An 80,872-nucleotide genomic window follows, 5' to 3' on the forward strand; every position below is an offset into this window, starting at 1 on the left:
ACGGGGAGCAGTTCGCCGTCCTCGGTCCAGCAGCCGAAGGTGTAATCCGAGTAATAGGACGAGCGTTTGCCGTGGCCGCGCTGGGCGTACATCATCACACAGTCGGCGGTGAGAGGATCGCGTTTCCATTTGTACCAGAGCCCGGCACGACGCCCGGCGACATAGGGGCTGTCGCGGCGCTTGAGCATCACGCCTTCGATCGCGGCGTCGCGGGCGCCTGCGCGGATGTCGCCAAGCGCCTCGAAATCGGGCGCATCGATGACTGCCGATAGGTCGAAGCGCGTGGAGTCGAGAGACGGCATGAACGCTTCGAGACGGGCGCGGCGGTCGGTCCAGCCAAGGGCGCGCAAGTCCTCATCGCCTTCCAGCAACAGGTCGTAGAGCCTTACGAAAGCTGGATATTCTCCCAGCATCTTGCCGGAGACGACTTTGCGGCCGAGGCGCTGTTGAAGCGCGTTGAAGCTGGCCGCCGCGCCGCCATGCGCGTCCGCGCCCTGCACGTCGCCTTTCACCAACAGCTCGCCGTCCAGAACCGCATGGCCAGTGAATGCCTCGGCGACATCGGGAAAGCTGCCGGTGATGTCGTCGCCTGCCCTGCTATAGAGCCGCGTTTCGCTGCCGGTGCCGACGATCTGGACGCGGATGCCGTCCCACTTCCATTCGGCGGCATAGTCGGCGAGGTTGACGCTCTCCTCCTCCAGCGGATGCGCGAGCATAAAGGGGCGGAAAAAGGGCGTGCCCGCCGGATCGGGCTGGCCGCTGCGGCCCTCCAGCCAATCGAACAGGGTAGCATAGGGCGGGGCGAGAGCGTGCCAGCTTTCCTCTATGTCGTCGACCGGCACGTCGAATGCCTGCGCCAGCGCGGTTTTGGCGAGGCGCGAGGATACACCGACGCGGAGCCCGCCGGTCGCGAGTTTCAGCACGGCAAAGCGGCCGCTCGTGTCGAGGTGGTCGAGCATTTCGGCGAGGGCGGCTGGTGCCTCGGCCCGCTTCACGTCGGAAAGGCGCTGCACCACTCCATCCAGCGTCAGCGTGCCATCATCTATGTCTTGGTCGACCACTTCCTGTTCGCGTTTGACCCACAGCAGCGACACTGTCTCGGCCAAGTCACCGACATAATCGCGGCTCATCTCGAACAGCACGGGATCGACGCGATCGCGGATCATCTCGCCGATGGCGGAGGACTTGACGGCCTTGAGGTCCAGCGCGCCGGTCAGCGCCGCCAATGCCCATCCCCGGTCGGGATCGGGCGTCCTGCGCATGTAATCGCCGATCAGCTTCAGCTTGCCGTTGCGCGACGGCGTGTAGACGAGGCCGTCGAGAAGCTGCGCGAATTCACGCATCGTCTTCGTCCTCCCGCCCCACCATGGCGAGGGCGCGGGCGCGGATCTGGCGCATGGCGCACCAGTGGACCAGCGCCTCCTCGCGGCCATGCGTCACCCATGTTTCCGTGGGCGCGACTTCGCGGATGGTGTCGGTGAGTTCTTCCCAGTCGGCGTGGTCGGAGATGACCAGCGGCAATTCGACATTGCGCTGGCGGGCGCGCTGCCGCACGCGCATCCAGCCTGACGCCATGGCGGTGATCGGATCGGGGAGGCGGCGGCTCCAGCGGTCATTGAGCGCGCTGGGCGGGGAGATGACGATGTGGCCGCGCATGTCCTTGGCCGCTACTCCGGCAGCGGGGCGGAGTTCGCCCATCTCGATGCCGAAGTCGGAGTAAAGAGCGCACATCTTCTCCATCGCGCCGTGGATGTAGATGGGCTCCTGATGGCCCCGGTCGCGCAGTTCGCAGATGATGCGCTGGGCCTTGCCCAAAGCATAGGCTCCCACCAGCACGCAGCGTTCGGGATGGCTGTGCAGCGCGCCTAGCAGGCGGTCGATCTCGCTGCCGGTGTCCGGGTGGCGGAATACGGGGAGGCCGAAGGTCGCTTCGGTGACGAAGATGTCGCAGGGCACCGGCACGAAGGCGGGGCAGGTCGGGTCCGGGCGGCGCTTATAATCGCCGGTGACGACGACGCGCTCGCCTGCATGGTCGAGCACGATCTGCGCGGAGCCCAGCACATGCCCGGCGGGGACATAGCGGATGGCGACGTTGCCCAGCGTGAACGTCTCGTCGTAGGCAAGCGGCGTACCGTCCGCCGTGCCGTAGCGCAGCGCCATGATCGCCAGCGTCTCGCGCGTCGCCCAGACATGACCGTGACCGCCGCGCGCATGATCCGCATGACCATGCGTCACGAGCGCGCGATCACGCGGTTGGCTGGGGTCTATCCAGGCATCGGCGGGGCGAACGTAGATGCCGGTCGGGTGCGGCTCTATCCAATGGGGAACGGATGACATGCTCCATCAAGATGGGAGCACATATGTTAGTTCCGCAAGAGTAGTTTTAGGCCGCTTCCGCCAGACGCAGTTCGAGGCGGTCCCAGATCTCGACCAGCGCGGAGACGAGTTCGCGCATCATGGTTTCGTCATGCGCCGGGCCGGGGGTGAAGCGCAGGCGCTCCGTACCACGGGGAACGGTGGGATAATTGATGGGCTGCACGTACACGCCATATTCGGCGAGTAATATGTCGCTGATCCGCTTGGCCTTGACCGGATCGCCGACCATCAGCGGCACGATATGCGTGACCGACGGCATGACGGGCAGGCCCGCGTCCCGCATCAGGGCCTTGAGCTTCGCGGCAGCGGCTTGCTGGCCATCGCGCTCGGCGCTGGAGGCTTTCAGGTGACGGACGCTTGCGAGCGCGCCTGCGACCAGCACGGGCGAAAGCGAAGTGGTGAATATGAAGCCGGGCGCGTAGCTGCGGATCACGTCGATGATCATCTGATCGGCCGCGATGTAGCCGCCCATGACACCGAATGCCTTGCCGAGCGTGCCCTCGATGATGGTCAGGCGGTGAGCGTTTTCGTCACGGTCGGAAATGCCGCCGCCGCGCGCGCCGTACATGCCGACGGCATGTACTTCGTCGAGATAGGTCAGCGCATTGAATTCGTCGGCAAGGTCGCACAGCGCATCGATGGGGGCGACATCGCCGTCCATCGAATAGACGCTTTCGAAGGCGATGAGCTTGGGCGCTTCGGGGTCGGACGCTTCCAGCAATTCGCGCAGGTGAGCGACGTCATTGTGGCGGAACACCTGCTTCTCGCACCCGGAATTACGGATGCCCGCGATCATCGAGGCGTGGTTCAGTTCATCGGAATAGATGATGCAGCCGGGCAGCAGCTTGGCGAGCGTCGACAGCGTGGCTTCGTTCGACACATAGCCGCTGGTGAAGAGCAGCGCGCCTTCCTTGCCATGCAGGTCGGCCAGTTCGCCTTCCAGATCGACGTGGTAATGCGTGTTTCCGCCGATGTTCCGGGTGCCGCCCGACCCTGCGCCGACATCGTGCAGCGCCTCTTCCATGGCGGATACTACGGCAGGATGCTGGCCCATGGCGAGATAATCGTTCGAGCACCAGACAGTGATCGGCTTGGGACCATTATGGCCGTGGAAGCACCGCGCGTTGGGGTAATTCCCCTTGTTGCGGAGAATATCAATGAAGACGCGGTAGCGGCCTTCGCTGTGCAGACGGTCGATCGCCTGGCTGAAGATATGCTTGTAGTTCACGGCGCCGTCCCGACTGCTGCATCCCCTGTGCTTGCGCCATTTAGCCGCGACGTTTGCGATTTACCAGCGATAACCGTTCGCAGAAAGTTCAAGGCTGACAGTTGTGCAGGATTACAGTGCTTCTATGCGGTCCAGCCCGAATTCCCGCAGCGCCGGCGCGAGCGCGCGAGTGGCGTCGTCAAGGCGAGTGAACACCGCCCGTCCGGGGGCATAAGCGCCGGGCCAAGGCTGGCCTTCGGTGAGATAGGCGATGCGGCGGGCTATGCCCGCGCCGCCGTCGACGAAGGTCAGAGTCCGCGGGCTGGCGGCGGCAAGTTCCTGCGTCACCAGCGGAAAATGGGTGCAGGCGAGAACCACCACATCCATTTCATCGCCGCGTGGCTGCGACAGCAGTCCATCGAGGGCGGTCGCCGCAACCGCGGGGTCGAGCGGTTCGCCGCGCAGTTTTGCTTCGGCCAGCGCCACCAGCGCCGCAGAACCGTGGCGCAAGATCGTGCAGTCCGCGCCATGCTCGGCGGCGAGGCGGTCGACATAGGGCTGGCGGACGGTCGCATCGGTGCCAAGGACGCCTATGACGCGAGTCTTCGACTGTTCCGCCGCCGGTTTTATCGCCGGGACGGTGCCGACCACCGGCACGTCGAGAGCCGCCCGTACCGCCGACAGGGCAATGGTCGACGCGGTGTTGCAGGCGATAACGACGAGGCGAGGCCGATAACGCTCTACCAATCGTCCCAGCAAAGCAGGCACGCGGGCGGCGATTTCCGCCTCGCTCTTAGTGCCATAGGGAAATCCCGCCGAGTCCGCCGCATATATGACGGGCGCGGTCGGCAGGCGCTTGCGGGCGGGCTCAAGGATCGAGAGTCCCCCGACGCCGGAGTCGAAAAACAGGATCGGGGCATCGGGCGCGACGGACATAGCCGTTCATTTGATCGTGCGATCCATGAAGTCAACCATGGCGCGCGCGCAATCTGGCCTCTAAAGCACGGGCATATGCTTCATCATCCCGGCTCCTTCGATCGGGATGCCAATTACAGGATTGTCCCTCATGACCTCCTCCTGGCTCGCGCCGATCCTTGCCGCGATCGTCGGCTATGTCCTTGGTTCCATTCCTTTTGGCCTGCTGATCACCCGTTTTTCGGGGGCGGGGGACCTGCGCCAGATCGGATCGGGCAATATCGGCGCGACCAATGTGCTGCGCACCGGGCGCAAGGGGCTAGCCGCGCTGACCTTGCTGTTCGATCTCGCCAAGGGCGCGGCTGCGGTGGCGGTTGGCGGGATGATCGATCCCGCGCATGGGCCAGTGATCGGCGGGGTGATGGCGTTTATCGGCCACTGCTATCCGGTGTGGCTGCGCTTTGCGGGCGGGAAGGGCGTGGCGACGATGATGGGCGTGGTGCTGGCGCTGCACTGGCCGAGCGGACTGCTGTTCGCGGGCGTGTGGATCGGGGCGCTGCTGATCCTGCGCCGGTCTTCGGTCGGCGGCATGTCGGCGGCGGTGAGTGCGCCGATCGGGGCGTGGCTGTGGGGACATCCGCAACTGGCGCAGGCGTTTGCGGGCATGGCGGTGATCGTGCTGTGGCGGCATCGCGCAAACATCGCGCGGCTGATCGCGGGCACGGAGCCCAAAGTCGGCAAGAAGGGCTAGGCAGTTGGAGCAGTCTCGGCTCGACAGCCTGCGCCTGATCCGTTCGCCGCAGATCGGGCCTGTCACCTACCGGCAGTTGATCGGCCGCTTCGGGTCGGCGACCAGGGCGCTTGCAGCGATACCGGATCTGGCGGCGCGGGGTGGCGGCAAAGCGCCGCGCCTTGCGGACATGGCGCTCGTTTTGCGAGAGGTTGAGCGGACGCAGGCGTTGGGCGCGTCCTATCTGTTCCTTGGTGAGGCCGACTATCCGGCGCTGCTGGCGGAGATGGAAACGGCGCCGCCTGCGCTGATCTATCGCGGGGCCCTTTCGCTGGCGAAGCGGCGGTGCGTCGGGATGGTGGGCGCGCGCAATGCTTCGGCGGCGGCCTGCCGGTTTGCACGAATGCTGGCGCAGGGTTTGGGGGCGGAGCGGGTTTCGGTCGTCTCCGGGCTGGCGCGGGGGATTGATACGGCGGCCCATCAGGGGGCGTTGGAAGGCGGGACGATCGGCGTGATCGCCAGCGGGATCGACATTGCCTATCCGCCGGAGAATGGCGCGTTGCAGGAGCAGGTGGCTGCCCAAGGCCTGCTGCTGGCCGAGCAGCCGCCGGGTACGCAGCCGCTGGCGCGGCATTTCCCTTCGCGCAACCGGATCATCGCGGGGCTCTCCGTGGGCACGGTGGTGGTGGAAGCTGCGCCGAAATCCGGGTCGCTGATTACTGCGAGGCTGGCCGGAGAAGCCGGGCGCGACGTCATGGCCGTGCCGGGATCGCCGCTCGATCCGCGCGCGCAGGGGTGCAATCAATTGATTCGCGAAGGCGCGATACTGGTGCAGTCGGTCGCGGACATATTGGAGGCCGTGGGGCCGATCCATGGCGCGATGCTGCGGCAGCCTGTCGATCCTTTCATTCCGGAGATGGCCGACGCCAGCGATGCCGATCGCCGCCGCATCATCGATCTGCTGGGGCCGGTGCCGGTGCCGGTGGATGAACTGATCCGCCAGTCCGGCATCCCGCCTGCGCTCGTCCAGACGGTCCTGCTCGAACTTGAACTGGCCGGACGGGCCGAGCGCCATGCGGGCGGGCGCGTGAGCCTGTTCGGCTGACCGCAAGCCTCCCCTTGACGACTCCAAATTTTCGCATCCAGACTCGCGCGTATACGTGAGAGATCGTTTCAGCAGAGGTTTTCGGCAGCAACATGCAGCTAGTCATCGTAGAATCGCCGGCCAAGGCGAAGACCATCGAGAAGTATCTGGGCGGGGATTTCCACGTCCTCGCCTCCTACGGCCACATCCGCGACTTGCCGGCGAAAGACGGGTCGGTGAACCCGGACGAGGGCTTTGCCATGTCGTGGGAGAATTATGGCGACAAGGCGCGGCAATTGAAGGCGATTACCGACGAGGCGAAGAAAGCCACGCGCCTGATCCTGGCGACTGACCCTGATCGCGAAGGGGAGGCGATCAGTTGGCATGTGCAGGAAGTGTTGCGCGCGAAAAAGGCGCTGCCTCAGCAGGTTGACCGCGTAACCTTCAACGCGATCACAAAGGCGGCGGTGCTGGATGCAATGGCGCATCCTCGTGCTTTGGACGAGGATCTGATCGACGCCTATCGGGCGCGGCGGGCGCTGGACTATCTGGTCGGATTCACGCTCTCGCCGGTGCTCTGGCGCAAGCTTCCGGGGGCGAAATCGGCCGGGCGGGTGCAGTCCGTCGCTTTGCGGCTGGTGGTGGAGCGCGAGCGGGAGATCGAGAGCTTCAGCCCCCAAGAATATTGGTCGGTCACTGCCGAGATGGAGCAGGGGGGCGTCGCGTTCACCTCGCGCCTGATCCGCTGGAAGGGCGAGAAGATCGAGCGGCTGAGTATCGGCAAGGAAGGCGATGCGCTGGCGGCGAAGGCGGATGTCGAGGCGGGGCGCTTCACGGTGCAGAGCGTCGAGACGAAGCCGGTCACGCGCAATCCGCCGCCGCCGTTCACGACTTCGACGCTCCAGCAGGAGGCGGCGCGCAAGCTCGGCTTCTCGGCCAGCCACACGATGCGGATCGCGCAGCAGCTCTATGAGGACGGGGCGATCACCTACATGCGCACTGACGGCGTGCAGATGGATCACAGCGCGATTTCGGCGGCGCGCAAGGCGATATCCGATCGTTATGACGGCGGCTATCTTCCTGAAAAACCACGCCAGTATCAGACGAAGGCTAAGAACGCACAGGAAGCGCATGAGGCGATCCGCCCGACCGAATTTTCGCGAGACAAGGTGGGGAGCGGCGATCATGCCCGGCTCTATGACCTGGTGTTCAAGCGTGCTCTGGCAAGCCAGATGGCTTCGGCGCGGATGGAGCGGACGACCATCGACATGGTTGACGGCAGCGGCAGTCATACGCTGCGGGCGACGGGGCAGGTCGTGATCTTCCCCGGCTTTCTTGCATTGTATGAGGAAGGCCGCGACGACAGCGAAGACGAGGACGGCAAGCTGTTGCCGCGCCTCTCGCAAGGCGATGTGCCCGCCAAGAAAGCGGTCAATGCCGAGCAGCATTTCACGCAGCCGCCGCCGCGCTACAGCGAGGCGAGCCTCGTCAAGCGGCTGGAGGAACTGGGGATCGGGCGGCCTTCGACTTATGCGTCCACGCTGCAAACGCTGAAGGACCGCGATTATGTGCGGGTGGAGAAGAACCGCTTCTTTGCCGAGGAAAGCGGGCGGCTGGTCACGGCGTTCCTTGAGCGGTTCTTCGAACGCTATGTGAGCTATGATTTCACGGCGGGCATGGAAGACGAACTGGACGATGTGTCCGGCGGCCGGGCGCAGTGGCAGGAAGTGCTGGAGGCGTTCTGGAAGGACTTCAAGCCCAAGACGCAGGAAGTGATGGAGCAAAAGCCCTCCGAAGTCACGGCCGAGCTGGACAAATTCCTGGAGCCGATGCTGTTCCCGCCCAAGGCGGACGGCAGCGATCCGCGCGCCTGCCCGCTATGCGATGACGGCAAGCTGTCGTTGCGGGGCGGACGGTTTGGGGCGTTCATCGCCTGCTCCAACTATCCTGAGTGCAAGTTCACGCGCAAGTTCGGGCAGCCGGGTGGCGACGGTGCGGCGGATACCGGACCGGAGTCGATGGGGCAGCATCCCGAGACGGGGCAGGACATCGTTCGGAAGAGCGGACGCTTTGGGCCGTATATCGAGATGGGTGAGGGCAAGGAAGCCAAGCGCGGCTCGATCCCGAAGGACCTGCCGGATGGCGAATTGACGCTGGACTGGGCAGTGAAGCTGCTCAGCCTGCCGCGCACGGTTGGGGATCATCCCGAGACGGGCAAGCCCATCGTCGCGAACATCGGGCGGTTCGGGCCTTATCTGCTGCATGACGGGAAGTATGCGCGGCTTTCGGGCACGGCGGAGATATTCGAGACGGGCATGAATGCGGCTGTCGCGAAACTTGCCGATGCCGCGAACAAGGGGCCGCGCTCTGCGGGCGGCCGCGAGCCGCTGAAGGTGCTGGGCAAGCATCCACGTACCGAGGCGGAGATCAAGCTGATGGAAGGCCGCTACGGCGCCTATGTCACCGATGGTGAGACCAACGCGACGTTGCCGAAGACGGTGGACAAGGACGCCCTGACACTGGAGGAAGCGGCGCAGTTGATCGATGCGCGTGCTGCGGCTGCTCCGGCGAAGAAGGGCAAGAAGAAAGCGGCGCCGAAGAAGGCTGCGGCAAAGAAGGCACCTGCGAAGAAGGCTCCCACCAAGAAGCCCGCCGCGCCGAAGAAGAAGGCGGTGGCAGCGGAATAGCCCGCAGGGTTGACGACGCTGGCTCCCTGGCTGCGCAGGAATGACGGTTTATAGGGGAATGGTGGGCGCTACTCCACCCAGTCCAGGCCGATGTCGCGATAGACGCTGCGGTCGTCCTCCCAGTCCTCCTTCACCTTCACATGGAGGTAGAGGTGGACGGGCTTGCCGATCAGCGCTGCAAGTTCTGCACGCGCCTGTGAGCCGATCTGCTTGAGGCGCTGACCGCCCTTGCCGAGCACGATGGCGCGTTGTGTCGGGCGTCCGATCAGGATCTGCTGGTGGATTTCGAGGGAACCGTCGGGACGTTCGCTATATTTCTCCGTCTCGACGGCGGCGGCATAAGGCAGTTCGGCATGAAGCTGGTGGTAGAGCTGTTCGCGCGTGATTTCCGCCGCCAGCATCCGGTCGGTCGCGTCCGACACCTGATCCTCGGGAAAATGCCAGGGACCTTCCGGCATCATCTTGGCAAGGGCCGCCTTGAATTCCGGCAGGCCATCGCCAGTGGCGGCGCTGACGAAGAAAATCTCTTCAAAACCAACGGCATCGTTCAGCTTTTGCGCATGGACCAGGAGCTTTTCCTTGGTCGCGACATCGACCTTGTTGATGATGAGGAGCTTGGGTTCCTTGCGCTCCTTCAATCCTTCGACGGCGCGTTCCAGCTTCGGGCCGAGCCCGGCCTTGCCGTCGATGACGAGCGCGATCAGGTCCGCGCCTTGAGCGCCGCCCCACGCTGCCTGCACCATCGCCCGGTCTAGGCGGCGCTTGGGTTCGAAGATGCCGGGCGTGTCGACCAGGATCAACTGCGCCTCGCCTTCGATGGCGACGCCCATGACGCGGGTGCGGGTGGTCTGTGCCTTTGGGCTGGTGATCGCGACCTTCTGCCCGACCAGCGCGTTGACCAGCGTGGACTTGCCCGCATTGGGTGCGCCGACCACGGCAACAACGCCGCAGCGAGTGTGATTTTCAATGGATGTCATGCCGCCGCCATAGAGGAGCGGGCCGGAAATGAGAAGGCTAACTAAGCTGCGCCAGCATCGCCTTGGCGGCGGCGGTTTCCGCCTCCTGCTTCGATGCGCCTTCGGCCGATGCTTCGCCGATGCCGTTGATCGAGACGGTGACGGCGAAGCGCAGGTTGTGGTGGGGGCCGGACTTGCCGGTCATGACATATTCGGGCGGGCGGCGGCGATTGGCGGCTGCCCATTCCTGAAGCGCGGACTTGGGATGTTTGGGCGCTGAATCCTGCGTGTCGACGCGGCCGGCCCAGAGGCGGCGGACCAGTGCTTTTGCCGCCTCCATCCCGGCGTCGAGGAATAGCGCGCCGATAATCGCCTCCATGACGTCGCCCAGCACATTGTCGCTGTCGGTCGCGCCATCGTCGCGCGCCTGCTTGCCGAGCACCATATGTTTGGGCACGCCCACGTCGCGGGCGACTTCGGCGCAGGTTTCGCCGGAGACGAGAGCATTGAAGCGGCGGGAGAGCTTGCCTTCGGGTTCGGCCGGGAAATGCTCGAACAGCCATTCTGCCACGACCAGGCCCAGCACGCGGTCGCCCAGAAATTCCAGCCGCTCGTAATTGGCGGCTGCGGCGCTGCCATGTGTCAGCGCCTGCATGAAGAGGTCGGGGCGGTCGGGAGCGCGCGCGATCAGCGCCTTCAGCCAGTCCGCCGTGTCGGCCCGCATCAGAAGCTTTCGCCGATCCGGTCCCACCGGGCGGCGGTGAACCAGGTCCAGGGGAGCAGCCATTGTGCGCTGCCGTCAGTCGAGAAGACCGAGACCATCGCCCGTCCGACGAGGTTCTCCTGAGGAACGAGGCCGATGCCACCACCGGCTTCGGCAGGAAAGCGGCTGTCAGCGCTGCGGTCGCGATTGTCGCCCATCAGGAAGAGGCGTCCTTCGGGTACGACAACGGTTTCGCGATCGTCGGCGGGACCATCGGGATCGAGGTCCAGCACATTGTAGCTTTTTCCGTTGGGCAGCGTTTCGCGATATTGCGGATAGCGGCACATGCGCGAACCATCCGCGGCGCGTTCCTCGAACTGGACGCGATAGCAGGGCGAGGGATTGCCGTCCTTCTCCGATGCTGCAACCATGTTGGGCGATGCAGGGATGAGCAGGTCCGCGACTTTCACCTTGGGGATCGCCTGCCCATTCAGGACGACAGTACCCTTCTGAACGGAGATCAGGTCTCCGGGCAGGCCGATGACGCGCTTGATATAATCGTTCTGCTGGTCTGGCGGCGCCTTGAACACCACGACATCGCCGCGCTCTGGCTGAGAGGCGAAGATGCGGCCGGGGATCAGCGGCACGCCGAAGGGCAGGCTGTAGCGGGAATAGCCATAGGGCCATTTCGCGACGAGCAGATAGTCACCGATCAGCAGGCGCGGCTGCATCGATTCGGATGGAATGTTGAAGGGGGACATAATGAAGCTGCGCAGCACGATCACGAAGATCGTCAGCTTGGCGAGGAACCACAGAAAGTCCCCCGTTTCCGATTTGCTGCTCATGCTTTTTCTATCGCTTCCCTTGGGTTGTGACCGTGGCTTTGCGGCGTCCCATCGACAAGGTCAAGGGAGCGTGATCTCCTGCCTATGCAAGCGGGAGTTCCTTTCGCTATGGAGGCGGTGAATCTCCGTCGTGCAGCGGGGGCGCACGCCTCTCACTCAGAAGGACCTGTCATGCCCAGCCCATCGTGGACCGCCATTAGTGCGCAGCCCGTTCCCGAACTCAAGACGATCTTCGACGCCGATGCCGAGCGCTTGTCGAAGCATAGCCTGTCCGTAGGTCCGATTCGGTTCGACTGGAGTAAGACCCATTTGACGGACGATCTGCTGTCAGCGTTTCAGGCGCTTGCGCTGGAAAGCGATTTTGCCGGCAAGCGCGACGCCTTGTTCGCCGGGGCGAAGATCAACAACACCGAAGACCGGGCGGCGGAGCATCCCGCCGAGCGCGGTGAGGGCAATCCCGAAAGCGTGGCGACCGCAAAGGCGCTGCATGCGCGGATGCGGGCGTTGATCGACGCCATCGAGGCGGAAGCCTTGGGACCGGTGCGGCATATCATCCATGTCGGCATCGGCGGGTCGGCGCTGGGACCGAACCTGATCGTCGATGCCCTTGGCGGGAACGAGATGCGGTATGACGTGGCCATCGTGTCCAACGTCGATGGCACCGCGCTGGAGGCGGCGCTGGACCGGTTCGATCCGCATGCGACGATCCTCGCCGTCGCATCGAAGACGTTCACGACGACCGAGACGATGTTGAACGCCGCCAGCACCATCAACTGGATGGTGGAGGCAGGCATCGATGACCCCTATGGCCGGGTGATCGCGCTGACTGCCGATCCGGACAAGGCGCTGGAATGGGGCGTCGATGAAACCCGCGTGCTGCCGTTCAATGAGAGTGTCGGCGGGCGCTACTCGCTCTGGTCGTCGATTGGCTTTCCTGCGGCGCTGGCGCTCGGTTGGGATGCGTTCGAGAGCCTGCTGGAGGGTGCGGCAGTCATGGACCGGCATTTCCGGCTGGCGGAACCCACTGCCAATGCGCCGCTGCTTGCGGCCTTTGCGGACCTCTACTACGCCCGCGTGATGCAGTGCCAGACGCGCGCGGTCTTTGCCTATGACGAGCGGCTTAAGCTGCTGCCCTCCTATCTCCAGCAGCTTGAGATGGAGAGCAATGGCAAGAGCGTCACTGCGGAGGGGCAGCCGGTGGATGGTCCGACCGCGCCAATCACTTGGGGTGGGGTCGGCACGGACGCGCAACATGCGGTGTTCCAGCTGCTGCATCAGGGCACGCATGTGGTGCCGGTCGAGTTCATCGCGTCCATCGAGCCGGGGCATACCCTCGATCCGGCGCATCACCGGACGTTGCTGGTCAACTGTTTCGCACAAGGCGCGGCGCTGATGCGGGGCAAGGACAATGCCGAAGACCCGGCGCGGGCCTATCCCGGCAATCGGCCTTCCACGACGATCCTGCTGGACGATGTGACGCCGCAGTCGCTCGGCGCGTTGATCGCCTTCTATGAGCACCGCACCTTTGCCAATGCCGTCTTGATGGGCATCAATCCCTTCGACCAGTTCGGCGTGGAACTGGGCAAGCAGATCGCCAAGTCCATCGAGCAGGACGGGCCTACCGGCTTCGATCCCTCGACCATGGCGCTGATCGATCTGGCGCTAGGTTGAAGGCGCGGGCGATCATAGCGATCAATCTTTCCGGTTTGTAACCTGCGCGATCCAGAGCCATATCGCTGCAAACAACGAAGGCCTTCTGCATGAGCGACTATGATTACGACCTCTTTGTCATCGGTGCGGGCTCTGGTGGTGTGCGGGCCGCCCGGATTTCCGCGGCGCATGGCGCGAAGGTCGCGGTGGCGGAAGAGTATCGGGTCGGCGGCACCTGCGTCATTCGCGGATGCGTGCCCAAAAAGCTGCTCGTTTATGGCGCGCATTTCGCCGAAGACCTGAAAGACGCGCGGCGGTTCGGATGGAACGTGCCGGACTGCGATTTCGATTGGCCGACGCTGCGGGACAATGTGCTGGCGGACGTCGATCGCCTGAACGGGATTTACCAGGAGACGCTGGACAACAACAAGGTCGAGACGTTTCACGAGCGCGCGACGGTTGCCGGGCCGCATGATGTGAAGCTCGCCAGCGGGCGGACCGTGACGGCGAAATACATCCTGATCGCGACGGGCGCATGGCCGGTGGTCCCCGAGTTCGAGGGGGCGGAGCATAGCATCACCTCGAACGAAGTGTTCCATTTGGATGAGGCGCCCACGCGGATCGTCATCGGCGGTGGCGGCTATATCGCCAATGAGTTCGCCGGGATCTTCCATGAATTCGGCGCACATGTGACGATCGTCAATCGCTCCGACACGATCCTGCGCGGATATGATGCCCAGATCCGCGACCGGCTGCTTCAGATCAGCATGTCGAAAGGCATCAACTTCCGCTTCAATGCCGAGTTCGAGAAGATCGAGAAGAACGATGACGGAACCCTGTGTATCCGCATCAAGAATGGCGATCCGATCGCCTGCGACGTGGTTCTGTTCGCAACGGGACGTCAGCCGAATACGAAGGGGCTGGGGCTGGAAAATGCCGGGATCGAACTCGACAAGCAAGGCGCGATCTCGGTTGACGAATATAGCAAGTCGTCCTGCGACAGCATCTATGCCGTGGGCGATGTAACCAATCGCGTGCAGCTGACGCCGGTAGCGATCCGGGAGGGCCATGCCTTTGCCGATACCGTGTTCGGCGGCAATCCGCGCACGGTGGACTATGGCTGCATCCCTTCGGCAGTGTTCAGCCATCCGCCCATCGGCGCAGTCGGCATGACCGAGGCGGAAGCGCGAAGCAGGCTTGGGACGGTGAAGATCTACACGTCCGACTTCCGGGCTATGAAGAACGTGCTGGCGAACCGGAACGAGCGGGCGCTCTACAAGATGGTCGTGGATGCAGCGACCAATCGGGTGGTCGGGCTGCACATGATTGGGCCGGATGCGCCCGAAATTTTGCAGGCGGCGGCGGTTGCGGTGAAGGCGGGGCTCACGAAGCAGGACTTCGACGATACCGTGGCGCTGCATCCGAGCATGGCGGAAGAGCTGGTTCTGCTGAAGTGAACCGACCGTGAAGTTGACTATCATTCGATAGAATAAGGCACGACCTGCCGGTTGTCGGGATCGACGCGGATGGGGCGGTCGGCGGGCGGGAAGGCGCGCTGGTCGCAGCTTTGGCGGGGGCATAGGCGGCAGGTGACGCCGATCGGGGTCGCGGCGGCTTCGTCGGTGAGTTGAAGGCCGTCGGCATAAACGAAGTTGCCTGCGTGCTCGATTTCGCAGCCCAGGACAACGGCGTAGCGGCGCGGCGCGCGGGCATAGCTGCCGGAGGGCTTGACGAGTCCTTTCGCCATCGAAACATATCTTACGTGATCGGGCGTCTCGCCGAGCTGGACGAGAATGCGGTCGGGGATAGCGACTGCCTCATGCACGATCCAGAGGGGGCAGGCTCCGCCGAAACGGGCGAATTGCAGGCGCGTGGCGCTGTGCCGCTTGGTGATGTTGCCGGCCATGTCGACGCGGCAGAAGAAGAACGGGATGCCGCGCAGGCCCGGACGTTGCAGCGTGGAAAGGCGATGGCAGGCCTGCTCGAAGCTGACGCCGAAGCGGCGGGCGAGTTGGTCGATGTCGTGGCGGACTTCGCGAGCGGACTCTCTAAACCGGGCGTAGGGCATAACAAGCGCACCAGCCGCATAATTGCCCAGGCCGATGGCGAGCAGCCGGTCGGAACCGGGTGCGGACAGTGCGGCCTTGGCCGTGACTTCCGCGATAACCGCAGCGCCTTCGGTCGTCACCAGTTGATGCGCGAGCATGAACTTGCGGCTTTCGGGCGGCAAGGCGGCGTTGATGAACAGCCGCCTGTTCTCCGCGTCGTAGACACGCAGCGCGGCATCGCGGGCTTCCTGCACGCGTGTTTCGATGCCGTGGCGGTCGCGTAACGCGCCTGTAAGCGCGGTTTCCGTCAGGCGCTCGCCGTCCGACAGAGCCGCCCATAGATCTTCCGCCATGCAGTCCAGGTTATGCACATAGTTCCCGGCATCGTGAAACCAGTCGCGAACCGCTTCCCATGGCATACGCTCCTGCGCCGCCATGTCATTGGCGATGGCTTCCTCCATCATGTTCAGGCGTTCGTTGGCGCGGGCATAGGCGCGGTGCAGGTCCACGAAGCGGGCGGCGAATTCGGGGAACTGAAGGTGCAACTTCTCGATCCGCTCGGCCTCCAGCGGTCCGCTGGCGACTTCAGGATGGGCAAGGGCGAAGGTAAAGGCGCCCAGAAGCTGTTCCTCTTCCCGCGCATCGAACGCGGCCCAGTCCAGTGGGAAGGCGCCTGCCAGTGCGGCCTTCACCTTGGCGGTCAAGGGGCGGTCGTCATTCTCAAGCTGGCTGAGATAGGATACCGAAATGCCGAGGATCGCCGCCATCGCGGCCTGATCCAGACGTTGATCGAGCCGCAGTTGCCGCAACTTCTGTCCCGCGAATATCCGTGCGCCTCGTGCCATCGCTTCGCAGTAATTTGCAAAGTCACCTTTTGCAAATCCGCAAATTCACATTTGCCCTTTTAGCGAAAGCCTGAAATGGGCAGGCTACTATTCCGGGAAGAGGATGTTCATGTCGAAACTGGCCGTAGTCGAGAAGCTGGAGAAAATGCGCGAAGCGGCCCGAATGGGCGGAGGGGCGAAGCGGATCGCGGCGCAGCATGCCAAGGGACGGCTGACCGCGCGCGAAAGGCTGGACGTCCTGCTGGACGAGAACAGTTTCGAAGAACTCGATATGTATGTCGAGCACAACTGCACCGACTTCGGTATGGAAGAGACCAAGATCCCGGGCGATGGCGTGGTCACCGGATCGGGCACGATCAACGGGCGGCTGGTGTTCGTGTTCAGCCAGGATTTCACGGTGTTCGGCGGATCACTGTCTGAGCGGCACGCGCAGAAGATCTGCAAGATCATGGACATGGCGATGAAGGTCGGGGCGCCCGTCATCGGCCTGAACGACAGCGGCGGCGCGCGCATTCAGGAGGGCGTCGCATCGCTCGGCGGCTATGCCGAAGTGTTCCAGCGCAACGTGATGGCCAGCGGCGTCGTGCCGCAGATCAGCCTTATCATGGGGCCCTGCGCCGGCGGCGCGGTCTACTCGCCCGCCATGACCGACTTCATCTTCATGGTGAAGGACAGCAGCTATATGTTCGTCACCGGCCCGGACGTGGTGAAGACGGTCACGAACGAAATCGTCACGCAGGAGGAACTTGGCGGCGCTGTGACGCACACCACCAAGTCCGGCGTGGCGGACGTGGCATTCGAGAATGACATCGAGGCGCTGCTGTCGACGCGCGACTTCATCGACTTCCTGCCCGCGTCCAACCGCGAGTCCGCGCCGGAGCGCCCGACCGCCGACGAATGGGACCGGATCGAGGAGAGCCTGGACACGCTGATCCCGGCCAACGCGAACCAGCCTTATGACATGCACGAGTTGATCCGGAAGGTCGTGGACGAAGGCGACTTCTTTGAAGTGCAGCCTGCCCATGCCGGGAACATCCTGTGCGGTTTCGGCCGTATCGAGGGGCGGACCGTGGGTATCGTCGCCAATCAGCCGATGGTGCTGGCCGGGTGCCTCGACATCGGGTCGTCGAAGAAGGCCGGGCGCTTCGTGCGCTTCTGCGATGCGTTCGACATCCCGATCATCACCTTTGTCGATGTGCCGGGATTCCTGCCGGGCGTAGGGCAGGAGCATAACGGCATCATCAAGCATGGCGCGAAACTGCTGTTCGCCTATGCCGAGGCGACCGTGCCGAAGATCACCGTCATCACGCGCAAAGCCTATGGCGGCGCCTATGACGTGATGGCGTCGAAGCATCTGCGGGGCGATTTGAACTATGCGTGGCCGACTGCGGAGATCGCGGTGATGGGCGCGAAGGGCGCAGTCGAGATCATCTTCCGCGGCAAGACTCCCGAGGAAATCGCGCAGCGGACCAAGGAATATGAGGATCGTTTTGCAAACCCGTTCGTCGCGGCGTCGAAAGGCTTCATCGACGAGGTGATCCAGCCGCACTCCACCCGGAAGCGGATCGCGCTGGGCTTGCGGAAACTGCGCAACAAGGCGCTGGAGAATCCGTGGAAGAAGCACGACAACATTCCCCTTTGAGGATGCCGCAATGAAACTCGGCCGTCTGAACCACATCGGCGTGGCCACGCCCTCGATCGACAAGAGCATCGCCTATTACCGCGATGTGATGGGGGCCACGCATATCCACGAGCCCTTCGATCTGCCCGCGCAGGGCGTGAAGGTGTGCTTTGTCGATACGCCGGGCGAAAACGGCACCAGCGGGACGCAGATCGAGCTGATCGAGCCACTGGGCGAGAACTCGCCAATCCACGGTTTCATCGCCAAGAACCCCGCGGGCGGCCAGCATCATATGTGCTATGAAGTGGCGGACATCCACGAAGCCAAGGCGTGGTTCGAGGCCAAAGGAGCGAAGGTCCTGGGCGAGCCGCGCATCGGCGCGCATGGTACGCTGATCTTTTTCGTGCATCCCAAGGATATGAATGGCGTTCTGACGGAAATCATGGAGACGCCGGAGGTCGTTGCGCATTGACCAATTACGGAACGATACTCGCCTCCGTGACCGATGGCGTCGGTGTTCTGTCGCTCAATCGGCCGGAGCGACTCAATGCGGTTATACCGGAGATGTTCTACGAGATCATCGATGCGGTGGAGGCATTTCCGGAACTGGGTGCGCGGGCTATCCTGCTGAAGGCCGAGGGCAGAGGCTTTTGCAGTGGCCTCGATCTCCAGGCGGAGGGAGGCCTTCCCGACGACCTCGGGCAGCTATTGGAAGACCATTACAATCCCTGCATAGAGCGCTTCATGGCCTCCAGGCTGCCCGTCGTGGCGCAGGTTCATGGGGCTTGCGCGGGAATCGGTGCATCGCTGGCGCTCACTTCAGATTTCGTCATAGCGGGCAGGTCGTCTTACTTCCTTCAGGCTTTCGTGAATATCGGATTGGTGCCGGACGGTGGAGCAACATGGATGCTGCCACGTCTCATCGGACGCGCGCGAGCGACCCGGATGATGATGCTAGGCGAAAAGTTGCCGGCGGATACAGCGGAAGATTGGGGCCTGATCTACAAAGCCGTGGATGACGAGGCATTAGCGGAGGAGGCGTCAGCTTTGGCTGCACGGCTGGCTGCGCTTCCCACAGTCTCTTTGGGGCTGATCCGCAAGGGAATTTCTGCAACACAGGAATCGAGTTTCTCGCAGGCGTTGGCGCTGGAACGCGCGCACCAGCGGGAGGCGGGACGCAGCGCGGATTTCAAGGAGGGCGTGCAGGCCTTCCTCGCAAAGCGTCCCGCCAAGTTTGAGGGCAAGTGATGACCGACAAACCGAGTTTGGATCAGTGGCAGGCCGCGGCAGCCAAAGAGGTCATGGGCAAGGACCTGACCTGGCGCACGCCCGAGGGTATCGACGTCAAGCCACTCTATACGGCGCAGGATGTGACGGTCGATCCGGGCCTGCCGGGCTTTGCGCCGTTCACGCGGGGCGTGCGGGCGAGCATGTATGCGGGACGCCCGTGGACGATTCGGCAATATGCGGGCTTTTCGACGGCCGAGGAATCCAACGCCTTCTATCGGCGTAACCTGGCGGCGGGACAAAAGGGGCTGTCGGTCGCTTTCGATCTGGCAACGCATCGCGGCTATGACAGCGATCATCCGCGTGTCGTCGGCGATGTCGGCAAGGCCGGCGTGGCGATCGATTCCGTCGAGGACATGAAGATCCTCTTCGACGGCATCCCGCTCGACAAGATGAGCGTGTCCATGACGATGAACGGCGCGGTGATCCCGATCCTCGCCTTCTTCATCGTCGCGGGCGAGGAGCAGGGCGTCGACCGCAAGCTGCTCGACGGGACCATCCAGAACGACATCCTCAAGGAGTTCATGGTCCGCAACACGTACATCTATCCGCCCGAGCCAAGCATGCGGATCATCTCCGACATCTTCGGCTATACGTCGCGGGAGATGCCCAAGTTCAACAGCATTTCGATCTCCGGCTATCATATGCAGGAAGCCGGGGCGACGCAGGTGCAGGAGCTTGCCTTCACCATCGCGGACGGGCGCGAATATGTGAAATACGGCGTGGCGAGCGGCCTCGACATCGACAAGTTCGCCGGACGTCTCAGTTTCTTTTTCGCGATCGGCATGAACTTCTTCATGGAGATTGCGAAGCTGCGCGCGGCACGCGTGCTGTGGCATCGGGTGATGACCAACCTGGGCGCGAAGGACGAGCGCTCCAAGATGCTGCGCACGCACTGCCAGACCAGCGGCGTGTCGCTGACCGAGCAGGACCCGTACAACAATGTGATGCGCACCACGATCGAGGCGATGGCCGCGATGCTGGGCGGGACGCAGTCGCTGCACACCAATGCGCTGGACGAGGCGATCGCGCTGCCGACCGACTTTTCGGCCCGGATCGCGCGCAATACGCAGATCGTGATCCAGGAAGAGACCGGCATGTGCAATGTCGTCGATCCTCTGGGGGGCAGCTATTATATCGAGAGCCTGACGCAGGAACTGGTCGACAAGGCGTGGGAGATCATCGAGCGCGTGGATGCCGATGGCGGCATGGCGAAGGCCGTGGCGGCTGGCTGGCCCAAGGCGATGATCGAGGAAGCGGCGGCGGCGCGACAGGCGCGGGTCGACCGGGCCGAGGACGTGATCGTCGGCGTCAATAAGTACCGCCTCGCCACCGAGGACGCGCTGGAGACGCTCGACATCGACAATGCGAAGGTTCGCGAAGGGCAGATTGCGCGGATCAATTCGGTGAAGGCATCACGCGACGAGGCAGCGTGTCAGGCGGCGCTGGATGCCTTGCGCGAGGGCGCGAAGGGCAGCGAGAACCTGCTGGCGCTGGCCGTCGATGCAGCGCGGGCGCGGGCGACGCTGGGCGAGATCAGCCTTGCGATGGAAGATGTGTTCGGGCGCTATGGCACGCAGCCGACGCCAGTGAAGGGCGTCTATGCCGCGCCCTACAAGGACGACAGCCGCTGGAAGCAGGTGCTGGACGGCGTGTCGGCCGTGGAGCGGCGGCTGGGCCGCAAGCCCAAGCTGATGGTCGCCAAGATGGGACAGGACGGGCATGATCGCGGGGCGAATGTGATCGCCTCGGCCTTTGGCGACATGGGTTTCGACATCGTGTCGGGTCCGCTGTTCCAGACGCCCGAGGAAACCGTGGTGCTGGCGCTGGAGAGCGAAGTCGATGTGGTCGGCGCGTCATCGCTGGCGGCGGGTCACAAGACGCTGATCCCCGAACTGATCAAGCTGCTTCGGGAGCAGGGCCGCAACGATATCAAGGTGATCGCCGGCGGCGTGATCCCGCCGCAGGATTATGACTATCTGCGTGACGCAGGCGTGCAGGGCATTTATGGGCCGGGGTCGAACGTCGTGGAATGCGCGGCTGACGTGCTGCGCCTCCTCGGCCACAACATGCCCCCGCTGGAGGACGCCGCGTGACCGCTGCCACTGCCCGTACCGATTGGACCCGCGATGAGATCGCGGCGCTGTTCGACCTGCCGTTCTCTGACCTGATGTTCGAGGCGCAGACCGTGCATCGCGCCTGTCATCCGCGCAACGAAGTGCAGCTTTCGACGCTGCTGTCGATCAAGACCGGCGGCTGTGTGGAGGACTGCGGATACTGCAATCAGTCCGTTCATGCCGAGACGGGGCTGAAAGCCGAAAAGCTGATGGACGTGCGCGCGGTGCTGCAATCGGCGGCGCAGGCCAAGGACGCGGGTTCCGGGCGGTTCTGCATGGGAGCCGCCTGGCGCAGTCCCAAGGATCGCGACATGCCTGCCATCGTCGAGATGGTGAAGGGCGTCCGTGCCATGGGGCTGGAGACCTGCATGACCTTGGGCATGCTAAGCGCCGACCAGTCGCAGCAGCTGGCCGAAGCGGGACTGGATTACTACAACCACAATATCGATACCTCGCCGGAGAATTACGCGAACGTCATCACGACGCGGACCTTCGAGGACCGGATCGAGACGCTGGAGAATGTCCGCGCCGCCGGGATCAATGTGTGTTGCGGCGGGATCGTCGGCATGGGCGAGACGCGTGACGACCGGATCGGCTTCATCCATGCACTGGGAACGATGCCGCATCCCGAGAGCGTCCCGATCAACGCGCTGGTGCCGGTGAAGGGCACGGTGCTGGGCGACATGCTGGCCGACACGCCGCTCGCCAAGATCGACGAGATCGAATTCGTGCGCACCGTCGCTGTCGCGCGCATCGTGATGCCGCAGAGCATGGTGCGGCTCTCGGCGGGGCGCGAGAGCATGAGCGAGGCGTGTCAGGCTTTGTGCTTCATGGCGGGGGCGAACAGCATCTTTACCGGCGACCGGCTGCTGACGACGCCCAACGCGGGGGACAATGCCGATGCGGCGCTGTTCGCGAAGCTGGGTGTGAGTGCGATGCAGGCTGCTCCGCATGGACATCTGGAAGAGGCAGCGGAGTGAAGCTCGACCGCTTTAATACGGAATGACTGGATTTACTCCGTTCGCGCTGAGCGAAGTCGAAGGGTTCCATCGAGCGCGGCGAGGTGCCTTCGCTGACGCTCAGGCAATGGCTTCGACTTCGCTCAGCCCGAACGGAATGGAAATTGGATTGAGGCAAGGACACAAATGACAATCACCAAAATCCTCATCGCGAACCGCGGCGAAATCGCCTGTCGGGTGATCCGCACCGCGCGCAAGATGGGCATCGCTACGGTCGCGGTTTATTCTGACGCTGATTCGCGCGCGCCGCATGTGCTGATGGCCGATGAAGCCGTGCATATCGGGCCTTCGCCTGCCGCGCAGTCTTACCTGATCGCCGAGAAGATCATTCAGGCATGCAAGGATACTGGCGCGGACGCGGTGCATCCAGGCTATGGCTTCCTGTCGGAGCGGACGAGCTTTGCGGAGGCGTTGAAGGACGCCGGCATCGCCTTTATAGGCCCGCCCCCCGGCGCAATCGCCGCGATGGGCGACAAGATCGAATCCAAGAAGCTGGCGCTTGAAGCAGGCGTTAACGTCGTTCCGGGCTTCGTCGGAGAGATCGACGACACCGACCATGCAGTGCGGATCGCCAACGACATCGGCTATCCGGTGATGATGAAGGCGTCGGCGGGCGGCGGCGGCAAGGGCATGCGGCTGGCCTATAGCGAGCAGGACGTGCGCGAAGGCTTCGAGGCGACCAAGCGCGAAGGGCTGGCGAGCTTTGGCGACGATCGCGTGTTCATCGAGAAGTTCATCGAGAGCCCGCGCCATATCGAAATCCAGGTGCTGGGAGACCAGCATGGCAACATCGTCTATTTGAACGAACGCGAATGTTCGATCCAGCGCCGCCATCAGAAGGTGGTCGAGGAAGCGCCTTCACCGTTCGTCACGCCGAAGATGCGCAAGGCCATGGGCGAGCAGGCCGTCGCACTGGCGCGGGCTGTGGGCTATTACAGCGCCGGTACCGTGGAATTGATCGTCAGTGGCGCAGACACGACCGGCGAAGGCTTCTACTTCCTTGAAATGAACACGCGCCTGCAGGTCGAGCATCCGGTGACGGAGCAGATCACCGGCCTCGATCTGGTCGAGCAGATGATCCGCGTTGCCAATGGCGAGAAGCTGGCCTTCACGCAGGACGACGTGAAAATCAACGGCTGGTCGGTCGAGAACCGCGTCTATGCCGAGGATCCCTATCGCGGGTTCCTGCCCTCGACGGGGCGTCTGGTGCGATACAATCCGCCGGAACTGGTGGAAGGTGTGCGGGTGGACGATGGCGTCACCGAGGGCGGCGAAGTCAGCATGTTCTACGATCCGATGATCGCCAAGCTGATCACCTATGCGCCGACGCGGCTTGAGGCGATCGACAAGCAGATCGAGGCGTTGGATGGTTTCGAGATCGAAGGGCCGGGGCACAATATCGATTTCCTCTCGGCCATCATGCAGCATGAGCGCTTCCGGTCAGGCAACATCACGACGGGGTTCATCGCCGAGGAATATCCGGACGGCTTCCACGGTGCGCCCGCTTCGCCCAAGTTGCTGCGCAAGCTGGCAGCTATCGGAGCCTTTGCCGGAATGGCGCAGGCGGACCGCGCGCGGCGGATCGATGGGCAACTGGGGCTGAAGCTCAGGCCGCCAACGGGCTGGCAAGTGAAGGTCGGCGCGGGGGATTCCGGCGTCCTACATGATGTGACGATCGCGCTCGACGAAGTAACCGTGGATGGCGAGCCGCTGGAGATGAGCCTGGAATATACGCCAGGGGACCGGATCGTCGAGGCAGAGTTCGACGGCGAGCCGCTGGCGGTGCGGATTGCGCCTGTGCGTGGCGGCTTCAAGCTGACTGCGCACGGCGCGTCGCATGTCGTACGCGTGCTGCCTTCCCATGTCGCGCCATTGGCGCAGCACATGATCGAGAAGATCCCGCCTGATCTGTCGCGTTATCTGATTTGCCCGATGCCGGGTCTGCTCGTTTCGCTTAACGTGGCCGCGGGCGATAAGGTCGAGGCGGGGCAACCGCTGGCTGTGATCGAGGCAATGAAGATGGAGAACATCCTGCGCGCACAAAAGAGCGGAACGGTGAAGTCTTTATCCGCAAAGGCTGGTGACAGTCTGGCGGTAGATGCCATCATCCTGGAAATGGAGTAGTTCCGACATTCTTCCATAGGCAGAATTTCCGCTTTCTTCGTTATAGATCCAGAGAGGCGGCAGGCCGACCTTGGCTGATGTGAAGGGAAAGGGGGACGGCAATGCACCTCAATCATGATCACGATGCGCCCGTGGCGCCCGAGATCAGTTTCGATGCTTTTCTGGCGGTCGATATCCGGATCGGCACCATCCTCAGCGCCGAACCCCTTCCCGGCGCGCGCAAGCCTGCCTACAAGCTGCTGATCGATTTTGGGGCAGGCGTCGGCACTAAAAAGAGCAGCGCGCAGATTACCGAGAACTACGCGCTCGATGCGCTGGCTGGGCGGCAGGTCGCAGCCGTGGTGAACTTCCCGCCGCGGCAGATCGGCAAGTTCATGTCGGAGGTTCTGACCCTGGGTTTTGCCGACGCCGCGGGGGCGGTAACGCTGTTTGCGCCCGACAAGCCGGTACCAAATGGCTCGAGACTGTTCTAGCCGCTACACTTGGCGGGTTGCGGGGCTCCCCGAAAGCAGCCAAGACGCTACGAAGGAAAGCGGGGGTTGGAATGGCAAGTGCAGTGCCGGGTTCGGGTGATTATGTGATGGATGTGAAGCGGGACCGGTTGGTTATCGCTGCGTCGTCGCTTGGCACGGTGTTCGAATGGTATGATTTCTTCATATACGGCACATTGGCCGCCATCATCGGGCGCACCTTCTTTCCGACAGACAATCCGGCGGTCGAACTGCTCTATTCCCTCGCCGGGTTCGCGGTAGGCTTCGGTTTCAGGCCGCTGGGGGCAGTGCTGTTCGGCTATTTCGGCGATCGGCTGGGGCGGAAGTATACGTTCCTCGCGACGATCACCGTGATGGGCATTGCAACCGCCGGGGTGGGCCTGACGCCCTCTGCCGCGTCGATAGGCGCTGCAGCGCCGGTTATCCTCATCATCCTGCGCATCTTGCAGGGGCTTGCTCTGGGCGGCGAATATGGCGGCGCAGCTATCTATGTCGCAGAGCATGCGCCGGTCGAACGGCGCGGCTTCTACACCAGTTTTATCCAGGCGAGTGTCGTGGGGGGCTTCATCCTGTCGATTGTCGTAGTGCTCGGTACGCAGTGGCTAGTCGGTGCGGAGGCGTGGGACGCTTGGGGGTGGCGCGTCCCCTTCGTATTTTCGCTGCTGTTGCTGGCTATATCGCTGTGGATCCGGCTGAAGCTGAAGGAAAGCCCGGTCTTTCAGGCGATGAAGCAGGCGGGGGAATGTGCGAAAAACCCGCTGAAAGAGACCTTTACCTATCCGGGCAACAAGAAGCGGCTGGTGGTGGCACTGTTTGGGGTGGCGGCAGGACTTACCGTCATCTGGTACACGGCGATGTTCCAGGTCCTGTATTTCCTTCAGAATGCGCTGCGGGTCGAACCGGTAACGGCGCAGATATTGGTGGGTATCGGCGCGGCGAGCGGATTGTTCTGGTTCCTGTATTTTGGGCATCTGTCCGACAAGATTGGTCGGAAAAAGCCGATAGTGATCGGCTATGCGGCGACTTTGCTGCTGCTCTTTCCTGTGTTCCACCTGATCGGCGGCGCTGCTAATCCGGGGCTTGCCGAGGCAGCGCGCCGCGCGCCAGTCGTCGTGAGCGGGCCGGATTGCGGCTTCGACCCCTTTGCGAAGGTGCAGGCAAGCGATTGCGCAAGGATGCTGGACTATTTCTCCAAGAAGGGTGTCCATTATCAAAAGGCCCCTGCGGACGTGACGAAGGTGTCGGTCGCAGGGGTCGTACAAACGGACACCAGCCCCGAGGCATTGGACCGCACGCTGGCAGCGGCAGGCTATGATCTTGGCAAGGTGAGGCCGTCCTTCGCGGATTCGCTGACGATCTTGCTCGGTATACTGGTTCTGGGGGCGTTGTCGGGCGCCACATATGGACCCGTGGCGGCGCTTCTGTCGGAGCTTTTTCCGGCGCGGATACGCTATAGTTCGATGTCGATCCCCTATCACATCGGCACGGGTTATTTCGGAGGGTTCCTGCCGCTGGTCAGCCAGTATATCGTGGCGCGCACCGGCGATCCTTATTCGGGGCTCTGGTACACCATGGCCGTGGTGGCGATGTCGCTCGTGGTGGCGCTTTGGGGGTTGCCTGAAACGCGTGGAGCAAGGCTCGACGCGAAAGGGTGAGCGGGCTATCGGCTGGATATGCCGACCCATCCTGATATTTCTTCGCCCCTCCGCCTGTCACTCGATCGCGCAGCGTTGCAGCACAACTGGCAGTCGCTCGCGAGAATGAGCGGCAAGGCGGCGTGCGGGGCGGCCATTAAGGCAAATGGTTATGGGCTGGGTGCGCGGCGGGTCATGACGCATCTGGCCGCCGCGGGATGCCGCGACTTCTTCGTCGCGACATGGGCGGAGGCACAGACGTTGATGCCGATCGCATCCGGCCTGTCCTTGTCAGTGCTGCACGGCGTCCGAACCGAAGACATGGCGGTCGCAATCGGAGGTGCGGCGAGGCCCGTGCTTTCCACGCCCGAGCAGATCGCGCGATGGCGGCAGGCGGGGGGCGGCGCTTGCGACGTCATGATCGATACGGGCATGAACAGACTAGGGCTCGATTGGCAGAGTGACGTTGCCGGACTGGTAAATGGCCTGAAGATTGAAGTGCTGATGAGCCATCTGGCATGCGCGGATGACGATAACCCGCTCTCTGCGCTGCAGCGGCAGCGGTTCGCCGCACTGACCCAGCAGATTCCGGCAAGCCGGTACAGCCTTGCGAACAGCGCGGGCATTTGCCTTGGCGCGGACTATCATTTCGATCTGACGCGGCCGGGCGTGGCTTTGTACGGGGGGGTGCCTCGTAACGAAGCCACTGGCAAGCTGCGGCAGGTCGTGACGCCGCAGGCACAAGTGCTGCAGCAGCGTGTCGTTCGGGCGGGCGATCAGGTCGGGTATAACGCGACCTACACGGCACAACGCGATACGCCTGTCGTCGTTCTCAACATTGGATATGCGGACGGATATCTTCGTGGCTTTTCGGGAACGGGCAGGGTGCTCGCGGGTGCAGCCGCATTGCCTGTCATCGGCCGGGTGTCCATGGATCTGCTAATCGTAGATGCGACTGATGCACCGGACGTGGGCGAAGGCGACTGGCTCGATATCGATTATGATCTGCCCACTGCGGCCGCGGCTTCGGGATTGTCGCAGTATGAACTGCTTACTGGCCTAGGTCAGCGGTTTGAAAGGCGTTGGGTATAAACGAAGAAGGCCGCACCTTCCGGCGCGGCCTCCCGAGCATATGGGGCCTAGGCGCTTAGCGTTCGATGCACATGGCGATGCCCATGCCGCCGCCAATGCACAGAGTTGCGAGGCCTTTCTTGGCGTCGCGGCGCTCCATCTCGTAAAGCAGCGTCGTCAGCACGCGTGCGCCCGAAGCGCCGATCGGATGGCCAATGGCAATGGCGCCACCGTTGACGTTGACCTTCTCGGCATCCCATCCGAGTTCCTTGCCGACTGAGAGAGCCTGCGCGGCAAAGGCTTCGTTCGCTTCGATCAAGTCGACGTCCGACAGCTTCCAGCCCGCTTTTTCAAGGGCGAGGCGGCTTGCCGGCACAGGACCGATACCCATGACCGACGGATCGACGCCGCAGGTTGCCCAGGAGGCGATGCGCCCGAGCACCTTCGATCCACGCTTCTCCGCCTCGTCAGCGGACATCAGCACGAGCGCCGCTGCGCCGTCATTGATGCCGCTTGCGTTGCCAGCCGTCACCGACCCGTCCTTCTTGAAGGCAGGGCGGAGCGACTGCATCGCCTCGAACGTTGCGCCTGCACGGATATATTCGTCCTGATCGACCACAGTATCGCCCTTGCGGCCCTTGATCGTGACAGGCGCGATCTCGTCCGCGAAGCGTCCAGCAGCGCGCGCTGCCTCCGCCTTGTTCTGGCTGGCGGTGGCGAAACGGTCCTGATCGTCGCGCGTGACCTGATATTTCTCGGCTACGTTCTCGGCAGTGACACCCATGTGATAGTCGTTGAAAGCGTCCGTCAGGCCATCATGGATCATGGTGTCGATGAAGGCCACATTCCCCATCTTCGTGCCGCCACGCAGCATCTGCGTGTGCGGGGCCATCGACATGCTCTCCTGTCCGCCCGCAACCATGATGCGTGCGTCGCCGGTCTTGATGGCTTGAGCGGCGAGCGCCACGGCGCGCAGCCCGGATCCGCACAGCTGATTGATGCCCATCGCGGTACGCTCGACCGGAATGCCAGCATTCACTGCGGCTTGGCGAGCCGGGTTCTGGCCCTGACCAGCCGCAAGCACCTGACCAAGGATCACTTCATCCACTTCTCCAGGGGCAACGCCAGCCTGCTCAAGCGCCGCTTCGATGACGACGCGGCCAAGTTCATGCGCCGGAGTCGTGGCGAACGCGCCCAGGAAGCTGCCAACGGCAGTGCGCTTGGCTGCGGTGATGACAACATCAGTCATAGAAATATATTCCTCATCGTCAGGAAAATCGTAGTGCGCCTCTAGCACCGGCGTTCATGCTTGAACAGCCACTCGGACAGCGGCACCCACAGGCTCTGCGGAGCCCTACGGCCTACGATCATGCCCACATGGCCCATATCGAGCAGCCACTTCTCAGCAAGGGGCGGGGCGGATCCCGCTGGAACGATCCGGTCGGTAGAAGAGCATATTGCCAGCGTCGGCACGTCAAAGTCTTGTGGCCGGACAATAGTGTCTCCAATGGCCCAAAAGCCCGAAGCCGTTGCATCCTGTTCATACAGCTTCTCGAACAACTCCTGACCTGCCGCATAGGTGAGAGGGGGGCCAGCGTTGGCCCAATCTTCCAGAGTGATGAAGGCGGCCTCGGCCTCGCTGCCTTCCTCCATCTCTCCGAACTCGGCATATTTGGCGATTGTGCGCGCCGGGTCGAGCGACCAGAACCCCGACTGCAGAACCTCCATGGGAACATAGCCCAGCCTCTGGCAGAGCGGCTTTGCCCCCGCCCATAAACGGACAATGTCCCTCCGCGACGCTTCGGGGAAGCCGCTGAAGTTCCAGGGGGCCGCTATCGTGACGAGCGCAGAGAGAGACATGCAAGCGGCCGCTCCCGCAGCCAGCGTACCGCCGAGGCAATAGCCGACGAGTATCGGGGGCTGCCCATTGTCCAGCGATTGCAGCAGCGGAAGAAGTTGCTGCGCAACATGATCGGCCAGGCCCAGATTTTGCGCGTCGGCCGCAGGATGCCCCCAATCGACGAGAAAAGCATTGTGTCCGCGCGCCGCCAGCCATCGCATCAGGGAGGTTTTCTCAGAAAGATCAAGTACATCAGGTGGGTTGATCAGCGATGGAATGAGCACAATCGGCGTGTTGTTATCTCCGCTCCCGGATTGGAAATGTAAAAGCTTGGCTGTTTGCGCAGTAGCGTGAACAACGGGGGCGGGGGGTCGTGTCGGGCGCGTGGCATTCTGATACCGTTTCAAACCTGCCAATGCTCGCGTTCGCAGCACGGGATCATTCTCAGTCTGCCTCATGAGAATGTCCAGAAATAGAGGCAGCGGCCTCGGCCCATGTTGCGGTGCGGCAACGTTTGGTGCTATTGCAGCATCAGTTAGCGTCGGAGGGCTGTTCATGGCGAAATCGAAAGTGGCGGGTGAGTCGGAAACGGTCATCATCAAGAAATATGCCAATCGGCGTCTCTACAACACCGAAACCTCCAGCTACATCACTCTCGACCTGCTTTCGCAGATGACGCGGGAGGGACGAGAGTTCGTCGTGCTTGACGCAAAGACGAACGAGGACATCACGCACAATGTCCTGACCCAGATCATCATGGACGAGGAACAGCGTGGCAAGAACATGCTGCCGGTGAACTTCCTGCGCCAGCTCATCTCCATGTACGGGGATTCCATGCAGTCGATGGTTCCGCAGTATCTGGAGGCGTCGATGGATGCATTTCGCAAGAATCAGCTCCAGTTTCAGGAAGCCATGCAGGGCGCCTTTGCAGGCGGGCCGCTGGCGGAGATCGCCAAGCGCAACATGGAAATGTTCGAGGCCGCAACCACGGCCTTCAAGGCGCAGGGCTTGCCGGGCATTGCGGGATTCGAGGCACCGGCCAAGGCTGCGGCCGCGCCAGCAGCCAATGAGGAAAAAGACGACGAGATCGCGCAGTTGAAGGCGCAACTTGCTTCACTGAACGCCAAGATCGAGAAGCTGGCGCCTTAACGGCTTCTTCGTACGCCGCGACATTCAGGGCCGCCATTTGCGCGGCCCTTTTCTATTTGCGGGCCGCAGCACTCGACTTTCGCAGCGGGCTTGCTCTATTGCCGCGCAACATCTTCCAGAGTCAGGCGCATATCAGTGAAACACGCTCTCTCCGTTACTCGCGATCAGGACTTTGCCGCCTGGTATCAGGCTGTCATCAGCGAAGCGGACCTGGCAGAGGAATCCGGCGTGCGCGGCTGCATGGTCATTCGGCCGTGGGGCTATGGCATCTGGGAGCGAATACAGGCGCTGCTCGACGCGGAGATCAAGCGTACGGGGCATGAGAACTGCTATTTCCCGCTGTTCATCCCCCTGTCCTATTTCGAGAAGGAAGCGGAGCACGTCGACGGTTTCGCCAAGGAAATGGCAGTCGTCACGCATCACCGGCTGATCCAGAAGGATGGGCGGCTGGTGCCCGATCCGGAGGCGAAGCTGGAGGAGCCGCTGGTCGTGCGGCCAACGTCGGAAACAGTGATCGGGGCAGCCTTCTCGCGCTGGGTGCAGAGCTGGCGCGACCTGCCCGTGTTGATCAACCAATGGGCGAATGTCGTGCGCTGGGAAATGCGGACGCGGATGTTCCTGCGCACCAGCGAGTTTCTCTGGCAGGAGGGGCACACCGCCCACGCCAGCGAAGCGGAAGCACGCGAAGAGACGCTGAAGATGCTCGAAGTGTATCGCAGCTTTGCCGAGGATTGTCTGGCGCTGCCCGTGGTCGCTGGCGAGAAGCCGGAGAATGAGCGCTTTCCCGGCGCTGTCGCGACGTACTCGATCGAGGCGATGATGCAGGACGGCAAGGCGCTTCAGGCAGGCACTTCGCATTTCCTGGGCACCACGTTCTCTTTCGCGCAGAACATCCGGTTCCAGAATAGCGAAGGGCAGCAGGAACTCGCGCAGACGACAAGCTGGGGCGTGTCGACGCGCATGATCGGCGGCGTCATCATGGTGCATGGCGACGATGATGGCCTGCGCGTGCCGCCGCGCATCGCGCCGCATCAGATCGTCATCGTTCCAATGCTGCGCGATGTACCGGAAGACGATGCGATCGTTGACTATTGCATGGCATTGCTGGTCACGCTGCAGAAGCTCGACGCGTTTCGCGAACCCGTGCGGGTGCTGCTGGACCGGCGTCCGGCCAAGGCTGCGAACAAGCGCTGGGGCTGGGTGAAGAAGGGTGCGCCGATCATCGTCGAAGTGGGCGGACGCGATGTTGCGGGCGGCAATGTGTCGGTCTTGCGCCGCGACCGGCTCTACAAGGATGATGGCAAGCTGGACAGCGCCGTGGTCGCCAAGGACGATTTTGTCGCCACGGCTACGGATATGCTCGTGGAGATCCAGAGCGCGTTGCATACGCAGGCGACGGAGCGGCTGCACAGCAATATCGAGCGGAGCATCACAGACATCGATGCCCTGAAATCCTATTTCGCTGCGAACGATAAGTCAGGCTGGGCGGAGGTGCAGTGGAGCAAGCCCACCGGCGCCGGACTTGAAAAAGTCGTGCAGTGGCTCAAGGGCGAGAAGTTGACGCTGCGCAACGTCCCGCTGGATGCGGCGGCTGCGGATGGCGCGTGCATCTTTACCGGCGACGAGGCGGTGGAGCGCGTACTGGTCGGCCGCTCTTATTAGCTGGGATTAGTCTGGCGCGGGCTGGTCAGTGCCTGCCCCAGCCCCTATGTCCAGTAGCATGAGTGAACCGCCCAAGCCGCCTCGCACCAAAGCGTCCCGCGTCAAGCCCGCCGGCTTTCCGACGCGCAAGCAGATCCTGGATTTCATTGCCGAGTCCGACACGCCCGCGGGGAAGCGGGAGATCGCGCGCGCCTTCGGCTTAAAAGGGCAGGAGAAGATCGCGCTCAAGTCGCTGCTGAAGGACATGGCGGACGAGGGGCTGATCGACATCGGCCCGGCGCGGGCTTTCCACAAGATGGGTGGCGTTCCGAAGGTCACTGTGCTGCGGATCGTGGATGTGGATGGGAGCACGCTGCTGGCGGTTCCCGAGCGCTGGGAGGCCGAAGGCGTGCCGCCGCCGCGTCTGCGCATCATGGAGCGCGGCAAGCGCAGCGCGCTCACCGTCGGTGACCGGATTTTGGCGCGGACGGAGGAAGCGGGGGCGGGCTGGGTCGCGCATCCGATGAAGAAGCTCGCAAAGGGCGAGGAACTGCTGCTGGGCATTGTCGAGCAGCAGGACGGCGGTGCGCTGCTGTTGCGTCCGGTGGACAAGCGCAACCGCAATGTCACGCGAATCGTCGAGCTGGGCAATGCGAAGCCCGGCGATCTGGTGCTGGCGGAGGCTGGCGGCCGAGCCCCAAAGATGACGGCGCGCGTCACCGACATTCTGGGCGATCCCTTCGCGGCAAAGAGCTTCAGCCTGATCGCCATTCACAAGTTCGGCATTCCTTTCACCTTCCCCGACCGGGCCGAGGACGAGGCACTGGCGGTGGCGGACCTGCCGCTGCACGAAGCCAAGCGGGAAGACCTGCGGCACCTGCCGATCGTCGCCATCGACCCCGTAGACGCGCGCGACTTCGACGATGCGGTGTGGGCAGCCCCGGATGAGGACGGCACCAACGAGGGTGGCTTCCGCGCCATCGTCGCCATTGCCGACGTCTCCTATTATGTCCGGCCGGGGAGCAACCTCGACCGGGAAGCACGCAAGCGAGGCAACAGCGTTTACTTTCCGGACCGGGTCGTGCCCATGCTTCCGCACCAGCTTTCATCCGATATGTGCTCGCTCCGGGCCGAGGAAGATCGGGCCGCCATGGCCTGCCACCTCACCATCGACAAGCATGGCAAAGTGACATCATGGCGCTTCACCCGCGCGGTCATTCGGGTGGCGGCCAACATTCCCTATGAGCAGGCGCAGGCAGCCATAGATGGCGAGGCGGAGAACGCGTTGCTGGAGACGGCGCTGAAGCCACTTTGGGCGTGCTGGGCGCTGTTGGCGAAAGCCCGCGACAAGCGTGAGCCGCTGGATCTCGATCTGCCCGAGAGACGCGTGGTTCTGGACGAGGCGGGAAAGATCGTCAGCGTCGCGATACGTGAGCGGCTGGACGCCCATCGTCTGATCGAAGACTTCATGATCGCGGCCAACGTCGCGGCGGCAAAAGCGCTGGAGGCCAAGAAGGCACCAGTCATGTATCGCGTCCATGAGCCGCCGAGTCGCGAGAAGCTGGTGGCGCTGAAAGACTATCTGAAGGCTTTCGACGTGGAATTTGCGCTGGGGCAGGTGATCCGTCCTGCGACGTTCAACCGCCTGATCGCGAAGATTGGCGAGGACGACGCCAAGCCGCAGATCATGGAGCAGATTCTGCGCACCCAGACTCAGGCATATTACGGACCGGAGAATGCCGGGCATTTCGGGCTGGCGCTGGGCAGTTACGCGCATTTCACCTCACCGATTCGCCGCTACGCGGACTTGCTGGTGCATCGTGCGCTGGTCGGTGCCTATGGATTGGAGCTGCCAGCGCCGAAGAACAAGGACTTGCCGGAAAAGACCTCGCTGTCGGGCGAGGACCTGAGCCACATGAGCCGGGTCGGCGAACTTATAAGCCAGCATGAGCGCCGCGCAATGGAAGCGGAACGGGAAACCGTGGACCGTTATGTCGCCGCTTTCCTGGCCCTGCGCGTGGGCGAAGTTCTGGAGGCGCGGATTACGGGCGTGCAGAGTTTCGGCTTCTTCGCGACGGTCGAGGGACTTGGCGGCGACGGCTTGGTGCCGGTCTCGACGCTGGGCGCGGAGCGCTTCCTGCTCGACGAAGCGAGCCGTTCGCTGGTCGGCATGTCCAGCGGCGACCGTTACACACAGGGCCAGCGCCTGCCGTTGCGGCTGGTCGAAGCGGACCCGATCAATGGAGCCCTGCGGTTCGAGCTGCCTGAGGGTGCGAGCCACCTGCCATTCCGTGGGCCCAACCGCGGGCCGGGGCGGCCCTCGGGTGGTCTGCAGAGACGCGGGCGGCCGTCAAACATCCGGCACAGCAACAATCCCAGAGGGAAGAACCGGAAGTAGCTCAGCTCAGTCGGTCGATCGCTTCCAGGTCCAATGATCCGGGTATGACCATGATGGGGCAGGGGAGACTGCCTGCGTGCGTGCCCGCGAAATACGTGACGAGAGGCCCAGGCGTTCCGCTTGCCGAGGCGCCGAGGACGAGGGCGTCGACCTCCTCATTCGCATAGAGGGTTTCACGCACGATCGTGACCGGGTCGCCCTGCTTCACCGTGATGGATGGCCGAATGCCCGATTCCTGCATGAGCGTGCCTGCCGCGCCCATCACCAGAGCTTCGGCGCGCTGGCGGGCTTCTTCCTCGATCGTCGCCTGGACGCCGCCCCACTGCACGAACTCGGTAGGCGGGACCAGCGCGAGGATTTGCACGGCGCCACCGGTCTTCGCTGCACGGCGGGCGGCGAAGCGCAACGCCACTTCGGCCTCGGGAGTCTCGTCGACGACGACCAGATATGTGCGCATGGTAAGCCGTGTCCCTGTTATCCGCGCCGAATCTGGGGCATAAACGATCCCGGCGCAAGGCTTTGCCGGATCGAGCGACCCGGCCCCTTGACCGCAGCGGCCAAAGCGTCAAGTAACGGGCTTCCTCCCCACGGAATCAAGATCGAGAAGGGCTGTACCCTCATGGCAATCAACATCCAGATGCCGGCATTGTCTCCCACTATGGAAGAAGGCTCGCTGGCGAAATGGCTGGTGAAGGAAGGCGATACGGTGAAATCCGGCGACCTCCTTGCGGAAATCGAGACCGACAAAGCTACGATGGAATTCGAAGCCGTCGACGAAGGCGTGATTGCCAGCATCCTGGTCGCCGAAGGAACAGATGGCGTAAAGGTGGGAACAGTCATCGCGACATTGACCGTGGAAGGCGAGGAAGCGGCCGCGCCCGCCGCCAAGGCGGAGGCTCCACAGGCCGAAGCACCTAAAGCCGATCCGACCCCCGCGCCTAAAGCGGAAGTTACGCCAGCACCGAAGGCAGATGCCGTTCCTGCCAAGGCGGCGCCGTCTGATGGGGAGCGCGTGAAGGCGAGCCCGCTTGCACGCAGGCTGGCGCAGGCCAGTGGCCTCGACCTGACATCCGTGCAGGGCAGTGGTCCTAATGGCCGGATCGTGAAGGCGGACCTGGAAAGCGCCAAGCCCGCCGCTCAAAGTGCGCCGGCTGCGGCCGCCCCTTCCGCCGCTCCGGTAGCTCAGCCTGCGGCTCAAGCTCCAAGCGGCGGCCAGGATTTCGGCATACCGCACGAAGCCGTGAAGTTGTCGGGCATGCGCAAGACAATTGCGCGCCGTTTGACCGAATCGAAGCAGACGGTGCCGCATATCTACCTCACGGTGGATATCCGGCTCGACAATCTGCTGAAGCTGCGCGAGCAACTGAACGCGAGCCTGAGCGGGCGAGGCATCAAGCTCTCGGTCAACGACTTGCTGATCAAGGCGCTGGCGGTCAGCCTGCTTCAGGTCCCGGAATGCAACGTCCAGTTCGCGGGCGACACGCTGCTAAAGTTTCAGCGCACCGACATATCGGTGGCGGTTTCGATCCCCTCGGGCCTCATCACGCCGATCATCACCGATGCCGGGACCAAGGGTGTAGCGGCGATCTCCGCAGAAATGAAGGACCTTGCGGCCCGGGCAAAGGACGGCAAGCTGAAGCCGGAGGAATATCAGGGCGGCACGGCCAGCCTGTCCAATATGGGCATGTTCGGCATCAAGCAGTTCGAGGCAGTCATCAATCCTCCGCAAGCCATGATCATGGCGATCGGCGCTGGCGAGAAGCGGCCCTACATTGTCGATGATGCGCTGGGCGTCGCCACGGTGATGAGCGCGACAGGCAGCTTCGACCATCGCGCCATCGATGGCGCCGATGGGGCAAAGCTGATGAAGGCGTTCAAGGCGCTGGTGGAAAACCCGCTGTCGATGCTCGCCTGAACGGCAATTATTTCAGCGCCGCTCTGCCTTGAAGGGCAAGCCGTGCGTGATGGAGAATATCTATGGCTGACCAATTCGACCTTATCGTCCTGGGTTCCGGCCCCGGCGGCTACGTGGCTGCGATCCGCGCCAGCCAGCTTGGCCTCAAGACCGCCATCGTGGAGCGGGAGAGCCTGGGCGGTATCTGCCTCAACTGGGGCTGCATCCCGACCAAGGCGCTTCTGCGGACATCGGAAATCTATCACTATATGCAGCAGGCCGACAAATACGGCCTGTCAGTGGAAAAGCCCGCCTTCGATCTGGAGAAGGTCGTCGCCCGTTCGCGCGGCGTCGCCAAGCAGCTCAATCAAGGCGTCACCGGCTTGATGAAAAAGAACAAGGTTACCGTGTATTTCGGCGATGGAAAGCTGACGGGTAAGGATACCCTGTCGGTAACGAAGGACGGAAAGACGACCGACCTTGCCGCCAAGAACATCATCATCGCCACGGGTGCCCGCGCACGCGAGCTGCCCTTTGCGAAGGCCGATGGAAAGCGCATCTGGACCTATCGTCATGCAATGGTGCCGCCCGAAATGCCCACCAAGCTGCTAGTCATCGGATCGGGCGCCATCGGTATCGAATTTGCCAGCTTCTACAACGACATGGGCGCAAAGGTGACGGTCGTGGAAATGCTCGACCGCATCCTGCCGGTCGAAGATGCGGATATCAGCGACTTCATGAACAAGTCACTCGCCAAGCAGGGCATGGACATCCGCATGTCCACCGGCGTCCAGAAGATTACGGACACCGGCAAGGGATTAAGCGCCGAGATCAAGGACAAGGACGGGAAGGTCACTACGGAAGAGTTCAGCCATGTGATCGTCGCGGTGGGCATCGTCCCCAATGTCGAGGATATTGGCCTGGAAGCTGTCGGGATCGAAAAGGACCAGCGCTCTCACATCCAGGCGGATGAATTTTGCCGTACCAACGTGCCGGGCATCTACGCGATCGGCGACGTCACCGGCGCGCCATGGTTGGCGCATAAGGCGAGCCACGAAGCCGTCATCGCTGTAGAGCATCTTTCGGGCGGCCATCCGCATGTAATGGACAAGGCGAACATTCCCGGCTGTACCTACTGCCATCCGCAGGTTGCGTCCGTCGGCCTGACCGAAGCCAAAGCCAAGGAGGCCGGGTACAAGGTGAAGGTCGGCAAGTTCCCCTTCATCGGCAACGGCAAGGCAATTGCCCTGGGCGAAACCGATGGCTTCGTGAAGACGGTGTTCGACGAGGCGACCGGCGAACTGCTGGGCGCGCACATGGTGGGCGCGGAAGTCACCGAGATGATCCAGGGCTATGTGATCGGCAAGACGCTGGAAACGACCGAGGCGGAGTTGATGGAGACGGTGTTCCCGCATCCGACCATTTCCGAGACCATGCACGAAAGCGTGCTGGGCGCATATGGACGGGCGCTGCACATCTAGACGTTCCGCAGTGTCGCGCTTGCCCAAGGGTTGCGGTACTCTGCCTGTCGTGCTGTATCACACTTGTTAAACAAGGAAGTTGCAGCATGTTGAGATCCGCCTTTGCCACTATGGTGGCCACCGGCATCCTGTCCGCGCCGGCGCAGGCGGAAACGGTCGTGATCACGGCCGCGCACATGATCGACGTGCTGAGCGGCAAAACCGTGGATTATCCTGCGATCTTCGTCACTGACGGGCGCATCACGAGCATCGCGGATGCTCGGACTGTGCGCTGGGGCAGCGACGTCACGCACATCGACATGGGTGACAAGACTCTCTTGCCGGGCCTGATAGATATGCACGTCCACCTCGACAGTCTGGCCGAAGTCGGTGGCTATAATGGCCTTCAATATACCGACAATTTCTGGACGGTCGTCGCGGCGGACAATGCTCGCAAGATGTTGAAGGCGGGCTTCACGACCGTGCGCAACGTTGGCTCCAGCAATTATAATGACGTAGCGGTCAAGCAGGCGATCGCCTCTGGCCATGCCGTCGGCCCCCGCATCGTTCCTGCGGCGCATGCGCTTGGCGCGACCGGGGGCCATTGCGACGAAACCTATCTTCCGCCCAGCTTCAAGGCGCGGGGAGACGCGGTTGGAGATGGCCCTCAGGAACTGCGCACCCGCGTCCGGGAACAGCGTAAATATGGTGCGGAAGTCATCAAGGTCTGTGCGACCGGCGGCGTCTTTTCGCGCAACACCGAGCCGGGCCAGCAGCAACTCTCCGAGGAGGAGCTACGCGCCATCGCCGAAGAGGCGCATCAATGGGGATTGAGAGTGGCCGCCCATGCGCATGGCGCGGCCGGTATAAAGGCTGCCATCCGGGCGGGGATCGATACCATCGAACATGTGAGCCTTCTGGATGACGAAGGCATCAAGCTCGCCCTCGCGCGCAAGCAGCCCGTGTGGTTCTCGATGGACATCTTCAATACCGACTACACGCAGGCAGAAGGCGCGAAGAATGGCGTGCTGGAAGACAATCTGCGCAAGGATCGGGAAGTGGCGCAGGTCCAGCGGGACAATTTCCGCAAGGCTCATGCTGCAGGCGTGCCGATGATCTTCGGGTCGGATGCAGGCGTGATGCCGCACGCGCAAGTCGCGGGGCAGTTCAAGGTAATGGTCCAATATGGCATGACACCCTTGCAGGCGATCCAGGCGGCGACCCGCAACGCCGCGCAGGCGTTGGGTCAGGAGAAGGATGTCGGCGCGATCGCGGTGGGACGCTTTGCAGACATAGTTGCTGTGTCGGGCGACCCCCTGTCGAACGTGAGGCTATTGGAAAAGCCGGATGCCGTGATCAAGGGGGGCGAAGTCGTCGGCGATTGAGGGCCGGTGCGCGGGCATTATTTCTGGCAGGGATAGGCGTCGTTCAGAGCGACGCTTACCGTGAGCGATGCCGGGAAAGAGCGCTGATCAGGATAAGCCTTGAGGTATTTGACCACCAAGTCGTGAACCTCCTTCGCGGCCAGTTGCTTCGGCCAGCAATTGTCGGGAGCCCGACCAAGGAAGATATCCTTCTTGATGCCATCCACTACGCCCACGATATAGGCTGAGCACGCGAGCGCATATTCGGGCGCTTTATTCTGGCACTTTTCGAGCAGGGTATTACCTGTTTCGAACATGAATGTTTGCGCCGCGGCCCGCGGCGCGGCCGTCGTGGAAATCGCAAGCATCAGGCTGATCAGGATCTTCGTTCGCATGGCTGTGTCATGAACTATTAGTTGTGGCGCGCCCACCGCTATAAATCACTAACACACCGCTAACGTCAATTTGTTTCGGCCAAGATACTGGGAATCAAGCCGCCGCGGTTCGCACCCCAGTGGTGGTTTCCGCTGCACCGGCTGCCTTCCCATCGGACATGGGATGCGAGGTCCAGTTCTCTCCGTAGAAATCATATTTGACATGATTTCCCCGCTGAAACCCTGCGCCGTCCCAGACCGCCACCTGAAGCTCTATCTCGTTGTGATGGTGGACGTGGAGCCAGTTGAAGCTTTGTGGTTGCTCATTGCGCAGGCGTGTGGATGTGGCCGTTCCTGCCTGTATTATCAAAGACTTGCCGGCATTTTCCACCATCTTGCGCGCCGCCTCCGCGTATGTCTGGTGAAAGTGTCCGGCCAATGCAATGTGCACGCCCGCTTCGCAAACTGCCTTGATTGCATCTTTATGGCGACCGACGGCCTCGCTCAATTCTCCGCCTTCGCCGATCGGCATTGCGAAGAGGGGATGATGAGTGACCAGGATGCGCGTCTTCCTGTCGGCGACGGTCGCGAACCGTTCGTGAAGCATCCGCAGTTGCTCGTGATTGAGCCTGCCGTCCTTGAAGGTGAGGGACCGTGCGGTGTTCAGCCCCAGGACCGCCACCTCATCGTTTTCGAACCAGGGGCAAAGATCGTTGCTGATGTAGCGCTTGTATCGGTCGAGGGGCGCTGCGAAGCGTCGGACGACGTCGTATAAAGGCACGTCATGGTTGCCGGGCACCATCAGCAGCTTGAACCCCGACGCGCGAAGGCGATTAACATAGGCCGAGGCTTCGCGGAACTGATTGACGCGCGCTCGTTGCGTGAAGTCGCCGCTGATGATGACGAGGTCGGGTTGCTGCTGCTGTAACCAAGCCTCCGTTGCTGCCACGATTTTCGGGTCGTTCGCGCCAAAGTGAACGTCGGAGAGATGTGCGATGCGGGCCATGGGCGTTCAACTGTCGAAAAGGAAACTGGTTGCCGGGGGATCGTCTGATGCAGTCATGAGTTGTTCTGCCATGCCAACAAAACCGCTCCCGCGCGAGGCTGCGCTCATCGTGAACGCACATTCCCGCAAGGGCGAGGCATTGTTTCATCAGGCCAAGGAGAAGCTTGAGGCAGCGGGCATGACGCTGCTTGCGGCTCATGCGGTCCGCGACCCTTCGCGATTGAACGATGTCGTTCGAGACGCCGTGGCAAGCGGCGTGCCCATGGTGATCGTCGGAGGCGGCGACGGTTCGATGTCCGGCACGGTCGACGAGGTGGTGGGCAGGGACTGCGTGTTCGCCGTATTGCCCTTGGGGACGGCGAACAGCTTTGCGCGGACGCTTGGACTTCCGCTGGATATCGACGGAGCGGTGGACGTGATCGCGAGCGGAGAACGCCGCCGGATCGACCTCGGCATGATCAACGGGGATTATTTCGTGAACGCCGCCTCGATTGGACTGTCGCCGATCATCGGCGATACCGTGCCGCATAAATTGAAGCGCTATCTCGGCCGCATCGGCTACCTGCTTTGGGCGCTGAGATGTTCGATAAATTTTCGGGCGTTCAGGCTCATCATCGGCGAAGGCGACAGTGAGCGCCGGATGTGGTCGACTGAGGTCCGTATCCTGAATGGCAATTATCACGGCGGTGTCCAGCTCTCGGAACATGCGGATGTCGACAGCGGCCGGATCGTGATTCAGGCCGTCGTCGGCCGCAGCCGTCTGAAACTCGCGGTGGACTGGTACACCAAGTTCTTTAAACTGCGGGAGCGGAATGCGCATACCGAGGAGTTTACGGGCCAGTCCTTCACACTCGATACGCGGCCGCGCCTCCGTATCTCCATCGATGGCGAAGTGCTTGCTTCGACTCCGGTTACGGTGAAGGTGGCGCCTCATGCAATCGACATCGCGGCTCCACGGCCAGAGGAAGCGGAAGCGCGCTGACTAAGGCTCCTACTTTTCACGGCCCGTAACCTGCGCTAGGGCCGACCAATGCTAGACATACGCCCATTTTTTCCGATCACCACGCCCACAGTCCTATGAGCGGAACGATCCTTTCCGTACTCATGCTCGCCGGGATCGCCCTGACAGGTGGCGGTATATACATGCTGACGACCGGGCGTGATCGCAAACAGGGATGGCTCATGATCGGCGCAGGCGCCGTCATGTTCGCCAATGTCGCAATCTGGGCCGTGCCACTGTGAACGTCGGCGATAGCCTCAGCGAATAGGTGAGTCCGGCGACAGCCGCATGTCGAGATAGTTGTCGACCGACTTCATCAACTGATCCAGTTCATGTTCGAAAAAGTGGTTCGCGCCACGGATTTCGTCATGATGGATGGTAATGCCCTTTTGCGTACGCAGCTTATCGACCAGTTTCTGCACCGCGCTTGCCGTCACGACTTCGTCGTTGGTGCCTTGGACGATGATGCCGGAAGAGGGGCAGGGCGCTAGGAAGCTGAAATCGTACATGTTGGCGGGCGGCGCGACGGAGATGAAGCCGCGGATTTCCGGCCGGCGCATCAGCAACTGCATCGCGATCCACGCGCCGAAGGAGAAACCGGCGATCCAGGTCGTCTGCGCTTCGGGATGGAAGCTCTGCACCCAATCGAGCGCCGAAGCTGCATCGGACAGCTCACCGATGCCATTGTCGAACGTGCCCTGGCTGCGGCCGACGCCGCGGAAGTTGAACCGCAGCACGGCAAAGCCGCGCTTTACGAACGTCTTGTAAAGCGCCTGCGTGATGCGGTCGTTCATCGTGCCGCCACCCTGCGGATGCGGGTGCAGGATCATGGCGACGGGCGCGCGCGGGCGGGGCGGGGGGCTGAAACGCCCCTCCAGGCGACCTTCGGGGCCGGGGAAAATCACGTCGGGCATGGCGCTCTGCTCTTATAGTCTGGCCGTTGCGGTCGGCAGGCACGGGATCGGCCTGCTTTCGCCTGTGGCTATGGCGGGTTTGCCGCCTATATAGATGCCGCGCCCCTTTTCGCAATCAATGAGTGTAACACGACCACCGATGCCCGCCCCGGACCGCCTTTATCTGGATCACGCCGCAACCACGCCGATGCTGCCGCAAGCCATGGCGGCTATGGTGGACGGCATGACGCGCTGGGCCAATCCGTCGAGCCCTCACGCCGATGGCCGTGCAGCGCGGGCTGTTCTGGAGGAAGCACGCGGGAGAATTGCCAAGGCGCTAGACTGGCCAGGGCACATCCTGTTTACCTCAGGCGCCAGTGAGGCAATCTCCATCGCCTTGACCCGTGCCAAAGCTGAGCGCGTCGCAACGTCATCGGTGGAGCACGACGCCGTCCTGCGTGTGACTCCCTCGGCCTTTCGGTTGCCCGTCGATTCCGACGGCATCGTCGAGGATGTCGCATCTGACGCACTGAACGCAATCCAGCAGGCCAACAATGAGACCGGCGTCATTCAGCCTTTGGAGGGCGTCCCCCTACTTTTCGCGGATTGCGCGCAGACGGCGGGCAAGTTCCCGCTGCCCGACGCAACTATGATCGCCATCAGCGCGCACAAGTTCGGCGGGCCACCTGGCGTCGGCGCGCTTTTGATTCGGGACCTCACGTTGATCCATCCCTCTGGCGGGCAGGAGCAGGGCTATCGGGCGGGAACCGAGAACCTGCCCGCGATCCTGGCTATGGCAGCGGCACTGGAAGCACCCCGCGACTGGTTGCACACGGCGATTAAATTGCGGGCTCAGCTTGACGAAGCGATCGTAGCTTCCGGAGGGGAGGTCGTAGCCGCCCAGTCGCCACGCATTCCGACGATCGCCAGCTATCGAATGCCCGGAGTCTCAGCGCGCGCACAACTCATCCGCTTCGACATGGCGGGGATATCGGTGTCTGCGGGCAGCGCCTGCTCGTCCGGGACCCTGAAGGGCAGCCATGTGTTGAGGGCCATGGGCTGGGAAGAAAAAGCCGCAGGCGAGGTCATTCGCGTCAGCTTTGGCCCACAGACGACTACCGGGGATGTTGACCGCTTTGTCACCACCTGGCGGAACATAGCGGCATGATCTACCTCGATTATCAGGCGACTACTCCGCTGGCACCCGAGGCGTTCGAGGCCATGGTGCCGCTGTTGCGCGATCATTTCGGCAATCCGCACAGCACGCACAGAGCGGGTCGTCAGGCGGCCGCGCAGGTAGAGCTTGCTCGCGATCGCATAGGTGCTGCGATGGGGCTGCCCCCAGGCCAGATCATATTCACCTCCGGCGCGACCGAAGCGCTCAACATTGCCATCAGCGGCATGGCCCAAGGCGCGCCGCCCGGCCGCCGCCGGATCGTGACGCTTGCTACCGAGCACGCCGCGGTGAGGGACACCGTGTTGGCGCTTGAAGGAAGGGGCTTTGAGCCTGTCCTGCTTCCGGTGCGGCGTGACGGCTTGGTGGATCTGGACATTGCCCGCCTGGCGATCACGCCCGACACCGCTCTGGTGACTGCCATGCTCGTCAACAACGAGATAGGCGTGATCCAGCCCGTCGACGCGCTTTGCCATTTGGCGCGCGCGGCGGGCGCTCGGTTCCTCTGCGACGCTGTACAGGGATTTGGCCGCGCCGCATTGCCGCAAGAGGCCGACGCCGTCGCGATCAGTGCACACAAGATTCATGGGCCCAAGGGTGTTGGCGCGCTCTGGCTGCGAAATGGTCTGACGTTGCCGCCTCTGCTCCACGGGGGCGGGCAGGAAGGCGGGCTCCGATCGGGAACTTTATCGCCGGCGCTTTGTGCCGGCTTCGGCGTTGCGGCCGACCTCATGCAGCGTCGCCGCGAGGCCGATGCTCACCATGTCGAAGAACTTTGGCAGAAAGCGCTGAAACTGTTCGAGGGATGGGCCGTCAATGGAAGCCTCGAACAGCGATATCGCGGCAATGTGAGCCTGCGACGGGATGGCGTGGACGGCGCGCGGCTTCTCTCGGACTGCCGTGACATCGCCTTCTCGTTAGGCTCCGCGTGCGCAAGTGGCTCTGGTCGCCCCAGTCATGTCTTGCAAGCGATCGGGCTATCGGACAAAGAGGCCAGGGGATCGGTGCGGATCGGCTTTGGCCGCTATACAAGCGTCGGCGAGTTAGAGGATGCAGCGGGGGCGATCACGCAAGCGGCGGAGCGGCAACTCCATGTCGCCAACGGAGCGCACGAAACATGACGAAAGTCACCTTCATCAGCGCTGACGGCAAGAAGCGTCAGGATGTGGACGCTCCGGCAGGCGCGATCCTGCTCGATGTTGCGCAGAACGCCGGACAGCCGCTTGAGGGCACGTGCGAAGGACAGATGGCCTGTTCGACTTGCCACGTGATCGTGTGCGCAGATGACTTTGGGCAACTACCGCGTGCCACCGACGCCGAGGAAGATATGCTGGACCTTGCAGCCGCCGCCACCCGAACGAGCCGGCTCTCGTGCCAGATTGTCCTGAGTGCGGCTATACAGAGCCTCACGGTGTATATTCCTAGCCAAAGCCATGACATGCGGGGCATGTAGCTGTCTTCGAAAGATGTTTCGGTCGTACATTTCATGGACAATGTAGGCCGGCGTTGGGCATAAGCGCGCGATGCGTTTGAAGTTCCTCCTCGCCGCGACCTTGCTCCTTGGTACAGGCACAGCGTCACTGAGCCAGTCCGCGCCGCGCCTGAAGCTCGATTTTCTTGAGACGGCAACCAAGCCTGTCCAGGTGAAAAATCCGCGACAGATAGAGGATGCGACCGGCGGGCGGCTTGGGATTGCGCTTGTGGATGCGCAGGGAAAGCTCATCCTGGGCTTCAACCGTGAAGAGCGGTTTGCAATGTGCTCGACATTCAAGGCGCCTCTCGCTGCCGCCATTTTGGCGGGCGCCGACAAAGGCCGCTACAGCATGGACGATACTTTGCCGATCCGCCGCTCCGATGTGCTGGAACATGCTCCTGTAGTTGAAGCTAACATCAAAAAAGGCAATCTCTCTATCGCCACGCTAGCCAAGGCAGCGGTGGAGGTCAGCGATAACAGCGCTGCGAATCTTCTGCTCCCGCTGGCGGGCGGGCCTGAGAGGCTGACGGCATTTCTCCGGGCGCATGGCGACACAGTGACACGCCTGGATCGCAACGAACCTGCACTTAACGAGAATGCCGTGGGCGATGAGCGCGATACCACCAGCCCATTGGCGATTACCACCGTCATGGCGCGTCTGCTGTTTCAGGATTTACCCGCGCCCGCTGCCGCGCAACTGCGAGGCTGGCTGGAGGGAAGCACTACGGGAGGAGCACGCATTCGTGCGGGTTTGCCGCAAGGGTGGCGTGTAGGCGATAAGACCGGGAGCTGCGGAACGGCCTTCAACGACGTTGCGGTGCTACAATCACCTGCCGACAAGGATTATGTGCTGGCGATCTATCTGGACCGCCCGACCGTGGATGCAAAAAAAGCTGATGCTGCAATTGCCGAAGCGACCAGAGCGGCTATCGCCATATTGATCGAGGTCGAAAAGCGCGCTGCCCTATAGGGGGCAAGCCAGCCCTTTTTGTCTGGAGTAGTGGCTCCCATTTCAGGACACGTTTAAAACAATTTTGCTTTTCGCATCCTATGAGGCAAGAAAAACAATATCACGATTCCGAGCTTTATCAAGAAGATCCTTGTTCGTATGGTCAGATGAAGCTGCCGTTTTTGCTTCTGATGCTCCCCTCGCATCTCCACGAGAGCCCACGCACGGCATTCGGAAACGCGAACGTGATCGCGCCGAGCGTGTAAGGTCGGAGGGAGATCCGAAGCCATCCTTGAGAGAACGCGCTGTTGCCCTTGCTCGGAAAAGAGGTGAGGTTCGAACGAAGGATCTCACCGACATCGGCATTCCTCGCTGCTATCTCTCCCCGATGTGCAACGAAGGCTTGCTCGTGAAGGTCGGTCATGGCCGCTACCGTGCAGCACCCCAAAGTCGCCTCAAGGGCCGGGCAGATCGTAGCGGGTGAAGAGGATGTCCTGGCCGTCGATCGTGATCTCGATCACCTCGTTCAGAAGCTCTTCACCCTCCCTCAGTTCAGATAGCAACGCGTCGAAAAGCTCGCGCTGCTCGGCCGGTGGCACCTGAGGCACGACGATGATCAGTCCGGCGTGGACCTCTTCATGTGCATATAGCCGACGAAAGTCGGCGGCGTTGTTGGTCACGAAGGTGCAGTCGTCGGCAATGATGCGCGGCATCAGATCCCAGTCGGTCGTGCCACTCAGACCGAGCCAGTTGACGTGCCAGACCTCGTGATTGCGTGCCTGCGCCACCTCGACCAGCGAGGTGTGCAGGCACTCGTCGATCAGAAATCTCACGGGTGCGAGAGCGACGTGTCGCTGATTTTCGCCAACGGATCGCTGTCACGCTTGATCCGGCGCGATGATGTTGCCTTCAGCCCTTGATCGGCAAGCGACTTTGGCCGGCCACGCCGCGGATGGGCCGCAGCCCAGATCTCGGCGAGGTCAAGCTGCCGTGCGGTCAACTTGGGATAGCCTGACAGTATCTCGGCGTCGTCGGCTCCCTGAGCGCGCATGGCCGCGACCAGCCGAACCGGAATACGCGTACCCTTAAACACTGGCTCGCCCCCCATGGTGTCGCGCGACTTGACGACCATAGTTTCGGCCTCGCCCAGATCCTTCGTACGCTGGCCGATCTGCTTGCGTGCCTCGGCAACGTCGACAATCACCAGATTGTCTGCCCTGATCGTACGAGCCAAAGGGTTATCGTGAATCAGACCGAATAGGCGCTGCCTGCGCTCCTGCGACAGGATCGGGCCGATCTCGTGCCACAGCTTGAGTTGCAGCACATTTTCCGCCGTCAGCTCGCGCCGCTTGGAGGCGCGGATTGACACCTCGACAATGCGCTTGTCGATTGCATTGTTGACTGCCTTGAGTTCCAGTCCGCCGACGACAGCGGCCTCAGCAGGGGTGAATGCTCGCGTCAGCGCATTCATAAATTATCTCCTTCAGGAGAAGATATAATCGCTATCACGCCAAACGTAAAGATGCGCTCACCCAGGGCAGCGCGAGGGGGAGGAGGCATGTTTTTTCAAATCGTTTCGGTATCGTATTAACCTTTACTGCTCCAGAGACGCCCGTTCAACGGAAAGAATCTCAACAGGAGCAATGGGTTGGCAAGGCCGAGAAGTGCAGTGAGCCGTTACAAACACCGTAAGAACAATGATCATCATCTCAAGGTCCGCGAGGCGGTCCTATATGCACGGGTCTCTACGCCGGAGCAGCAGCGTGAAGGCTATTCGATTCCCGCTCAGGTCAAGCTGCTGGAAGACTATGCCGTGCTGAACGGTATCGCGGTGGTATCGAGCCATGTCGACGTGGAAACTGCCAGGAAGAGCGGTCGGACCGCCTTCGGCAACATGTTACGCTATCTGCGCCGGCATCCGGAGGTCCGGATCATTCTCGTCGAGAAGACCGATCGGCTCTACCGCAATCTGAAGGACTGGGCGACGATCGATGACCTCGGCGTCGAGGTCCATTTCGTCAAAGAGAATGTCGTGATGTCTGAGGGCTGCCGATCGTCGGAGAAGTTCGTCCACGGCATCAAGGTGCTGATGGCCAAGGCCTATATCGACAATCTTTCCGAGGAAACGCGCAAAGGGATGATCGAGAAGGCGCAACAGGGCCATTGGCCAAGCTGTGCGCCGATCGGCTATCGAAACGTCAGGGACGGGCAGGGGAGAAACGTCATCGCAGTCGATCCCGAGGCAGCGCCGATAGTGACGCGCCTGTTCGACTGGTACGCTACAGGCCTCTATTCCTTGAAGGAAGTGACGGGGATGGCTCGGAACGCCGGAATGCGGTACCGTCGGAGCGGCAGACCAGTCGGCGTCAGCACTGTTCATGGCATTCTGCGCAATCGCCTCTATGCGGGCACGTTTGAATGGCGGGGCGAGATTTACGCCGGGGTGCACGAACCCCTCGTGTCCAAAGACATTTGGGACGCGGTCCAGCAGACGCTTGACGAGCGGAGCAGCGCCAACATTCGCGCCAAGCCGCATTTCTTCCCATTCACCGGCCTTATCAAGTGTGGGCATTGTGGCTGCGCACTCGTCGCCCAGATGCAGAAGGGCAAATATATCTATTATCGCTGCTCCGGATTTCGCGGGCGGTGTCCAGAGCGTTTTGTCCGGCAAGAGGCGCTCGAGCAGCATTTTCTGAGTCTGCTCAGAAAACTTCGATGCGGGAGGGATCCGTTCCAGGATATCCGCAATGCAGTAGAGCCGGGTTGTCTGGAAAATAACGAGGCTGGGGCCAATGTGGCCTCCTTGCACCATCCGAGCGCAATGGCCGGCATGCCAGGGGCCTTGCTTGATGCCGGCCTGGCGCTGTTGGATATGGGGCGATGCTTACATCTGCGGCTGCCCGGCCTTCCCGATGAAATGAAGCGGCAGATGCTGGGCCTGGTTTTTCACCGATGCTCCTGGGCGAATGGTGAACTGACGGGCGCCTTCAATCCACCTTTCGACATCTTCGCGGGGCATCTGGCGGCCCGGGAGGGCACAGCATCGATCGGGCCGCTGCTTTCGGATTTGTTTCTCCGGGCAACGCCGGACGTTCGCCTCCTCATCGCTCGATACAATGCAATAGAACGGGTGCGGACGGCGGAGGACGATGGCGATTTGACCGAATCCGCATCGTATCAGGCTTGCCGTCGTCTTCCCGAAACCCAGCGTTTGGCGGCGTGATGTCTGCAGCCGCTGGCAAATTTGGTGACATAGGTCAGCGGTTCAATTGCTTGTCGCCGCGATCGCTATGCGGCGTAGCGACCATTGCCCAACCGTCGTGCCATGCCGATTCCGGCACGCGCGGCGAGCGCCAGCCGGTCTTCGGCGACGCTGATTGCCGCCTGCGCCGCCAGCGCGTCGACCCAGGCGGTCTGCACCTGCGCCAACAGGTCGAGCGTGCGCAGCCGGCCGCGCTGCTGCGCGAGGCTCAATTCAGACTGCGCGACGCCGGTTCGCGCCTCGCGCTTGCCGCCGCGCTCCCACGTCCGTTCGTAATAGAGCGTCGCTTGCGAGCGATCGACCGGCGAATTCCTCAAGATCGACCCCGACCACGGGACGGGGCCCGACATCCGCCTGGCGGACGCCGGCCTCGGCGGCGGTCACGCGGGCGCTGCTTGCCGGGGCGGTGGGATCGCCGGCGGCGGCGCGGGCGAGGACGTCGGAAAGCGATAATTCCTGCGCGCCGGCGATATCACCGGCGAACAGCGCGATCAGCGCCGCGCCGATCGCCAGCGCGCGGCGGGAGCGCGCGACGAAGCGCGCATCGGTGGATTGAAACATGGCAATGCGGTCTCACGAGCAGGCGTGTCAAATGACCGCGCCCGACCAGCGGACGCAGTGGCTTAGACGCTGGTCGTGCTGTGCTTGGGAGGTCGTTCGGGACCGTAGATCGAACGGCCGGGCAGCGCCCGATCGCGCGTTCGGCCATGGCGGTCGGCGCCAAGACCGGACTTCACCGTGTCGGCCGCGACCAGTGCCGGCAGGCCCCAACCGCTGTCGCTATGATGGTGGTGACCCGGCCCCGACTTATGGTCCGGGTTCGCGCCATCGTCCTGGTCGGCTGCGTCCGCATGATCGCCATGATGATGGTCTTCATCAAAGGCGATGTCGCTGAACGGCAGATGCGCGTGGCTTACCGTTCCGCCCGGCTGGTGCAGGATGCGATCGACGACACGACTTGCCGACCCGCCGGCGAACGCCAGCGCGAGCACGACGCACAGCATCGCGCACGCGCGCTTGAGTGAGAATCGGGCCAAACTATGCACAGCCACCAACCCTATCGACCGCCCCCCAGCCAGGCAAGGATGGCGTCCAACGCACAACCGCCATGCCCAAATCAGATCGGCAAAGCAGTCGTCATTTTGACGCATCCCAGCGCAAATCGCGAATTCACGGCGACAACGCCCGGGAGATGAAGCAATACCTTTTTCAGGAATGCTTCATATGTTTCAATGCTTTGCGTGACGATCCGGGCCATATAATCGCTTTCACCACTTACCGAGAAGCATTCGACAATTTCGGGCTGGCGCGCCACTGCCGCTTCCAGCGCGAGCAGTGTTTCCTCGTCATGTAGTCGAAGGCGTATCTCGGCGAAGACAGTGACTGCCAGCCCCAGTGCCTTCGCATCGAGCAAAACGACTTTGCCGGCAATGACACGATCGGCTTCCAGTTTCTTGATCCGCCGCCAGCAAGGCGTGTTGGATAACCCCACCCGCTCAGCGATTTCACTCGTTGAAAGATCGGGCTGGTCCTGCATGATGGCCAGAATGTTTCGATCGATGCGGTCCACGAAAGCGATATCCTAAAATTAGGCAAAAAGCGCCGTCACGATTGCGTGACATAGCCAATTTTCCGCGATTGAGAAATATTAATACCCTTAATGCGCACCTACCATAGCTGTCCTTACGGAGAGTATATGACCGACAACGGCCTCCCTTTGCGCCTGCACATCCCGCAACCCGTTGCGCGGCCCGGCGATGCCTCGCGGTTCGACTATTTGAGCTTCGCGCCTGGGGCGGCGGTGCAGCGGCCCGCATTCGACACGCCTGAGGCCGAGTTGCGAGAGTTCCCCTATGGCCTCGTGCGCGTGATTGGCGAGGAAAATGCCGCATGGGACCCGGGCCTTGATCCCGAGACGATGCGATCGGGTTTGCGGGCGATGCTGCAGACCCGCCTGTTCGAGGATCGAATGTTCCGCGCCCATCGCCAGGGCAAGACCAGTTTCTTCATTAAGTCGACCGGCGAAGAGGCCATTGGTGTTGCGCAATCGCTGGCGCTGGAACCCGGGGACATGTGTTTCCCCACCTATCGGGTGCAGGGGTGGCTCATTGCGCGGGACTATCCGCTCGAAGACATGATCAATCAGATCTATTCGAACGAAAAGGACCCTTTGAAAGGTCGACAGCTTCCAATTTTGTATTCCGCGCGCGACTATGGCTTTTATTCGCTATCAGGCAATGTCGGCAGCCGGTTTGGCCATGCAGTTGGTTGGGCCATGGCCTCCGCCTATAAGGGCGCATGCCATATCGCTTTGGGCTATATTGGCGAAGGAACGACAGCCGAAGGCGATTTCCACGAGGCTTTGACCTTTGCCAGCGTATACCGTGCTCCCGCGATCCTCGTGATCACCAACAATCAGTGGGCGATCTCGAGTTTCGCGGGGATCGCGGGTGCTGAGCAGACAACCTTTGCGGCCAAGGCGCTCGCTTATGGCCTGCCGGGGCTGCGCGTCGACGGTAATGATTTTCTTGCGGTCTGGGCTGCAACGAAATGGGCAGCTGATCGCGCCCGGGCCAATCTCGGCGCGACCGTGATAGAGTTTGTGACCTATCGCGTCGCAGGGCACTCCACGTCGGACGATCCAACCAAATACCGGCCAGCAGACGAGCCTTCCCACTGGCCGCTGGGCGATCCGATCGAGCGCCTCAAGGTGCACCTGATCGATATGGGTGAATGGTCTGAAGAACGGCATGCGCAACTTGAATCCGAGCTGACCGAGACACTGCGCGCTGCCCAGCGTGCGGCCGAGGCGATCGGGACGTTGGGGAAATCCAAGCCGAGCGTTGCCGAGATGTTTGAGGGCGTCTTCAAGGAACTTGACTGGCGCGCAATCGAACAGCGCCGCGAGATTGGAATCTGACATGGCGACGATGACCATGATCCAGGCGCTAAACTCGGCGCTCGATGTAAAGCTGGGCGATGACCCTGACACGCTGATCTTCGGCCAGGATGTCGGCTATTTCGGCGGTGTCTTCCGTGTCACCGACGGATTGCAAAAAAAGCACGGTATGCAACGATGCTTCGATGCTCCCATCAGCGAGGGAGGCATAATTGCCACGGCGATCGGCATGGGTGCCTATGGCCTTCGGCCTGTCCCCGAAATCCAGTTTGCCGACTATATCCTACCCGCGTTCGACCAACTCGTCAGCGAAGCGGCGCGGCTGCGCTATCGCTCGAACGGAGAATTCTGGGCGCCGATTACGGTCCGCAGTCCATATGGCGGGGGCATCTTCGGCGGACAAACGCACAGTCAGAGTCCTGAAGCGATCTTCGCACACATCACCGGCCTGAAGACGGTGATCCCGTCCAATCCCTTCGACGCCAAAGGGCTGTTAATCGCCGCGATCGAAGACGACGATCCCGTGATCTTCCTTGAACCCAAAAGGTTGTATAATGGTCCGTTCGACGGGAGGCATGATCAGGCGCTCAAGACCTGGGCAGGTGATCCGACAGCTGAGGTGCCCGAAGGGCATTACACTGTCCCGCTGGGCAAGGCCGCGATCGTTAGGCAAGGAAGCGAAGCGACGATTCTTGCCTACGGCACGATGGTACATGTCGCCAAAGCCGGGATTGCCGACAGCGGCGTCGATGCCGAGCTGATAGATTTGCGTTCCATCGTGCCGCTCGATGTGGACACAATCGTCGCATCCGTCACCAAAACCGGCCGCTGTGTGATCCTGCACGAGGCGTCTCGCTTTGGAGGGTTCGGCGGCGAACTGGCCGCTTTGGTGCAGGAGCGATGCTTCTGGGCGCTAAAGAGCCCCATCGAACGCGTCGCCGGGTGGGACACGCCGTATCCACACGCGTTCGAATGGGACTATTTCCCCGGCCCTGGACGTCTGGCGAAAGCGCTTATGCGTACAATGGAGAATCACTGATGGGCCGTTATCTGTTCCGGCTCCCTGACGTTGGCGAAGGGGTTGCCGAAGCCGAGATCGTCGTATGGCATGTTAAGCCTGGAGATACGGTCAAGGAAGACCAGAGTCTGGTTGATGTCATGACCGACAAGGCGACCGTTGACATGACTTCGCCGGTCGATGGGACCGTTACGGCAATTCACGGGGACATTGGCTCGATGCTGCCCGTTGGTTCGGTGCTGATTGAACTTGAAGTTGATGGGGTCGGCAATGCTGCGGCAATCACTGAAGAGTTGACGGCTCTGGCACCGAGCGTTTTGGCCGAGCTGAGCCCACCGGTAACCGATCCTCCTCCTGCTCTTCCTCCTTCTCCAGCAAAGGGAGAAGGCCGTGCACTGCCGCGTCGTCCTGCAGTCGCTGCTTTTGCCACGCGCGAGGAAGGCGACGTGCCGCTTGCGTCGCCGGCCACACGCGCAAGGGCTTTCGAACGCGGGGTTGCCCTGCAGTTTGTGCCTGGGACCGGACCGGGCGGGCGCATCACCGCAGACGATCTCGATGCATATCTGAAAAGTGACGGAGCGATATCCCTCGACGATGCACGTTACATCGCACGCGAAGGCGTACAGGAAACCAAAATCATCGGCCTGCGGCGGAAAATCGCAGAAAAGATGCAGGAGGCCAAGCGTCGTATCCCTCACATCGCCTATGTCGAGGAAACCGACGTCACCGAACTCGAAAAGCTTCGGCAGGACCTCAACGCGCACCGAAAGCCTGACCAACCCAAGCTTACGTTGCTACCCTTTTTCATGCTGGCGCTCGTCCGGGCGCTACCCGACTTTCCACATATAAATGCGCGATACGACGACGATGCCGGCATACTGCACCGCTATGATGGTATTCATATTGGCATCGCAACACAAACGCCGGGCGGCCTCATGGTTCCGGTGGTGCGTCATGCGGAGGCGCACGATCTTTGGAACCTCGCGCGGGAAGTGGCGCGGGTCAGCGCCGCCGCGCGCGCTGGCACCGCCGCACGGGAAGATCTCAGTGGTTCGACGATCACGGTCACCAGTCTGGGAACGCTTGGCGGAATTACGACGACGCCGGTGATAAACCATCCCGAGGTGGCAATTATCGGCCCGAACAAAATCGTCGAGCGACCGGTGATAGAAGGCAGCTTCGTGACTGTGCGCAAGATGATGAACCTGTCCTCATCGTTCGATCATCGTATCGTCGATGGCTATGACGCCGCTCTGTTTGTGCAGCGGTTGAAGCGGTTGATCGAGCACCCTGCGCTCCTCTTCATGGAATGATGCAATGACCACATCCTTTTCTCCCAAAGTGCTTGTCGTTGGCGGCGGTCCGGGCGGCTATGTAGCGGCAATCAGGGCCGGACAGCTTGGGATCGATACCATTCTGGTTGAAGCCGACAGGCTGGGCGGCACCTGTCTCATCAGGGGATGCATCCCGTCGAAGGCGCTGATCCAGGCCGCCTCGTTTCATGCCGAAATCACCGAGGCTGCGCGCACGCCCCGTTTTGGTATTGGGCTCACAGCGGCACCCACGCTTGATTTTGGCGTGACGGTTGCTTGGAAAGAGAGCGTGGTCGATCAACTGAGCGGCGGCGTTGACGGATTGCTGCGTAAAGCGAAGGTCAAGGTGATTACCGGCCATGCCGTTTTTTCAGACGCCAAGACATGCACGGTCGAAACGGCTGAGGGTGTCGTCACGATCCGCCCCGAGCATGTTGTCCTGGCGACGGGTTCGCTTCCGGTTGACCTCCCATTCCTGCCTTTTGGGGGCAAGGTGATTTCATCGACGGAAGCGCTATCGCTCCCGCGCGTCCCCCGATCGCTCGTCGTCGTCGGCGCTGGTTATATCGGCCTTGAACTCGGCATCGCCTTCCGAAAACTTGGCGCACAGGTGGCGATCGTTGAAGTAGCTGACCGCATTCTACCGCTTTATGATGCCAAGCTCACCGCCCCGGTCCTTCGCTGGTTGAAAGCGCATGATGTAGCGTTGTATCTTGAGGCACGCGCGGTGGGCGAAGAAGGGCAAGGGCTCGCGATCGAGACTATCTCGGGTGAACGGAAAATATTACCGGCCGACCAGATACTTGTCACCGTTGGCCGCAGGCCCAACGTGGCGGGCTGGGGGCTGGAGGCGATGAATATTGCCATGAACGGCCCCTTCGTTCGCGTCGATGACCGCTGCGCGACATCGACCACGAATGTGTGGGCGATAGGCGATCTCGTTGGTGAACCCATGCTGGCGCACAAGGCATCGGCGCAGGGAGAATGTGTGGCCGAGATCATCGCGGGCAAGACGCGGTGGTTCGCGCCACGCGCTATTCCTGCGGTCTGCTTCACCGAGCCGGAGATCGTAAGTGTCGGACTGTTGCCGCATGAGGTTCCCGCAGGGGTCGAGACGACCATCGGACAGTTCCCGTTTCTTGCCAATGGTCGCGCACTGTCTATGGAAGCAGGTAGCGGTGGTGGCTTCGTCCGCATCGTTGCGCGCAAAGCGGATCACCGTATCTTGGGCCTGCAGGCCGTTGGGGCTCACATTTCCGAATTTGCCGGAGAGTTCGCAACTCTGATCGAGATGGGGGCGGTCTTGGAGGATTTGGCCGGGATCATTCACGCGCATCCCACGTTGGGTGAAGCCATTCATGAAAGCGCGCTCGCTGCTATGGGGCACCCTCTCCACATTTCAGGGTCATGACGTGACGGAATTGATGACGCGCTGGCCGAATATGACGGCGATCCGAAGGTTGTTCGCAAGTTTGGCAGCGCGGGGGCCGTCTAATGTCGGGCCTCTGCGCAAAGCCAGCTTGGGCGACAAAATCTCCCGCTATAGGCAGCCACGCTGGTCAGTGCGCCATCGAAGTGTCGCCACCACGGTGATCTTGATTTTGTGGGTATATTGCCGTACACATTAGACGAAGGAGCATTGTCATGGTCGCGAGATCCCACGAGCGTCGCTCGGAACGGCTTGAGGTGCGGGTGCCGCCCTCATTGCACAACCGCGTGAGCCAAGCAGCGGCGTTGCGTGGTCAGACGTTGGCAGCGTTCGTCACGGCTGCGGTACAGGATGCCGCGCAGCGCGCGATCGAGGACGCCGAGGTAACGCGCCTGAATCGCGACGATTTCGCGACGCTGGCACGCGCGCTTGACACTGAGACGAACCCTAATCATGCGCTGCGCGCGGCCGCGGCGCGACACCGCGCGATTACAGGCCATGCGTGAGCGATGAGATCGACGTCCGGTTCGAACGGCTCGCAGCCGCGCACGATCGAAGTGCGTTCGCCTGTGAACAACCTTCGCTCACCGACTATCTATTAAAATTCGCAGGCCAGAACGAGCGCAGCGACATCGCGGCCTGCTTCGTCGCGCTCGCGCCGGACTCTGCAAGGATCCTCGGCTATTACACTATCTCGGCGCATGCGGTGCTGGCGAGCGAATTGTCGCCCGAGCAGAAGAAAGGCATGCCGGGCTACGACCGGATCCCTGCCTTTCTGATCGGCCGGCTCGCGCGCGATGTCACGATGAAGGGAAGGGTCTGGGCGAGTTGCTGCTGATCGACGCGATGGCGCGCCTGTGCTCGATTGAGGCCGCTTCGCGCATGATCGTCGTCGATCCAATCGACGAGAATGCCGGCACCTTCTACGGTCGTTATGGGTTCGCGCCGCTCGGTCAAATGGCGGCGCGACTTTACCTGCCGATGAAGGTCGCGCGCAAGGCAGTCGGCGCGGCCAGCCCGCCACGATCGGGATCAGCCGACTAGATTGCATTCAGTCCGGAAATTGCCGACCCATCCGACATCTAACAACCTAGTCCGGTCCTACTTCCGAACTGCGCAGCCCACCTATTTGCCGGTAATCTTGACGCCAATGCGAGATGCAAGCGTCACGACGTTTGCGTAGGTCGAGGCATCGGCCACGATATCGACTGAGGGCGCGTGGACGGTGAGCGGGCTGGGGCCGAGCCGGTCGCCGAACAAGACAACCGCCACGGCCCGATCATCCTGGCGCGAAATCCAGTATAGCCCCTGTATATCCGGGCACTGAGCGTGGATCGCTTCTGCCCATGCGCGCGTCTGCGGATAGATATTCTTCTCAGTCTCGATCAACTCACCGCGCTTGATCCCGAGCTTGCGCAGCGCCGTTGTCGTGAACTCGGCGAGCGTGAGATCGGCTACGGAAAGCACCTGGGAATAGTGATGCGCCTTGAGCTTGCGCTTGGCGTGCGTCTTGAGCCCGGGCGCGAAGGGGACATCGTGAAAGACCGTCTCCATGGCGGCGCAGTCAAAAGTCGTCCCCCCATAGATTGTCGGAATCGAGTTGCCCTTGGCATCGAGAATTGGACTGAAGCGCGCATTACCAGCTGGGCCAGGATTGAATTGGTCGGCTAGATATTTGTCGGGGTGAACCCGATGAATCATATCCGCCTTAGGCCAGGGAACCCGTCTCACCAGCTTGTTGAGATTTAGTGGCGGTGTCGGAATGGTGATCGGCACCGTAGCCGGGCCCACTGGAAGAGCCGAAGCGACTACGGGCGCGATGGCGGAAGACGCTGGCGCACGCGCGCCCTTCGCTCTAGCCATGCTGCACGCCGGCAATCTCGTCCTCGGCCGCGGCCAGCACTTGTCCCGGCTGGCTCTCGAGCAGGTCCATCGGCGTCCTGCCGCCGAGAAAACTGTTCACCGAGGCGAACCACGTCGCGATGTCCCACTCGTCCAGAGCATCCCCGAAGCGCGCGAGCACCAGCGCCAGGCCCTTGACTGGCCGATAGCCGGCGTCCGCGTCCAGCGCATAGCCTGGATAGTAGTCGTTGCCGCCTTGGCGGATCGCGAAAATCCGCCCCTCGCGCTTCCACTTATTGGGCTGGGCGCTGGCATTCTGGCCACTGAACCCAGCAAGCTTGGAGAGTTGAGACGCGGTCAGCCACTCGCCGGATTCAAGTACCGCCGTCCGTGCCTCCGCGTTCATCTGTGCCTCGTGGATCAGGTGCAGCGGCAACGGAATCGATGGAACCAGTGCGTCGACGATCTTGGCGATTGCGTCTTTTTCCTGCTTGCCTAATGTCGCTAGGACGAGCGGTGCAATGAGCGCTACCGCCTGGGCGAGCGCCTGCGCGAGTTTCGGATTTCCATGCGCAAGCGTCAGCGCGACGACCTGATCGTCGTCGCCCGCCTTTAGCCTTTTGCGCACTTCGGTTGCCGTGCCGGTCACCGTCTCAAACGAGACGGTGCTGAGGTCGCTGGGGTACGTCGTCGCCATCGCTTGTTCCGATCTGGATATCCCGGATATCGATATAGCATGATATTCCTAATATTCAATGCCGGTCACGCGAGGCAAAACGCAAAGGCTATCTGGGGGTATCATCTGGAGGCGGCATTCAGAGAAATTGGCAAAGGTTGGACTCCGGAAATTGCTTGTCGAACGTGGGTATGCGCACGCCAGAGGTCTCGAACTCGAGATCGGGCAACTGCATGCTCGCTATTTCAGAGCGGCGAAACGCACCCGCCATTCCCACGGCGAGGATCGCTCGATCCCGAACGGCCCGCAACCCATCACCCGCGATCGTCGCGAGCATGGCCTTCAATATCCCGGCCTCCGCTGGGGCCTTCTGATCTTTCTTCCGCGCATATTTCCGGCAAATGCCGGCCATCATCTGCGCAATGACGCCGGCGGCGTCGCGCGCGGTGGGCGAGGCAAGGCCCGCTTCCTTGTGGTGATGATTAATCGCGGCGACACGGCGTCCGATGGTAACCGGCGCAATGCCTGCCTCTGCCTCGACATGGGCGAACAGCGCGACGATGTCCGGATGGGCAGGCAACGCCTCGACATTGCGGGCATCACAGAAGTCGCAGAAACGCTCCCAGTCCGAGGCATAGGCTTTCTGGGTGGAACTGGCCTTCGACGCCGCCAGCGTGTCGCGCGCGCCCGCGATCTCCGCGAGGAGATCAGCCGGGAGGTTGGTCGACAATGGAAGCAGGTCGCGGGCCATCGCAGCGACCGTAGCGGAAGGCCCCCGCCATGCCAATTCCTATGTCCGAGAATCGCGTTTATCGGACACAGTGGCAGCCATCTACCTAGCTCTCTATGCGTATTCCCAGGTTTTCAGTCGATGAGGCTTTTCAACGAAACGCTGAAAGGCTCTCCCCCGTGAAAAGGGTGCTGTCACGCAAGCCCGCTGTACCGCACCAAGGGTGTGAAGGCTTGAGGCAGGATGGTCTGGATCGCCTTCCGTTGAACGGCCGGTAGCCTTCGTAGTGGTGACGAAGGCACTCAGGCCGGACCAGATGAGTCCTCTCTGGCAGACGCTAGTCCGCTTCCTACCAAAGCCTAAATCACTGCACACTGAATATGGACGTTATATCGTATATATGACAGAAGGCGGTTATTTGCTGGATAGGAAATATGCTAAAATTCGAACAGGAAGAGCAGGAGCTCCTTGATGGGCTTATCGACGCGATAGGGGATTTGCCGGAGGGGCAGGCCTGGATCGAAGGACGTGAGGTCGAGCTTAAGCCGCGCGGTGGCAAGGTTGATGCAATCGTCGATGCCATGATCGCCGGCCGTTCGCTCCAACTTCTGGTCGAAGCAAAGCGCGAAGCTTTTCCGCGCGACGTGCGCGAGGCGATCTGGCAGCTGCGCAATCATCTTGCCCATCACGCCGCCAACAATCGAGAAGTCGTTCCCTTCTTTGTCGCGCGGGCGATCTCGCCGGGCGCGCGCGACATTTTGCGCGAGGAAAAAATCGGTTTTTATGACCTTGGCGGATCGCTCTACATCCCTTCGCCGAACACCTTCGTTTACATTGATCGTCCGGTTCCCGCGAAGAGCAACAAAGCCTTCGGGTCCATCTTTCAGGGTCAGCGGGCTCGCGTCGTGCAGGAGATATTCGCGAGACACACTGCCTACGTTAGTGTCAAACAGATCGCCGAGGAGGCCGAAGTCTCGGCCGCGACGGCGTCGGACACGCTGCGGGAGATGGAACGCCGCGAATGGGTCGAGATCAAGGGCTCCGGACCCTCGAAGCTGCGCCGGTTGCGCGCGCCCGGGCTTGTGCTTGACGCATGGACCGCCTTCGTCGCCGACCAGAAGCCGGCAAAGCTGACGCGGTACTATGTGTCGAGCGCCGATACCGAGAGTCTTGCCCGCAAGCTCGATGAGGCCTGCCGGGACGCCGACGCCGCCTATGCTGTAACGGCAGAAGCCGCCGCGCAAGCTTATGCGCCATACCTGTCCAGTGTCTCGCAGCTGCGCTGTCGGATCGTACCCGGTCCGTCGCAGGATCGGGCGCTTGAGAGGCTCCAAGCGCGGCCGGTAACCGAAGGCTGGAACCTTGGGATCATCGAAACGAAAGCGCGAGGGGACGTGACCGTTGGGGAGCGCATCGATGGCGTCGCCCTCGCTCCTCCTCTGCAGGTCTATATCGATCTTCTGCAGGGCTCGGGTCGGGCCAAGGAATTGGCCGCGCACCTGCGCCAAGAAAGGCTCGATCGCTGATGGCCACCCTCGCCAGGAAGATCAGTCGGTGAACATCACATAGCTATCGAGGCCTTCGAGTTCCGTATCGATGATCGCGCTGATGATGGACCAGTCGCCATGGGCGAAGTCGCCGCCGCCATAGACGTCTGCGCACGCGCGTTGGAACGGATTCAGCATTGCGGGGCCTCCCGGTCGAGGGTTGCGAAGTGCGCCCAGCACGCTTCGATCGCCGCATCGAGCGTGGCACAATCGGCGAGCGGCAGAGACGCGGCACCGCTCGGCGTGATGACCCGCGCGTTTGGCGTCCAGACTGGGTCCGCCAGCCCTTCCGGCCAATTGTGAAAGCCGTGCGGATACAGAAGAGCCGGTAGGAGCGATCGAGCTCCATCGCACACAGCCAGCGGGCATTGCCGTCGATGTCGACCATCGCGAGCGGCAAGCAGCGCGAACCGCTTCGTTGCGCTCACGTCCCGGACAATCGTTGATCCTGCCGGACTTGATGCCGAGCTACGCCGCGTCAAGCGGCGGGGCTATGCCGTGGATGACGGCGAGATTTCTGATGAGCTCGTTTGCGTTGCCGTGCCCGTATATTGCACAGGCGGCCGAGTGCTTGCTGCCATATCGGTTTTTTCGCAGGTTAGGTGCGCGACGTTGCGGGGCTCGCACGACAAGTTAGTGCCGAGCCTTGTTGTGATAGCCGAACAGATTGCAGCACTGGTGCCCCGATCCTAGTCACCGCTGCGAACCGATTGTGCCGCCAAGCCTAGGCAACAGCGCAATTGCCATGCCAAGAGCTAAATCTTTCGCGGATCAGAGGTTCTGAAGTTTGGCGAGCCGGCGTGGCGTAACATGCTGAGGTGTATTAGCTTTTTGGAATCGAGAAGTTCGGCCCATGCCTATTCAAAGGTAGTTCTCCCTGGCGCGAGGCATCAGATCGTTTCATTTCTTATTGACGTGACATGTCAGAGTGCTAACCGAGGCTTAGCAAGGAGAGGGCGTTGAAACAATTGCACACCGCTGTCGATCGCCAGTCGCATCTTGCGCTAGTCCAGACGGACGATATTGCGGACCCTTCAGGTAAGGCAGGTCGCGTGGCAGTGGAGATGGAGCGTCGCCTGATGCTGGGAGAGTACCAGTTTGGCGAGACCCTTTCTATTGCTCAACTGACACGCCAGTTTGATGCAAGTCGGCAGCCGGTTGCTGCCGCAATTGGGCATCTTCGTAGTTCTGGATACGTCGAAGTGATTCCGCGGGTTGGTTGCCGTGTGGTTTCCCCGTCTGCAACAGAAATAGGAGATTTTTTTGTAGCGTTGGGCAAGCTGGAGGCTGCGGCAGCCGGCTTTGCTGCGCGGCGATACGAGGGTGAGCAGGGTAACGTGCTAGCCGAAATAGCTGATCGCGGCACAGCAATGTGGCTCGAAACCCAAACCGAGCGCCTAGACTACATAACAAACTTGTATGATTATCATCGGCAGATCTGGGCGATGGCTAAATCTCCGTCGCTCGAGGGGCGAGTTGCTATTATGCGTCGACTTGCCACATTTTACCTGTGGCAAGGTCAGGCTAAACTCCTTCCGACCAGCGCGCGTCTGTTGAGCGTAGAGAGATCCGAAATTCAGCAGGCTATCAAAGCACGGGACGCATTTCGTGCTGAAATACTGATGGAAAAGCACGTGGCACACAAGCCATTCGTCAATGGAATTATGATGAATGCACCATGACCAAATTATAAATCTAGATAAAGCTCGAATGCGGGCTATGTAAGGGAGGAGTGTTGTGAAACCTATTTCGAAATCTATACTTTATGCATCCGTAGCATTTTCAAGTCCGGTATTGGCGCAAACTGCCGGATCTGAGACTCCGCAAGCAAATGTGTCTGCTGAAGCGACGCCTGCACGCGCGGAAATTGGTCTAGAAGATATAGTCGTCACGGCGACACGCCGCGAGGAACGTCTTCAGAACATACCGGTGGCAGTCACCGCACTGACCAGTGAAGCGATCGAGAGTTCGGGCGTGCAGGACGTAAGGAGCCTGACACAAGTCGTTCCTGGCTTTTTTGGCGGAAAGAATATCGGCTTATTTCTGCCCGTCATTCGCGGGGTTGGATCCTCCAGCGTTTCAGCTGCCGACGAGGCGAATGTTGCAACCTACATCGACGGCGTCTATCAGCCGGACCCCTATTCGACGTTCGTCGATTTGGCTGAAGTTGAACGTGTTGAGGTTCTTAGAGGCCCGCAGGGGACAGTATTTGGGCGAAACGCGACCGGTGGTCTCATCAACGTCATAACGCCGGATCCCTCCTTCGACTTGCGCGGGAATATCAGCGCTCGTTACGGTCGGCTGAGGAATGATGCCTCCGATGTCGATGCGAAGGCGTATATCACGGGCGGGCTGACCGAAACATTGGCGGCCGATCTTTCGGTGGTTTACCGAAAAACCGATGACTACATCACCGATCTCGTGCGTGGTGGAAACCTCGGCGGAAACCGGATATTCAATCTTCGTGGGAAGCTGCTGTGGGAGGCAAGTGACGCAGCGCGATTCGTTCTGACAGCAGAATATGCTGATCAGGATGGATCAACCAACACTACACAGCCGTTCAATGGTAACACCGCAGGTCGCCGGTTCACCGGAGCCATTGTGCCAACCAAAGCATGGCAGTCGTCGGCCGATACGGTGCCCGTTCTCGATTTCAAGCGCTTCAATCTGGCGCTCCGGACGCGGTTCGACCTTGGATCGGTGAACTTGGAAACGACTACTGGTTACATGCATACCCGGACAGTTCAGGTGACTGACTCGGACGCATCAAACATTTTCCTGGGCGTAGTGTCGGCGAATGAGCCGAATATCAACACAAAGTCTCTCAGCCAGGAAATCCGTTTGCTCTCAACTGAGCCAGGGCCGTTTCAATGGTTGATTGGCCTGTACGGCTTCAGCCTCGATTCAGAGTCCGGGCTCCGCATTCTTTCGCAGCCCGCTGGCCCCGGCACGGTGCAATCGTCAACCTCCCTAAACCCGACCCTTAAGACGGAGTCCTACTCAGGATTTGGCGAAGGCACCTATCGACTCGTTCCGCAGCTGTTCCTGACCCTTGGCGTTCGGTACACTTGGGAACAGCGCAAATTCGAGCAAATTGCGAACGGTATAAACCTGTTCGGAGAGGCCAGCCGTAGTTTCGATAAGGTAACGTATCGCGGCGCGCTTCGGTACGAGTTTGCGGACAGTGCGAACATCTACGCGACATATGGTACCGGATATAAAAGCGGTGTGTACAACTTCACCTCAACCACACCCACGCCGGTCGATCCTGAGACGATTGATGCATATGAGATCGGGCTCAAGGTGGATCCATTGTCATGGCTCCGCATGAATATTTCGACTTATTATTATGATTATCAAAATCTGCAGGTCGTCGCCCGGGCGCCGGCTGGAAACACGTTCATTCTCCAAAATGCGGCATCCGCCGAGATTTACGGGGGCGAGATAGAGCTTACTGCAGCAGTGACACGGCATTTGAAAGTTCGGGCGTCAGCTGCTTACACGCACAGTGCATACAAGGACTTTCCGAACGCACAAGGATTTGTGCCGCTTCCCATCGGCGGAAACTCCTCAGTGTCCGAAGACGCGTCCGGTAATCAGCTTACCAGGTCGCCTGAAAGCTCGCTTGCTCTGGGCGTCGTGTGGAACAAGGAACTTGCGAACGGCACCTTCGGCGTCGCAGGAAATGTCTACCACAGCTCCAGGGTTTATTTCGACTTCGCAAACCGCTTTTCTCAAAAGCCTTACACGCTCGTGAGCGGCGAGCTTTCATACACTACCTCCAATGCCAATTGGCGGTTCACGCTTTGGGCAACCAATTTGACCAATCAGCAGGTCTATCGCGAAATCAGGAACGGGCCGTTGACCACCGATGTAACGTACGAGTCGCCACGGCGCGTCGGCGTTGGCGCGTCCTACCGATTCTAAAAACGATTGTTGGCGATCTTGGAAGCTGATCGTCACAGCTCTGAAGGGAGTAAAGATGATCAGCTTCAAGGATAAAGTCGCAGTTGTGACCGGTGGCGCCGCCGGGATCGGCGCAGCGACCGTGCGAAAGTTCGCCGAGCTTGGGGCGGCGGTGGTAGTAGCGGACGTCGACGCGGCGGCCGCCACTGCACTGATCACGGCGCTGAAGGGCGATGGGCTAGAAGCGTCTTTTGCTCAAACGGACGTGCTTGTCGAGGAGGACATCAAGGCGGCAATTGAACACGCTGTTTCAGCCTATGGAGGACTCGATATCCTGCACAACAATGCGGGGATCCCCAGAACGCAGGCGCCCGACGCGGAGGTCACTGATATGACGGCGCAGATGTGGCGAAAAACGCTGGACGGCCATCTCACCAGTGTCATGCTGGGGTGCAAATACGCAATACCGCATATGCGCCGTCGCGGAGGCGGAGCAATCGTCAACACGTCGTCCGGCGGAGCGCTAGCGGCTACAGTCGATCTGACCGCTTACAGCGCGGCGAAAGCTGGTGTGCATGCACTTACGCGGGAAGTCGCGGTCGCATATGGCCGTGATAATATTCGTTGCAATGCCGTGGTACCCGGTGCGGTTCTGACAGCGCGCGGCAGGGCGACATTGCCGCCCGAGATATTGCAGTTGTTCGCGGACGAGACCCCGCTGCCGTACCTCGCCGAGCCGGAAGACATCGCAGACATCGCCGTGTACCTCGCATCCGACCGCGCTAGGATGATTACTGGGCAGGCGATTCTGGCCGACGGTGGAATGTTGAGTAAGTTGCCCTATTGGTCGTGGAAGCTCCGCGCCGTTCGTGGCGAGGAGTTCGATCTCAGTGCAGCCCGATATTAGCTGAATAAAGCCGGAGACTATGAGCTGCCGGCCTTCACATCAGAGCTCGACGTCGAGCATACCTGACACTTCGGGGCCGTGCCCAAACACGTCATTTGTATGGTATTGCTGCTGGCTGAACGATTTCGCGCTTCCCCAGCCGAGTTCGAGCAACCAGCCGGATGGCGTCGCAAAGTAAAAGGTCAGTGCTTCGTCGTTCGAATGTTTGCCAAGCTGTAAGGCCACATCAATACCCTGGGAGCGGACCACGTCATGGGCTTTTCCAAGATCGTTCAGCTCGGTGTATTCGAGCATCAGGTGATTTAGACGCTTAGGCCCGTTCACGCCAAATGCGATAGAATGCTGTCGATCGTTACAGTGCATGAACGTCGGCTCCGCGCGACCGATAGGCGTGTTGAGGTGATATTGGATGAAACCCTCAAGACCTAGAAGCTTGTAAAAGCGATGGGATGCGACCGGATCATCGGCGTGAACAAGAATATGACCTAGCCCTTCGGCACCGGTCTTGAACTTGCCGTGCATGCGGCGTCCAGGATGAAACGGCATGTCCATCGCAATTAACGGCCCATAAAATAATTCGACCAGATTTCCGCTTGGATCTGCCAGCTTTATCAAGCCGAGTACTCGACGCTCAGCCGCTTCCTGGACGGTGCCTGCTATGTACGGAATATCCGCAGTATCCAGCCGGCCAGCAACTTCGTCCAGCGCGTCCTGATCTGCAACCCGCCAGCCCATGTAGGCCAGATCGTCTTCCCCGCCGATGTGCATCACAAAGCGATGATGCCAATAATCCATTCGCAAGTAGAACCTGTCAGGTTCCCCTTCGTCGAACACTTCCAGCCCCGCAACGTCTGCTGCGAACCGCCGCCACGCATCGCCGTCCGAGATGTGAAGCCCGACATAGCCAAGCTCAGTCACTTTACTCACTAGACACCTCCCAGCTTTTTTCGCGAGCAATCATCTAGCACCGTGACATGCCAGTGGCAAGCGGCGCTTCTCGCGGAGATCTCCTTTGTTGTGGGGCAGACGTGCACTAAGCGCACAGCTCAAACAACCGGGCTTGCGTAAAAAGGGCCAGTGATGCTAAGCAGTGTGACATGTCACGAAGAAAACCGACTTGGAGAGGTGTATGACGACTCCTGATAAAGCTGGACTTGAAGCGCTGATTGAGGAGCGCGACGCGGATGGCGTCTTTCGGATCCATCGGACAATGTTCACCGATCCTAGCTTGTTTGAATTTGAAATGGAGCATGTTTTCGCGGCGGGTTGGGTTTATCTTGCCCATGAAAGTCAGGTTCCTAAACCCAACGATTTTGTGACATGCTATATTGGTCAGCAGCCAGTAATTCTATCGCGACAGATCGATGGAGGACTGAAGGCATTTCTCAACACCTGCCAGCATCGCGGAGCAATGCTTGAGACGCGTGCAAGTGGGAACCGGAAGCTATTTATCTGCCCCTTCCACAGCTGGAGCTATCGCAACGACGGCGAACTGATCGGATGCGGAGACATGGCGCAAGCAGGCTATGGCCCCGGTTTCAGCAAGGCCAATCTCGGGTTGAAGGCTGTCGCGCGGGTCGAAAACTATCGAGGCTTCATATTTGGCTCGCTTAACCGCGACATCATGAGCCTACCGGACTACCTGGGCGGCGCGAAGGCGTTCATCGACCTCGTGGTCGACCAAGACGAGAACGGGCAGATCGACGTAATCCCGGGGCCACAGGTCTACACCTTCGATGGCAACTGGAAGTTGCAGGCTGAGAACGGCGTGGACGGCTATCATGTCGGTTCAATCCACAGTAATTACATTTTGACTACTAATAACCGCCAGCGAATCGCCGCCGGAAATGACGTGGTTAGCGCGGTCGACGTGTCGGGGTTCAACAAGTTGGCGGGCGGGTATTACGCATTCGAAAACGGTCACGTCGTTCTGTGGAACGAGCTTCCGAACCCGCAGGTTCGTCCCGCCCACGCCTCCCACGAAAAGTTTGAAGCCCGGTTCGGTGCAGATCGTGCGCATTGGATGACGCATACTTGGCGTAATCTTTTCATTTTCCCCAACCTGTTGCTGATGGACCAGATGAGCAGCCAAATCCGTACTTTCCGGCCGCTGGCCGTTGATAAGACCGAAGTCAAGGCGTTCGGCTTTGTCCCGCATGACGAGGCTGCCCATCTGCTCCCCGTGCGCATCCGCCAATATGAGGATTTCTTCAACGCATCGGGGCTAGCCACCCCGGACGATTTGGCGGCGTTCAACGCGACGCAAGCCGGCTTTGCTGCGCGTCACGCCGAGTGGAGCGATGTCTCACGCGGGTGGGCGCACATGCGACAAGGCGGTGATGAGCGCGCGGAGAAGCTTGGCTGTGCGCCGCAATACTACGGCACGCATCTTCAGGATGAGGGCATTTTCCTGAACCAGCATCGTTATTGGCGGAAAATGATGATGGATGGCGCGCAGCGCACGGACCTGCTGGAGGCAGCAGAATGAGCGAGACCCAATTGTCTCGGGCTGCCGATCTGGTGCGTCTGGAAGGCTGGTTTCTCGACAATCGGGATTGGAACGCTTGGTTAGACCTGTATGCGCGATCAGCGACTTACTGGTTGCCGTGCTGGTTGGACGAGGACAATTATACCAGCGATCCACATCGACAGATGTCGTTGATCTACTATCCCAATCGGACTGGCCTAGAGGATCGCGTGTACCGGATACGGACAGACCAGTCGCTTGCATCTCTGCCGCTACCACGAACCTGCCATATCACGTCGGTGATATCGAGCAGGTTCGAAGAAGATCGCGTCATCGTGCAATCGAACTGGGTCGTTTACAGCTATAAGCTGGGAAAGCAGCACAACTTCTTTGGTCAACAGCGCCACGATTTCGAGCCCGATGGTCAGGACCTGAAAATCGTGTCTCGCAAAGTAATTCTAGCAAATGATATCATTCCCAACGTGCTGGATATCTATAGTATTTGAAGGCGAGATATTGCCGCATGTGTGCAAGAACTGATCGCTGCGTTGTTTACGACTTGCGCCGCGGAACACGTCGTGGGTTTGGGATGCTGGCGGCAATCGGCTGAATGCCGATGCAATGACTGAGGAGATTGAAGTGAGTAATCCAGAAATCGGCAAATCGGTTCAAGCCGGCGGCATTCGCACCAATTATATCGAAGCGGGGGAGAACAATGCCGAAGCGCTGTTGTTGATTCACGGCTCCGGACCAGGTGTAACCGCCTTCGCCAACTGGAACGGGATTATCCCAGCCTTTGCCGAGCATTATCATGTTTATGCGCCCGACATGGTGGGCTTCGGTTATACCGAGTGTCCGGCGGAGGTCGCCGATTTTACGCTCGATTTCTGGGTGGATCACGTCGTCGCGTTCATGGATGCGCTGGGGATCACGAAGGCGCGGTTTATAGGAAATAGCTACGGCGGCGCGCTCAGTCTCGCTATCGCAGCACGCCATCCGAAGCGCGTCGTGAAGTTCGTTCTTATGGGGGCTGCCGGTCTTCGGTTCGAAATGAGCGACGGCCTGCGCGAGGTTTGGGGCTACGAACCCTCGCTCCGCAATATGCGCAAGTTGATGGAAACCTTTGCCTACGACCCATCGCTGGTGAAGGACGCAATTGTGGAGTCGCGTCACGAGGCAAGTATCCGCCCCGGCAGCCATGAAAATTTCTCGCGCCTCTTCCCGGAACCTCGTCAGGAAAAGCTCGACCGTCTTGCCACGCCGGAAGATGAGGTTCGCGCGATCACCGCGCCGGCATTGATCGTTCACGGTCGGGAGGACATGATTGTTCCGGTCGAGGTGGCCTATCGCTATTCAGCGCTGCTGCAGAACTCCGAGCTTCACGTGTTCGGCAAATGCGGACACTGGACGCAGATCGAGAAGCGCGACCGGTTTATTGAGATCGTCCTAAGTTTCCTTACAGAATAGTCTGCATCGCCCAGCAGAGGTGTAGCAGCGGCAACCCGCTGAGGTATTTACAGGAGAAAAATGGATGAGCCCTTACCCCGGACTCATGCAGCACGCGCAGCTGTCGATCATCGACATCTTGCGTTTCGCGGCAGTTGCACATGGAACGCGTGAAATTGTTTCAAAGTTGATCGGCGAGCCGATCTGGCGTTCTGATTATGCTGGAACGTTTGCGCGTGTGGCGCAGGCCGCACATATGCTGACCGCTTTGGGAGTGGCACAGGGCGATCGTGTTTCGTCGCTGGCGTGGAACACGCATCGCCATTTCGAACTGTTCTACGCCGTGCCTGGCATGGGGGCGGTACTGCATACCGCCAACCCCCGGTTACCCGATGAGCATCTCGTCTACACCATCAACCATGCCGGCAGCCGCGTGCTGAGCTACGACGCCAACCTCGAGGAAATCGTCGAACGGCTCAAGCCGCAGTTCACGACAATCGAGCACTTCATTGCGCTCACTGCCGGCGACTATGACGCACGCATCGCAGGGGCTCCGACCATCTTCGGCTGGCCGCGCCTTGAAGAAAATAGCGGCGCTTTCCTTTGCTACACCTCTGGTACGACGGGCGACCCGAAGGGGGCACTCTATTCGCACCGTTCGGTCGTACTGCACGCGCTGGCAGCCGGGCTTCCGGGTGCACTCAATTTCAGTGCTTTCGACGTTATCATGCCATGCCAGTCCCTCTACCATGCAACCGCTTGGGGTCTGCCGTTCGCGGGCGCCATCAATGGGTCGAAGTTCGTTTTTCCTGGCGAGCGGCTCGATGGCGCCAATTTGCAGCAACTGATTGAGACCGAGCAGGTTACCTTTTCTGGCGGCGTACCGACCATCTGGACAATGTATTTGACGCACCTTGATCAGACCGGTGGAACGCCGGGCAGCCTTCAGCGTGTCATAATTGGAGGCTCGGCGGTCCCCCGCGCAATGGCTGAAACGTTCGAGCGTCGTTACGGGGTCAAGGTCCAGCAGATATGGGGCATGACCGAGACGTCGCCTTTGGGAGTCGTTTCAACCCCGACCCCGGCGCTCGAGACACTAGGGGAGGAAGAGGCAGCCGAGGTCATCTGGACTCGTCAGGGCCGAATGATGTTCGGTATCGAAATGCGCATCGTCGATGAGGACGGCGCCGATTTGCAGCATGACGGTGAACAGTCGGGCGCGCTCCATGTACGTGGTCCGTGGGTGCTCTCGCGCTATTTCCGGACGGACGAGCTGGCGACTGATGCTGATAGCTGGTTCGATACTGGCGACATTGCCACCATCGATAGGTTTGGCTTCATGCGCATCACCGATCGTAAGAAGGACGTGATCAAGTCCGGCGGTGAATGGATCAGTTCCATTGATCTAGAGAATGTAGCGGTTGCGTGTCCGGGCGTGAAGATAGCCGCCGTGGTCGGCATTCCTCACCCGAAATGGGAAGAGCGACCGCTCCTTTTGATCGAGGCTCATGACAACGCCGACATTGATGAACATATCATTGCCGACTGGCTCGCCGAACGGGTAGTACGATGGTGGATGCCTGATCGCATCATTTTTGAATCCATTCCACTTACCGCCACCGGCAAGATCGACAAGAAGATCATTCGTGAAAGACATGCCAATCTGCTCCTTTGAGTGAGACATATCGCCTTTAGTCGGGGAGAACTTGGCCCTGAGTGGACGGCCGTCCGTTGGGATATGAGGAAAGCACCAATGTACCACGCCGGACCACGCAGACATTCCTTCGGTCGCCGGCCGAAGGGCCGCCTCTGTACTGCCCGATCTCGATATCTACGCTGCAGCAGGCACCATCATCGCGCCTTGAGTAAGACGGGTCAACGGCGAAACGCCGCAAAGCGATCAGCAATGGACATTTCGAATCCGCCTCAATTGATGCATGAGCGGCAAAATATGCCGCTACTCAGCGTGAGGCGTCCTATTCGGTCTCTGTTTCCGGGTTGATTGGGATCTTGGCGGCTTGTTCTACCGCCGTCTGGCCCTTAGGCGGGCGCAGCTCTGCCTTCAAGCCAAGCGAGGCGTTGAAGGTTTTGCCACATGGGGTTCCCGTAACATTTTCCCCAGAAGTAGCGGTAGTGAGAATGGCGGAAAGCAGCCATTTTTGATGATTCCATTTTTCTAAGTATTCAAATTCGCAGCTGGGCATTTTTGGACTTTCCGGCGCCTTTACGCACCAATTGGTGGTGTGGCTCGATGGTGAAACGCATGACGCCCTTAATGTTGATGTGACGGTGCGCGATTGGCGCAATATGCGTCAGATGCTCAGTTGGGTAGAGGGCAGGATCGGCCTTGATTTCGGTCTGCATCGCCGCAGTATTCCAAGCCAGCACGACGTTAGAGTATCCGTGATGATCAAGCGCTAGATTTCTGCCAGCAGCGGTCTGCTTTGAGGAGAGCGTTTGCGGTGACGACAAGCTTTCGCATGACAGCGGTAATTGCGATTTTGGCTGGTTTTCCGGCGGTGATGAGTTGCTGGTACTTGGCTTTGAGGTCTGGATTGAAGCGCGCAGCGACCAGAGCAGGCATGTAGAGGGCCTGCCGCACGTTGGCTCTGCCACCGCGGATGAAGCTCTTCCCTTTCCACTGTCCGGACTGGCGTGCGACGGGTGCAAGGCCAGCCAGTGCAGCGGCCTGTTTGTTCTCAAGGCTGCCGAGTTCAGGCATGGTGGCGATGAGTTGGTTGGCGGTCAGCGTTCCCACGCCCGCGATGCTGGTCAGGATCTGGTGCCGACGGGCGAGTGTGGCATCGGCAGCAACAAGAGTGGCGATCTTGGCATCGAGCGCCTCGATATGTCGGTCGATCTGTTCAAGCCGTTGCCGACACTGGCGCTTGAGCAGAGCGATGGTGAGGTTTTTCTCGCGGTTCTTGAGTGCCGTACGATCACGCACCAGCCCGTCGCGGGCATTGATGAGCTCTGCCATCTGCACCTGCTGCATGCTGCGTGCAGGCCTGATCGCAGGTTGCAGGGTGGCAGCCATGCGCGCCAGAAGCATGACCGGCCGCTGGCACCCGGTACCACTTCCGCATCAAAGGCTTGATCCGGGAACGATATTTGCGTGCCAGCCAGTGCGCCAATTTCCAGAACACGACTTGGTCGATGCGCCGGAATGTGCGCGCTGTGAAGTCGGTGAACTTGTAGAACGCCGCCCAGCCCGTCAGTTGACGGTTCAGGCTGGCGACCATGTCCACCGCGGCAACTTCGTGATTACCGGAGAGCGCTTTGACCAGTCGGTGACCGAAGGTCCTGGCTTTCTCTCTGGGGATCGTGGTGACCACGGACATGCGTCCGCTCGATCCCCGTTTGCGAATGATCCGGTGCCCCAGAAAAACGAACCCGTCATCGACGTGTGTAATATGGCTCTTATCCATATTCAGCGTCAATTTCAGTCGCCCTTCCAAAAAGTCCCGGCATTCTTCACGGATGGCTTCGGCCTGCGCCTTGGTGCCCTTGACGGTGACAACGAAGTCATCGGCATAACGGCAGTACCCAACGGTCGTCGCTTGCCGTTGGCTTTCGGGATATAGATCCGCTTGACCGGCTGTGGGTGGTAATTCCCGCTCAGCAGGTCCGCTCGCAAGCTGGCCAGATTTTCTGCCAGTCCAGCCTGCATGCGTTGCTTGTCTATTCCGTCAATGCCCGGGGTATGGGCGCCGCTAGACGCCAACACGATCCGAGCCGCCTCACCAAGCCACGTCTCGTCGGCAATAAGCCGAAAAAGACGGTCGAACCTACGGTTCGGGTCGTCTTCGGCCCATGTTGCGAGCTTGTGCTGCATTTCACTGATTATCAAAGGTCCGCTCCGTCACCTGCGCGGTGACGAGGCCGGGGAGGTCGGATCGAAGCCCGGTGATTAGGCTTGCCGCGATGACACTGCCGGCGGACAGCATGTCCGGCGACACCGGTGAGCTCAACCGATGCTCATTCACGTCGCCGCCGGTGTCGCGCGCTGCGACGAAGTCGGCCTTATGCTGCTGGGCATTGGGGTCGCGATCTGGATCGATCGCGAGCCGAGCCTCCTGCGCAGGCGCTGCCGGGGGAGACGACGGTGCCGCATCGGCGCCGCGGGTCGGATCGGTGCGGCCGGATTGCACCAGCAATCCCGATTCGCGCGCCGCCTTCAACTCTGCTGCCCGTCGATCCCGTTCGGTCGCGGCGGCCTGTTCCGCTCGACCGGTTTCGCCGTTCGCCGGCGCGATGCCCATCGCGCGCTGATGATCGAGGATCGGCCGGCCGAGATCGCCCGGCAATGGCGGTCCGAGCTTGGGCACGTCGCCATAGCTCCCCGGCAGTCCGCTCAGCGTATCGGCCGGTGCCTTTGCCGCGACCGTCTGTTCATCGGCTTGTCCAGCGAGGTGCAATGCGGACGGCCGCAGCGCGACCCAGGCCGTCGCGATCAGGCTGACCGAACCAAGCGCGGCGATCGCCACCACAGCGCCGCGCTTGAAACGGATCGCCCGCGCCGGCTGGGCGCGAAGCGCCAGCGTTTCCGGGTCCACCTTGCCCGGTGTGGCGGGGGTCTCGGGTGCCGGTGGGGCCGCCGCCTCGACGGTCATGATCCCCTCCGCGCGGGCGCGCCTTCGGCCACCCGGTTGATGCGGACAATCTGCTGGTGCTTCGTGCCGAGGCGAAGCTCGGCGACGTCGAAGATCCGATCGACGATGTAGAAGCGGTTCTTCACGCGATAGTTGACGAGCTGGGCATCGCCTTTCCGGTCTACCAGAAAAATCGGCGGCGCCTCGCCGACGGCCAGCGTTGCCGGGAACCCGCCTCGCTCCCGCGCTCATAGGCCGTCTCGGTCCATTTGACCTGGAAGGAGCGATCCGATGCACGGACGACGCTGGTCACCTGGACCGATACGGTGCGCTCGCCGATCCTGGCGAAGGGGCCCGCGGCCCGCGCATAGTCACCGAGGAACTGGCTTCCTCGCGTCGTGGCGAAGTCATAGGCCGATAGCCAATCGCGGCGCATCAGCACCGGATCGAGCGAGACCCCGCGGACATTCTCGATGAACTTGGCCAGATGGCAGGCGATCTGGGGATCGGTGGGCTTATATCCCGCTTCGGCCTCGGTCACCGCCCGGGCCTCGCCCAGATGGTCGACCTCGACGACATAGGGCGTGACCCGGCTTTGGAGCGACTGCCAGATGAGTGCGCCCGACATTGCCGTCGTTAGGGACAGCGTGCCGAACGCCATCAACCGCCAGTTGCGGGCCTGGACGCGGGCCGATCCGATGCGGTCATCCCAGGCCTGGCCGGCGCGTTGATAGGGCGTCTCGGGCTCGGGCGTCTGGGCGTAACGCTGGACGGCGCGCTTAAAGAACATGGGGCTTGAAGATCATGGCTCAATCTTCCCTTTCCTTGATGTCGGGGGTGGCGGACCCGAGCATCTGAAGCGGCAAGTTCGGCGACCGCCGCCTGCGCCTCGGCGCGCGCCTCGTTGCGCGCCACCGCAAGGCGGGCCTCGGCGGCATCGATCTCGGCCCGAGACGCCGCGATGTTACCGCGGTTGCGGTCGAAGATGTGCAACGGGATCGAGATGCCCCCGACGACGGCAGTCGAGTTTTCATAATCGAGCCGCCGCACGCCGACACTAGCGGTGATGTCCGGTGTCGCGCGCCGCCGCTCGACCTCGAACCGCCGTGATGCCGTCTCTCGTTCGGCCTGCGCCACGATGAAAGTCGAGGTTGATTGCGGATCGACCGGACCGACGGGGGCGTTCGGGCCGCCGTCGAGCAGTGATTCCGACAGGCTTGCATAGGGCCGCTCGGTCCCGACGAGCGCCGAAAGGCGCGCATAGGCGCTAATGCGGTTCGCCCTGGCGAGTTCGAGCGCGGCGCTCTCCTCGTTAAGCGCGGACTGGGCCTGGAGCGCGCGGAGCCTTGCCTCCTTGCCAGCGCCGACCAGCGCTTGTGCGGCATGGAGATCGCTCTGCGCTTCTTCCACTTCGTCTTCCGCGAGGCTGATCCGTCGGTCGGCTATTTCAGCGGCCGCATAGGCACGCGCCAGATCATAGGCGAAGGCCACGCGTGCGTCGCGGTCGCGCGCGCGTGACAGAGCGACGCCCGCTCGCCCGGCGGCAATCCGCGCCGATCGCTTGCCACCGAGTTCGATCGGCTGGCTATATTGCACTGTCGTCTCGGCCCGGTCGAACCCGCTATAGGGGGATGAACCCGCGACATTCTCGGTCATCACGCTGATGCTGGGATTGGGACGGGCGCGGGCCTGCTCGGATAGCCCCTCGGCGCGGCGTATTTCCGCTTCGCTGACGGCGAGACGCGGCGCGTCACCGGCTTGGCGCAGCAGCGTCGCGTAAGGCGGTGCGACCTGCGCCTGAGTGGGCGCGGTTTCGGTCTGGGCGTGCGCGCCCACACTCAGGGCCACGACACAGGTCGCGACCATCATGCCGGACACCGCGCGACGCGGCAGCCGGCCCATAAAGGCTTTCATGTTCTTGTCCCCTTGAAGGTTGCAATGGCGACGCGCCGATCCAGCGCGTGCGGTCAGCCTCGGGGGGGACGGAGAATTGATAGAGGGGCAATGGAGCGCGAGCCCTCGGCCACGCCGAGAGTCCAGCTCGCAGAAAGCGGTGCCAGAACGGCTGTCACCACCGGCGGCGCCGGCACAACGATGGTCTGGAGCACGACATGGGCGGCCATGTGCATGAGGTCGGCCTGATCGGGCTGCTGGCCGGGGGCATGATCATGATGGTCGGTCTCGAGGCTGACGACATGGTCCCCGTCATGGACATGCGGCATCGCGTCATGCCAGTTGGCGAGCGCCAGCATCCCGAACAACGCCAGAATCGCCAATAGCGCCGGAAGGCGCATGCGAATGCCTCCCTGCGCGGGAAGGCGCGATCTGGCCGACGATGCCGTCATGTCGGCGAACCTATCGCGCATGGTGCGGATCGACAAGCACATCGCTGATGCGGTGCAGCAAATGTGAAACGTCCGCCGTCATTGCCGGGGCCAGTGATGATGAAGATCGTCGATGACGAAGGCGTGCGGCTGCGCAGCGCGATGATGTTCGCGCAGATGCGGATGGTCGGGCGACAGATCGGCATGATCATGCTCGACCGCATCGGGATCGCCCTGCGGCCAGACCCAAAGCGCGACAGTCGTACCGACCAGGGCAATCGCTGCCATGGCACTGAACGCCGCTGCCTGGCCGGCTCCCGCGCCGAGTTGCCCGACCAGCGGATAGCAGATCAGCCAGCAACAATGGCTGAGCGCGAATTGCGCGGCGAACAGCGCGGGCCGGTCATCGGCATTGGCCGAACGCTTGAGTAGGCGACCCGACGGGGTGACGCTCATCGAATAGGCGACGCCGAGAACGAACCAGCCCGCCAGTATGACATGCCAGTAGCCAGCACCCTGGCCGAAACTTGCAGTCAGCACGGCCAGCAGGCCGAGGCCGATCGTCATCGCGACCGCGGCGCCGATCATGATCGTGCGATCGGCAACCCGGTCGAGGATCCGCGGCAGGGTCAGGGCGGCAAGGATCGAACCGCCGCCGAACGCCGCCAGCGTGAAAGCGACATCGCGCTGCGAAAGGCCGAGATTGCCGCGCACGATCACGACCGTGTTGACGATCACCATCGAACTCGCCGCGGCGGATGCGAGCGTGAGCGCGAGCAGTCCGCGCAGGCGCGGCGTCTTCAAGTAGATGCGCGTGCCCCGCGTGGTCTTGGCGTAGATGCCGCCTTCGCGCGGCGCTGATGCAGCCGCCTTCGGCAGCACGGTCGAGACGACCAGCGCGGCCGAGCAGAGGAAGCCGATCGCGGTGCCCGAGAACAGCCAATGGAAGTTGATGACTGTGAGCAGTGCCGCGGCGAGGATCGGGCTGGTCAGGCTCTCCATGTCATAGGCAAGCCGCGAGAGTGAAAAGGCGCGGGTATAATCTCGTTCTTCTGGCAGCACGTCGGGGATAGTCGCCTGGAAGGTCGGCGTGAACGCGGCCGATGCGGATTGCAGGACGAATATCAAGACATAGACTTGCCAGACCTGATCGACGAACGGAAGGCAGATCGCGACGCCCGCTCGTATCAGGTCCATGCTGACGAGGAAGGCACGGCGCGGCAACCTGTCGGCAAAGGCGCCGACCACAGGCGCGACGCCGATATAGGCGACCATCTTGATCGCAAGCGCAGTCCCTAGCACCGCACCCGCGCTGCCGCCGGCGATGTCATAGGCGAGCAGGCCGAGCGCCACCGTCGCAAGCCCCGTGCCGACGAGCGCGATGACCTGCGCCAGAAACAGGTGGCGATAGGTCCGATTGGCAAGAACGGATAGCATGTCTGGGAGATGTCCCGATTGACCCGAATCTATCCCCCCAGGGGGATATAGGATTGCTTGAGCTATCCTCCCGGGGAGGATAAGTAAACCCGAGGCGAACGGCTGGCGGGATATGCGCGATGACGGATCACAGGCACGACAGTCACCCCGCGATCGTCAAGCGACTCAATCGTGCGGGCGGCCATCTGCGCAGCATCGTCGAGATGATCGAGGGGGGGCGGCCCTGCATCGACATCGCCCAGCAGCTCCACGCGGTCGAGAAGGCGATCACCAACGCAAAGAAGGCGCTGATCAACGATCATATCGACCACTGCCTCGCTCATGCGGAACAGACCGAAGGGGTCGGTTCGGCAGTCGAGGAGTTCCGGACGATCTCCAAATATTTGTAGCAATAACAACAGTAGCGCGAACACACGGTTGACAGACTCGGTCACACAGGCATTAGATCGGTGCCATGGGGATCGCGATCACCCCATGAGGCGACATGCTGAAGTATCGCGTCCTGCTTTCATCGAGGACGCCGCATGCCTGCTCTCAACACGATTCCCATCGACAAGCTTGTTCGTCTCGTCGGCACCGCCAAGGGACCGGCGATCATCGACGTCCGGACAGACGAGGATTTTGCCGCCGACGCCCGGCTGATCCCGGGCGCGGTCCGCCGGCCATGGGCCGAGGTCGCCAACTGGGCGGCAGACTATCGCGGCAAGGGCGTGGTCGTCGCCTGCCGCGAAGGGCACAAGCTCAGCCAGGGCGCGGCGGCATGGCTGCGCCAAGCCGGGGCCGACGCGGAAGCGCTGGATGGCGGTATCCACGCCTGGATCCAGGCGGGCCATCCCCTGGTGCCGGAATCGGCCTTGCCGCCGCGCGATGCACAGGGCCGGACAGTCTGGGTCACGCGCGCGCGGCCCAAGTTGACCGCATCGCCTGCCCTTGGCTGATCCGGCGCTTCGTCGATCCGAACGCCGTCTTCCTGTTCGTCGCGCCAGCCGAGGTCGCGGGCGTCGCCGAACGGTTCGGGGCCACGCCATTCGATGTGGAGGGCGACGGCGTCACCTGGAGCCACGATGGCGAGCGCTGCACCTTCGACGTGATGGTGGACGGCTTCGGCCTGGGCGGTCTCAAGCCGCTCACCCATCTTGCGCTGATCGTTCGCGGCGCCGATACGGCGCGGCCCGATCTCGTGCCCGAGGCCGCGGGGCTCGTCGCGCTGTCGCTCGGCCTGTCCCGCATGTTCGCCGACGATCTCGAGCAACTCGACGCGGGCATGCTCGTCTATGATGCGCTCTATCGCTGGTGCCGCGACGCGACCGGTGAAACCCATGACTGGGTCTCGCCAGCCCAAGGGCGCGCGTGCCAAGGCGGTGACGGCATGAGTACCGCGTCCATCGACATGACAGGCGCGCCGACGCGGGCTACCATTGCTCCGGTATCGCTCGGCGAGGCCTTCTGGGTCTGGCTCAGGATCGCTGCCTTGTCGTTCGGCGGCCCCGCCGGGCAGATCGCTGTGATGCACCGCACGGGGCGGCCAAGGGCGCCATCGTCGAGGATGCCGACACGCTGCTCGGGGAGGAACTGCCCGCGCATGCCAGCCCCACCATCGGCCAGTCGTTGCGCCAAGCCGTGGTGTGGCTGGCACTTTGGCTCGCCCCGTAGCCGCGCTGCTGCTGATCGCAGGGCAAGGCAGCGTCTTCACCCAGATCGCGACCTTCTTCTCGACCATGGCGGTGGTGACGTTCGGCGGTGCCTATGCGGTGCTCGCCTAGCCCCGCGCCGACCAGCGCGAGCATCCCGATCAGGACAAAGAAGCGATTGCGGACCGACCAGCGGATGAGGTGAGCGATCACTGGCCCGCGACCTTCGCCATGCGCCGCACGGCCGGTCCCGCAGGCGGCCGATCGAAACCGAAGCGCACGCGGTCGCCGGTCTTCAGGCCGCGCGCGATCTTCGGATCGGGGAGCTGGAAGGTCATCGTCATCGCCGGCCAGCCGATCGCCGGCACCGGCTCGTGGCTGAGTGTCACCGAATTGGCCGTGATCTGCTCGATCTTGCCCACGGTCTCGTAGAGCGCCGCTGTAGCGGCGGGCTTGGCAACTGCGGCCGGAGTGGCCCCGCCGATCGGCCGTGCCTCCACGCCCGAGAGGTTAGCCTCGGAGTCGATCAAGAATTGGCCCGAGGCGACGATCTTCTCGCCCTCGCTCAAGCCCGCCAGGATTTCGGTGCCGTCGCCGGATTCACGACCAGTTTGTACCTCGGCAGGCCGGTAGCGCCCCTTGTCGAGCGCGAGCATCACCAGTGTCCGCTTGCCGGTGCGGATCAGCGCTTCGGACGGCACCAGCAGTGTTGGGTTGGACGGCTCCCAACGGCATCGTGATGTGCCAGGATGAGGTCGTTGAACACTCATATGAAGGAGCCGCCCGTGACAGATATTATCCGCATCGGCATCGACACGTCAAAGAGCGTTTTTCAGCTTCACGGAGTGAATGCTGCAGAACAGCCAGTACTGCGCAAGCAGCTAAGCCGCCGTGAGATGGTCAAGTTCTTCCAGAAGCTGCCGCCAACGCTCGTTGCGATTGAAGCGTGTGGTGCCTCCCATCATTGGGCGCGCCTGCTCAGCTCCTTCGGACATGAGGTAAAGCTGATCGCGCCCCAGTTAGCCAAACCCTATGTCAAGCGTGGCAAGAATGACGCGGCCGATGCTGAGGCACTATGCGAGGCCGTGAGCCGCCCGACGATGCGCTTCGTGCCGGTTAAAACCGCAGACCAACAGGCGGCGCTCATGCTCGTCGGCGTGCGCACGCGTCTGATCAAAAGACGCACGCAGCTTGCCAACGCCGTCCGCGGGTTCGCAGCCGAATTTGGGGTGACTACGGCAAGCGGCATGTGCCGGATCGAGCCCTTGCTTGAGACGATAGCTGCGGATGAGACAATCCCAGCTTTGGCGCGTGAACTGTTTGCGCTCCATGCGGAGGAGTACGGCGCCCTCAAGTGCGAGATCGAGCGGGTCGAGGAGAAGCTGATGGCATGGCATCGCAGCGATGAATGCAGCCAGCG

General features: G+C 61.6%; 78 protein-coding genes and 7 pseudogenes (1 of these 85 only partly in view). 48 read left to right on the forward strand and 37 right to left on the reverse strand.

The features are described from left to right. The 4 genes from QHC67_RS01685 to murI all read right to left on the reverse strand — a co-directional run. A protein-coding gene (locus tag QHC67_RS01685) for a cisplatin damage response ATP-dependent DNA ligase (RefSeq protein WP_319290257.1) crosses the window boundary here: on the reverse strand, window positions 1–1,343 show its 5' portion. The gene continues 262 nt to the left of window position 1, outside the view; only the first 1,343 of its 1,605 coding nucleotides appear in the window; its start codon is at window positions 1,341–1,343; its stop codon lies beyond the left edge, outside the window. Next, the gene (locus QHC67_RS01690; protein ID WP_319290259.1) at window positions 1,336–2,337 is read right to left on the reverse strand and encodes a ligase-associated DNA damage response exonuclease; all 1,002 of its coding nucleotides are present in this window, start codon (window positions 2,335–2,337) and stop codon (window positions 1,336–1,338) included. Before QHC67_RS01690 ends, QHC67_RS01685 begins: the two co-directional genes overlap by 8 nt. Before the next feature lie 46 nt (window positions 2,338–2,383). Then, window positions 2,384–3,604 carry a 5-aminolevulinate synthase gene (hemA, locus tag QHC67_RS01695; protein WP_319290261.1) on the reverse strand — a complete coding sequence of 407 codons (1,221 nt, stop codon included), beginning with the start codon at window positions 3,602–3,604 and terminating at the stop codon, window positions 2,384–2,386. 111 nt (window positions 3,605–3,715) lie between these two features. Next, window positions 3,716–4,519 (reverse strand): glutamate racemase, encoded by an 804-nt coding sequence (gene murI, locus QHC67_RS01700; protein WP_319290264.1) that lies wholly within the window; start codon window positions 4,517–4,519, stop codon window positions 3,716–3,718. Between the two features lie 130 nt (window positions 4,520–4,649). Here murI and plsY point away from each other — a divergent pair, with 130 nt between their 5' ends. The 3 genes from plsY (at window position 4,650) to topA (ending at window position 8,999) form a co-directional block, all read left to right on the forward strand. Then, the gene (gene plsY, locus QHC67_RS01705) at window positions 4,650–5,249 is read left to right on the forward strand and encodes a glycerol-3-phosphate 1-O-acyltransferase PlsY (RefSeq protein ID WP_319290266.1); all 600 of its coding nucleotides are present in this window, start codon (window positions 4,650–4,652) and stop codon (window positions 5,247–5,249) included. Between the two features lie 4 nt (window positions 5,250–5,253). After that, window positions 5,254–6,333 (forward strand): DNA-processing protein DprA, encoded by a 1,080-nt coding sequence (gene dprA, locus QHC67_RS01710; RefSeq protein WP_319290268.1) that lies wholly within the window; start codon window positions 5,254–5,256, stop codon window positions 6,331–6,333. A gap of 92 nt (window positions 6,334–6,425) precedes the next feature. After that, window positions 6,426–8,999, forward strand: a complete 2,574-nt coding sequence (gene topA, locus QHC67_RS01715; RefSeq protein WP_319290270.1) for a type I DNA topoisomerase — start codon at window positions 6,426–6,428, stop codon at window positions 8,997–8,999. A gap of 68 nt (window positions 9,000–9,067) precedes the next feature. Here the strand turns inward: topA and era are convergent, their stop codons facing one another. Genes era through lepB form a run of 3 tightly spaced genes read right to left on the reverse strand, consistent with a single transcriptional unit; the run spans window position 9,068 to window position 11,503 of the window. Next, window positions 9,068–9,976, reverse strand: a complete 909-nt coding sequence (era, locus tag QHC67_RS01720; RefSeq protein ID WP_319290272.1) for a GTPase Era — start codon at window positions 9,974–9,976, stop codon at window positions 9,068–9,070. A gap of 37 nt (window positions 9,977–10,013) precedes the next feature. Beyond that, window positions 10,014–10,679 carry a ribonuclease III gene (rnc, locus tag QHC67_RS01725; RefSeq protein WP_319290274.1) on the reverse strand — a complete coding sequence of 222 codons (666 nt, stop codon included), beginning with the start codon at window positions 10,677–10,679 and terminating at the stop codon, window positions 10,014–10,016. Next, window positions 10,679–11,503 carry a signal peptidase I gene (gene lepB, locus QHC67_RS01730; RefSeq protein WP_319290276.1) on the reverse strand — a complete coding sequence of 275 codons (825 nt, stop codon included), beginning with the start codon at window positions 11,501–11,503 and terminating at the stop codon, window positions 10,679–10,681. The genes rnc and lepB overlap by 1 nt, the downstream gene beginning before the upstream one ends. 171 nt (window positions 11,504–11,674) lie before the next feature. On the opposite strand from lepB, the gene pgi reads away from it, so the two are divergent. Continuing rightward, window positions 11,675–13,174 (forward strand): glucose-6-phosphate isomerase, encoded by a 1,500-nt coding sequence (gene pgi, locus QHC67_RS01735; RefSeq protein ID WP_319290278.1) that lies wholly within the window; start codon window positions 11,675–11,677, stop codon window positions 13,172–13,174. 89 nt (window positions 13,175–13,263) lie between these two features. Next, window positions 13,264–14,610, forward strand: coding sequence for a glutathione-disulfide reductase (gene gor / locus QHC67_RS01740; protein WP_319290280.1), 1,347 nt, complete (start codon window positions 13,264–13,266; stop codon window positions 14,608–14,610). A 20-nt stretch (window positions 14,611–14,630) separates the two neighbouring features. On the opposite strand, the gene QHC67_RS01745 is transcribed toward gor, so the two are convergent. Continuing rightward, a complete protein-coding gene (locus QHC67_RS01745) occupies window positions 14,631–16,046 on the reverse strand; it encodes a helix-turn-helix domain-containing protein (protein ID WP_319290282.1) in 1,416 nt (471 codons plus the stop codon). A 109-nt stretch (window positions 16,047–16,155) separates the two neighbouring features. Here QHC67_RS01745 and QHC67_RS01750 point away from each other — a divergent pair, with 109 nt between their 5' ends. From QHC67_RS01750 to alr, 9 genes are all read left to right on the forward strand, one after another. Then, window positions 16,156–17,688: an acyl-CoA carboxylase subunit beta gene (locus QHC67_RS01750; protein ID WP_319290285.1), complete on the forward strand. Its 1,533-nt coding sequence runs from the start codon at window positions 16,156–16,158 to the stop codon at window positions 17,686–17,688. A gap of 10 nt (window positions 17,689–17,698) precedes the next feature. Next, entirely contained in the window at window positions 17,699–18,139 is a 441-nt protein-coding gene (gene mce, locus QHC67_RS01755; protein WP_319290287.1) for a methylmalonyl-CoA epimerase, read from the forward strand. Further along, window positions 18,136–18,915, forward strand: a complete 780-nt coding sequence (locus tag QHC67_RS01760; RefSeq protein ID WP_319290290.1) for an enoyl-CoA hydratase-related protein — start codon at window positions 18,136–18,138, stop codon at window positions 18,913–18,915. The genes mce and QHC67_RS01760 overlap by 4 nt, the downstream gene beginning before the upstream one ends. After that, window positions 18,915–21,050, forward strand: a complete 2,136-nt coding sequence (scpA, locus tag QHC67_RS01765; protein ID WP_319290292.1) for a methylmalonyl-CoA mutase — start codon at window positions 18,915–18,917, stop codon at window positions 21,048–21,050. The genes QHC67_RS01760 and scpA overlap by 1 nt, the downstream gene beginning before the upstream one ends. After that, entirely contained in the window at window positions 21,047–22,051 is a 1,005-nt protein-coding gene (gene bioB / locus QHC67_RS01770) for a biotin synthase BioB (RefSeq protein ID WP_319290294.1), read from the forward strand. The genes scpA and bioB overlap by 4 nt, the downstream gene beginning before the upstream one ends. 165 nt (window positions 22,052–22,216) lie before the next feature. After that, a complete protein-coding gene (locus tag QHC67_RS01775; RefSeq protein WP_319290296.1) occupies window positions 22,217–24,214 on the forward strand; it encodes an acetyl/propionyl/methylcrotonyl-CoA carboxylase subunit alpha in 1,998 nt (665 codons plus the stop codon). Between the two features lie 101 nt (window positions 24,215–24,315). Next, window positions 24,316–24,687, forward strand: a complete 372-nt coding sequence (locus QHC67_RS01780; protein WP_319290297.1) for a tRNA-binding protein — start codon at window positions 24,316–24,318, stop codon at window positions 24,685–24,687. Between the two features lie 71 nt (window positions 24,688–24,758). Next, a complete protein-coding gene (locus QHC67_RS01785) occupies window positions 24,759–26,360 on the forward strand; it encodes an MFS transporter (protein WP_319290299.1) in 1,602 nt (533 codons plus the stop codon). A gap of 18 nt (window positions 26,361–26,378) precedes the next feature. Further along, complete coding sequence (gene alr, locus QHC67_RS01790; protein ID WP_319290301.1) at window positions 26,379–27,431, forward strand: alanine racemase; 1,053 nt, start codon at window positions 26,379–26,381, stop codon at window positions 27,429–27,431. Window positions 27,432–27,486: 55 nt separating this feature from the next. On the opposite strand, the gene QHC67_RS01795 is transcribed toward alr, so the two are convergent. After that, a complete protein-coding gene (locus QHC67_RS01795; RefSeq protein WP_319290304.1) occupies window positions 27,487–28,659 on the reverse strand; it encodes an acetyl-CoA C-acetyltransferase in 1,173 nt (390 codons plus the stop codon). A gap of 41 nt (window positions 28,660–28,700) precedes the next feature. Further along, complete coding sequence (locus QHC67_RS01800) at window positions 28,701–29,471, reverse strand: alpha/beta fold hydrolase (RefSeq protein ID WP_319290306.1); 771 nt, start codon at window positions 29,469–29,471, stop codon at window positions 28,701–28,703. A 334-nt stretch (window positions 29,472–29,805) separates the two neighbouring features. On the opposite strand from QHC67_RS01800, the gene phaR reads away from it, so the two are divergent. From phaR to rnr, 3 genes are all read left to right on the forward strand, one after another. After that, window positions 29,806–30,399, forward strand: coding sequence for a polyhydroxyalkanoate synthesis repressor PhaR (gene phaR / locus QHC67_RS01805; protein WP_319290308.1), 594 nt, complete (start codon window positions 29,806–29,808; stop codon window positions 30,397–30,399). A gap of 135 nt (window positions 30,400–30,534) precedes the next feature. Then, the gene (gene proS / locus QHC67_RS01810; protein ID WP_319290310.1) at window positions 30,535–32,061 is read left to right on the forward strand and encodes a proline--tRNA ligase; all 1,527 of its coding nucleotides are present in this window, start codon (window positions 30,535–30,537) and stop codon (window positions 32,059–32,061) included. A 58-nt stretch (window positions 32,062–32,119) separates the two neighbouring features. Further along, window positions 32,120–34,438 (forward strand): ribonuclease R, encoded by a 2,319-nt coding sequence (gene rnr, locus QHC67_RS01815; RefSeq protein WP_319290312.1) that lies wholly within the window; start codon window positions 32,120–32,122, stop codon window positions 34,436–34,438. Between the two features lies 1 nt (window position 34,439). Here the strand turns inward: rnr and QHC67_RS01820 are convergent, their stop codons facing one another. Beyond that, on the reverse strand, window positions 34,440–34,895 hold the full coding sequence (locus tag QHC67_RS01820) for a universal stress protein (RefSeq protein ID WP_319290314.1): 456 nt from the start codon (window positions 34,893–34,895) through the stop codon (window positions 34,440–34,442). Window positions 34,896–35,057: 162 nt separating this feature from the next. Between QHC67_RS01820 and QHC67_RS01825 the strand changes: the two genes are divergently transcribed. From QHC67_RS01825 to QHC67_RS01835, 3 genes are all read left to right on the forward strand, one after another. Beyond that, the gene (locus QHC67_RS01825; RefSeq protein ID WP_319290316.1) at window positions 35,058–36,353 is read left to right on the forward strand and encodes a pyruvate dehydrogenase complex dihydrolipoamide acetyltransferase; all 1,296 of its coding nucleotides are present in this window, start codon (window positions 35,058–35,060) and stop codon (window positions 36,351–36,353) included. A 62-nt stretch (window positions 36,354–36,415) separates the two neighbouring features. Beyond that, window positions 36,416–37,813: a dihydrolipoyl dehydrogenase gene (lpdA, locus tag QHC67_RS01830; protein ID WP_319290318.1), complete on the forward strand. Its 1,398-nt coding sequence runs from the start codon at window positions 36,416–36,418 to the stop codon at window positions 37,811–37,813. 86 nt (window positions 37,814–37,899) lie between these two features. Then, window positions 37,900–39,177, forward strand: a complete 1,278-nt coding sequence (locus QHC67_RS01835; RefSeq protein WP_319290320.1) for a metal-dependent hydrolase family protein — start codon at window positions 37,900–37,902, stop codon at window positions 39,175–39,177. Between the two features lie 17 nt (window positions 39,178–39,194). Here QHC67_RS01835 and QHC67_RS01840 read toward each other — a convergent pair whose 3' ends face one another. Together QHC67_RS01840 and QHC67_RS01845 are read right to left on the reverse strand one after the other, a co-directional pair. After that, window positions 39,195–39,551, reverse strand: a complete 357-nt coding sequence (locus QHC67_RS01840; protein ID WP_319290323.1) for a Rap1a/Tai family immunity protein — start codon at window positions 39,549–39,551, stop codon at window positions 39,195–39,197. Between the two features lie 94 nt (window positions 39,552–39,645). Further along, window positions 39,646–40,536 (reverse strand): metallophosphoesterase, encoded by an 891-nt coding sequence (locus QHC67_RS01845; protein WP_319290325.1) that lies wholly within the window; start codon window positions 40,534–40,536, stop codon window positions 39,646–39,648. Window positions 40,537–40,606: 70 nt separating this feature from the next. On the opposite strand from QHC67_RS01845, the gene QHC67_RS01850 reads away from it, so the two are divergent. Further along, window positions 40,607–41,518, forward strand: coding sequence for a diacylglycerol/lipid kinase family protein (locus tag QHC67_RS01850; RefSeq protein WP_319290327.1), 912 nt, complete (start codon window positions 40,607–40,609; stop codon window positions 41,516–41,518). A 95-nt stretch (window positions 41,519–41,613) separates the two neighbouring features. Next, complete coding sequence (locus QHC67_RS01855) at window positions 41,614–41,778, forward strand: hypothetical protein (RefSeq protein ID WP_319290329.1); 165 nt, start codon at window positions 41,614–41,616, stop codon at window positions 41,776–41,778. A 15-nt stretch (window positions 41,779–41,793) separates the two neighbouring features. Here QHC67_RS01855 and QHC67_RS01860 read toward each other — a convergent pair whose 3' ends face one another. Continuing rightward, window positions 41,794–42,450, reverse strand: a complete 657-nt coding sequence (locus QHC67_RS01860) for an alpha/beta hydrolase (RefSeq protein WP_319290331.1) — start codon at window positions 42,448–42,450, stop codon at window positions 41,794–41,796. A 139-nt stretch (window positions 42,451–42,589) separates the two neighbouring features. Here QHC67_RS01860 and QHC67_RS01865 point away from each other — a divergent pair, with 139 nt between their 5' ends. The 4 genes from QHC67_RS01865 (at window position 42,590) to bla (ending at window position 46,047) form a co-directional block, all read left to right on the forward strand. Further along, the gene (locus QHC67_RS01865; RefSeq protein ID WP_319290333.1) at window positions 42,590–43,597 is read left to right on the forward strand and encodes a cysteine desulfurase family protein; all 1,008 of its coding nucleotides are present in this window, start codon (window positions 42,590–42,592) and stop codon (window positions 43,595–43,597) included. Continuing rightward, on the forward strand, window positions 43,594–44,724 hold the full coding sequence (locus QHC67_RS01870) for a cysteine desulfurase family protein (RefSeq protein WP_319290335.1): 1,131 nt from the start codon (window positions 43,594–43,596) through the stop codon (window positions 44,722–44,724). Before QHC67_RS01865 ends, QHC67_RS01870 begins: the two co-directional genes overlap by 4 nt. Beyond that, window positions 44,721–45,056, forward strand: coding sequence for a 2Fe-2S iron-sulfur cluster-binding protein (locus QHC67_RS01875; RefSeq protein WP_319290338.1), 336 nt, complete (start codon window positions 44,721–44,723; stop codon window positions 45,054–45,056). Before QHC67_RS01870 ends, QHC67_RS01875 begins: the two co-directional genes overlap by 4 nt. 70 nt (window positions 45,057–45,126) lie before the next feature. Continuing rightward, on the forward strand, window positions 45,127–46,047 hold the full coding sequence (gene bla / locus QHC67_RS01880; RefSeq protein WP_319290340.1) for a class A beta-lactamase: 921 nt from the start codon (window positions 45,127–45,129) through the stop codon (window positions 46,045–46,047). Between the two features lie 434 nt (window positions 46,048–46,481). On the opposite strand, the gene QHC67_RS01885 is transcribed toward bla, so the two are convergent. Together QHC67_RS01885 and QHC67_RS01890 are read right to left on the reverse strand one after the other, a co-directional pair. Beyond that, the gene (locus tag QHC67_RS01885; RefSeq protein ID WP_281823171.1) at window positions 46,482–46,859 is read right to left on the reverse strand and encodes a DUF5615 family PIN-like protein; all 378 of its coding nucleotides are present in this window, start codon (window positions 46,857–46,859) and stop codon (window positions 46,482–46,484) included. Then, window positions 46,856–47,497: a DUF433 domain-containing protein gene (locus QHC67_RS01890; protein ID WP_281823172.1), complete on the reverse strand. Its 642-nt coding sequence runs from the start codon at window positions 47,495–47,497 to the stop codon at window positions 46,856–46,858. Before QHC67_RS01890 ends, QHC67_RS01885 begins: the two co-directional genes overlap by 4 nt. 198 nt (window positions 47,498–47,695) lie before the next feature. Here QHC67_RS01890 and QHC67_RS01895 point away from each other — a divergent pair, with 198 nt between their 5' ends. Continuing rightward, window positions 47,696–49,249 carry a recombinase family protein gene (locus tag QHC67_RS01895; RefSeq protein WP_319290349.1) on the forward strand — a complete coding sequence of 518 codons (1,554 nt, stop codon included), beginning with the start codon at window positions 47,696–47,698 and terminating at the stop codon, window positions 49,247–49,249. 65 nt (window positions 49,250–49,314) lie between these two features. On the opposite strand, the gene QHC67_RS01900 is transcribed toward QHC67_RS01895, so the two are convergent. From QHC67_RS01900 to QHC67_RS01915, 4 genes are all read right to left on the reverse strand, one after another. After that, window positions 49,315–49,500: a hypothetical protein gene (locus tag QHC67_RS01900; RefSeq protein ID WP_319290353.1), complete on the reverse strand. Its 186-nt coding sequence runs from the start codon at window positions 49,498–49,500 to the stop codon at window positions 49,315–49,317. Window position 49,501: 1 nt separating this feature from the next. Continuing rightward, window positions 49,502–49,849 (reverse strand): hypothetical protein, encoded by a 348-nt coding sequence (locus QHC67_RS01905; RefSeq protein WP_319290356.1) that lies wholly within the window; start codon window positions 49,847–49,849, stop codon window positions 49,502–49,504. A 62-nt stretch (window positions 49,850–49,911) separates the two neighbouring features. After that, window positions 49,912–50,325, reverse strand: coding sequence for a hypothetical protein (locus QHC67_RS01910; RefSeq protein WP_319290358.1), 414 nt, complete (start codon window positions 50,323–50,325; stop codon window positions 49,912–49,914). Between the two features lie 80 nt (window positions 50,326–50,405). Continuing rightward, window positions 50,406–50,858 (reverse strand): Lrp/AsnC family transcriptional regulator, encoded by a 453-nt coding sequence (locus QHC67_RS01915; RefSeq protein WP_319290360.1) that lies wholly within the window; start codon window positions 50,856–50,858, stop codon window positions 50,406–50,408. A gap of 126 nt (window positions 50,859–50,984) precedes the next feature. On the opposite strand from QHC67_RS01915, the gene QHC67_RS01920 reads away from it, so the two are divergent. From QHC67_RS01920 to QHC67_RS01950, 7 genes are all read left to right on the forward strand, one after another. Next, the gene (locus QHC67_RS01920; protein ID WP_319290362.1) at window positions 50,985–52,208 is read left to right on the forward strand and encodes a thiamine pyrophosphate-dependent enzyme; all 1,224 of its coding nucleotides are present in this window, start codon (window positions 50,985–50,987) and stop codon (window positions 52,206–52,208) included. 1 nt (window position 52,209) lies between these two features. After that, complete coding sequence (locus QHC67_RS01925) at window positions 52,210–53,226, forward strand: alpha-ketoacid dehydrogenase subunit beta (RefSeq protein WP_319290364.1); 1,017 nt, start codon at window positions 52,210–52,212, stop codon at window positions 53,224–53,226. Further along, window positions 53,226–54,518 carry a dihydrolipoamide acetyltransferase family protein gene (locus QHC67_RS01930; protein WP_319290366.1) on the forward strand — a complete coding sequence of 431 codons (1,293 nt, stop codon included), beginning with the start codon at window positions 53,226–53,228 and terminating at the stop codon, window positions 54,516–54,518. Before QHC67_RS01925 ends, QHC67_RS01930 begins: the two co-directional genes overlap by 1 nt. A 4-nt stretch (window positions 54,519–54,522) precedes the next feature. Further along, window positions 54,523–55,929: a dihydrolipoyl dehydrogenase gene (gene lpdA / locus QHC67_RS01935; RefSeq protein WP_319290369.1), complete on the forward strand. Its 1,407-nt coding sequence runs from the start codon at window positions 54,523–54,525 to the stop codon at window positions 55,927–55,929. 233 nt (window positions 55,930–56,162) lie between these two features. Further along, window positions 56,163–56,453, forward strand: a complete 291-nt coding sequence (locus QHC67_RS01940; protein WP_319290371.1) for a YlcI/YnfO family protein — start codon at window positions 56,163–56,165, stop codon at window positions 56,451–56,453. Beyond that, a complete protein-coding gene (locus QHC67_RS01945; protein ID WP_319290373.1) occupies window positions 56,450–56,785 on the forward strand; it encodes a hypothetical protein in 336 nt (111 codons plus the stop codon). Before QHC67_RS01940 ends, QHC67_RS01945 begins: the two co-directional genes overlap by 4 nt. Then, window positions 56,776–56,991, forward strand: coding sequence for a hypothetical protein (locus QHC67_RS01950; protein WP_319290375.1), 216 nt, complete (start codon window positions 56,776–56,778; stop codon window positions 56,989–56,991). Before QHC67_RS01945 ends, QHC67_RS01950 begins: the two co-directional genes overlap by 10 nt. Window positions 56,992–57,072: 81 nt before the next feature. Here QHC67_RS01950 and QHC67_RS01955 read toward each other — a convergent pair whose 3' ends face one another. The 3 genes and pseudogenes from QHC67_RS01955 to QHC67_RS01965 form a co-directional block, all read right to left on the reverse strand. Then, a complete protein-coding gene (locus tag QHC67_RS01955; RefSeq protein ID WP_319290377.1) occupies window positions 57,073–57,810 on the reverse strand; it encodes an RES family NAD+ phosphorylase in 738 nt (245 codons plus the stop codon). Next, window positions 57,803–58,486, reverse strand: coding sequence for an antitoxin Xre/MbcA/ParS toxin-binding domain-containing protein (locus QHC67_RS01960; RefSeq protein ID WP_319290379.1), 684 nt, complete (start codon window positions 58,484–58,486; stop codon window positions 57,803–57,805). Before QHC67_RS01960 ends, QHC67_RS01955 begins: the two co-directional genes overlap by 8 nt. Before the next feature lie 169 nt (window positions 58,487–58,655). Beyond that, window positions 58,656–59,216 (reverse strand): annotated as a pseudogene (locus QHC67_RS01965) (integrase); the annotation flags it as partial. Between the two features lie 413 nt (window positions 59,217–59,629). Here QHC67_RS01965 and QHC67_RS01970 point away from each other — a divergent pair. Then, a complete protein-coding gene (locus QHC67_RS01970) occupies window positions 59,630–60,721 on the forward strand; it encodes a hypothetical protein (RefSeq protein WP_319290381.1) in 1,092 nt (363 codons plus the stop codon). 21 nt (window positions 60,722–60,742) lie between these two features. On the opposite strand, the gene QHC67_RS01975 is transcribed toward QHC67_RS01970, so the two are convergent. Beyond that, window positions 60,743–60,880, reverse strand: coding sequence for a hypothetical protein (locus QHC67_RS01975; RefSeq protein ID WP_319290383.1), 138 nt, complete (start codon window positions 60,878–60,880; stop codon window positions 60,743–60,745). Window positions 60,881–61,180: 300 nt separating this feature from the next. On the opposite strand from QHC67_RS01975, the gene QHC67_RS19165 reads away from it, so the two are divergent. The 4 genes from QHC67_RS19165 to QHC67_RS01990 all read left to right on the forward strand — a co-directional run bounded on the left by QHC67_RS19165 (window position 61,181) and on the right by QHC67_RS01990 (window position 65,555). After that, complete coding sequence (locus QHC67_RS19165) at window positions 61,181–61,435, forward strand: IclR family transcriptional regulator C-terminal domain-containing protein (protein WP_413818471.1); 255 nt, start codon at window positions 61,181–61,183, stop codon at window positions 61,433–61,435. A gap of 266 nt (window positions 61,436–61,701) precedes the next feature. Next, the gene (locus QHC67_RS01980; protein WP_319290385.1) at window positions 61,702–62,424 is read left to right on the forward strand and encodes a GntR family transcriptional regulator; all 723 of its coding nucleotides are present in this window, start codon (window positions 61,702–61,704) and stop codon (window positions 62,422–62,424) included. 151 nt (window positions 62,425–62,575) lie between these two features. Further along, window positions 62,576–64,669, forward strand: a complete 2,094-nt coding sequence (locus tag QHC67_RS01985) for a TonB-dependent receptor (protein WP_319290387.1) — start codon at window positions 62,576–62,578, stop codon at window positions 64,667–64,669. Window positions 64,670–64,724: 55 nt separating this feature from the next. Then, complete coding sequence (locus tag QHC67_RS01990) at window positions 64,725–65,555, forward strand: SDR family NAD(P)-dependent oxidoreductase (protein WP_319290389.1); 831 nt, start codon at window positions 64,725–64,727, stop codon at window positions 65,553–65,555. A gap of 39 nt (window positions 65,556–65,594) precedes the next feature. Here the strand turns inward: QHC67_RS01990 and QHC67_RS01995 are convergent, their stop codons facing one another. After that, window positions 65,595–66,482: a VOC family protein gene (locus QHC67_RS01995; protein ID WP_319290391.1), complete on the reverse strand. Its 888-nt coding sequence runs from the start codon at window positions 66,480–66,482 to the stop codon at window positions 65,595–65,597. Between the two features lie 202 nt (window positions 66,483–66,684). Here QHC67_RS01995 and QHC67_RS02000 point away from each other — a divergent pair, with 202 nt between their 5' ends. From QHC67_RS02000 to QHC67_RS02015, 4 genes are all read left to right on the forward strand, one after another. After that, window positions 66,685–68,043, forward strand: a complete 1,359-nt coding sequence (locus tag QHC67_RS02000) for a Rieske 2Fe-2S domain-containing protein (protein WP_319290393.1) — start codon at window positions 66,685–66,687, stop codon at window positions 68,041–68,043. Beyond that, window positions 68,040–68,528, forward strand: a complete 489-nt coding sequence (locus QHC67_RS02005) for an aromatic-ring-hydroxylating dioxygenase subunit beta (protein WP_319290395.1) — start codon at window positions 68,040–68,042, stop codon at window positions 68,526–68,528. The genes QHC67_RS02000 and QHC67_RS02005 overlap by 4 nt, the downstream gene beginning before the upstream one ends. Before the next feature lie 115 nt (window positions 68,529–68,643). Beyond that, complete coding sequence (locus tag QHC67_RS02010) at window positions 68,644–69,489, forward strand: alpha/beta hydrolase (protein WP_319290397.1); 846 nt, start codon at window positions 68,644–68,646, stop codon at window positions 69,487–69,489. 64 nt (window positions 69,490–69,553) lie between these two features. Continuing rightward, entirely contained in the window at window positions 69,554–71,143 is a 1,590-nt protein-coding gene (locus QHC67_RS02015) for a long-chain fatty acid--CoA ligase (RefSeq protein ID WP_319290399.1), read from the forward strand. Between the two features lie 301 nt (window positions 71,144–71,444). On the opposite strand, the gene QHC67_RS02020 is transcribed toward QHC67_RS02015, so the two are convergent. From QHC67_RS02020 to QHC67_RS02070, 11 genes and pseudogenes are all read right to left on the reverse strand, one after another. Next, window positions 71,445–71,672 carry a hypothetical protein gene (locus QHC67_RS02020; protein ID WP_319290402.1) on the reverse strand — a complete coding sequence of 76 codons (228 nt, stop codon included), beginning with the start codon at window positions 71,670–71,672 and terminating at the stop codon, window positions 71,445–71,447. After that, window positions 71,653–71,832 (reverse strand): hypothetical protein, encoded by a 180-nt coding sequence (locus QHC67_RS02025; RefSeq protein ID WP_319290405.1) that lies wholly within the window; start codon window positions 71,830–71,832, stop codon window positions 71,653–71,655. Before QHC67_RS02025 ends, QHC67_RS02020 begins: the two co-directional genes overlap by 20 nt. 46 nt (window positions 71,833–71,878) lie before the next feature. Then, window positions 71,879–72,448 (reverse strand): transposase, encoded by a 570-nt coding sequence (locus QHC67_RS02030; RefSeq protein ID WP_319290407.1) that lies wholly within the window; start codon window positions 72,446–72,448, stop codon window positions 71,879–71,881. Next, complete coding sequence (locus tag QHC67_RS02035) at window positions 72,408–72,896, reverse strand: group II intron maturase-specific domain-containing protein (RefSeq protein WP_319290429.1); 489 nt, start codon at window positions 72,894–72,896, stop codon at window positions 72,408–72,410. The genes QHC67_RS02030 and QHC67_RS02035 overlap by 41 nt, the downstream gene beginning before the upstream one ends. Next, a pseudogene (locus QHC67_RS02040) lies at window positions 72,897–72,974 on the reverse strand (hypothetical protein); the annotation flags it as partial. A gap of 330 nt (window positions 72,975–73,304) precedes the next feature. Next, window positions 73,305–74,081 (reverse strand): hypothetical protein, encoded by a 777-nt coding sequence (locus QHC67_RS02045; RefSeq protein WP_319290409.1) that lies wholly within the window; start codon window positions 74,079–74,081, stop codon window positions 73,305–73,307. Beyond that, complete coding sequence (locus tag QHC67_RS02050) at window positions 74,078–74,278, reverse strand: TrbG/VirB9 family P-type conjugative transfer protein (protein ID WP_413818472.1); 201 nt, start codon at window positions 74,276–74,278, stop codon at window positions 74,078–74,080. The genes QHC67_RS02045 and QHC67_RS02050 overlap by 4 nt, the downstream gene beginning before the upstream one ends. Then, window positions 74,275–74,850 (reverse strand): annotated as a pseudogene (gene trbF / locus QHC67_RS02055) (conjugal transfer protein TrbF); the annotation flags it as partial. The pseudogene trbF and the gene QHC67_RS02050, both read right to left, overlap by 4 nt. A 65-nt stretch (window positions 74,851–74,915) precedes the next feature. Next, a pseudogene (locus QHC67_RS02060) lies at window positions 74,916–75,974 on the reverse strand (TolC family protein); the annotation flags it as partial. A 53-nt stretch (window positions 75,975–76,027) separates the two neighbouring features. After that, window positions 76,028–76,354: a hypothetical protein gene (locus QHC67_RS02065; RefSeq protein ID WP_319290411.1), complete on the reverse strand. Its 327-nt coding sequence runs from the start codon at window positions 76,352–76,354 to the stop codon at window positions 76,028–76,030. Between the two features lie 129 nt (window positions 76,355–76,483). Then, window positions 76,484–77,821: an MFS transporter gene (locus QHC67_RS02070; protein WP_319290413.1), complete on the reverse strand. Its 1,338-nt coding sequence runs from the start codon at window positions 77,819–77,821 to the stop codon at window positions 76,484–76,486. A gap of 119 nt (window positions 77,822–77,940) precedes the next feature. Between QHC67_RS02070 and QHC67_RS02075 the strand changes: the two genes are divergently transcribed. The 4 genes and pseudogenes from QHC67_RS02075 to QHC67_RS02090 form a co-directional block, all read left to right on the forward strand. Then, the gene (locus QHC67_RS02075) at window positions 77,941–78,210 is read left to right on the forward strand and encodes a metal-sensing transcriptional repressor (RefSeq protein ID WP_137785169.1); all 270 of its coding nucleotides are present in this window, start codon (window positions 77,941–77,943) and stop codon (window positions 78,208–78,210) included. A 135-nt stretch (window positions 78,211–78,345) separates the two neighbouring features. Continuing rightward, window positions 78,346–78,759 carry a rhodanese-like domain-containing protein gene (locus QHC67_RS02080; protein WP_319290417.1) on the forward strand — a complete coding sequence of 138 codons (414 nt, stop codon included), beginning with the start codon at window positions 78,346–78,348 and terminating at the stop codon, window positions 78,757–78,759. Next, a pseudogene (locus QHC67_RS02085) lies at window positions 78,759–79,058 on the forward strand (chromate resistance protein ChrB domain-containing protein); the annotation flags it as partial. The gene QHC67_RS02080 and the pseudogene QHC67_RS02085, both read left to right, overlap by 1 nt. A gap of 278 nt (window positions 79,059–79,336) precedes the next feature. Further along, window positions 79,337–79,581: pseudogene (locus tag QHC67_RS02090) on the forward strand (chromate transporter); the annotation flags it as partial. An 80-nt stretch (window positions 79,582–79,661) separates the two neighbouring features. Here QHC67_RS02090 and QHC67_RS02095 read toward each other — a convergent pair. Then, window positions 79,662–80,171, reverse strand: a pseudogene (locus tag QHC67_RS02095) (copper-binding protein); the annotation flags it as partial. Between the two features lie 66 nt (window positions 80,172–80,237). Between QHC67_RS02095 and QHC67_RS02100 the strand changes: the two are divergent. Continuing rightward, window positions 80,238–80,872, forward strand: a 635-nt coding sequence (locus QHC67_RS02100) for an IS110 family transposase (protein ID WP_319290431.1), incomplete at its 3' end; no start/stop codon positions are given.

Origin of the sequence: Sphingobium sp. (assembly GCF_033795625.1) — a bacterium.
Classification (GTDB): Bacteria; Pseudomonadota; Alphaproteobacteria; order Sphingomonadales; family Sphingomonadaceae; genus Sphingobium.

Bases quoted from the DNA above. Each gene is read 5' to 3' on its own strand.
- lpdA (WP_319290318.1), top strand. From the start codon at position 36,416: ATGGCTGACCAATTCGACCTTATCGTCCTGGGTTCCGGCCCCGGCGGC.
- QHC67_RS01960 (WP_319290379.1), bottom strand. From the start codon at position 58,486: ATGGCGACGACGTACCCCAGCGACCTCAGCACCGTCTCGTTTGAGACG.
- QHC67_RS01955 (WP_319290377.1), bottom strand. From the start codon at position 57,810: ATGGCTAGAGCGAAGGGCGCGCGTGCGCCAGCGTCTTCCGCCATCGCG.
- QHC67_RS01845 (WP_319290325.1), bottom strand. From the start codon at position 40,536: ATGGCCCGCATCGCACATCTCTCCGACGTTCACTTTGGCGCGAACGAC.
- QHC67_RS01795 (WP_319290304.1), bottom strand. From the start codon at position 28,659: ATGACTGATGTTGTCATCACCGCAGCCAAGCGCACTGCCGTTGGCAGC.
- QHC67_RS01825 (WP_319290316.1), top strand. From the start codon at position 35,058: ATGGCAATCAACATCCAGATGCCGGCATTGTCTCCCACTATGGAAGAA.
- QHC67_RS01970 (WP_319290381.1), top strand. From the start codon at position 59,630: ATGCTAAAATTCGAACAGGAAGAGCAGGAGCTCCTTGATGGGCTTATC.
- QHC67_RS01800 (WP_319290306.1), bottom strand. From the start codon at position 29,471: ATGCGATGGCTGGCGGCGCGCGGACACAATGCTTTTCTCGTCGATTGG.
- phaR (WP_319290308.1), top strand. From the start codon at position 29,806: ATGGCGAAATCGAAAGTGGCGGGTGAGTCGGAAACGGTCATCATCAAG.
- QHC67_RS01860 (WP_319290331.1), bottom strand. From the start codon at position 42,450: ATGCCCGACGTGATTTTCCCCGGCCCCGAAGGTCGCCTGGAGGGGCGT.
- QHC67_RS02015 (WP_319290399.1), top strand. From the start codon at position 69,554: ATGAGCCCTTACCCCGGACTCATGCAGCACGCGCAGCTGTCGATCATC.
- QHC67_RS01745 (WP_319290282.1), bottom strand. From the start codon at position 16,046: ATGGCACGAGGCGCACGGATATTCGCGGGACAGAAGTTGCGGCAACTG.
- QHC67_RS01975 (WP_319290383.1), bottom strand. From the start codon at position 60,880: ATGCTGAATCCGTTCCAACGCGCGTGCGCAGACGTCTATGGCGGCGGC.
- QHC67_RS01925 (WP_319290364.1), top strand. From the start codon at position 52,210: ATGGCGACGATGACCATGATCCAGGCGCTAAACTCGGCGCTCGATGTA.
- scpA (WP_319290292.1), top strand. From the start codon at position 18,915: ATGACCGACAAACCGAGTTTGGATCAGTGGCAGGCCGCGGCAGCCAAA.
- QHC67_RS01865 (WP_319290333.1), top strand. From the start codon at position 42,590: ATGCCCGCCCCGGACCGCCTTTATCTGGATCACGCCGCAACCACGCCG.
- QHC67_RS01780 (WP_319290297.1), top strand. From the start codon at position 24,316: ATGCACCTCAATCATGATCACGATGCGCCCGTGGCGCCCGAGATCAGT.
- QHC67_RS02035 (WP_319290429.1), bottom strand. From the start codon at position 72,896: ATGGATAAGAGCCATATTACACACGTCGATGACGGGTTCGTTTTTCTG.
- mce (WP_319290287.1), top strand. From the start codon at position 17,699: ATGAAACTCGGCCGTCTGAACCACATCGGCGTGGCCACGCCCTCGATC.
- QHC67_RS01990 (WP_319290389.1), top strand. From the start codon at position 64,725: ATGATCAGCTTCAAGGATAAAGTCGCAGTTGTGACCGGTGGCGCCGCC.
- bla (WP_319290340.1), top strand. From the start codon at position 45,127: ATGCGTTTGAAGTTCCTCCTCGCCGCGACCTTGCTCCTTGGTACAGGC.
- QHC67_RS02000 (WP_319290393.1), top strand. From the start codon at position 66,685: ATGACGACTCCTGATAAAGCTGGACTTGAAGCGCTGATTGAGGAGCGC.
- QHC67_RS02045 (WP_319290409.1), bottom strand. From the start codon at position 74,081: ATGACCGTCGAGGCGGCGGCCCCACCGGCACCCGAGACCCCCGCCACA.
- QHC67_RS01855 (WP_319290329.1), top strand. From the start codon at position 41,614: ATGAGCGGAACGATCCTTTCCGTACTCATGCTCGCCGGGATCGCCCTG.
- QHC67_RS01690 (WP_319290259.1), bottom strand. From the start codon at position 2,337: ATGTCATCCGTTCCCCATTGGATAGAGCCGCACCCGACCGGCATCTAC.
- QHC67_RS01785 (WP_319290299.1), top strand. From the start codon at position 24,759: ATGGCAAGTGCAGTGCCGGGTTCGGGTGATTATGTGATGGATGTGAAG.
- QHC67_RS01840 (WP_319290323.1), bottom strand. From the start codon at position 39,551: ATGCGAACGAAGATCCTGATCAGCCTGATGCTTGCGATTTCCACGACG.
- QHC67_RS01850 (WP_319290327.1), top strand. From the start codon at position 40,607: ATGCCAACAAAACCGCTCCCGCGCGAGGCTGCGCTCATCGTGAACGCA.
- murI (WP_319290264.1), bottom strand. From the start codon at position 4,519: ATGTCCGTCGCGCCCGATGCCCCGATCCTGTTTTTCGACTCCGGCGTC.
- QHC67_RS01835 (WP_319290320.1), top strand. From the start codon at position 37,900: ATGTTGAGATCCGCCTTTGCCACTATGGTGGCCACCGGCATCCTGTCC.
- QHC67_RS02025 (WP_319290405.1), bottom strand. From the start codon at position 71,832: ATGCAGACCGAAATCAAGGCCGATCCTGCCCTCTACCCAACTGAGCAT.
- QHC67_RS02005 (WP_319290395.1), top strand. From the start codon at position 68,040: ATGAGCGAGACCCAATTGTCTCGGGCTGCCGATCTGGTGCGTCTGGAA.
- QHC67_RS01940 (WP_319290371.1), top strand. From the start codon at position 56,163: ATGGTCGCGAGATCCCACGAGCGTCGCTCGGAACGGCTTGAGGTGCGG.
- alr (WP_319290301.1), top strand. From the start codon at position 26,379: ATGCCGACCCATCCTGATATTTCTTCGCCCCTCCGCCTGTCACTCGAT.
- QHC67_RS02070 (WP_319290413.1), bottom strand. From the start codon at position 77,821: ATGCTATCCGTTCTTGCCAATCGGACCTATCGCCACCTGTTTCTGGCG.
- gor (WP_319290280.1), top strand. From the start codon at position 13,264: ATGAGCGACTATGATTACGACCTCTTTGTCATCGGTGCGGGCTCTGGT.
- QHC67_RS01890 (WP_281823172.1), bottom strand. From the start codon at position 47,497: ATGAATGCGCTGACGCGAGCATTCACCCCTGCTGAGGCCGCTGTCGTC.
- QHC67_RS01875 (WP_319290338.1), top strand. From the start codon at position 44,721: ATGACGAAAGTCACCTTCATCAGCGCTGACGGCAAGAAGCGTCAGGAT.
- QHC67_RS02020 (WP_319290402.1), bottom strand. From the start codon at position 71,672: ATGCCCAGCTGCGAATTTGAATACTTAGAAAAATGGAATCATCAAAAA.
- QHC67_RS01775 (WP_319290296.1), top strand. From the start codon at position 22,217: ATGACAATCACCAAAATCCTCATCGCGAACCGCGGCGAAATCGCCTGT.
- era (WP_319290272.1), bottom strand. From the start codon at position 9,976: ATGACATCCATTGAAAATCACACTCGCTGCGGCGTTGTTGCCGTGGTC.
- QHC67_RS02065 (WP_319290411.1), bottom strand. From the start codon at position 76,354: ATGCGCCTTCCGGCGCTATTGGCGATTCTGGCGTTGTTCGGGATGCTG.
- pgi (WP_319290278.1), top strand. From the start codon at position 11,675: ATGCCCAGCCCATCGTGGACCGCCATTAGTGCGCAGCCCGTTCCCGAA.
- lpdA (WP_319290369.1), top strand. From the start codon at position 54,523: ATGACCACATCCTTTTCTCCCAAAGTGCTTGTCGTTGGCGGCGGTCCG.
- rnr (WP_319290312.1), top strand. From the start codon at position 32,120: ATGAGTGAACCGCCCAAGCCGCCTCGCACCAAAGCGTCCCGCGTCAAG.
- QHC67_RS01930 (WP_319290366.1), top strand. From the start codon at position 53,226: ATGGGCCGTTATCTGTTCCGGCTCCCTGACGTTGGCGAAGGGGTTGCC.
- QHC67_RS01870 (WP_319290335.1), top strand. From the start codon at position 43,594: ATGATCTACCTCGATTATCAGGCGACTACTCCGCTGGCACCCGAGGCG.
- plsY (WP_319290266.1), top strand. From the start codon at position 4,650: ATGACCTCCTCCTGGCTCGCGCCGATCCTTGCCGCGATCGTCGGCTAT.
- QHC67_RS01920 (WP_319290362.1), top strand. From the start codon at position 50,985: ATGACCGACAACGGCCTCCCTTTGCGCCTGCACATCCCGCAACCCGTT.
- topA (WP_319290270.1), top strand. From the start codon at position 6,426: ATGCAGCTAGTCATCGTAGAATCGCCGGCCAAGGCGAAGACCATCGAG.
- lepB (WP_319290276.1), bottom strand. From the start codon at position 11,503: ATGAGCAGCAAATCGGAAACGGGGGACTTTCTGTGGTTCCTCGCCAAG.
- QHC67_RS01905 (WP_319290356.1), bottom strand. From the start codon at position 49,849: ATGTTTCAATCCACCGATGCGCGCTTCGTCGCGCGCTCCCGCCGCGCG.
- QHC67_RS02010 (WP_319290397.1), top strand. From the start codon at position 68,644: ATGACTGAGGAGATTGAAGTGAGTAATCCAGAAATCGGCAAATCGGTT.
- QHC67_RS01750 (WP_319290285.1), top strand. From the start codon at position 16,156: ATGTCGAAACTGGCCGTAGTCGAGAAGCTGGAGAAAATGCGCGAAGCG.
- QHC67_RS02075 (WP_137785169.1), top strand. From the start codon at position 77,941: ATGACGGATCACAGGCACGACAGTCACCCCGCGATCGTCAAGCGACTC.
- QHC67_RS02080 (WP_319290417.1), top strand. From the start codon at position 78,346: ATGCCTGCTCTCAACACGATTCCCATCGACAAGCTTGTTCGTCTCGTC.
- QHC67_RS02030 (WP_319290407.1), bottom strand. From the start codon at position 72,448: ATGGCAGAGCTCATCAATGCCCGCGACGGGCTGGTGCGTGATCGTACG.
- rnc (WP_319290274.1), bottom strand. From the start codon at position 10,679: ATGCGGGCCGACACGGCGGACTGGCTGAAGGCGCTGATCGCGCGCGCT.
- QHC67_RS01820 (WP_319290314.1), bottom strand. From the start codon at position 34,895: ATGCGCACATATCTGGTCGTCGTCGACGAGACTCCCGAGGCCGAAGTG.